Origin of the sequence: Micromonospora globbae (assembly GCF_036184225.1) — a bacterium.
Lineage (GTDB): Bacteria > Actinomycetota > Actinomycetes > Mycobacteriales > Micromonosporaceae > Micromonospora > Micromonospora globbae.
This window is the reverse complement of the sequence record NZ_CP108084.1, coordinates 5,611,552-5,726,894: the sequence shown is the minus strand read 5'-3', so window position 1 is coordinate 5,726,894 and position 115,343 is coordinate 5,611,552. Positions and strand designations below refer to the sequence as shown.

General features: G+C 69.2%; 102 protein-coding genes, 2 tRNA genes and 6 pseudogenes (2 of these 110 only partly in view). 56 read left to right on the top strand and 54 right to left on the bottom strand.

Translation table 11 applies throughout. The features are described from left to right. The 4 genes from OG994_RS25965 to OG994_RS25950 form a co-directional block, all read left to right on the top strand. Window positions 1-1,457: the 3' portion of an AfsR/SARP family transcriptional regulator gene (locus OG994_RS25965; RefSeq protein WP_328851279.1), read on the top strand. Its footprint begins 754 nt before the window's first position; 1,457 of the gene's 2,211 nt are visible here — the last part of the coding sequence; its start codon lies off the left edge, out of view; the stop codon is at window positions 1,455-1,457. A gap of 603 nt (window positions 1,458-2,060) precedes the next feature. Further along, window positions 2,061-4,862 (top strand): BTAD domain-containing putative transcriptional regulator, encoded by a 2,802-nt coding sequence (locus tag OG994_RS25960; protein WP_328851278.1) that lies wholly within the window; start codon window positions 2,061-2,063, stop codon window positions 4,860-4,862. 53 nt (window positions 4,863-4,915) lie between these two features. Further along, window positions 4,916-6,040: a DUF2637 domain-containing protein gene (locus OG994_RS25955; protein WP_328853797.1), complete on the top strand. Its 1,125-nt coding sequence runs from the start codon at window positions 4,916-4,918 to the stop codon at window positions 6,038-6,040. A 355-nt stretch (window positions 6,041-6,395) separates the two neighbouring features. Next, on the top strand, window positions 6,396-9,032 hold the full coding sequence (locus OG994_RS25950; protein ID WP_328851277.1) for a TIGR02391 family protein: 2,637 nt from the start codon (window positions 6,396-6,398) through the stop codon (window positions 9,030-9,032). 704 nt (window positions 9,033-9,736) lie between these two features. On the opposite strand, the gene OG994_RS25945 is transcribed toward OG994_RS25950, so the two are convergent. From OG994_RS25945 to OG994_RS25935, 3 genes are all read right to left on the bottom strand, one after another. After that, entirely contained in the window at window positions 9,737-10,330 is a 594-nt protein-coding gene (locus OG994_RS25945; protein WP_328851276.1) for a restriction endonuclease, read from the bottom strand. A gap of 395 nt (window positions 10,331-10,725) precedes the next feature. Then, complete coding sequence (locus tag OG994_RS25940; protein ID WP_328851275.1) at window positions 10,726-11,106, bottom strand: hypothetical protein; 381 nt, start codon at window positions 11,104-11,106, stop codon at window positions 10,726-10,728. Between the two features lie 146 nt (window positions 11,107-11,252). Next, complete coding sequence (locus OG994_RS25935; protein WP_328851274.1) at window positions 11,253-11,465, bottom strand: hypothetical protein; 213 nt, start codon at window positions 11,463-11,465, stop codon at window positions 11,253-11,255. Window positions 11,466-11,602: 137 nt separating this feature from the next. Between OG994_RS25935 and OG994_RS25930 the strand changes: the two genes are divergently transcribed. After that, window positions 11,603-11,932, top strand: coding sequence for a hypothetical protein (locus OG994_RS25930; RefSeq protein ID WP_328851273.1), 330 nt, complete (start codon window positions 11,603-11,605; stop codon window positions 11,930-11,932). Window positions 11,933-12,730: 798 nt separating this feature from the next. Here OG994_RS25930 and OG994_RS25925 read toward each other — a convergent pair. The 13 genes from OG994_RS25925 to OG994_RS25865 all read right to left on the bottom strand — a co-directional run bounded on the left by OG994_RS25925 (window position 12,731) and on the right by OG994_RS25865 (window position 25,497). Continuing rightward, a complete protein-coding gene (locus tag OG994_RS25925; protein ID WP_328851272.1) occupies window positions 12,731-13,735 on the bottom strand; it encodes a DUF4192 domain-containing protein in 1,005 nt (334 codons plus the stop codon). A gap of 125 nt (window positions 13,736-13,860) precedes the next feature. Further along, window positions 13,861-15,048, bottom strand: coding sequence for a Rossmann-fold NAD(P)-binding domain-containing protein (locus OG994_RS25920; RefSeq protein WP_328851271.1), 1,188 nt, complete (start codon window positions 15,046-15,048; stop codon window positions 13,861-13,863). A gap of 246 nt (window positions 15,049-15,294) precedes the next feature. After that, window positions 15,295-16,893 carry a VWA domain-containing protein gene (locus tag OG994_RS25915; protein WP_328851270.1) on the bottom strand — a complete coding sequence of 533 codons (1,599 nt, stop codon included), beginning with the start codon at window positions 16,891-16,893 and terminating at the stop codon, window positions 15,295-15,297. Window positions 16,894-16,915: 22 nt separating this feature from the next. Then, window positions 16,916-18,025: an AAA family ATPase gene (locus OG994_RS25910; RefSeq protein ID WP_328851269.1), complete on the bottom strand. Its 1,110-nt coding sequence runs from the start codon at window positions 18,023-18,025 to the stop codon at window positions 16,916-16,918. Between the two features lie 275 nt (window positions 18,026-18,300). Beyond that, a complete protein-coding gene (locus OG994_RS25905; protein WP_328851268.1) occupies window positions 18,301-18,693 on the bottom strand; it encodes a hypothetical protein in 393 nt (130 codons plus the stop codon). Continuing rightward, on the bottom strand, window positions 18,680-19,336 hold the full coding sequence (locus tag OG994_RS25900) for a hypothetical protein (protein WP_328851267.1): 657 nt from the start codon (window positions 19,334-19,336) through the stop codon (window positions 18,680-18,682). Before OG994_RS25900 ends, OG994_RS25905 begins: the two co-directional genes overlap by 14 nt. Further along, the gene (locus tag OG994_RS25895) at window positions 19,336-19,701 is read right to left on the bottom strand and encodes a histone-like nucleoid-structuring protein Lsr2 (RefSeq protein WP_328851266.1); all 366 of its coding nucleotides are present in this window, start codon (window positions 19,699-19,701) and stop codon (window positions 19,336-19,338) included. The genes OG994_RS25900 and OG994_RS25895 overlap by 1 nt, the downstream gene beginning before the upstream one ends. A 244-nt stretch (window positions 19,702-19,945) precedes the next feature. Beyond that, on the bottom strand, window positions 19,946-21,049 hold the full coding sequence (locus OG994_RS25890; protein WP_328851265.1) for a C40 family peptidase: 1,104 nt from the start codon (window positions 21,047-21,049) through the stop codon (window positions 19,946-19,948). After that, a complete protein-coding gene (locus tag OG994_RS25885; protein WP_328853796.1) occupies window positions 21,046-21,537 on the bottom strand; it encodes a hypothetical protein in 492 nt (163 codons plus the stop codon). Before OG994_RS25885 ends, OG994_RS25890 begins: the two co-directional genes overlap by 4 nt. Window positions 21,538-21,584: 47 nt before the next feature. Then, window positions 21,585-22,430 carry a hypothetical protein gene (locus OG994_RS25880; protein WP_328851264.1) on the bottom strand — a complete coding sequence of 282 codons (846 nt, stop codon included), beginning with the start codon at window positions 22,428-22,430 and terminating at the stop codon, window positions 21,585-21,587. A gap of 86 nt (window positions 22,431-22,516) precedes the next feature. Then, a complete protein-coding gene (locus tag OG994_RS25875; protein ID WP_328851263.1) occupies window positions 22,517-23,152 on the bottom strand; it encodes a GGDEF domain-containing protein in 636 nt (211 codons plus the stop codon). Between the two features lie 98 nt (window positions 23,153-23,250). Further along, window positions 23,251-24,072 carry a MarR family transcriptional regulator gene (locus OG994_RS25870; protein ID WP_328851262.1) on the bottom strand — a complete coding sequence of 274 codons (822 nt, stop codon included), beginning with the start codon at window positions 24,070-24,072 and terminating at the stop codon, window positions 23,251-23,253. Window positions 24,073-24,678: 606 nt separating this feature from the next. Beyond that, complete coding sequence (locus OG994_RS25865; RefSeq protein WP_328851261.1) at window positions 24,679-25,497, bottom strand: hypothetical protein; 819 nt, start codon at window positions 25,495-25,497, stop codon at window positions 24,679-24,681. Window positions 25,498-26,250: 753 nt separating this feature from the next. On the opposite strand from OG994_RS25865, the gene OG994_RS25860 reads away from it, so the two are divergent. After that, on the top strand, window positions 26,251-26,721 hold the full coding sequence (locus OG994_RS25860) for a hypothetical protein (RefSeq protein WP_328851260.1): 471 nt from the start codon (window positions 26,251-26,253) through the stop codon (window positions 26,719-26,721). A 129-nt stretch (window positions 26,722-26,850) separates the two neighbouring features. On the opposite strand, the gene OG994_RS25855 is transcribed toward OG994_RS25860, so the two are convergent. The 6 genes from OG994_RS25855 to OG994_RS25830 form a co-directional block, all read right to left on the bottom strand. After that, a complete protein-coding gene (locus tag OG994_RS25855) occupies window positions 26,851-27,807 on the bottom strand; it encodes a replication-relaxation family protein (protein WP_328851259.1) in 957 nt (318 codons plus the stop codon). A 249-nt stretch (window positions 27,808-28,056) separates the two neighbouring features. Continuing rightward, entirely contained in the window at window positions 28,057-30,531 is a 2,475-nt protein-coding gene (locus tag OG994_RS25850; RefSeq protein WP_328853795.1) for a helicase HerA domain-containing protein, read from the bottom strand. 62 nt (window positions 30,532-30,593) lie between these two features. Further along, complete coding sequence (locus tag OG994_RS25845) at window positions 30,594-32,381, bottom strand: VirB4 family type IV secretion system protein (protein ID WP_328851258.1); 1,788 nt, start codon at window positions 32,379-32,381, stop codon at window positions 30,594-30,596. A 5-nt stretch (window positions 32,382-32,386) separates the two neighbouring features. Continuing rightward, window positions 32,387-33,292 (bottom strand): PrgI family protein, encoded by a 906-nt coding sequence (locus OG994_RS25840; RefSeq protein WP_328853794.1) that lies wholly within the window; start codon window positions 33,290-33,292, stop codon window positions 32,387-32,389. A gap of 35 nt (window positions 33,293-33,327) precedes the next feature. Beyond that, a complete protein-coding gene (locus OG994_RS25835; protein ID WP_328851257.1) occupies window positions 33,328-34,251 on the bottom strand; it encodes a conjugal transfer protein TrbL family protein in 924 nt (307 codons plus the stop codon). A gap of 2 nt (window positions 34,252-34,253) precedes the next feature. Further along, window positions 34,254-34,640: a pilin gene (locus OG994_RS25830; RefSeq protein ID WP_328851256.1), complete on the bottom strand. Its 387-nt coding sequence runs from the start codon at window positions 34,638-34,640 to the stop codon at window positions 34,254-34,256. A gap of 742 nt (window positions 34,641-35,382) precedes the next feature. On the opposite strand from OG994_RS25830, the gene OG994_RS25825 reads away from it, so the two are divergent. After that, the gene (locus OG994_RS25825) at window positions 35,383-35,535 is read left to right on the top strand and encodes a hypothetical protein (RefSeq protein ID WP_328851255.1); all 153 of its coding nucleotides are present in this window, start codon (window positions 35,383-35,385) and stop codon (window positions 35,533-35,535) included. 160 nt (window positions 35,536-35,695) lie between these two features. Here OG994_RS25825 and OG994_RS25820 read toward each other — a convergent pair whose 3' ends face one another. Both OG994_RS25820 and OG994_RS25815 read right to left on the bottom strand, forming a co-directional pair. Beyond that, a complete protein-coding gene (locus OG994_RS25820) occupies window positions 35,696-36,052 on the bottom strand; it encodes a hypothetical protein (protein ID WP_328851254.1) in 357 nt (118 codons plus the stop codon). 256 nt (window positions 36,053-36,308) lie between these two features. Next, complete coding sequence (locus tag OG994_RS25815; protein ID WP_328851253.1) at window positions 36,309-37,172, bottom strand: hypothetical protein; 864 nt, start codon at window positions 37,170-37,172, stop codon at window positions 36,309-36,311. A gap of 1,474 nt (window positions 37,173-38,646) precedes the next feature. Here OG994_RS25815 and OG994_RS25810 point away from each other — a divergent pair. Continuing rightward, window positions 38,647-39,585, top strand: coding sequence for a hypothetical protein (locus OG994_RS25810; RefSeq protein ID WP_328851252.1), 939 nt, complete (start codon window positions 38,647-38,649; stop codon window positions 39,583-39,585). Here the strand turns inward: OG994_RS25810 and OG994_RS25805 are convergent. The 4 genes from OG994_RS25805 to OG994_RS25790 all read right to left on the bottom strand — a co-directional run bounded on the left by OG994_RS25805 (window position 39,558) and on the right by OG994_RS25790 (window position 43,561). Continuing rightward, the gene (locus OG994_RS25805; protein WP_328851251.1) at window positions 39,558-40,448 is read right to left on the bottom strand and encodes an alpha/beta fold hydrolase; all 891 of its coding nucleotides are present in this window, start codon (window positions 40,446-40,448) and stop codon (window positions 39,558-39,560) included. The genes OG994_RS25810 and OG994_RS25805 overlap by 28 nt on opposite strands. A 53-nt stretch (window positions 40,449-40,501) precedes the next feature. After that, entirely contained in the window at window positions 40,502-41,992 is a 1,491-nt protein-coding gene (locus OG994_RS25800; RefSeq protein WP_328851250.1) for an integrase, read from the bottom strand. Between the two features lie 159 nt (window positions 41,993-42,151). After that, a complete protein-coding gene (locus OG994_RS25795; protein ID WP_120332021.1) occupies window positions 42,152-42,478 on the bottom strand; it encodes a helix-turn-helix domain-containing protein in 327 nt (108 codons plus the stop codon). Next, window positions 42,479-43,561, bottom strand: coding sequence for a tyrosine-type recombinase/integrase (locus OG994_RS25790; RefSeq protein ID WP_328851249.1), 1,083 nt, complete (start codon window positions 43,559-43,561; stop codon window positions 42,479-42,481). It lies immediately after the preceding gene. A gap of 190 nt (window positions 43,562-43,751) precedes the next feature. Here OG994_RS25790 and OG994_RS25785 point away from each other — a divergent pair, with 190 nt between their 5' ends. Next, window positions 43,752-44,768 carry a TRM11 family SAM-dependent methyltransferase gene (locus tag OG994_RS25785; RefSeq protein WP_407942547.1) on the top strand — a complete coding sequence of 339 codons (1,017 nt, stop codon included), beginning with the start codon at window positions 43,752-43,754 and terminating at the stop codon, window positions 44,766-44,768. Window positions 44,769-45,025: 257 nt separating this feature from the next. Here the strand turns inward: OG994_RS25785 and OG994_RS25780 are convergent, their stop codons facing one another. Further along, on the bottom strand, window positions 45,026-45,805 hold the full coding sequence (locus OG994_RS25780; RefSeq protein WP_328851247.1) for a transposase family protein: 780 nt from the start codon (window positions 45,803-45,805) through the stop codon (window positions 45,026-45,028). Next, the gene (locus OG994_RS25775; protein WP_328851246.1) at window positions 45,699-46,253 is read right to left on the bottom strand and encodes a hypothetical protein; all 555 of its coding nucleotides are present in this window, start codon (window positions 46,251-46,253) and stop codon (window positions 45,699-45,701) included. The genes OG994_RS25780 and OG994_RS25775 overlap by 107 nt, the downstream gene beginning before the upstream one ends. Before the next feature lie 473 nt (window positions 46,254-46,726). Here OG994_RS25775 and OG994_RS25770 point away from each other — a divergent pair, with 473 nt between their 5' ends. Both OG994_RS25770 and OG994_RS25765 read left to right on the top strand, forming a co-directional pair. Further along, the gene (locus OG994_RS25770) at window positions 46,727-46,996 is read left to right on the top strand and encodes a helix-turn-helix domain-containing protein (protein ID WP_328851245.1); all 270 of its coding nucleotides are present in this window, start codon (window positions 46,727-46,729) and stop codon (window positions 46,994-46,996) included. A gap of 92 nt (window positions 46,997-47,088) precedes the next feature. Then, the gene (locus tag OG994_RS25765; RefSeq protein ID WP_328851244.1) at window positions 47,089-48,552 is read left to right on the top strand and encodes a tyrosine-type recombinase/integrase; all 1,464 of its coding nucleotides are present in this window, start codon (window positions 47,089-47,091) and stop codon (window positions 48,550-48,552) included. A 453-nt stretch (window positions 48,553-49,005) separates the two neighbouring features. Here the strand turns inward: OG994_RS25765 and OG994_RS25760 are convergent, their stop codons facing one another. Next, window positions 49,006-51,696, bottom strand: coding sequence for a zinc-ribbon domain-containing protein (locus tag OG994_RS25760; protein WP_328851243.1), 2,691 nt, complete (start codon window positions 51,694-51,696; stop codon window positions 49,006-49,008). 124 nt (window positions 51,697-51,820) lie between these two features. Between OG994_RS25760 and OG994_RS25755 the strand changes: the two genes are divergently transcribed. From OG994_RS25755 to OG994_RS25745, 3 genes are all read left to right on the top strand, one after another. Further along, window positions 51,821-52,174, top strand: coding sequence for a hypothetical protein (locus OG994_RS25755; protein ID WP_328851242.1), 354 nt, complete (start codon window positions 51,821-51,823; stop codon window positions 52,172-52,174). 120 nt (window positions 52,175-52,294) lie between these two features. After that, entirely contained in the window at window positions 52,295-53,461 is a 1,167-nt protein-coding gene (locus tag OG994_RS25750) for an ISAs1 family transposase (RefSeq protein WP_328851241.1), read from the top strand. Window positions 53,462-53,692: 231 nt separating this feature from the next. Next, window positions 53,693-53,995 carry a DUF302 domain-containing protein gene (locus tag OG994_RS25745; RefSeq protein WP_328851240.1) on the top strand — a complete coding sequence of 101 codons (303 nt, stop codon included), beginning with the start codon at window positions 53,693-53,695 and terminating at the stop codon, window positions 53,993-53,995. Window positions 53,996-54,018: 23 nt separating this feature from the next. Here the strand turns inward: OG994_RS25745 and OG994_RS25740 are convergent, their stop codons facing one another. Continuing rightward, window positions 54,019-54,141, bottom strand: coding sequence for a hypothetical protein (locus OG994_RS25740; protein WP_328851239.1), 123 nt, complete (start codon window positions 54,139-54,141; stop codon window positions 54,019-54,021). Then, window positions 54,138-54,947, bottom strand: coding sequence for an IS5 family transposase (locus OG994_RS25735; RefSeq protein ID WP_328851238.1), 810 nt, complete (start codon window positions 54,945-54,947; stop codon window positions 54,138-54,140). The genes OG994_RS25740 and OG994_RS25735 overlap by 4 nt, the downstream gene beginning before the upstream one ends. A gap of 122 nt (window positions 54,948-55,069) precedes the next feature. On the opposite strand from OG994_RS25735, the pseudogene OG994_RS25730 reads away from it, so the two are divergent. Together OG994_RS25730 and OG994_RS31630 are read left to right on the top strand one after the other, a co-directional pair. Continuing rightward, window positions 55,070-56,589, top strand: a pseudogene (locus OG994_RS25730) (NF041680 family putative transposase). Between the two features lie 86 nt (window positions 56,590-56,675). Then, window positions 56,676-56,816: pseudogene (locus OG994_RS31630) on the top strand (MBL fold metallo-hydrolase); the annotation flags it as partial. On the opposite strand, the gene OG994_RS25725 reads toward OG994_RS31630, so the two are convergent. Genes OG994_RS25725 through OG994_RS25710 form a run of 4 tightly spaced genes read right to left on the bottom strand, consistent with a single transcriptional unit; the run spans window position 56,782 to window position 60,562 of the window. Next, on the bottom strand, window positions 56,782-57,429 hold the full coding sequence (locus tag OG994_RS25725) for an N-acetyltransferase (protein WP_328851237.1): 648 nt from the start codon (window positions 57,427-57,429) through the stop codon (window positions 56,782-56,784). The pseudogene OG994_RS31630 and the gene OG994_RS25725 sit on opposite strands and share 35 nt — an antisense overlap. A gap of 26 nt (window positions 57,430-57,455) precedes the next feature. After that, window positions 57,456-58,130 carry a GOLPH3/VPS74 family protein gene (locus tag OG994_RS25720; RefSeq protein WP_328851236.1) on the bottom strand — a complete coding sequence of 225 codons (675 nt, stop codon included), beginning with the start codon at window positions 58,128-58,130 and terminating at the stop codon, window positions 57,456-57,458. Between the two features lie 12 nt (window positions 58,131-58,142). After that, entirely contained in the window at window positions 58,143-59,156 is a 1,014-nt protein-coding gene (locus OG994_RS25715) for an acetamidase/formamidase family protein (protein WP_328851235.1), read from the bottom strand. Continuing rightward, complete coding sequence (locus tag OG994_RS25710; RefSeq protein WP_328851234.1) at window positions 59,153-60,562, bottom strand: APC family permease; 1,410 nt, start codon at window positions 60,560-60,562, stop codon at window positions 59,153-59,155. The genes OG994_RS25715 and OG994_RS25710 overlap by 4 nt, the downstream gene beginning before the upstream one ends. Window positions 60,563-60,928: 366 nt before the next feature. Between OG994_RS25710 and OG994_RS25705 the strand changes: the two genes are divergently transcribed. The 3 genes from OG994_RS25705 to OG994_RS25695 all read left to right on the top strand — a co-directional run bounded on the left by OG994_RS25705 (window position 60,929) and on the right by OG994_RS25695 (window position 63,604). Then, window positions 60,929-62,404, top strand: coding sequence for a helix-turn-helix domain-containing protein (locus tag OG994_RS25705; protein WP_328851233.1), 1,476 nt, complete (start codon window positions 60,929-60,931; stop codon window positions 62,402-62,404). Between the two features lie 15 nt (window positions 62,405-62,419). Beyond that, complete coding sequence (locus OG994_RS25700; protein WP_328851232.1) at window positions 62,420-63,052, top strand: 2'-5' RNA ligase family protein; 633 nt, start codon at window positions 62,420-62,422, stop codon at window positions 63,050-63,052. Window positions 63,053-63,352: 300 nt separating this feature from the next. Further along, the gene (locus tag OG994_RS25695; RefSeq protein WP_328851231.1) at window positions 63,353-63,604 is read left to right on the top strand and encodes a hypothetical protein; all 252 of its coding nucleotides are present in this window, start codon (window positions 63,353-63,355) and stop codon (window positions 63,602-63,604) included. A 452-nt stretch (window positions 63,605-64,056) separates the two neighbouring features. Here OG994_RS25695 and OG994_RS25690 read toward each other — a convergent pair whose 3' ends face one another. Continuing rightward, complete coding sequence (locus OG994_RS25690; RefSeq protein ID WP_328851230.1) at window positions 64,057-64,452, bottom strand: hypothetical protein; 396 nt, start codon at window positions 64,450-64,452, stop codon at window positions 64,057-64,059. A 374-nt stretch (window positions 64,453-64,826) separates the two neighbouring features. Here OG994_RS25690 and OG994_RS25685 point away from each other — a divergent pair, with 374 nt between their 5' ends. From OG994_RS25685 to OG994_RS25675, 3 genes are read left to right on the top strand one after another with little or no spacing between them, the layout of a single operon-like run. After that, window positions 64,827-66,161, top strand: coding sequence for a hypothetical protein (locus tag OG994_RS25685; RefSeq protein WP_328851229.1), 1,335 nt, complete (start codon window positions 64,827-64,829; stop codon window positions 66,159-66,161). After that, the gene (locus tag OG994_RS25680) at window positions 66,158-66,730 is read left to right on the top strand and encodes a hypothetical protein (RefSeq protein WP_328851228.1); all 573 of its coding nucleotides are present in this window, start codon (window positions 66,158-66,160) and stop codon (window positions 66,728-66,730) included. The genes OG994_RS25685 and OG994_RS25680 overlap by 4 nt, the downstream gene beginning before the upstream one ends. Further along, window positions 66,727-68,655: an AAA family ATPase gene (locus OG994_RS25675; RefSeq protein ID WP_328851227.1), complete on the top strand. Its 1,929-nt coding sequence runs from the start codon at window positions 66,727-66,729 to the stop codon at window positions 68,653-68,655. The genes OG994_RS25680 and OG994_RS25675 overlap by 4 nt, the downstream gene beginning before the upstream one ends. Before the next feature lie 313 nt (window positions 68,656-68,968). Here the strand turns inward: OG994_RS25675 and OG994_RS25670 are convergent, their stop codons facing one another. Further along, on the bottom strand, window positions 68,969-69,409 hold the full coding sequence (locus OG994_RS25670; RefSeq protein ID WP_328851226.1) for a hypothetical protein: 441 nt from the start codon (window positions 69,407-69,409) through the stop codon (window positions 68,969-68,971). Window positions 69,410-69,846: 437 nt separating this feature from the next. On the opposite strand from OG994_RS25670, the gene OG994_RS25665 reads away from it, so the two are divergent. Continuing rightward, window positions 69,847-70,640 (top strand): IS5 family transposase gene (locus tag OG994_RS25665; RefSeq protein ID WP_328853657.1). Its coding sequence is split into 2 segments (ribosomal slippage): window positions 69,847-70,183 and window positions 70,183-70,640, totalling 795 coding nucleotides; the frame shifts between segments, so codons are not numbered across the junction. A 24-nt stretch (window positions 70,641-70,664) separates the two neighbouring features. Here OG994_RS25665 and OG994_RS25660 read toward each other — a convergent pair. Further along, window positions 70,665-71,455 (bottom strand): annotated as a pseudogene (locus OG994_RS25660) (IS5 family transposase); the annotation flags it as partial. Between the two features lie 157 nt (window positions 71,456-71,612). Between OG994_RS25660 and OG994_RS25655 the strand changes: the two are divergent. The 4 genes and pseudogenes from OG994_RS25655 to OG994_RS25640 all read left to right on the top strand — a co-directional run. Next, entirely contained in the window at window positions 71,613-72,506 is an 894-nt protein-coding gene (locus tag OG994_RS25655; RefSeq protein WP_328851225.1) for an IS982 family transposase, read from the top strand. A gap of 102 nt (window positions 72,507-72,608) precedes the next feature. After that, window positions 72,609-73,193, top strand: a pseudogene (locus OG994_RS25650) (transposase); the annotation flags it as partial. A gap of 80 nt (window positions 73,194-73,273) precedes the next feature. Beyond that, window positions 73,274-74,836: an ISL3 family transposase gene (locus tag OG994_RS25645; RefSeq protein ID WP_204985350.1), complete on the top strand. Its 1,563-nt coding sequence runs from the start codon at window positions 73,274-73,276 to the stop codon at window positions 74,834-74,836. Between the two features lie 26 nt (window positions 74,837-74,862). Next, window positions 74,863-75,573: pseudogene (locus OG994_RS25640) on the top strand (IS256 family transposase); the annotation flags it as partial. A 235-nt stretch (window positions 75,574-75,808) separates the two neighbouring features. On the opposite strand, the gene OG994_RS25635 reads toward OG994_RS25640, so the two are convergent. Both OG994_RS25635 and OG994_RS25630 read right to left on the bottom strand, forming a co-directional pair. Continuing rightward, window positions 75,809-76,054, bottom strand: coding sequence for a hypothetical protein (locus OG994_RS25635; RefSeq protein WP_328851224.1), 246 nt, complete (start codon window positions 76,052-76,054; stop codon window positions 75,809-75,811). Window positions 76,055-76,544: 490 nt separating this feature from the next. Further along, window positions 76,545-77,393: a hypothetical protein gene (locus OG994_RS25630; RefSeq protein ID WP_328851223.1), complete on the bottom strand. Its 849-nt coding sequence runs from the start codon at window positions 77,391-77,393 to the stop codon at window positions 76,545-76,547. 609 nt (window positions 77,394-78,002) lie between these two features. Here OG994_RS25630 and OG994_RS25625 point away from each other — a divergent pair. Both OG994_RS25625 and OG994_RS25620 read left to right on the top strand, forming a co-directional pair. Beyond that, window positions 78,003-78,749: a hypothetical protein gene (locus tag OG994_RS25625; RefSeq protein ID WP_328851222.1), complete on the top strand. Its 747-nt coding sequence runs from the start codon at window positions 78,003-78,005 to the stop codon at window positions 78,747-78,749. An 805-nt stretch (window positions 78,750-79,554) separates the two neighbouring features. After that, entirely contained in the window at window positions 79,555-79,983 is a 429-nt protein-coding gene (locus tag OG994_RS25620) for a RusA family crossover junction endodeoxyribonuclease (RefSeq protein ID WP_328851221.1), read from the top strand. 234 nt (window positions 79,984-80,217) lie between these two features. On the opposite strand, the gene OG994_RS25615 is transcribed toward OG994_RS25620, so the two are convergent. After that, complete coding sequence (locus OG994_RS25615) at window positions 80,218-81,879, bottom strand: ATP-dependent helicase (protein ID WP_328851220.1); 1,662 nt, start codon at window positions 81,877-81,879, stop codon at window positions 80,218-80,220. Further along, entirely contained in the window at window positions 81,876-83,798 is a 1,923-nt protein-coding gene (locus OG994_RS25610; RefSeq protein WP_328851219.1) for an ATP-dependent nuclease, read from the bottom strand. Before OG994_RS25610 ends, OG994_RS25615 begins: the two co-directional genes overlap by 4 nt. A gap of 1,332 nt (window positions 83,799-85,130) precedes the next feature. On the opposite strand from OG994_RS25610, the gene OG994_RS25605 reads away from it, so the two are divergent. The 10 genes from OG994_RS25605 to OG994_RS25560 all read left to right on the top strand — a co-directional run bounded on the left by OG994_RS25605 (window position 85,131) and on the right by OG994_RS25560 (window position 93,482). Then, complete coding sequence (locus OG994_RS25605; protein WP_328851218.1) at window positions 85,131-85,697, top strand: excalibur calcium-binding domain-containing protein; 567 nt, start codon at window positions 85,131-85,133, stop codon at window positions 85,695-85,697. Between the two features lie 318 nt (window positions 85,698-86,015). Next, entirely contained in the window at window positions 86,016-87,047 is a 1,032-nt protein-coding gene (locus OG994_RS25600) for a protein NO VEIN domain-containing protein (RefSeq protein ID WP_328851217.1), read from the top strand. Window positions 87,048-87,319: 272 nt separating this feature from the next. Beyond that, window positions 87,320-87,685, top strand: coding sequence for a hypothetical protein (locus OG994_RS25595; RefSeq protein WP_328851216.1), 366 nt, complete (start codon window positions 87,320-87,322; stop codon window positions 87,683-87,685). Further along, a complete protein-coding gene (locus OG994_RS25590) occupies window positions 87,682-88,044 on the top strand; it encodes a type VII secretion target (protein ID WP_328851215.1) in 363 nt (120 codons plus the stop codon). The genes OG994_RS25595 and OG994_RS25590 overlap by 4 nt, the downstream gene beginning before the upstream one ends. Continuing rightward, a complete protein-coding gene (locus OG994_RS25585) occupies window positions 88,041-88,772 on the top strand; it encodes a hypothetical protein (RefSeq protein WP_328851214.1) in 732 nt (243 codons plus the stop codon). Before OG994_RS25590 ends, OG994_RS25585 begins: the two co-directional genes overlap by 4 nt. Then, the gene (locus tag OG994_RS25580; protein ID WP_328851213.1) at window positions 88,759-89,085 is read left to right on the top strand and encodes a hypothetical protein; all 327 of its coding nucleotides are present in this window, start codon (window positions 88,759-88,761) and stop codon (window positions 89,083-89,085) included. Before OG994_RS25585 ends, OG994_RS25580 begins: the two co-directional genes overlap by 14 nt. 339 nt (window positions 89,086-89,424) lie before the next feature. After that, the gene (locus OG994_RS25575; RefSeq protein ID WP_328851212.1) at window positions 89,425-90,066 is read left to right on the top strand and encodes a hypothetical protein; all 642 of its coding nucleotides are present in this window, start codon (window positions 89,425-89,427) and stop codon (window positions 90,064-90,066) included. Then, window positions 90,044-91,213 carry a helix-turn-helix domain-containing protein gene (locus OG994_RS25570; RefSeq protein ID WP_328851211.1) on the top strand — a complete coding sequence of 390 codons (1,170 nt, stop codon included), beginning with the start codon at window positions 90,044-90,046 and terminating at the stop codon, window positions 91,211-91,213. The genes OG994_RS25575 and OG994_RS25570 overlap by 23 nt, the downstream gene beginning before the upstream one ends. Window positions 91,214-91,803: 590 nt before the next feature. Next, window positions 91,804-92,295: a hypothetical protein gene (locus tag OG994_RS25565; protein WP_328851210.1), complete on the top strand. Its 492-nt coding sequence runs from the start codon at window positions 91,804-91,806 to the stop codon at window positions 92,293-92,295. Window positions 92,296-93,230: 935 nt separating this feature from the next. Further along, window positions 93,231-93,482 (top strand): hypothetical protein, encoded by a 252-nt coding sequence (locus OG994_RS25560; protein WP_328851209.1) that lies wholly within the window; start codon window positions 93,231-93,233, stop codon window positions 93,480-93,482. Between the two features lie 30 nt (window positions 93,483-93,512). Here the strand turns inward: OG994_RS25560 and OG994_RS25555 are convergent, their stop codons facing one another. The 3 genes from OG994_RS25555 to OG994_RS25545 all read right to left on the bottom strand — a co-directional run bounded on the left by OG994_RS25555 (window position 93,513) and on the right by OG994_RS25545 (window position 95,696). Further along, window positions 93,513-94,001, bottom strand: a complete 489-nt coding sequence (locus tag OG994_RS25555; RefSeq protein ID WP_328851208.1) for a hypothetical protein — start codon at window positions 93,999-94,001, stop codon at window positions 93,513-93,515. Window positions 94,002-94,110: 109 nt separating this feature from the next. Next, on the bottom strand, window positions 94,111-94,833 hold the full coding sequence (locus OG994_RS25550) for an HAD family hydrolase (protein ID WP_328851207.1): 723 nt from the start codon (window positions 94,831-94,833) through the stop codon (window positions 94,111-94,113). Then, on the bottom strand, window positions 94,830-95,696 hold the full coding sequence (locus tag OG994_RS25545; RefSeq protein ID WP_328851206.1) for a GntR family transcriptional regulator: 867 nt from the start codon (window positions 95,694-95,696) through the stop codon (window positions 94,830-94,832). Before OG994_RS25545 ends, OG994_RS25550 begins: the two co-directional genes overlap by 4 nt. 185 nt (window positions 95,697-95,881) lie before the next feature. Between OG994_RS25545 and OG994_RS25540 the strand changes: the two genes are divergently transcribed. From OG994_RS25540 to OG994_RS25495, 10 genes are all read left to right on the top strand, one after another. Continuing rightward, window positions 95,882-96,280, top strand: coding sequence for a transcriptional regulator (locus OG994_RS25540; RefSeq protein ID WP_328851205.1), 399 nt, complete (start codon window positions 95,882-95,884; stop codon window positions 96,278-96,280). Window positions 96,281-96,541: 261 nt separating this feature from the next. Next, window positions 96,542-98,179 carry an FtsK/SpoIIIE domain-containing protein gene (locus tag OG994_RS25535; protein ID WP_328853793.1) on the top strand — a complete coding sequence of 546 codons (1,638 nt, stop codon included), beginning with the start codon at window positions 96,542-96,544 and terminating at the stop codon, window positions 98,177-98,179. Further along, window positions 98,176-98,484 carry a spread protein gene (locus tag OG994_RS25530; protein WP_328851204.1) on the top strand — a complete coding sequence of 103 codons (309 nt, stop codon included), beginning with the start codon at window positions 98,176-98,178 and terminating at the stop codon, window positions 98,482-98,484. The genes OG994_RS25535 and OG994_RS25530 overlap by 4 nt, the downstream gene beginning before the upstream one ends. Window positions 98,485-98,504: 20 nt before the next feature. After that, window positions 98,505-98,693 carry a hypothetical protein gene (locus tag OG994_RS25525; protein ID WP_328851203.1) on the top strand — a complete coding sequence of 63 codons (189 nt, stop codon included), beginning with the start codon at window positions 98,505-98,507 and terminating at the stop codon, window positions 98,691-98,693. Next, a complete protein-coding gene (locus tag OG994_RS25520) occupies window positions 98,690-99,334 on the top strand; it encodes a hypothetical protein (RefSeq protein ID WP_328851202.1) in 645 nt (214 codons plus the stop codon). Before OG994_RS25525 ends, OG994_RS25520 begins: the two co-directional genes overlap by 4 nt. Beyond that, complete coding sequence (locus OG994_RS25515) at window positions 99,331-99,771, top strand: hypothetical protein (RefSeq protein WP_328851201.1); 441 nt, start codon at window positions 99,331-99,333, stop codon at window positions 99,769-99,771. The genes OG994_RS25520 and OG994_RS25515 overlap by 4 nt, the downstream gene beginning before the upstream one ends. A 5-nt stretch (window positions 99,772-99,776) precedes the next feature. After that, the gene (locus OG994_RS25510; RefSeq protein ID WP_328851200.1) at window positions 99,777-99,995 is read left to right on the top strand and encodes a hypothetical protein; all 219 of its coding nucleotides are present in this window, start codon (window positions 99,777-99,779) and stop codon (window positions 99,993-99,995) included. Continuing rightward, entirely contained in the window at window positions 99,992-101,701 is a 1,710-nt protein-coding gene (locus tag OG994_RS25505) for a replication initiator (protein WP_328851199.1), read from the top strand. Before OG994_RS25510 ends, OG994_RS25505 begins: the two co-directional genes overlap by 4 nt. Before the next feature lie 13 nt (window positions 101,702-101,714). Further along, window positions 101,715-101,921, top strand: coding sequence for an excisionase family DNA-binding protein (locus OG994_RS25500; protein ID WP_328851198.1), 207 nt, complete (start codon window positions 101,715-101,717; stop codon window positions 101,919-101,921). Beyond that, window positions 101,921-103,153, top strand: coding sequence for a site-specific integrase (locus OG994_RS25495; RefSeq protein ID WP_328851197.1), 1,233 nt, complete (start codon window positions 101,921-101,923; stop codon window positions 103,151-103,153). Before OG994_RS25500 ends, OG994_RS25495 begins: the two co-directional genes overlap by 1 nt. Window positions 103,154-103,229: 76 nt before the next feature. On the opposite strand, the gene OG994_RS25490 is transcribed toward OG994_RS25495, so the two are convergent. From OG994_RS25490 to OG994_RS25480, 3 genes are all read right to left on the bottom strand, one after another. Then, window positions 103,230-103,302: transfer RNA gene (locus tag OG994_RS25490), tRNA-Arg, on the bottom strand. A gap of 35 nt (window positions 103,303-103,337) precedes the next feature. Then, window positions 103,338-103,428, bottom strand: a tRNA-Ser gene (locus OG994_RS25485). Between the two features lie 1,114 nt (window positions 103,429-104,542). Next, window positions 104,543-104,782, bottom strand: coding sequence for a hypothetical protein (locus OG994_RS25480; RefSeq protein WP_328851196.1), 240 nt, complete (start codon window positions 104,780-104,782; stop codon window positions 104,543-104,545). A 10-nt stretch (window positions 104,783-104,792) separates the two neighbouring features. On the opposite strand from OG994_RS25480, the gene OG994_RS25475 reads away from it, so the two are divergent. Continuing rightward, complete coding sequence (locus OG994_RS25475; RefSeq protein WP_328851195.1) at window positions 104,793-105,485, top strand: hypothetical protein; 693 nt, start codon at window positions 104,793-104,795, stop codon at window positions 105,483-105,485. A gap of 210 nt (window positions 105,486-105,695) precedes the next feature. Here OG994_RS25475 and OG994_RS25470 read toward each other — a convergent pair whose 3' ends face one another. Further along, window positions 105,696-106,466 carry a CPBP family intramembrane glutamic endopeptidase gene (locus OG994_RS25470; RefSeq protein WP_120331439.1) on the bottom strand — a complete coding sequence of 257 codons (771 nt, stop codon included), beginning with the start codon at window positions 106,464-106,466 and terminating at the stop codon, window positions 105,696-105,698. 143 nt (window positions 106,467-106,609) lie between these two features. On the opposite strand from OG994_RS25470, the gene OG994_RS25465 reads away from it, so the two are divergent. Beyond that, on the top strand, window positions 106,610-107,725 hold the full coding sequence (locus tag OG994_RS25465) for a globin domain-containing protein (RefSeq protein WP_328851194.1): 1,116 nt from the start codon (window positions 106,610-106,612) through the stop codon (window positions 107,723-107,725). Window positions 107,726-107,849: 124 nt separating this feature from the next. Here the strand turns inward: OG994_RS25465 and OG994_RS25460 are convergent, their stop codons facing one another. Further along, window positions 107,850-109,373, bottom strand: a complete 1,524-nt coding sequence (locus OG994_RS25460) for a peptide deformylase (protein WP_120331437.1) — start codon at window positions 109,371-109,373, stop codon at window positions 107,850-107,852. Between the two features lie 322 nt (window positions 109,374-109,695). Here OG994_RS25460 and OG994_RS25455 point away from each other — a divergent pair, with 322 nt between their 5' ends. Further along, window positions 109,696-110,478 carry an IucA/IucC family C-terminal-domain containing protein gene (locus OG994_RS25455; RefSeq protein ID WP_120331454.1) on the top strand — a complete coding sequence of 261 codons (783 nt, stop codon included), beginning with the start codon at window positions 109,696-109,698 and terminating at the stop codon, window positions 110,476-110,478. Window positions 110,479-110,484: 6 nt separating this feature from the next. Here the strand turns inward: OG994_RS25455 and OG994_RS25450 are convergent, their stop codons facing one another. Further along, the gene (locus tag OG994_RS25450; RefSeq protein WP_328851193.1) at window positions 110,485-112,305 is read right to left on the bottom strand and encodes a hypothetical protein; all 1,821 of its coding nucleotides are present in this window, start codon (window positions 112,303-112,305) and stop codon (window positions 110,485-110,487) included. A gap of 211 nt (window positions 112,306-112,516) precedes the next feature. Between OG994_RS25450 and OG994_RS25445 the strand changes: the two genes are divergently transcribed. Continuing rightward, window positions 112,517-113,227 carry a class I SAM-dependent methyltransferase gene (locus OG994_RS25445; RefSeq protein ID WP_120331435.1) on the top strand — a complete coding sequence of 237 codons (711 nt, stop codon included), beginning with the start codon at window positions 112,517-112,519 and terminating at the stop codon, window positions 113,225-113,227. Between the two features lie 95 nt (window positions 113,228-113,322). On the opposite strand, the gene OG994_RS25440 is transcribed toward OG994_RS25445, so the two are convergent. After that, the gene (locus OG994_RS25440; protein WP_328851192.1) at window positions 113,323-113,865 is read right to left on the bottom strand and encodes a YbhB/YbcL family Raf kinase inhibitor-like protein; all 543 of its coding nucleotides are present in this window, start codon (window positions 113,863-113,865) and stop codon (window positions 113,323-113,325) included. Window positions 113,866-114,010: 145 nt separating this feature from the next. On the opposite strand from OG994_RS25440, the gene OG994_RS25435 reads away from it, so the two are divergent. From OG994_RS25435 to OG994_RS25425, 3 genes and pseudogenes are all read left to right on the top strand, one after another. After that, window positions 114,011-114,166 carry a hypothetical protein gene (locus OG994_RS25435; RefSeq protein ID WP_158610159.1) on the top strand — a complete coding sequence of 52 codons (156 nt, stop codon included), beginning with the start codon at window positions 114,011-114,013 and terminating at the stop codon, window positions 114,164-114,166. 103 nt (window positions 114,167-114,269) lie between these two features. Then, on the top strand, window positions 114,270-114,656 hold the full coding sequence (locus OG994_RS25430; protein WP_328851191.1) for an MmcQ/YjbR family DNA-binding protein: 387 nt from the start codon (window positions 114,270-114,272) through the stop codon (window positions 114,654-114,656). Between the two features lie 363 nt (window positions 114,657-115,019). After that, window positions 115,020-115,343, top strand: a pseudogene (locus tag OG994_RS25425) (class I SAM-dependent methyltransferase) (its annotated part continues 414 nt past the right edge of the window); the annotation flags it as partial.

Below are 115,343 nucleotides of genomic sequence, written 5' to 3'. Positions count from 1 at the left end.
CACCCGCCCCGTTGGCCGAGATGGCGCCCGCAGCGGGCATCCCCGCCCTCGCGGGTGTTCCGGGCAGCGGTGTGGGCATCACCGGGCCCGGCGCGCTGGCCGTCGGACGGGGCCTTCTGGTCACCGTGCTGCTGGCCGGGCAACGCCACCCGACCGCGTGCCTGGTCACCACGAGGGCCGCCCTGACCAGGCTGCTCGGCCCCCACATGGAGCCGCTCGTCGATCGCCTGCCGCAGCTGGCGGTCGTGGACACCGTCGACGAGGCAGCCCACCTCGTCGTATCCGCCGCCCCGCCGGACCGGGCGCGCGGCGAATCCGAGACACGCGAGGGCAGGACAGCCGTCACCGCCCAGGCGCCCTTTGTTCTTATCGTCGAGGACGACTGCGGTCAGCGCGACGTGACGCCCCTGGTCGAGGCGGCGGTCACGAGGCGCGGCAGAGTTGTCATGCTGGGCAGGTGGCCGGCCGGGCCGACATGGCACGCTGACCCCGCAGGCCACCTGCACGACCCGCGCCGCCCCGATTGGTCCGGGCCGCGTTGGTGCGTCCTCGACCAGGTCGCGGCCACTGATCTTCTCGCCGTGATCGCCCACACCCAGACACCACCCGGCCCGGCTGGACCGGACGGCGCCTCCCCCCAGTCGGCGACACCGACCCGCCGGGTGCCACGGCAGGCCACCCGCCACCACCCCCTCCCCCAGGCCGCCGCCGGCCGCCGGTTGGAGCTGCGTGTGCTGGGCGAACCGACACTGCTTATCGACGGTCACCCCGTGGCTGTCAGACGTAGCGCCGCCGTCCAGGTCCTCGTCTACCTCGCCGTCCACCCCGACGGCGCCGACACCCGCCAGCTGATCGGCGCCATCTGGCCCGGCGTACCCCGGCAGTCCCTCGCCGGCCGGCTCTACACCACCCTCAGTGAACTCCGCGGCGTTGTCCGGGACGCCTGCGGGCTGAACCTCCTCGACCATGCCGACGACCGCTACCGCCTCAACCCCGCCCACATCCAGGTCGACCTGTGGCGCCTCCACGACGCGATCCAGCACGCCGCCACCGCCGTCACCAACACCCCCATCGCCTGGCAGGCCGTCATCGACGCCTACCCCGACGAACTCGCCACCGGACGCACCTGGCCCTGGCTCGACCCCATACGCGAAACCATCCGCCGACATGTCCTCGGCGCGCACGTGGCCCTCGCCGACACCGCCATTGACAAGCAGCGCGCCCTCACGCTGCTGCAGGCCGCCATCCGCATCGACCCCTACAACACCGACCTGCACACCCGCACGGTGAACGTCCTCACCGCGCTCGGCGAGCACCACGCGGCTCACGAGCTACGCGAGGGCTACATCCGCCGTCTCACCGCCGCGGGTTTGCACCCGGGCGACCAGGTTGGGTCGGCGGCGACGAACATGAGCGGTCCGCCCGTTGCCAAACGGATGCCCACGGTTCGCGGCTGACCTGGCGTCTCCCGCCGGTAGCGCCGCCCGCATCGGGACAGAGGCGATCTCTCCTTTCCCCACCCATCGGCCGGCTTGAGGAGCGGCGACCCGCCTTCGTCGTGATCCGACTACCAGGTGGAATCGGGCTCCCGTGCCGTCATCACGGCATAACGGGCGTCATGACGGCATGACGGAAGAGAAGGCGCAGAGACCCGGTTCGGCGCCGCCCCGTATGGGCCGCGGCTCGGTGAGCTGCGGTTGTGAGGTCGTGTAAGGCCGTGTGAGGTCCCGTCAGCTGCCGTAGCCCCGCCGCGGCCTTTGGCGGCCCTACGGTCGAGCCACAGCAAGCGCTCCGAGGCGCCGAGGGTGGCCCGCTGCCGCTGACTGTGTCCATCCGAACGCCCGGTGGGAGGGACGATGAGAATCGCAACCGCGTCGGTCGCCAGCGGCACGGCGGTCACGGTGCTGCTCGTCGCGGTACCGGCGGTGCTCGTCCGCATGGCCAGCTGGCCGAGCCCGGGGGCGTCGTGGACGGCCGTACTGCGCGGCTGGGTCCAGGAACCGCTGAGCGCCGGTTTCCTCGCCGGACTCGCCTACATCGCGGCGTGGTTGTTGTGGGGGTTGGTCGCCGCAGCGGTCATCGTCCGCGTGTACGCGCGGGCTGCTCGGGTGATGCGACAGCTGCCGACCGTGCGGATGCCAGGGCCGTTGCAGGGCCTGACGGCGGCCGTGCTGGGCGCGACCGCCATGAGCACGGCCGCTGCCGCGACGCCCGCTCAGGCCGACGCCCCCACCGCCACTGCCGCCGAGGAGATGCACCGTCCGGCCCTTTCAGGGCCGGGCGCCACCGCCAGAGGCGACCTCGCTGCCAAGCGGGCGGTTCCCTTCCGCCAGGTTGGCGACGCTGAGAGGGCGACTTACACGGTGCACCGCGGGGATACCTTGTCCAGCATCGCGCAGGGATGTCTCGGCGACGCGGACCGTTGGCCGGAGATCTTCGCGCTCAACCGCGGCGCCCGCTTCCCTGACGTCGGCGGCGTCCTGCGCGACCCGGACCTCATCTACCCGGGCTGGACGCTTGACCTGCCCGCCGCCGCTGCACCCGCCGGCGGCTCCCGCCCCGCAGCTCGCGCCCGACCGCCGGCCGGACCTGACGCGGCCACACCTGAACCCACGCTCGACGTTGCCCCAGGCAGCGGCGTACCCGCGAGCGCCGCGCCGCACGCTCCCGCCGGCGCTGCCGCAACGGCGAGCCCGACGCCCACCGGCGCCGGCCCCGACGGTGATGCCACCGCCCCCACCCCCGGCGCGGGCGACGCAAGCCGCCAGCGGCGATCCGGTGACGGCGTCTGGCTTCCCACTGGCGGCTGGCTCGATGGCGGGTTGGCTGTGGCGATCACGACCGCGGTCGCTCTGGTCTGGGCCCACCGGCAACGCCGCTACCGCAGCCGGAGGCCGCCCGGTCGGTCACACACGTCCGACCCTGGCCTGGCGCCCATGCCCCGCGCGGTCCGCGCCATCCGACGTGGACTCCACCCCGCCGACGCCGAATCCCAGCCCGCCCGGCGCACGCGTCCTCACAGTGATCAGCCTCCCGGCGACGGCCGCCCATCAACGGTCGACAGTACCGGCCGGGCCGATATCGTCTCCGACCTCGACAGGCGCACCGATGGCAGTGGGGCCATCACGGATGTCGCCGCGCCGGTGGCACCGGCTCTCCACCACCGTCTGGCTTGGCCGTCGGCGGGGCTCGGCCTGACCGGGCCGGGCGCCGAAGCCGCCGCCCGCGGCTTCCTCGCCGCCGCCCTCGCCGCCAACGGCGAGGACCATCCCGGCGCCCGTACCCGCGTCGTCATCCCCGCCACGACCGCGGCAGCCCTGCTGGGTGCCGCCGCCAGCAGCCTGCCCTACACGCCGAGGTTGACCATCACCGCCGACCTCAGCGAAGCCCTGGACATTCTCGAGGAACAGACCATGCACCGCACCCGGCTGGTCTACCAACACGAGGTCGACACCGTCGCCGACCTGCGGGCCGCCAGCCCCGACGAAGAGCCCCTCCCGCCGCTCATGCTGCTAGCCGACGCGGCCGGCCGCCACGAACGTACGCGCGTCGCCGCCCTGCTCACGCAAGGCCACCGCCTGGATATCCACGGCGTGCTGCTCGGCGCCTGGCCTCACGGTGACACCGCCGTCGTCGCCGACGACGGCACCGTCCGCCGCGCCGACAGCGACGCCCGCCACGGCACCCATCCCGCCGACATCGGCCGGCTCGCCGTGCTCAACCCCACCGACACCATCGACATCCTGGCGACCCTGGCGGAATCCCACACCGGCGAGCGCCCGGCGCCCGCCCCCGCCGACACCGCACCACAGTCCCCGCCCACGGCGCCCCCAGCCCACACCGCCGCCGACAGCATCACCGACCCGGCGCCCCTGAAACACGCAGACGGCAGCGCGGACACGGCCGCCACCAGCCCTCACCCCGGCACCGCCAGGACCACGGCCAGCGGCCACCGGCCCGCCTGCGAGGCGAACGAGCGCCCCACCAGCATCGATCACCCCGCCGCCGACGCCGGGACCCTGACCGGCCGGCCATCGCCCGAACCCCGGCAGGATCCGGTCGCCGCGTCCACGCCAGGCGCGGCGGCGCTGGTGTCGTCTCGCGACCGGGTCGAGGTGACGGTGCTCGGTCGGCCAGCCATCATCGGCGCCACCCACCCGCGGCCGATGCGCGCCAAGTCCATGGAACTGCTGGTCTACCTGGCCGTGTGCGGCGGCGACGCCCCCGCCGAGGCGATCCTCGACGACCTCCTCCCAGACGCCCCCGCCAGCAAAGCCACCCACCGGCTGCACACCTACATCTCCGACCTGCGCGCCGTGCTCCGCCACCACGCCGGCCCCGGCACCTACATCACCCGTCTACACCACCGCTACCAACTCAACCCCGACCGGTTCGACATCGACCTGTGGCGGCTCCGCGCCGCCGTGCGCACCACCACCGGCACCCACGCCGAACGCCTCCACGCGCTCCGGCACGCCGTCGACACCTACCGACCCCTCGCCGAAGGCTGCGACTACGAATGGCTCGAACCCCACCGCCACGCCGTGCAACGCGAAGCCCTCGACGCCGTCACCGCGCTGCTCGAGGAACTCACCGACCAACCCGACCAACAGGCCGCCGTCTGCGCCGCCGCCCTGCCACACCACCCCTACAACGAACAGCTCTACCAGCAAGCGATGCACGCCCACGCCCAACTCGGCGACCTGGACGCCATCCGCGCGCTGCGCCGCACCCTGACCCAACGCCTCACCGAAATCGACACCGAACCCAGCGACGACACCCTCGCCCTCGCCGACCGGCTCATCACCGAGGTGCGCTCCCGACGCGACCCGCGTCGCTTCACCCGCGGACCGGCGCGATGAGCAGCACGCCGCAACCGGCAACCGTCCCGGCCGTGACGCCCGCCGAGAGCACCATGACCGGCAAGCAGCTACGCAGGCTGCGATGGGCGGTACGGGCCACCCTCACCCTCGGCGTCGCCGCGTCCGTGGCGGCGAACGTCCTGCACGCCCGGCCGAACCCCATCAGCCAGGTCATCGCCGCCTGGCCGCCCCTGGCGCTGCTGCTCACCGTCGAGCTGATCTCCCGCGTCCCCCACCACCGCTGGTACCTGGGCGCGATCCGCGTCACCGCCGCCGCCGTCATCGCCATCATCGCAGCCTGGGTGTCCTACTGGCACCTCGTCGGCGTCGCCGCCCGCTACGGCGAGAGCGGCTACGGCGCCGCATACCTCCTGCCCATCTCCGTCGACGGACTCGTCGTGGTCGCCAGCGTCAGCCTCGTCGAAATCACTGCCCGCATCCGCGCCACATCCGCACCCACCACCGCCACCGAACAGGCCACGGCACTGGCGCCAGCGGCCCTCGACTCTTTGTCAGCAGCCGTAGGGCACGTCCCATCACCGCCCGAATCCAACGAGGTCACCGTCGCCGCATCCCCAGCCGACCAGCACCCCCTCGGGGCCGAGCACACCGCTGCGCTGACGACATCCACTCGCCCTTCGATCTTGACGCCACATGCCGCCACCCCGCCCGGGCCGCGGACCTCCGTCAGCGGCGTGGGCGGCGACGGCGACGATGGCCCGGCACCATCGCCCCGGCCCGGTACCGAGCAGCGGTCGCCTGGCCCAGTCACGGCAGCCGGCGCCGGAAACGCCATGATCGACCTACGGGTCGGTGCGCTCAACGAAACCGCCGCCCCCGCCGCCAAGACAACCGATCCCATGCCGTCCGAGGTCATGCTGCAGGTGCTCGCGGCCACGGACGCTGGCCTGCCCAAGACGCCGGAACTCAGGACCGGCGTAGGGCCAGCGGCGGGTGCTAGCGACTACGAACGGGTGGATCCACCGGATGGCGCCCCCATTACCGCCGACACCGCCGCCGCCGTCGCCTACTGGCGGCGCCGGGATCCCGCAGCCAAGCCAGCCGAGGTCGCTGCGCGGATCGGCAGGTCAGAACGCACAGTACGCCGCCATTGGGAACAGCGAGCAACGACCCACGCCGGACGCCGCAACGGCCACCCCGCCACACCTCGGCATTAATACCGCGCCCCGGCACGGTCCGTCGAGTCGCCGACCTCGCCCATCGGCTGCCTAGCTATGACGGACGAGATGGGCTCGACCGGGACGGCCATAAATGGCCCCACCACGGGCTGACTGTCGCTGCTCCAAGTTACCGAAAGTAGTCGGCGCTGGTGTTTACGGCGCGGCGATTAGCGCCGACCCGCGCGTTGTCTGCGGCAGATGAGGATGCCTGGCAGACCCGCCACGAGCGCTAGGGATCAGGCTGGCGACCGCCAGGGCTTCGGGTGCCGCATATGTGACGGATTCGTACAACACGGTTGGTGCCGGTGGATCGGCGTAACAGACAAGGCTTTCCGTCGTGGAGAATCGCCACGTGACTGAGGGAAAGTCCGGGCGGCTCAGCGTCGCCGTGCAGGTGGTGTACGACCAGTTGCGCGAACGAGGTGCATGGCCGACGTTTACGCAGGTCGACCGCGTCCTTGATCGCCAGTACGGGATCGAGGATGCGCAGGCTGAGCTCGCCGGGCTTCCCGCTGAGTACCTGCCGCGGTCCTGGAGCCGAGCGATCTTCTCGGACACCGACGAGGTCCGGTTGACCCTTCGCGGTGTTGCGGCCTGCACCAACAGCAAGGATGACCTGCAGTTCTTGGTGTCATTTCTGAGATGGGCCGCCGAGCGCGAACGGGCCGATGAGAGTGACGGTCAGGTCGTGGTGTCGAGCGTCGAGTTCGCCACGCATGCCGGACTTCCTCTCGACGCCGACGCCCAGGACGATGATCGTGCGGAGTTGCCGGAGGTCGCTGAGGCCCGCGCACGGGTGATCCGGTTGGGTGTCCTTGCCGAAGCCATGCCGACCTTCTGGAACAGCGCGGGCCATGCATCGCAGCAGCGGTGGAGATGGACATTTACTCTGAGTCGCGGTGTTCGCCAGTTCCGCGGCCTCGCCGATGTTGATGAACTTCTTGAACGTGATCGAGAGTTCTGGCAAAGGGTCCACGAGGCACGGTCCCCTGCGCTCGAGCTTTCCGTGGACCTGCCAGTGCAGACGGTCGGCGACGGCGGACAAGACGACGCGACACCCCTCGACGTCCTAGTCACGATATTGCGCCCCGAAATAATCGACGCCTCCGTGAAACAGTTGCGCAGTGGCCATTTCGACGACGCGATCTTCGCCGCCTTCCGCCGGATCGAGCACGAAGTTCAGCAGCGGACCGGCCTGAACTCAATAGGGGATCGCCTTGTCGAGGAGGCGTTTGGTAAGAACTCCGGCAAGCCCCGGATCAGCATCTCCGACCGGCAACGAGACGCGGATCGGCTCGTCGAGCTCTTCGGCGGCGCTGTGGGCCTACACAAAGGAGATCGGTCTCACAAGGACAGACCTGCATTGCCGTGTCGATCGCGTAACGAGTGCCTCCGGTTGCTGGCACACGCCAGTGCCCTGCTTGACTTACTAGACCGAGGGGTGGAGCTTGCACCGGCTGTGGTGGGTTACCAGCAGCGAGGTGATCTGCTGGAGTTGTCGGTCCAGCGGCTCGGTCCGGAAGTGCAGGTGTGGCTCGATGATCAACCGTGCCGTGTTCGGGCAAGAACGGCCGCTACGCTGACGATCGATGTCGATGGCATTTCGACTGGACCGCACGACCTCTACCTCGTGGCTGGCACACGACAGGGTCCTGCGGTGCCAGTCTTCGTCTCGCACGAACTGGGCAGCGACAACTGGCATCGCGTGGAGGAGGTCGGGATCGAACTGTTCCGTGACGAGTCGGGCGCCCCTCATTCAGATATCCATGGAGTGCGCCTGCACAGCTTCGAGGAGGGCCTTCACCTTCACCGGATTTTCCCGACCGACGAGCCCTACCAGGTCGGTGACTACATTCGCTGGTCGTCCGGCGGCAGATCCATTGGAACGGTGTGGGCTCACCAAGAAGGATCGACGCAACTGACCAAGATCTACGATGGGGCCACGTTGTTCAATGGAGCAGTCATCGGCCCCGGTCAGCCCGAACGGACTTACAGAGTCTCGCTGGAGCCGCCAGTGGTGCGACTTCGACGGGACGAGAAAACGCCCCTGCGCGCCCTACGCCACGTAACCGACGGCGTAGCCAGCTGGACCGAGCCACTCGACAGCCCAGGCGTAGTGTCAGACGACGAGCGCGTGGCCCACTATAAAGGAGGCGTCGTCACCGCCAAACACGACGGGACGACGACACTACGGCTTCACCACGATGGCCTGTACTGTGCTGCCTCGATCCAGGTCGGCGCTCATCTCAGCGGCGCGATAGCCGAGGTGCTGACAGGGCTACCTCCTGTGGCCGGCGTCGCCTGCATTGGTGACAAGCTCGTAGTCAGCACACGTCAAGGCGCCCTCTGGGCCGTCGAGCACGGCAAGTACGAGATCCTGACCTCCGTACCCCTCCTGCCTCCCGTCTACGGCGGCACAGACACGATCGCCGCCGCGACGAACGGCGACCTATCCATACGAATGCTCGACCGGCGCGGCATCCTTCTTTTGCGTGCGGACGAGCAGTACCGGCGCAGCCGGCTGATAGAGCTTCCCGAGGCCCACCTGATCAGCTCCATGTGCTGGGTGGGAACCACGCTGATCGTTGGCACTCAGACCGGCGAGGTGTGGCAAATCGCCGCCGACAGTAAGCCGACAAAGTTGGCGGAGGTCGGTGGGCTCGTGGTGGCGCTCGCCGCAGACGATGAACGTGTCTACGTCGCCGCCGGCACGCCCCGTCGGCTGCTGAGCTTCCCTCTGAAAGCGCCAGGGCAGGTGGAGGACGTTGGCCGCCCACCCGCATCGCTCGATATCACCGACATCATCATGTACGACCAGACACTCTTCCTCACCGACTTTCACAAAGGACAGGTACTCGCCCTTCGCGACTCCCAAACGCGCGAGGTCGCCACGGGCCTAAGAAACCCCGGAAGCCTCGCCTGCTCAGGCAATGGCACGGTGTACGTCGCCGAGTTCGGCCGGGGAGCCGTAACTCGCATCCTGCCCTGATGTTCACTGCGTAGGTCGAGTCATGGCTGAGCGGCCGTAAGTGAGTGATGAACCCTGAACTAGACGCGTTTCGCGGCACTGCCGACGTCAGTGGAGAAGATCGCCCTAGCGGAAACTGACGGCCTTGCTCAGTCCTTGACCACTAAGGAGCAGCTGGGCGGTTAGCTGGGCATTCATTGGGGCCTGCATGGGCAGGAGCGATTTCAGGTGCGTGGGCCACGGCTATTTCGCCTCCGACTCGCGGATAGTGAACTGCGACAGCGCAGGTTGGATTTAGCATGATCAGATGCACCCCGTCTCGGCATGATCGGGTGCACTGATCTCGGCAGATCCGCGCGCTGCCGCACAGCAGCACTAGCAGTCTCGGCCTTCACGCACCGTTCTTGGCTCTCAGCGAGACCGGCCCGTGGTGGGGCCAGTTATGGCCGCGTCCCGGTGGAGCCCATTTCGTCCGTCACAGCCAGCTGCCGGCCCACAACGACAAAGGGGTCCCGCTTCTTGCTCCCCCGGGCGCCGGTGGGAAGCGGAGGATGCCCCTATGCCGCACAAGCGGGAAGCCTTCTTGGGCAGATCGAGGCGGGCGTGGCGCGGACTCATCCGCCTCCCGTCCCGGTCGACCAGGCCATCCGCCGGCAGACCGTCGTCGCCGCGCAGTAGCGCTGCTCGTTGAGCGACGAGCCCGGCGCTCCCGTGCCGCCTCTGCCTCAGTGCTCTAGGTGGAGCACCTGTGTGCTGACCCACTGGGCCAGCGCTGGCCGGTCCACGAGCATGATGCGGCAGCGCAGCGCCACCTCCCGCGCCTGTACGGTCGGACGGCCGGTGGTCACCAGCAGCGCGACGTCAGCGCGATGGATGTCGCGGGCGGTTCCCGCGAACCGCTGGACGTGTGGGCTGCCCAGGTTGCCCTTGTACCGCTTGCACTGCACCACCACCCGGCGGCTGCACGGTGACTGCCCGATCACGTCGGCGCCCATGTCGCCGGCGCCCCCGCAGACGGTGACGTTGCGGTATCCGCTGGCGCGCATCAGCCGTGCGACGAACTGCTCGAACTCTGGCCCGGACATGTGGTCGGTGACCGCCACGTTGCGCTCGTGCTCGGCCAACTGCCGCGCGCCTGCCCACCGCAGGTAGAGCCAGGCGCTCACGCTGACGAGCGTGGCGAGCGCGACCAGGGAGGCGATGACCGGGTGCTCGCGCACGACCTGGACTACGGCCGACACGGCGAGCAGGCCCCCGCCGGTCGCGGTGAGCGTCGCCGCGTTGCTGCGCTTGCCCCGCCGCAGCTTACGTCGAGCCACTCCAACCTCCCCAGGTCAACGGTGTGTTAGAGACCGCGCACAAAAGGTAGCGGCGGGGTGTGACAACAGCCGCGGGGGCGGTCGCGGGGTGCGCGGGGATTCCGGGAAGCGCGTTGGTGGACGCGTTAGCAGGCCGGGGTCGGGATGCATCTACCGCAGTTCCAGGCGGTGGGCTGAACGGGGCGTCCTGTCCAGCCCACCCGGCGATCAGGTCGCCGACCCGTTGGATGTGGCCGAAGCATGGTGGGGTCGAGGACAGCGATCAGCAGCTCGGGATAGCCGTGGGCGGTGAGCCGGTGTGGACGTACCGGTGTCATCGTCGCCGCGCGGGTTACCGGCCAGCCGACCCGGTCGATCATCTGGCTCTGGCCGCGCATGAAGTCCTCGGTTACCGGTCACTGGCCGGGTCCTTCGTCACTTTGGTGCTGCTTGGATGGCTGTGGTGGGTTGACTTCTACGAAGCCCCAGAGCCGCTCGATGAGTTCGAGGGCTTGGGTGCGGTAGCGGTCGGCGAAACCGCGGCAGATCGCGGGCTTCGCCTGCGGGTGCAGGTAGTGCGGCAAGGTGTCATGGCAAATGATGTAGGAGTCTTGCTCGCGGGCCTCGGTGACGAGGGCACGTAGTTGTCCCGGGCCGAGGTGCATGCGGTTGCCGGGGGCGAAAATGCAGGTGTCGCACTGGCGCGACAGCAGCCGTGACTTCCCGAGGAACGGGTCGCCGACGCTAAGTTCCTCCTGTCGGCCGGCGTCAGCGGTGGAGTCGGATACAGATTCCATGTTGTCTGCCTCCTGACGTAGTTGACGGGGCGCCGCCCGTCGGCGACGCCCCGTTCTGTTGACATGGTTGATGCCGCTGGCGGTGGCTGGCGGGATGGCCTGGCGCAGCCGCGGCGGGGATGTGCTGGTCGGACGGGCAGCGTCGGTCAGTACGGGCTGTCAGGGGCGTGCATGGGCAGCAGGAGCCGGTCGGCCGGCGGCTGCCGGTGGGCTGTGGGCTGCCAGGCGTCGGCGGCGTCGAGGGTGGCGAAGGGCCCGACGACGGCGAGGCGAGCGCGGTCGCGGTCCAGCAGGGCCAACGCCACGCGCGGGGCGTCGATCGTGATGGTTCGTGCGGCCCGGGCGATGTCTGGCAGCACTTGTGTCCATCCGTCGTCGCCGACGTGCGTCTGGGTGGGGTTGTGGAGGGCCATGGCGTGGTGGCGGCGATGTCGGGGTTATTTATGGCCAGGTGGGGGGCGTAGTCGGCGGTGGCGGCGCGGCCGGCGATCGGGCCGTGCAGGGAGAGCGCGGCGGTGGTGGTGACGGCGAGCAGTGCGAGCGGGGTGCGGTACTCGACGCTGTCGAGCAGGGCAAGGCTGAAGGTGTCGCGGCTGCCGATGTCGGTCACGGTGATGAGGGTGGGCCGGCCGGTGGTGGCGTTGTGCCAGCTGAGGACTTCGAAGTGGTCGCTGGCGAGGGAGAGGAAACGCTGGTAGGCGCGGTTGGCGGTGTCGAAGGGATACGCGGCGTCGTGCATCACGTGTATCTCCTGGCGCAGTCGGGTCGTCGGGCGAGGACGGAGACGGCTTCGCGAGCAGCAGCGGTGCTGCGTCGGGGCCTTTGATGTAGGAGCGGATCCAGATGCGGTAGGGCTGGCCGTCGGCGTTGACCAGGCGCCGCCAGTGGCCCGCGAACGATGAACCGCACCCGGTAGTGCCAATTCGCCTCGCCGGTGGCTTCGGTGACGGGTGTGGTGCGGCGGAGCATGACGACGCGGGTGTCGTGGCGCAGGCCGGCGCGCAGCGCACGGCGGCGTGCGGGCCGGTCCAGGGGCAGGGCGGCGACGGTGGCGAGGGGTTCCGGGTCGCCGTGGCTTCAGGCGGCGCGGGGGTGGGTGCGGGCGGGCTGGAACCAGCCGGTGTTCTGGTGCGCGGGCGGGGCAACCCGTGCGCGGCCTCGCGGTCGCGGCTCGGGTCGGGTGGCGGCCTGGTGGGCGCGGTGGGCGTCACGTGCCGGTGGGCACGGGTATGCCTGGCCGGCGCAGCGCAGGTTGCCGCAGCGGTCGGGCCGGTGCGGCTGTGGTTGGTGGGCGGCGGCGACGTCGCTGGCGAGTAGCCACAACAGAACGTCGGTGACGGTGCGCGGTATCGCGCGGCGGTGTGGCGAAACCATGAGTCGCGGTCCTTCCGGTTGGTGTTTCGGCCGGTACAAGGCCGCCACCCCTGGGCCCGCGGCATGGGCTGACGCGGTCGGGTTCGCCACAGGGGTGGCAGCCGGGTGCAGTGACGCTCGACTTTTCGGATTGATCAAGTCGTTGACGCGCGGTACTAGGCGCGAGGCAGTGATGACCGGGATGCCTTGGGCGGCGGTGGCGCTAACTGGCGTGGCCGCCCGGGCGTCTGGGGCGGGGTGGTTCGGGCTGTTACCGGGCGGGGTTGCCGGAGGTCGGCCCGTGGTCGAGGGCGGTGGGTGGGATGCCGTGGCGCAGGGCGTGGTCGACGAGGTGCGCGAGCCGGTAGTGGGGGTCGGCGGCGAGGGCGCGGTCGAGGGCGACGGCGGCGAGGGCGCCTTGTCCGTGCCGCCATGCGGTGAGGGCGAGCAGGGTGGCGGGGGCGGCGGCGTAGGCGGGATCGGCGCGGCGGGTGATGTCGGTCCACAGGGCGAGGAGCCAGGGCTCGGTCCCGGTGGCCTGTCCGGTGGCCTGTCCGGCGTGGTCGCGGACGGCGATGTCGGCGAGGAGAACCGCTAGCCAGGCCACCTCGTCGTCGGTGAGGGCGGCGTCTGCGGCGTAGCGGGCGAAGGCCTCGCCGACGGCTTGTCTGCCGGCGCGGATGAGCGCCGCCCGCCCGCCGGAGATCTGGGCGGCGAGCGCGCGTTCCTGCGCCCTGCGGCTGGCCTCGGTCATGCCGGTGCTTGCGGTGTGGGCGAGGCTGGCCACGAGTGCGGCCCGGTCGGGCAGTGCGGTCTGCCCGGCCACGATCGCGTGCACAGTGGTGGGGCTGTAGTGCGGGTCGAACGGCACCCCGTCGGGCGGGCAGCAGCGCGGGTCCTGGCATTGGTAGGAGTGGTAGCGCCCGGCGGTGACGCGCAGCGTGTCGAAGATGGTGATGCCCGCGGCGTGCAGGTGTGGGGTGATCGCGTCCACGACCGGGGTGACGGCGGTGGCGGGTCCGTAGCCGATGAGGATGGCGGTGGTGGCGTCGACGTTGCGCAGCAGGGCGAGGTGCTGCCGCACCGCCTGCGGCACCCAGTCGGGGATGGTGGCGGGGGCGGGGAGGTCGGCTCGGGCTGCCACGGTGATGCGGTGGCCGGTGAGGCCGATGGTGACGAGGCTGTCGGCGGGGTGGAAGCCGAGTAGGTAGGGCACGGCGGCGAGCAGGTCGCTGATGGAGGTCACCGGTAGCCGGGCCGGCTGGTCGTGCGTCATAGGGGTAACTCCTTGGCAGAAAAGGGGCCCTGCGGCCGCTGGGCGTGGCGTGCGGGGCTGGCGGTGGGACGGGCGGCAGATCACGCGTCTGCCGCCGCCGGGATCGGTCAGGTCGAAGAGGTTGCTCAGTGGGGGTGATGGCCGAGGCCGAGGCGGGCGCCGATGGCGGCGCCCCGGTGGACGGCGGCGACCGCGGCGGGCAGGTGGCGGCGTTGCCAGCCGTGCAGGGCCGCGCCCAGGTCGGCGCCCCAGCGGTGGTGTTGGGTGAGTGCGGTGACGAGGCCGGCGGCCTGTTCGATGCCGTTGTTCGCGCCGCGGGCGGTGTGCGGGCGCACGGGGGCGAGGGCGTCGCCGAGCAGCACCGCCCACCCGGCGCCGACAGGCCATGCCATGCGGGTGGGCGGGTCGATGTCCATCATCGGCACGGCCATCCGCACGGTGGTGGCGTGCACGATCGCGGCGTGCGCGGCGGGGAGCAGCCGGGTGGCGTGCGCGTCGACGTGTGCGCGGGCCGCCGGCCCGACGTGATGGGGCAGGGCGAACGTCCGCCGCTCGGGCGGCGCCCCAAAGTGGTGGGCGTAGGCGGTGGGGCTGCAGGTGAGGTAGAGCGTCCAGTCCAGCCCGCCGGGAATGGGGGCGACGTTGTACTGGCAGCCGGGTCCCGGCTCGAGGCGTAGGAAGTCGCGCAGCGGCTGGGCGGGGGCGGGGGCGTGGCCGCGGTGGGCGACGTAGCCGGCGTACCGCAGCCGGCGGGACGGGTCGAGCAGGCGGCGGCCGGTGGAGGTGCGTCCGTCGGCGAACACCACCAGGTCTGCGACCTCGCGGGAGCCGTCACCGAAGGTCAGGACGGGTTGTTTGTGGTGGACGCCGAGCGCGGCGACCCGGCGGCCGGTGCGCAGCACCCCGGCGGGTAGCCGGGTGGCCAGGGCGGCGTGTAGCAGTGTCCAGGTGGTGTTGCGGCCCGGGTAGCGCTGCCGGAGGGTGTGGATGGGCTGGCGGGCGCGGACGGTGACTCGGCGGACGGTCTCGGAGTCGTGGGCGACAACCTCGTTCTGGCCGATGCCGAGGCGGTCGAGGATGTCCAGGGCGGGGTGTTCCAGGCCGATCAGCCCGCCGCCGCGCGGCGCGGCATCGGGGGCGGCTTCATACACGGTGACCTGGTGGAAACCGGCGTGTAGGAGCAGCAGCGCGGTGGCGCAGCCGGTGAGAGATCCGCCGACGACGGCGATGCGCGGCTGAGGCGCACGCGTCGTCGGGCTCGTCGTGACGGCGGTGGGTGTGCCGGTCGGGTGAATCAGCGGCGGCAGTGTCATGAGGTTTCCCCTTTGGAGGCTCGCGGGTGGGAAATCCCGGGCACGGCCGGTCGGCCGTGCCCGGGGGTTGCGCGGGTGTGCGCGGGTGGCCGGGCAACGGCCTGGTTCGTGCGATGTGAGGCAGTGAGGTCAGCGGCGGGGCGTGGGCGTCACGAGCCCGCGGGAGCGGCGCCCGATCGTGGCGGCTGCTGGTGTCGGTCTTGCCTGACAGCCGGACTCGGTGCCTCGGTCGGTTCGTGCCTGCTGTCAGGCGTGTTCGAGTGCGGTGACGGCGGCGTCGGCGATGGCGTCGACGGCCTGGATGGGGTCGGCCACCTGGAGGGTGGTGGTGTGGGTGAAGGTGTGCCCGGCCAGGTCGGCGGGGCGCAGCCACAGCACCGCGCAGCCCGCCTGGTGCAGGGTGGTGATCAGCCGCTGCGCCGGTGTGGTGTTGGGTAGGTCGCCGTCGGAGACGACGGCGAGCATCCGCAGCCGGTCGGGTTGGCGCAGGTGCAGCAGTTGGTCGGCGAGTTTCACCGCGTCGCCGAATGCGGTGGTGCCTCCGGCCGCCCGCATCTGCAGGACCTGGGCGGGCCGCTGGCGGGGCGGCACGAGCAGGGTGGCGCGGCTGCCGAACCCGATCATGGTGGTGGTGGCCTGGTTGGAGGCGGCGGCGTGGGCGAGGATCCACCCGGCTGAGGACATCGGCGCCGCGTAGGAGCGCATGGATGCGGAGGTGTCGACGAGCACGGCCAGGTGCAGGTGCGGCTTCGGCGGCGGGACCTGGGTCCGGCGCTGCCACGGTGTGGCGGTGGGCATGCTGCCGGCGGCGATCTGCGCTTCGGCGGTGATGGCGTGGCGGGTGCGCAGCCGTCCGGGTGGTATCGGGCTGGTCCGGGTGTCGGGTTCCGGTGAGTGGGTGCGGGCGCGGCGCAGCCGCGCGGCCAGGGTGCGGGCGGCAGCGCGTTCGGCGTCGGTGGGGTCGCGGCGTGTCCACCATGCGGGTGCCCCGTGCCGGGCGTGGATCTGCTGGGCGGTGTACTCGGCGGGGGCCAGGCCGGCGGTGTGCGCGAGGTAGTCGGCCAGTGCCTGGGCGAGCTGCCCGGAGAACTCACCGGGGTCTGGTTGCGGCGGGTTCGGCCGCCGGTGGGGGTCGATGTCGAGGATGCGGCACCACCGCCACGCCAGGTCGATCATCCCGGTGGCGTCGGTGTCGTCGACGGTGTGGGCCTGGCGCCACACGTCGCGCAGCTGGCGGAGTTTCTTGCGGCCGAGGACCGTGGTGACGGCGGCCCGTACCCCACGGATGTCTTTGGCGGTGATGATCCGGGCGTCCACGCGGGCCAGGAGCAGCCCGGCGAGGTGGGCGGCGTGCCACGGGTCGTCCACCGGCGCGTCGCCGGGGTCGAGCAGGGTGGTGACGGTGTGGCGCAGCCACCGGCGGTCGGCGCGCCGCCTGCCGCGGTGCCGGTTCTCGGCGCGGGACTCCTCGAGGAGGTCGGCGACGGCGGCGACGACCGGCGGGGTCCCCGGTGGTGTTGTCCACAGGCTGTGGGTGGCGTGGGCGGCTTCGTGCACGAGCAGCCCGTAGGCGGTCGGCACGATCCGTTTGTGGCCGGCGCGGCGGGGGTTGGTGATGTCGGGGGCGCCGATGTGTGTGGCGTCGACTTCGATGCGGCGGGCGTCGGGGTAGAAGCAGGCGGGGGCGCCGCCGCCCGCGCCGGGGGCGACGGTGACGGTCAGGTCGGTGCGGCCGGTCAGGACCGGGATGTGCCGGGTCCAGGCGTCGCTCCAGGCTTGCCAGTCCGGGATGCTGGCAGCCGCGGTGGTCGTGCCGGCGGCCCGGTGGGTGGAGGGATGAGACACCAACGGTTCCTTCCAGGGGCGGTTAGCGTTGTTTGCCGAGGGTCAGCGGGGTGATGTCCGTGCCGAACCGCGCGCGGAGGGCGGCGAGGACGTGCTCGCGGTCCTCGGCCGGGGCGCGGCCGACGAGGTTCGCCACGGCGGCCGCCGGGCCGAGGGTTTTGCTGACGCGGGTGAAGCCGAGCAGCTCGCGTAGTTGCGGCGCCCAGCCGACGCGCCCGGCGGCGAGGTCGGCGTTCAGGGTGATGGCGGCCTCGACGGCGGGTCGGGGGACGCCGAGGTGGCGGGCGAGGTCCCAGTCGGTGGTGACCTCGATGTGCACGTCGAACCGGGAGGCGAGCGCCTCGGTCAGGATGGCGCCGTGGACGCCGGGGTTGTGGCCGGCGATCACGTAGAACCCGTCGACGGCTTCGACGCGTTCGTTGCGGTAGCCGGGGATGGTGATCACGCGGCGGCCGTCCATCGCCGGGTACAGCACGGCCAGGACCTTCGGCGGGATGAGGGTGGCGTCGTCAACCAGCAGCGCCCGTCCCTCGCGCATCGCGACGACGAGGGGGCCGTAGACGAACTCGAACCCGCCATCCGGGAGGGGGATGAAGTTGCCGAGGAAGTCCTCCACCACCGTGTCGCCGGTGCCGGCGACGGTGAGCAGGTCCGGGAACGCGGCCTCCACCAGGGCGGTCTTCCCGGTGCCGGGCGGCCCGTAGAGCAGCACGGGGATGCGCTTGTCGCGCAGCCGGCGCAGCACGTCCACGTCGGTGGCGCCGGCGAGTTTGCGGGGGAAGTACAGGTCACCGTTGGGGCGGGTGACGGGCTGTCGCCGTCCTGCCCGCCGGCCCTGGGCGGGTGCGCGCGGGGCGGGCGGCGGCATGGTGCCGGCGGCGTCGATCCCGGCCTGGGTGATCTGGAACCGGTGCGGGCCCGTGTGATGGGTGGCGTAGCCGGCGGCGGCCATCTTCTTCAAGGCTTCGAACACCGCCCCGGTCGAGGGGGCGGAGAGGGCTTTGGTGATCTCCCCGACCGTGAGCATCTGGTCCGGGTGAGCGGCCAGGTGCGCGGCGACCTTGTGGTACAGGTAGCCGGGACGCCTGCCACCCGCTCTGGATGGGGTGGCGGTTGGGGTTGTGGGATCCATACGGGTCCTCCCATAGGGGTAGGGCCCGCGCAGCCGTCTCCGGGCTGCGCGGGCAGAAGCAACTTCCGCGCAGCGGAGACAGGAATCAGAGGGGCAACTGGAGCAGGCTCACGGCGCGACGGCGCGACACCCGCCGGTGCGAGGGCAAGCGGCTCGTCACGCTGCCCGGCCGTTTGGCGACGTGGTGATCACAGGTTCCCGGCTAGGTGCACCAGCCAGGTCAGCCCGGCCGCGATGCGGGTGCCGGCAATCCACGCTGTTCGGGAGGGCTATGCCTACGCCTTGCCGGCGATGCGATCGCAGCGGCGAGGGTCGACAGGCAGCCAGGGCAGGCCCCAGCCGATCCGGTACCGACCGCGGTTGGGTTCGACGAGGTGGACGCCGCCACCGAGGGACAGCGGACGGCCCACGGTGAGGACGCGTCCGTCGAAGTCGACCGTGCGCCAGTCACCGCCCACGTACTCCGCCATCTGCGAGAACGTGAGGGCGAGGGCGCTGGCCGCCTCGGCGTCGACGTTCAGTTCGACCGCGCCGTTCCACCAGCCGATCACCGTCGCGGTGTAGGCCTCGTAGTAGCGGTGGGATCCGCGGGTCGGCTCGTAGCGCAGCCACGGCCCGGAGAACACGGCGGTGCTGCCACGCCGCGGCAGGTAGTCAGGAGTGGGCACCGACCACCGCCACCGACCAGTCAGCCGGCTCGAACCGGGGCCGAGAACGCCGCGGGCGCGGGTGCCGCCAGGGCACGGACCAGTCGGCCGGGGTAGGCCGCCGCAGTGCCTTGGGGGTCGTGGGGTCGGGGTCGCGGCGCCCGGTCACTAGGTCGTGGAAGACCGCGAGCAGACGTGGCGGGACCGCGCCCGTGTCGGTGCCGTTGGCCTGATGAGTGTCGAGCCACACGACGCCGGACAGGTCGACCCAGGCGACCGGGGTGCGTCCGGGCGGGAATCGCCACCCGGGGTGCAGCAGTCTCGGCAACGCCACGATGTCGCCCGGGAACCGCGTCCAGTCGGTGTAGCTCCAGGGCACCACGGTGCCCGGCCTGCGGCCGGCTTCCACGGCGTCGGCGCACGCGCGGCATCCCGCGCCGTGGACGAGGGTGGTGCCGCCACAGGCCTGGCAGGGGTGCCAGTTGTTCGGGTCGGCGGCGGGGTCGTAGTCGGGGTCCCACGCTCCGGTGACCTGCCCGCCGAGCCGGTATCCGTCGATGTGGTGAGTGCGTGCGGCCAGGCGCATCGGCTTGGCCAGGTGCGCGTCGATGGTGGTGACCGTGGCGGTGGCGCGCACGAGGACCGCGAACAGGTGGTGTGCCATCAGCGCGCCTCCTGACCGGTCCGCCCGGCGGCGCCGTGGTCGGCGCCGGCCGCGTGCGGTGCCGGGCCGTGCCGGCGGGGCGTGGACACCCTCGACTGCTGGCGGGCGGACCGGGAGTCGCTGACACCGGTGTCGGGCGAGCGGCCGTTGCGGGTGCTGGGGCCGCGGCGGCGACCGGCGGGCCGCTTCGCGAGGCGGCGTCCCGCCGCGATGTATGGGGCGAGGGCGTCCCGCATCGTCTGCAGGTTGTGTGGGGCGAGGTCGATCTCGTACTCCACGCCGTCCAGCGCGAAGTGGTGCGTGGTGACGTTGTCGGTGCTGTGGTCGATGTCGTCCGTGACCACGACAACCGTCCTGGTTGCCATCAGGGCGTTTCCTTTCGTGTAGTGGAGAGCAGCGCCGCCCTATAGGCGCCTGACACGCGAGGCGAGGGCGGCGCTGACGTGTGGTGGGAAAAGGGGCGGTTCGCGGCTTGCACCGGGACGTCGCGCCCGGTCGGTCGCGGTGCGGGCGGCGGCGACGGCGAGACGGGCGATGCTCGCGCGGCCGTCACGATCGACGTCGCGCGGGCCGCCGCGCCTGTTTCGGACGTCGATGGCGGGAGCCCGTTCAACTGGCGATCCGGCGGACGGCCGCGAGTTGGTTGGCCCACGCGGACAGGCGGGTGATCTTGACGACGTCCCCGCTGTGGGGGGCTTGCACGATGAGCCCTTGGCCGAGGTACATGCCGACGTGGCCGGGGCGGGCGGTGGTGCCGCGGCTGCCGGGGATGAACAGCAGGTCCCCGGGCCGTAGGTCGCGGTGGTCGGCGACCGGGGTGCCGGCGTGGACCTGTTCGCTGGTGGTGCGGGGAAGGGTGATGCCGGCGGCCCGGTACGCCTGCTGCATCAGGGAGGAGCAGTCGCACTGGCGGGCGGGAATCCCGGAGTGGGGCGCGGTGCAGTCCCCGCCGAAGGTGTAGGGGGTGCCGAGCTGGGCCAGGGCCCAGCCGATCGCCGTCATGACCGGCAGCGGTGTGCCTGGTGGTAGGGCGAACCCGGCGGGCAGGGGGACCTGCTCGCCGCCGGGTTGGCCGTCGCCTGCGTCGAACAGGCACAGCGGGTTGCTCATCGCCTGTTCCAGATCGCCGTCGACGCCTCCGGCGGGGGTGCCGCCGGTGAGGACGCGGACCAGGGCGATCGCGTCGTCTTCCCATTTGGCGTAGGCGCCGGGGTAGGCGGAGCGTTGCACCGCTTGGGCGGCGTCGGTCAGCGCCATGGCCTGCCACCCGTCAACGGCCAGGAGTGCCTGGTAGAACTTGCCGGCCGCGTAGCGGGGATCCCGCAGTTGCGCGGGGGTGCCCCAGCCTTGGGAGGGGCGTTGCTGGAACAGGCCGATCGAGTCACGGTCTCCGCCGGGCAGGTTCCGCAGGCCGGATTCCTGCATGGCGGTGGCCAGGGCGATCACCCAGCCTCGCGGCGGAACGTTGAGTTCCGCGCCGACGGCGACGATCACGGCGGCGTTGGCCGTCTGCTCGCCGTCCCACCCAGCGGCGCGGGCGGGTGGGGAGATGGTGAGGGTGGGCAGCAGCGGCTGCCCGTCCGGGCCGACCGTGTGGTAGCAGGCGGCCGCCGCGGTGCCCCCGCCGGTGAACAGGGCACCGGCGGCGCCGGCGCACAGCACCAGCACGGCGATCACCCCGGCGGCGATCCCGGCGAGAGCGCGCGCGCTCATCGCCGTGCTCCGGCCGGTCGCACGCGGCAGGGCTGCTCGGACCGGCTGGTGAGGTCGGGACGCAGGCAGTCGACGAGTGGGTAGGTCGCGACGTGGGTGCTGTCGCCGGTGTGGACCGCGATGGCGCCGTTGGCTTCGATGAGGTAGATCCATTCGGCGTCGAGGTGCCCGGCGTGGCACAGCGGGAACACCGTGACCGGCTCCGGCGGGTCCACCTCGGAGGCGAGGGTCATGCCGACGCCCGGCACCGGACGCTGCCCGGCGAACGCACAACGGGTGGTGGCGGTGATGTCCGGGTCGAGGTACTCCCAGTCGTAGGCGAGGATCACGGCGGCCAGCGCCTGCGTGTCGTGGTGGGTGTGGCCGGCCCAGATCGCGGCCAGGGCCGGCAGCACGACGGCCGGATGGCCGTCGACGAGCACGAACCGGGCGTGCACCAGGCGCGGGTCGTCGGGGCGGGTGGCGCCGATGTAGCAGTGGGTGTGCACAGGACTCAACTCCTTCAGTGAAGAGGTCGGGCAGCGGGCATGGAGGGTCACGGCTGGTCGGGCTCGGGTGTGGGCGGCCAAATGGCGGGCTTGGCGCGCCACCCGAAGACCGGGTCGGTGGTCTCGACCGACCCGCAGCGGGTGCATCGGGTGTAGGTGTCTTCGCCGTAGCCGGCCATGGACGGCATCTCGTCGGAGTCGATCTCGTCGACGGCGCCGCAGATCCGGCAGCGGATGGACGCACCATCAGGCCCGCACACGCCGAAGATCGGCTCGTCCGGCTCGGTGCGGAGGCGGGACCGCCACGGTGGTGGCGCGCCCGCGGCGGTACTGGTCTCGATGTGGTGGGCGGTGGCGGCTAGCAGCGCGACCAGACCCGGATACGTGCCGGGAAGGTCGTGCGGGTCGGGGGTGTCGTCGACGAGCACGAGCGGGTGGTCCTCGCCGCGCAGGTGGGTGAGCTGGTAGACGCGCCCGTCGGCGTCGACGGCGTCGACCCGGCGGGCCTGCCGTGGCTGCCCGTCGAGTGTTCGAACGTCGGTGTAGCAGGCGGCCCAGGCCACGAGGCGCGCGTCCGGTGTGCTCGCACGGATCCGGCTGATGATCGTGTCGAGGGTGGCCTGGTACGGGCTGGTTTCGGTGGGATTAGTCGACAGCCCGACCGCGAGGCGGTGCAGCAGCGCGGGCAGACCGGCCGGGTCGGCGAGCAGGTCGTCGGGGTGCAGCGGGAACTCGACGCTGCGCATCATGCGCCGTTGCTCCGGCCTGGCGGGCAGGAGCCAGTCGTGGACGAGCAGCAGCGTCGGGGGTTGGCCCCATCCCATCTGGTCGGCGTCGGCGTTCGCCGCGATGAGGCATTCGGTGAGTGCGCGGACAGTGGTGGAGGACAGCACCAGGTTCTCCCTTACAAAGGGGTGGACAGGCGAAAGGCCCCGCAGCCGGAGGTGGCTGCGGGGCCTGGGACATGCGGGGCGCGGCGTCAGCCGCCGTGACGGCTGCGGCTACGCAGGGCGGGTGTGCGGTGGGGCAGGTACTCGCGTACGCCGCCGTCGACGCGTTTCGCCTCATACATGGCGCGGTCGGCCTGGGTGAGCAGTTGCCTGATGCTGGCGTTCGGGTGGTGGCTGTGGGTGTAGCCGACCGAGGCGGTCACCTGCAGGTCGGCGTTGACCACGCGGATCGAGTCCGCGGCGACCGCCTGCCAGGCGGCCTCCGCCGCGGCGGCGGTGTCGTCGCGGTCACCGGTGACCAGCAGGGCGAACTCGTCACCGGAGAGCCGGGCCGCGACCCGCACCGGGGCGGGAAGGCCGGCCAGGCGGCGGCCGACCTGATCGAGCAGGTCGTTGCCGACCTCGTGGCCGAGGGTGTCGTTGACCGTCTTGAACCGGTTGACGTCCAGCAGCACCACCCCCACCGGCGCGTTGTCCGCCAACGCGGCGCGCAGGCGGGTCAGGAACAGCCGACGGTTGGGCAGGCCGGTGATCTCGTCGTGGGTGGCCTCATACCGGGCCGTCTCGAGGACTTGCTGCTGCCGCCACAGCAGGGCGGCAGCGAGGGCGAGACCGGCGAGGATCCCGCCGACGGCGATAGCGATCGTGTGCAGGATGGACAACACTGGGAACGCTCCTTGGATGTGAAGGAGCACCGGGGGCGGGCGTGGAGCGGCCAAACTTCGACGCCCGCCCTCGGGCTGCCTGACAGGTGGGTCGACAGCTATCGGCTGCCTGCGGTGGGGGCGAGCTGGAAGGCGGCCGGCTTCTCCACGGTCTGCACGGCCTTCCCCGCGGCGACGAGCTTGACCAACGCGTTGACGACCGCGCCCGCGCTGGCCTTCCTCGCGCCGCTGCCGGCGTTCGCCGCGTCGATGAGCTTGCACATCTCGCTGGTCTTGTAGGCCCGATCGGGATGGGCTTCGAGAATGTCCAACACCGCCCCGCGCAGGGAACCCTTCGCCCGACGACCGCCCGTCGAGGTGGCTGGATCATTCGACGGGGCGGCGGTGTCCGGGCCGGTGTCATCGGGCGTGGGAGCAGGCTGCTGGCCGTCCCCGTCGGCCACGGCAACCGGTTCACCCTCACCATCCGGCGGCGTGGGAGCGTCCGGCGGGGCGGCCGGTTCGCTGGCGGAGGCCGAGGATTCCTCGTGGGCGGGATTCTCGGGCTCCGGACGCGTGGACGGCTTCTCGGGCGGAATTGAGGTTTCGGTGGCCTCGGCAGATTGGTCGTTGGAGGCAGGCCGCGCACGTTCGTTGGACAGCACGTCGGGTGGGCTGTCGTGCACCGGCAACGCAGCCTGATCCGCGCCGACGGTGGCGCGGCCAGCGTCAGTCAGCCGCCACACCGCGCGCTTGCTCTCGGTGTGGACGCGTTCGGCCTGCCCGGTCTGCTCCCAGGCACGCAACTTAGCCGTGGCAGTGGAATAGCCGAGCCCGGCCTTCTCAGCCACCGTGGCGGCGGTGGCCTCGCCGAATTCCGCGAGCGCGGCGAGGACCTTGAACATCGCGTGCGCCGGAACCGGCTCCGGTGTGTCGGTCATGGATATCGTCCCTTCGTGTGAGGTCAGCACTGATCCACGCTTCGAACACGGCGCTGATCAAGTGCGATGACCGGACCTCGGGACTCACCCCGAAATCCGGTAATGGCGGGTCACCGTGTGCCGCTGGGCTGGCGCGGCTTTCCGGTGGCGGCGGGTGGCTAGAACGGGCCGGCGGCGGGCAGCGGTGATCTCACCGGAAGCGGCCTCGCCTCCCGCCGCAGCCGGGCGCGAACGGGACATCGAGTTGCCGGCGACTGGTGACGTGGGGCGGGAAGAGGAACAGGGCGGCCTTGTCGCGGGCCAGCGGCGGGCGGGTGCCCCATGCCCGGGGCGCCCGGCGTGCGTGGCCAGGGGGCGGCGCCCGCTCGCGGTTTGCGTGGCCGGGCGATGGCAGGGCCGTGGCGTGGCGTGGCGGCTGGCAGGCGTTGCGGGGGCGTCCGGCGAGGATGCGGCGCGTCGGCGCGGCCGGGTGGTAGCCGAAAAGGGGTCACGGCGGCGGCCAACGCCGAGGGTGAGGGCGCGGGGGTCAACCATCACGCAGTGCGCGCGGTCGGCGGCCAGCGGCAGGAATGGCTGCTGGCACCTGCTGCCGGGCTGGTGTCAGGGCTAGAGGGAGACGGCGAGCAGCCGCTGCTGCGGGCCGACGGTGTCGAGGTGGGCCAGAGCCTGCTCGAGGTAGGTGACGCGGTAGCCGAGAGCATCGCTGGCCGGGGCGAGGTGGCGGCCGTCGGCGGTAAGCATCGCGTCGCCAACGACCGCGCTGCCGGCGCGATAGTGCTGGTAGGCGACCTGCCCGGCCTGATACATCTCCAGTTCCCCAATGCTGGGTTGGCCCGGACCGGGGGTCGCAGTGGCGTGCAAGCGCATGGCCTGCACCCGAGGCTGGGCGTGGAACTCCTCGCTGGCTCGCTGGTAGGGGTAGCGGTCGGGGTCGGTGAGGTGGCGCGAATGGAACACTGGCCACGGGGTGGCCGGTCGGGTGCCATGGACGACCTGCTGCCAGATCTGGTAGCGGATACCGGCGCCGACGGCGGCGGCCTGCCGCAGACCGGGCAGGTCGAGCAGCCGCAGCGGTCCACCCGCGCAAAGCGTCGGGTGGCCCTTGCGGGCACCGATGAGCTGGCGCCGTTGCCACAGCCGCAGTCGCGGGACGGCCCAGTACAGAGCGGTGACGGTGCCGGTGACCCCAAAGTGGGTGGCGAGCTGGTGGCTGGTCAATGCCTGGGCCGGCAGGTCGTCAGGCAGGCAAATGACCATCGTCTCGATCGTGGGAGCCGGCGTGACCGGCGGTCGGGAAGCGGTGGCCTGGGCGCGGGCTGACGGGGCGGCCGGCGCCGGCATGGCCGTTGGTCGGGCGGGTCGCGCCGGGACGGCGGGCACGCGGCTGCCGTGGCGGGTCAGCGGGGTGCCGTTGACAGCGGACATAGGGGTAGTCCTCCTTGGGGTGAGTGGTACGTGGGGTGCGCGGGACCGACCGGCTCACCGGTTTCGTGGGCAGGGCCAGCGCGGCACGACAGGCCCACCGGGGTGCGTGGGTCAGGTCGTCGGGATGCGGGCGCGCGGTGCGCTGGTGCGGGTGGTTGGTGCGACCTGACAGGGATCGCCGCGCTGGGGCGCGTGCCGACCGGCGTAGGCGGGTGGGCATGACGCACCGGGTAGGCGCGGCGTGCATCCCTGAGGTGGGACCGAACCGAGGTGGAGCGATCTGGGGTGTGGTACTGCCGTGGACGGTAGCCCTGCGCACTCACAGCGGACCCGGGCCTCCGAAGCGGGCCCGGGGCCGATTGACCTGCGGTGTGACAGGTCAACCACCACTATGGGGCGGTGCCCGGTGTGAGTGGCTGTGAGCCGCTGTGAGTGGCGTCCGATGTGCTCTCGCCGGCGTTCCGGCTGAGGTTCGCCTTCGGTGGACGCCGGTGCGAGCACCTTTGTGGTCTTCCTGGCGCTGATCCGCGTCGACGGATGACTGACCGGTGTTCGTCCAGGTGAGCGCGTTGAGGACGAAGGCCGGCTGTGCTTCGCGGCGGTGAACGAGGCGGCGTTGCCGTGCGGCTGGCGGTACACGGTCGTTACGGCCGGGCGTTGCATGTGATGAGCAAGGCCTCAATGGGAAGGCAAACCTCCCTCTAAGATATTTAGAGATTGCCTGCGAAGGGCATCGACAGTATCGTATCTACCATGACGGCTATCGCCGCTCCCGGAGCAGGAGCGCCAGATCTAGTACAAATCAGCGTGTCTGTCCCGGCCAACCGGGTCTCCGACCTCTACGCGTTCGTGGCGACCCTCCACGGTCCCATTGGCTCGAAGGAAGTCCCTAAGGTGGAATACAAGGGAGCTCCGGTGGCACAGCGTGCCTTGCCTGGCTTCGGCAAGGCGACGGTCCGCAAGAACTACCTCGGCGGTGTCAGCGACTACTGGCGGCCCTTCCTGGAGCGCCTCGCCGAGGAGCCCGACGAGTGGGTGTCGTGGACCGTCCTCTGCGAGGCGATCGGCCTGACGCCTCACCAAGCGTCAGGCATGCTCGGCGCTGCGGAGCGTCGGTGCAAGGGATACCCGCCCTATGAAAAGAGCGGCTACACCGAGGGCGACCATTGGTTCCGCATGCCGAAGGAGGTCGCGGAGATCATCAAGGAACTAGCGGCCGAGTAGGACAACCGTCGATCAGGTCGACGGCCTCCAGCCGCGCATCGAGGCCGTCTACCTGGGTGCGCAACGACGCCGTGTTCGCCGATGTCCCGACGTGCCAACTCACGACGGGAAGTCAACTAGCGCTGGTAGTCACGGGAAGTCGTCGGGGTCGGTGTAGCGGTGGGGGTTGGTGGCGGTGTCGGGGCCGTGGTCGCTGGGTAGCTCGTGCAGCCAGCGGCGTGGGCCGGGGTCGGAGGTGAGTGTCCAGGCGGGGCCGGCGGGGTGTTCGTGGTGCAGGCCAGTGGCTACTGGCATCGCGGTGGGAACGCCGGCGAGGGCGTCGAGTAGGTGCGCCTCGCGCCGGTGGTTGGGCACGCGCAGCAGGACCGGGTAGCGGGGGCCGAACTCGGTGAGGCGTTCGTAGGCGCGCAGCTTCCGCAGAACGGTGCGCAGGTTTTCGGTGCCGTTGTCGTGTTCGAGGAAGAACCCGACGGTGCGGCCGGCGGCGTGCCAGATGCCGTGGCCGTCGGGGTGGATGCCGGCCACGGCGTAGGCGGTGGTGGCGTGCTGTTCGGACCACCAGCGCAGCAGCCGGGCGCTGGGGTCGGTGCGGGTGTAGGCGTGCAGGTCGATGAAGAGCTGGTTGGTGCCGAGCAGGTGCCGCAGCCGGCCGCTGCCGATGATGCGGTGGGCGCGTTCGACGCTGGTGCGGGTGGGCCGCGCGTCCGGGTGTGCGGGGTCGCTGTAGGGGTGGGGGTGCACGACGAGGCCGAGCGGGCCGAGGGTGTAGAGGTGCTGGCCGGTGCCGGCTCTGACGTCGCTGAAGCGATGCACGGCTCCGATGCGGTGCAGCGTGGCCAGGCGTAACAGGGCGGAGCGCTCCGACGGGAACAGCGCGGTGGCGATCTGGGCGGTGGACAGCAGGTAGTGCTCGGCGAGCCACTCGAGGAGCTCGTGGTCGCGCAGGGTCAGCTGCCGCAGGTAGCGCAGCAGGTCGGCCTTGCTGGGAGGGCGGGCTGAGGGCCGGCGAAGTTTGGACGGCGGGCGTTCCGGGGTCGGTGAGTTGTCGGCCGGATCAGGATTGGAAGTCGAAGTGCCGCCGGGCATGAGGTCTCCTCAGGGAGTAGAGACGGAAGGAACTCCCTCCTGAGGGGAGGGAGTCTGGAACTGTCACCGCCGGTGATTGGCGGCGGTGATCGGCGGTGTGCTGCGCTGATAGCCGTACCTGGAAGCCGTGGCAGCTGCGACGGTGGGCGGCGGTGGTGAAGGCGCGGTGAAGCCGCGGCGGAAGACGCCAACGAACCCGACTTACTCGCGCCCGCGGGCGGCGCGGCGAGGTGCGGAGGCTTGAAGCGCTCAGGCAGGGCGAGAGGTGTCGCGTGCTGGGCCGGCCTGGCCGGTGTCGGCCGCGTCGCGGCGGCTGTGCTCTTTCTTCGGTCGGGACAGCATGTCGATGCGGGCGTCCAGTGCGCTGGGCTGCTGCGGCTGGACTCGCTTCGCGGCGTTGCGCCGGATTGCGGTGGCCGCGCCGATGACCGGTTTTGGTGGGCGCGTGTGCATGGTGAACGCCGGGGTCTGTCGTCCGTCGACGACGAGGCGGACGGCGGCGGTGTAGGCGTCGAGGTGGGTCAGGTCGTGCTCGTCGAGTTCCGGCAGGGTGTGGCGGGCCAGGACGCGGGCGTCTTCGGGGGCGCAGGAGAAGTAGATCTTGTTGCGGGCGTTCGCGGAGGCGGCGGCGAGGAGGTCTTTCGGGAACTGGGCGAGGTCTTGGTGGGACAGGACGAGGGAGAGCCGGTACTTGCGGGCCTCGGCGAGCATCGTGTCGAGGCTGTTGGCGAGGGTGAGGAAGTTCTGCGCCTCGTCGATGATCAGGGTGGCGTCGCGGCGCTGGTCGGGGGCGAGGCGGGCGCGGGCGGTGGCGGCCTGCCACACCTGCGCCAGGATCAGCGAGCCGAGCAGCTTGCTGGTGTCTTCCCCCAGTTGACCCTTGGGGATCCTGACCAGAAGAGCGCCGCCGTTGAGGATGTGGCCCATGTCGAAGCTCGACTGGGGGTACTTCATGGTGCGGTTGACGAAGTCGCGTAGCAGGAACGCGCGTAGCCGGGCCAGGACGGGGCCGATGACCTGGGAGCGCAGGGCGGGGTTGAGTTCGTCGTACCACTGCCAGAAGCCGTGCAGTCCGGCTGGGTCGTCGAGGTCGACGGTCATTTCGGCGCGGACCTGCTTGTTGTTCAGCAGCGGCGGGATGTGCTGCAGGGTGACGTTGGCGTGGCGCAGCAGGGTCAGGCACGCGACGCGCATGACGTCGTCCATGCGGGGTCCCCACGCTTTGGCGAAGATGTTCCCGAAGATCGACACGAGGTTGTCGACCACGAGGTCGGGGTCGTCGCCGGACAGCGGGTTGATCGTGGGCGGGTTGGGCTGGTCGGGGTCGAACAGCACCACCCGGTCGGCGACGGTGTCGGGGAGCCGGTCGAGGATGTCCAGGACCAGGTCGCCGTGGGGGTCGATGACGACGGTGCCGCGTCCGGCGGTGATGTCGTCGACGGCCATGTTGACCAGCAGTGTGGTTTTGCCGCTGCCGGTCGATCCGATCACGTGGGTGTGATACCGCGCATCCGCGACGGACAGGGCGACGCGGTGGCCGCCGACCTGCGCGTCGCCGAGGACCTTTTCGCCGCGCCCGCCGCTGGTCACGGCGACCGGTGCGGGCATGGACTTGGCGCGGGCCCGGTCCAGGCCGGGGACGGCCAGGTCTTGGGGCAGCGCGGCGAGCGCGGCCAGTTCCGGGGTGGAGGTGAGGAACCCGGCGCCGAGGCGCCGCTGCGCGAGCACCAGGGTGGGGTGGGGCATGCGGGCGCGGTGGGTGAGCCGGTTGCGTCCGGAGTAGACGGCGAACGCGGAGGCGATGGTGTCGGCGATGCCCCGCAGGCGGGGACGCTGGTCGGTGTGGGCGCGGCGGGTGTCCTTGGCGACGGCGTAGCGGACGGCGGTTTCCCACAGCGGGTGGGAGGTTTTGTCGAGGATGGCGCGCACGTCGCGTTCCACCCCGGGGTCGCGGCGGCCCGCTTGCCCGTGTCGGGCGGTGGTGTGGGCGGGGCGGCCGGGCAGGAACGCTTCGATGAGCCACAGCAGCGGCGTGGCCGGGTTGACCGCGGGTAGGGCGGTTTTGCCGTCGCGCAGCCGGGTGGCGGCCCGTCGGGCGCGCAGCGCGCGCCGCGTCGGGGCCGGGCGGGCGAGGACCTGTACGCAGGCGTGTTCGTCTGCGCGCAGCCCCGATCCGGCGGACATCAGAGCGCGCAGCGGGTCGGTGTGGTGGTCGGTGGCGAGGGGCAGCCATTCGGCGGCGGTGGGGAGTAGATGCCCGCCCACGGCCGTGGTGTCGTGGGGGATGGGTGGGCCGGGGGTGTTGTGGGTGGTGCAGGCGGCGCCGGGCCAGGCGGCGCGGACGGCGGCTTCGACGGCGCCGGGCGGGACGGTGCCGGGTACCCACACGCTGATCAGCAGCGCGCGGCCGCTCCAGGTGTATTCCCATGCCAGGTGGGGGCTGCCGTAGCGCAGCCGCAGGTACCGGGAGGGGGTGAGGGTGCCGGCGAGGTTGGCCCACAACGCCGCGGCGCTGTGCGGGTCGACCTCGGGTGGCGGGGCGATCGTGACGAGGCGGGCGCCGTCGGCGTGGTGGCGGTGCCGCCACGCCGCGAGGAGGTTGCGGCCGGCGACGTAGGCGACCAGCACGGCTGCGGCGACGGCGAGCAGCCAGGGCCGCTGCACCGCCCAGGCGGCGGCGTCGAGCAACCAGCGGGCCGCCCCGGTGGGCGGGGCCACGCCCATATCCGGGCCGCTCGGGCCGGGCGTGGGTGTGGGGGCGGCAGTGAGGTGGGTGGCGGAGGGAGTCACAGGTCCTCCTGATCGTCGAGGTCGGCCAGCTCGCTCGGGCGGGTGGTGCACAGCTGGTGCTCGGCGTCGGAGGCGACCGCTTCGAAGCTGGTCCGGTTGGTGCCCGAGATGAGCAGGCCGGTGCCCACCCGGGCGGCGAGCAGCAGCCGCCGCTCGCCGGCGGTGAGGCCGAACGCGTCGCCGATGGCGTCGATGGCCTGCGGTGCTTGTTTGAGCAGGATCTGTGTGGCGGCGTTCGCGACGACGGCCTGCCCGAGGTCGCTGCCGAGCACGTCGGCGACGTCCTGGGTGATCACGGCCAGGCCGGCGTGGCGTTTGCGGGCGGCCTTCGACATGCGGAACAGGAACTTCGCGCCTTCGCCGTCGCGCATCAGCAGCCACGCCTCGTCGACCACCACCAGCCGCCGCACGTGCGGGTGGTCGGGGGTGTCGACCTGCCGCCAGATCGCGTCGAGGGCGAGGAGGGTGCCGACGGCGCGCAGCTCGTCGGGCAGGTGCCGCAGCGACCACACGACCAGGTGCCCGTCGGGACGAGTCGTGGTCGACCCGTCGAACAGGTGCGAGAACGAGCCGTGCACCCACGGTGCGAGGCGGGCGGCGAGCTGCCGCGCGGCGGGGTCGTTGTCGGCGTGCAGGCAGGCGTTGAGGTCGCGCAGCAGCGGGGCGGGCCGGTGGTGGGTGGCCGGATCCGGGGTGATGCCGGCCTGGCGGTAGGCGGCGAGGATCGCCCGGTCCAGCGCGGCCCGTTCCGCCGGGGGTGGCTGCTGGCCGAGCAGCACCGCGATGAGGGTGTGTAGGAACAGGCCGCGGCGGGTGAGGACGTCCGGGCGGCGGTCGCCGGTGGGCAGGTCGAGGGGGTTGATCTTCACCCCCGGGGCGCCGAGACGCACCACGGTCCCGCCGACCGCGTCGGCCAACCGGAGGTACTCGTCTTCGGGGTCGATGACGGCGACCTGCACCCGCTGGTAGAGGTTGCGCAGGATCTCCAACTTCACGAAATACGACTTGCCGGCGCCCGAACGTGCGAGGACGACGGAGTTGTGGTTCTCCTGCGCCCACCGGTCCCACCACACGATGCCCTGCGAGTCCGGGTTCACCCCGTAGAGCACCCCGCCCTGCGCTGGCGGGTCGCCGGGCAGGGGAGCCGGCAGATCCGCGCTGGCGAGCGGGAAGGCGGCGGCGAGGGCGGCGGTGTCCATGGTGCGGCGCATCTGCAGCGAGTCCGTGGCAAGGGGCAGGGTGGTGGTCCAGCCGGCCAGGTGCCGCCAGGTGGCGGGCTGCACCTCGATCAGCGTGGACGCGGCGGCGGCCTTCACCTGGGCGCACGCCTCGAGGAGTTCGGTCTCGGTGCGGGCGTGCACGGTGAGGTAGAGGCCGACGCGGAACAGCTTCGCCGCGCCGCGGGCCAGCCGGGCCGCGAGGTCCGCGGCGTCGTCGGCCGCCGCCTCCACCATCGGGTCGGCCAGTTTGCCGCGTTCGGCGTCGGCGCGGCGGGAGGATTCGAAGCGGGCGCGTTGGTTGCGCAGCCGGGCGGCGGCGATCGGGGCGGGCAGCGGGTCGATGTACAGGGCGAGGTCGAGGCGGCCCGGCCAGGACAACAGGGGTTCGAGCCAGGCGGGGCCGACCTCGGCCGGGTAGCCGGTCACCACCAGGGTGGCGGCGTAACCGTCGCCGACCCGCAGGAACCGGGGTGTGACTTCCACGGAGGCGGGGGCGACGGTGGCCGCCAACCGTCGAGGTCGACCGTCTTGCTCGGCGGGCGGACGACGGCGGAACAGGTGCATGTCTGTCAGCTCCTTCCGCGTGAGCGGGTAGCGGTGATGACGGTGTCGGGGGCCGCGAGACCGCCAGGTCGGGGTGGCCGGTAGGGGTCGGCGGCAGCGGCGATCGCGGCGGTGACCGCCGCCCCGTCGAGAACGCGGGCGGTGACGCCGAGGCCGGACAGCGCGCGCACCGTGTTCTCGGCGCGCCTGCGGGCCGCGTGGTCGCCCCGCTCGCCGGGGCTGGTGCGGGTGACGATGAGGACCTGCCGGCGCAGCGGATCCCGCCGGGTCGCGAGGTCGTCGAGGAAGCGGGCGTGGTCGGCCGCCGCGTCCGCCAGGGCGGGGTGCGGAAGTCCATCCTTCGCCTGGGAGAGGGTGCGGGCGGCGGAGTGCAGGTCCACCGGCTGCGCGGACACGACGATCTGCGTCGGGGTGGACAGGCTGTTGAGCCAGCGGCCGAACACCTCGACCAGGGCCGTCTGCTCATCCGGGGTGCGCAGGGCGAGGTTGACGCTGGTCGCGGCGACCACCGCAGCCCGCCCACCGCCGAGGCGGATCTGTCCGCCGTCGTCGATGGCGTCGGCGGGCAGCCGCAGCGGCGCCGGCAGCATCACCGGGCTCTTCGTGGCCTGCACCCAGTCCGGTGTTGTCGATGTCGTGTCCGTCGTCGACAACGCCCGCGGTGCTCTCGCATGCGCGACGGCGGCGAGCAGCCACACATCCAGCGGCAGCCCGTCACGGCGGCCCACAACGACCCCGAGCACCAGGCCGCCGAGCACCACGGCGGCGCCGACGAGCAGCAGCGGCGGCACGAGGTCGTGCAGCACCCGCCAGGCGCCGTAGAAGGCGACAGCGGCGACCGCGAGGATCGCCAGCTGCCGGAACGTCAGCCCGTAGGCGACCTTGTCCGGGGCGTCCACGTCAGCCGGCATCCGCGCCCGGGCCCCGTCGCCGCCGGCGTGGGCGCTCATCGGCCCACCGCCCTCAGCCCCCGGCCGAGACCGGGGATCGAGCGGGTGACCTGCTGCACGACGATGACCCGCACCGCGGCGCCGAGCATGTTCACCCCACGGCCACCGCTGCCGGGGGCGGCGACATAGCGGCGCATCAAGGCCGGGACGCGCAGCGTGGTCCAGAGCATGGCCATGACGACGAACAGGTTGAGCACCCCGCCGGGCTCGACCGGCAGGCCGAGCACCGGCAGCAGGTGCTGCGGGTCGGTGAGCATCCACTGCCCCGCGTAGAGGGTGAATCCCTGCACCACCGGCACCGCGAGGACGCCGGTGTACGAGCGCCACCACAGCCGGGCGACCGGATCGGTGTGCGGCAACGCGTGACAGGCCAACGCGAGCGGCGCGAAGGCGGTCAGGACGAGGACGATCGCGAAGCGGACGATCACGCTGAGCGCCGTGGCCGCGAGCAGCACGGCGATGATCGCCGCGCAGACCACGAACAGCAGCGCCGCCATCTCGTCCTGCCCGGCGGCGACGTGGGTCCTGATCGCCCGCAATGCGCCGTCGCTGTCCCCTTCCCGAGTGGTGAGGGCGCCGGTCAGGGCGTTGGCGAGGTCGATGAGCCTGCCGCACCACAGCTGCGAGAAGTGCGCGGCGACGAACCCGACGATCAACCTCGGGATCAAATCTTTGACGGTGTAGCGGGTGCTCTCGCTGCCACCGGCGGTCATGGTGAGCACGCCGGCGGCCACAAACGCCAGGACGAAGACGGTGTCCACGACGAGCACGGAACGGCCGGTCAGGGCCTGCACCTGCGGCAAGCCCGTGACGTTCGGGGTGATCAGCAGCGCGCTGCTGATCACCCCAAGCAGCGCGTCCAGGGCGGCGAGGATCGCCGTCGCCAGCCAGTCCAGGATCTGATCGAACAGGAAGCCCACGATCAGCCCCCGACGATTCCCCGCACCACCTGCAACAGCACCGGCGCGAGAACCGCCACGCCGTAGCCGACCAGGGCGTTACGCAACGCGCCCTTAGCCCGCTCGACCTGCGACGGGTCACCCCCGGCGGTCGCCCAATACACGCCGGCGAGGACGAGGAACAAGGTGGCAAGGGCAGCGAGGATGCCCATCAGCCAGGCCTGCAGGTTCCAGATCACCACGGGCAGGGAGTTCACCGCCAACAGCAGCGGCGCGCCCGAGTCGGCGTACGCGGCGGCAGGCACGGACAGGAACAACAGCAATCCGCCGGCCACAGCGACGACACGGGCGGCGCGGCGGGCGGCACGGGAGTGGATGAGGGCACGACGACGTGCCGAGATGCGGAACATCAGGGCGGGTCACCTCCTGCCCCGACAGCCGTAGCGGCGCGGGGCGGTTGGGGGCGGACAGGGTGAATGGACCGCCGCCAGAAGGGCGGGCGCGGACAGCGCCACGAGCACGAACGTCCCCGGGAGGAGCACGTCCTCCCTTGCCGGGTCGCGGTATTCGATGAGGTGTCAGCGCACCGAGCTGCGCGGCACCCGGAGACGTCCGGCACGGGCAGTGTCCGGTGTGTGCCCGGCCCTTCTGGCGGCGGGCGGAACCCCGGCGGCCCGCCAAGGGGCGGGCGGGAAGGCCCCGCACCCTTAAACCGTCGTTTGTGTGCCCTGGCGAACGCCTGCCGTACTCACAGCCACTCCCAGGGACTCACCACCGCTCACACCACGGCCTCATAACAACGACTTCCGGCCCGGTGCGTGGCCCCACCACGCACACACCCGGTCGCCGAGTCGCAAGGCAGCGACGACGGAGATCATCGCCAGAACCCACCTAGTCGCCCCGGTCGAGACAACAGACGTGGGACCGCTCGTACCCCCTCGTGACCGTCCGGGGTACCGGCTACTGGCACGTAGCTGGCACGGCGACCTACGTCTGGCTGGACCACTGCCTCGCAAGATCAAGACTCTTGTCGGGCAACGTCGGCCACTGCCGCTGAGCTGCTCGTCCTGTCGGCTCGCGTCCAGGAATGACGGGCTCGGGTCTGCTGGCTTGGCTGTACAGCCGTACGGCTGGGTCTGACATGATCACGACGTGCCCGACCCCGAGTCCGCCACCGGCAGTCCACCGCCGGAGTCTGCACTGACGGCGGGCAGCGAACCGCTCACGCTACTCGTGCTGCTGCTCGCTTCGGCGGTCCTGCTGGCGTTGTGCTTCGGCTGTGCCGCCCTCTGGTCGTACAACTAACTGACCGCCCGTGAGCTGGGCCGCGTGCGGGGGTGGGTCGCAGCTGGTGCCCGCTCGCGCCCCTTCGGCGCACTGGCTACTGGCACGTGGCTGGCACGTGAGGGCTTGCATACATAGTTGACCTGCTAGTTGATCTTCGACGGGTTTCCCGCAGCTGGATTCACGTCGACCGGGTGTCGTGTCGGGCGTACCCAAGCACGTCGTGAAGCCAGTGATCGAAGTACCGGTCCAGCACCGCGTCGTCCGCGAGGTCCAGGGCCAGCCACTCTTGAGCCGCACGAACCATCGCCAGGCTTGCGCCCTCCTCTTCTTCTGGCTTGAGTTCCACCCAGTCGGTGAACGCCGCCCACTGGAGGTACAGACTCAGTCTCAGCGCGTCGTCGAGCTCCGGGGGCCCCAACTCATTCCAGAGGTCGGCTGCCGCGTCGTAGGCGCGGTCTGCAACGAGGATCCGTTGGAACAACCGGTTGATCTCGTCCAAGTTAAGCTCGGTGCCTTCGATGTAGCTGCTGGTCACGCTTTGAGGCTTCCACCCGACCCCCGTATTGCAAAGACTGCTGTCTGTCAGCGCCGGTGAGGGCGGCATCGGTGGGGCTGGTGGTTCCGGTGTCGGTCATCAGCTTGGCATCCGGCAGCGGCGTAGTCTCGTCCCATGCTCGTGGGCGGGTAACGGTGTGGCCTGAAGCCCTTCCAGGGGTTACGCCTGCGCTGGCGGGACAGGGCGCGGCGCCCCTGCCCCGGCGGGGTAGGGGCGCCGCTATTTGGGCTGCCGTCTACGCGGCTGCCGCCTGTTTCGTGCCGCTGCCGGCGGGTCGTCGGTTGGCGGTGCGCACGGCGGCCCGCCGCTCGGCCCGTGCCGTCAGTTCCTTCGCGGCCTGAGGGGACGCGATTCCGGTTAGCAGTCCGCTCGCGAGGGCTTGGGCGATGCGGGTGTCGATGCGGCTTAACCGCATGCGCAGCGCGTCGGTGCTCACGCCTAACCGGGCTGCGATCGGCTCGATTGCCCGTCGGCCCAGCCGAACGTCGATGTAGGGCTGCTCGTCGCATTCGTCGAGGATTCCCAACCGGACGGCCCGCCTGACCAGCACGTCCGGATGCCCGTACGGCACCTGTGGGGTGCGCGGCCCGGTGGCGTGCTCCACGTCCTCCACCGGGGTGAACTCCCCGGCCTGCTGGCGTGCCTTGTGGCCAGCGCGCCACCCGGCGCGGCACAACGCTGCGTATGGGGCGGGTTGGGCAAGGTCTACGTGGTCGCGTAGCGCCGTGAGGAACCCGGCGAGGATCTCCGCCTCGATGTCGTTGGGGTCGCCGCGGTAGCCGGTACGTAGTTGGCGGGCGTAGCGGCGTAGCGCCGGCATGGCCATCCCGACGGCGCCGATGACCCATTGCGGCCCGTCCAGCCGTGCGCGGCGGATGACGTGCGCCCACACCGCGTCGCGTGCCGGAAAGGCACGTGGGTGCGCCAGTAGCCAGTCCCGCACCGCCGGCAGCGTCATCACCTGTGCCGGCAGCCCGGCCTCCGGGCTGAATCCCTTGCAGTCGATCGACAGGGGCTCGGGGTCGCTGATCAGCAGGGCGAAGGCCATGTCCGCGGCGTCCAGCGGAGAATCCGGCCACTGGGTGTTCGAGACCGTCATCGTTGCCCTCCAAGGTCAGAGAGATGCGCGTAGCCGCCAGTGGCCACGCTCGAAGACACCGATCACGCCATGACCGACTCACCCACGCTCACGCCGCAGGCCAGGTCCGCGATGCACGCCGGTGGGCAGTCAGTGCAGCGAACCTGGGCCATCCCGGCCGGCGTCGGTGGCGCCGGGTGCCCGGCAGGGCCCTTGAGCAGGACTGTGAGCGCCCATCCAGGCCCCCTGCCGTGCGCCCAACGACCATGCGGCGCGCTGCCCGCTCCGCCACCGCCCACCCCCGCTGGCACTCCTGAGGAGCGCTCACGGCGGCTCGCAGCCGCTCACAGCGGCCTTTCCGTTGTCCGGCGCGACGCGTTCCCTGAGCCAGAAGCACCTTCTGCCGACGCAGTCCACCGCCCGGCTACCGCCGCGCGGACGCTCACGGCGCGGCGATGTCGCGGAGCCACGCCACCGAGAGGACAGCCTGTCCGGCATCCGTCGGCGTGGTGAAGCCTGGCAGCGACGCGCAGCGAGCAACTGCGCCATGTCGATGTGACGGAGGCGGTCGCCGCTGTCAGTGACGCGGACATGCCATCCGGCGAGTGACACGGCCGGCCATGACAGAGGTCGGTCGCGCCCGGACGGGGACCGCGCCGCGGCCATGTCACCGTGGCAGATGTCGAGTCACCGCATCGTTGGACACGTGTGGCGGCAGGGCTGCGCCGGCGATGCCCGCGCCGGGGTCGGGGCCGGTGACCGACAAGGTGGGCACTCACCCATGCCGGTCACCCGTCGTGGGCCGGCCCGCCTCGGCATCGGCGCCCTTCGTTGACATTCTGTCCGGCAGTGCGCCTGATCAGGGGTTTGACACTGGCTCGGCGACCGGCATGACACGCACGGCAGGCCGCCGACGCCCGCTTCCCGCCGCGGGCACTCGGCCAGGCATCGCACCCGCAGCGATCCGGAGGAGCACGCCGGGGACACCGACGTGCATGTCCGGCCCGGTCACGCGCCACTGGACACGGCGGCGATGACAGCTGCGCGGACGGGGATGCCGCACCGCCCCGTGTGACACCGTGTCATCGCCCTTGTCATGACATCGAGGTAGCGCAGCGTCCCATGACATCGATCGGCAGGACTGTCATTGGCCGGTGCCGGTCAGGAGCCCCTGCGGTCACGTTCTGCACGCGTCCCGCATTCCATCCGCCCCCGGCGGACAGACCCGGTCGCGAACCCGTCCTTCGCGTTGTGCATCGAAGCGCCGCGTCCATGCATCGCGCCCTGGCGGGGCGAGGCGAGCGGGGTGACAAGTCGGCCGCGGTCGGAGCACAAGCCTTGGGGATGGGGCAGGTCGCCTGAGAACTGGCAGGCGCGACCGCGTCGTGTGAGTGGCTGTGAGCCGCTGTGAGTGAGGCGGGCGTTCGCCGGAGCACACACACGCGGGTTTAAGGGTGTCAGCGCACCACATGCGCGGCGCGGAGCCGACATTCACATGAGCGAGCACACGCCGCAGCACCACAACGACCCTGTCCACCCTGTTGACCCGCTCGAAGTCGACTCGACCCTGATCGACCTGGTCGCCGGCGACCCGCCGGTGCCGGTCACCGTGTGGCGCACCGCCCACAGCCCGGCCGACGCCGGCCGCAGCGTCGGTGCCCGGCTGGCCTACCGGCTCGTCGCCGCCTACACCCGTCCCGGTGAGGTCGTCGTCGACGTCACCGCCGACCACGCCCTGGCCGCCGTCAGCGCAGCAGGCCGGCGGTGGCACCACCCGGCCTGGTTCACCGAGGCATCCAGCCTGATCATCGGACCGGCCACCCCGCCGGCCCGCACGGCCCCCGCCGGCGGCGAAGACGACGACCTGCTCGACATGAGCGCCTGGTTCGGCAACGACCTCACCGACCCCAACCTGCCCACCGAACCGCCCACCGCACCCGGCCACACATCCCCGGCCGAGGTGACGAGCCTGGTCGTGGCCTGCTGGCCTCTCGACCCCGCCGACGCCACCAACAGGATCCGGCTGGCGTGGCTGCTGACCGCGTGCGCGCGGCTGCTGCGCCCCGGCGGCTGCCTCGTCCTCGTCGTCACCGTCCCGGCCGCCGCGACCGGCGGGCCGGAGGATTTCACCCCGGTGGCCACCGCCGCCGCATCTGTCGGGCTGGGCTACCTGCAGCACATCGTCGCCGTCGCCGCCGACATCAGCGACGAGGGCGACGCGTTCGTGTACCACGTCACCGACGAGGAACTGCTCACCCTCACCCACCAGACCGACCAGCGGTGGGCGGTGGCGCACCTGCGCGTCCACGCGGACCTGCTCGTCTTCTCGCCAGCCGGGATTCCCGAGAGTTCAGGGAAACTGATGGGTTCTCGACGTGAACCCAAGGGTTCGTCCGCGCAGTCACGCTATCGCGGATCCGGGGGTTCGCGGTGAACCTGGCTGAGCGTCTGGCGACTGTGTTGCGTCAGGAAGGTGGTCACTGTCCGACGGAAGTCGTGCGGGTTCTCGACCCACGGCAAGTGACCGGATCCGGCGAGGCTCACCCGTTGGCTGTTGGTCAACGCTTGGTGTAGCGAGTCGACGGCCCAGCGGGGGCGGATGTCCTCGGTGCCGTCGATGATGAGCACGGGCAGGTCGAGCGCTCGGCATTGCACGGCCATTTCAGAGTTGCTGAGTTCTTGCTTGACCTCGGCGTTGATGGCCTGGTTGCAGTCGTAGTTGATGCCCAGCCATGGCGTGGCCATGCCTTCGGCGTGCCGCAGTGCGGTGCCATGGTCGGCGAAGTCGGCCGACCATTGCAGTACCGCCTGTTCGCGGTCCTCTTCGGGCGTGCGGGTGCGGGCGCTGAGGGCCTCCCACCGGTCCAGATGATGCCCGAGCCGCAGCCTCAGATTCCGCTTGTAGTGCGGGTGCCAGCCGCGTTCGGGGTCGATGCCAGTCCCGGACACGTAGATCAGATGGCTAACCCGTTCGGGGTGTTCGATGGTGTACCGCAACGCCAGGTGCGCACCCCACGAGTGGCCCAACAGGGCCATTCGCGGTCCGGCCAGTTGGTCGCGTACCGCGTCGAGGTCGGCGACGAAGCGGGCAACGCTGTATGGTCCGCGCCGCTGCGAGCGTCCACAGCCCCGCTGGTCCCATCGGATGGTGCGGGCGCGATCGTCGAGCAGCCGGGCGACCGGGTCGAGGTAGTCCCACAGGCCCGGACCGCCGTGACAGAGCACCAGCGGCGGCCCGCTGCCGGACTGTTCGGCCCACAGGTGGCAGTTGTCGTCGCTGCGCACGTCCAGGTTCATGGGCGACAGTATGGCGGCTTGTGTGGGGCCGCTTTCTGAGCGAGACGGCCGGGTCAGCTGATGGTTGGCTGCGCGTGCCGGCCGGCGTGGGCAGTTAGGCCCTCGGTCTGCTCGGTTGGCGTGCTCAGCAGTTGTCGCGCCGCGGCTGCGTAGCGGATCGCGGTGGCCTCGCAGATGCCGAAGACCTCAGCCAGGTGCAGCGGGTCGGCGCCGCTGACGAGGGCTTCGTCGAGGTGACGGTCGATGCGCAGCCGTTCGAGGGTCGCCGGCAGTCCGCGCAGGATGCGGTTGAGCCAGGGGTGGCTGACGGGGCCGAGCCGCACTGCGCTCTCCTTGCTGATCAGCAGGTGCGGGTTGGCGGTGTTGGGCCAGCGGCGGCGCCGGTAGTCGAGCCAGTCGGTCAACGCGGTGTGGGTGAGGTCGTCGAGAGGGCGGGTGTGGCCGGCGACGGTGAGCCGCCGGTTGACAAGGTCCACATCGGACAGCTGCATGGTGATGATGTCGCCGTGTCGGGCGGCGTGGACGGCGGCCAAGGCGACCGCGACGCGAATGTGTGGCGCTGCGGCGGCTTTGACCGTCGGCGTGATCTCGGCTGGAGTGAGCGGCTGCGGGAGTGGCCGCTCGACGCGGCCGACCTTGATCCGGTTGGTCGGGTCGCGGAAGACGACCTGGTGGGCTTTCGCCCACCGGAACAGCGACCGCAGAGCCTTCATCGCAGTCAGGCGCTGTTGTCCGCGCAGCGGCCGGATCCGGTCGAGGACCTCGTCGCGGGTGATCTCACGAAGGTGCCCGTAGCGGGCCGACCAGTCCAGCAGCATCGGCTGCAGGGCGGTGGCGAGGACACGGACGGTCTTGGGGTGGCGCGGCTTGGTGCGGGGGCCACCGTCGATGAGCAGCAACGCCCAGCGGTGGACGTCACGGCCGATCGCCGGCGCGACCCCGTCCAGCTTGCGCTCCAGCCAGCGGTCGATGGTCCGGGTCCGGTCGTCCTTCAAGATGCCCATCTGGTCGAGGATGTGGGCGGTGTGGTGAATGCTGTTTCCTCGTTTCCGCAGTGCTCGGTGGATGTCGGAGAACCGGATCGTCTCGCTGGCGGTGTGGTCGGCAAGCAGCATGATCAGCGCACGGTTGAGGGCCTCGCGCACCACATCGGTGAACCCACGGGACTCGGCGAAGCTGTATGCCAGGTGCAGGGCCCACGCCAACCAGGGGTTATCCAGCGTCGGACGGGTGCGCAGGTCGACACGGCGCCGATAGTCACGAGGCCCGGGGTCGAACAGCGACGGCTGGATCCAGGTGACGACAGGCCGGCCCACCGCTGGCGGCAGCGGATCGGGCGGGCCTGCGGCGCGGCGCTGCCGGCGTGCCTGGCCGACTAGGTCGCGGGGTGCAGGCATCTCGGCAAGAAACAGTTGGTGATGGCGGACCCGGCGGGCATAGGGCAACAGCACGACATGGGTGCCGGCCCGGCCGTCCAGCGCGATGCTGCGGTCCTGACGAGCCTGGCACCAGCACAGCCGGCAATGCCCCCGCTTCACCGGCATCGACCGGCGACAGGCGCCGCACTCGCCAGCGGGCCATCGCCGGGCGAACTCCCAGCACGGGCGGCACAGCCCATTGTTAAAGCCGCGTCCCCACGCCAGACAGCCCACGCAGGTGCGCAGGTGACGGCCGGGCACGCCGCGTGGGCTCATCAGCGGTGCTCAGGCCGGAGGCAGCGACCGGCCGTCACGACGACGGGGCACCACGGCCAACACCGGTGCACCGGCCGCCGCAGCCATCGACTGCTCGCCCTGGCCGGCCTGGGGAACCTTGTCCGGCTCAGGTATCAGCAGCTCGCCGACCTGGCAGCCGAGCACCGCGCAGATCACGTTCAAGTCGTCCAGCTTGATCGACGCCGGTCGGCCCGACCACAGCCCGGACATCTTGCCCGCCGAGATCACCAAGCCTCGTTCGGCGAGCATCCGCTGCAACTCCGACGCCTTCCAGATGCCGCGGTTGGCCGCCGCGAGTCGCAGGTTCCACCGCATTCAGATCAGTCCTTCCAACCGCTGGGCGGCCCGCTGCTGCCCGGCGACCCAGGCATCCTCGATCCGGGTTCGGTGCACGTGGACGTAGCGCATGGTGGTGGCCACCCACGAGTGGCCGAGCAGCTCCTGGATCGAGATCAGGTCCACCCCGGACAGGTACAGCTGCGACGCGCAGAAATGCCTCAGCACATGCGGCGTCAGCGTGTCCGCCCAGGTCGGGAGATGGCTGGCCGCAGCCGCAGCCAAGCCCTGCCGCAACGCGTCGTCACCGACCCGCCGGCACGAGCCGTCACCGTTCCTACGCTCCGACGGGAACAGCGGCGCCCCGGGCCGGGTGTGGTCGGCGTCGAACTGGCCCCACACGTCCTCGATGAACCAGCGCAGCGTCCGACCGGCATGGTTGACCAGCGGCACCATCCGCTCCCGAGGGCCGGAGCCACGCGATCCCTTGCCGTGACGGACGTGCAGCTTGCCGAACCGGCCCAGATCCCACTTCACGTCAGTCAGGTCCAGGCTGCGCGCTTCGTTGATCCGCAACCCGACCTCGGCCATCAGCCGAGCCGCGGTGTAGTTCCGCGCGGCCGGCGCAAACTTGCGACAGCTGGCCAGCTCACCCGCCCAACCGGCAAACAGCTGCGCCACCTCCACCTCAGACGGAGGAATACGCAGCCGGGCGTCCTTGCGGCCCCGGGGCCGGTTCATCTCGTCGATCGGGCACTGCACCACCCGGCCGGTCAACGCGTGGATCTCGACCTTGTGCCGCAACTCGAGGAACGCGAAGTAGGTCGTCAACGCCTGCGCCCTCGCCAGCCGCGTCCCGCTGGCCGCGTCGCGTAACACCCGACCGAAGTATGCGTCGGCGTCGGCCGGCTCCATCTCCCACAGCGGCCGGCCAAACCACGCACGCACCTGCTCCAGATGGCCCACATCGGCGCGCACCGTCGCGTCGGCCAGCCCGGCCGAGGCCCTCGCCAGCACGAACCCGGCCAGCACATCAGTTTCGAACTCCACCAGCTCGGCCGCCGACGCCGGCCCACGGTGCTCCCGCAAATCCCGCACCACCGCCAGCGCCAACCCGAGCACCCCACCTTCACCAACACACCCGAAAGGCCAACCACTGTGCAAACGCTTCAGAATCCCCGAAGTTACGTCGAAACCACCCAGACGACCCAGACAAGCGATCTGCCCAGCCAGAAGCACTCCAGCGTGTTCACCACCCCAACGAACTCGCGGGATGTCGCACACGCGCCGCGCGACGGGCGCCGGAACGGGGGTGAGCGCCGTGGCTGAGCACACCCCCAATGAGGCGAACCTGCCCGGCGGGGACACCCATCCCGGCCGGCACCGCGCCTACGACGGCCGGCACCGGGCCACCACCGGCGGCCACCACGTGGCGGAGCCCGATGTCCTGTCGGTGTGGGCGACCGCGCAGAAGACCGGACCGGTGCAGCGACGCGGCCGGTACGTGCCCGAGTCGGTCAAGCACCCCGCCCGGATGCTCCCGGCGATCGCCGCCCACGCCGTGCACGCCTACACCCAGCCCGGCGACCTCGTCCTGGACCCGATGTGCGGGATCGGCACCACCCTCGTCGAGGCCATCCACGCCGGCCGCGACGCCATCGGCGTCGAATACGAGCCCCGCTGGTCGAACATCGCCGACGCCAACATCACCCACGCCCACGCCCACGGCGCCACCGGGCGGGCGTCGGTCGTCCGCGGCGACGCCACCCGACTCCAGTCGCTGCTGCCCGCGGCGCTGGCCGGGCAGGTCGCCCTCGTGGTCACCTCACCGCCATACGGGCCCACCGTGCACGGCCTGGTCCGCCCCGGAGCCGACGGGGTCGAGAAGTTCGACAACGCATACAACGACGGCACCGACCGCGGCAACCTCGCCTACCGCGACCTGACCGGCCTCGCCGACGGATTCGAGCAGATCCTGCACGGCTGCGCGGTACTGCTGCGCCCCGGCGGCACCGTCGTGGTCACCGCCAGGCCATGGCGCAAGAACGGACAGCTGGTCGACCTGCCCAGCGCCGTGATCGCCGCCGGTATCCGCGCCGGCCTGGTGCCGACCGAGCGGTGCGTCGCGCTGCTCGCGGCCGTACGAGGAGGGCAGCTCGTCGCCCGGCCGTCGTTCTTCCAACTCCAAGCCGTGCGCAAGGCCCGCACGGCAGGCACGCCGCTGCATCTGATCACGCACGAGGACGTGCTGATCTTCCACCGACCGGCGCAGCCCGGCTCGAGTTCCGAAACTCCGAAGGACGCCGCCGGGGGCGGGGTTGTCGCATAAACCTACCGACCCGCCGTACCGGAGCCTCGACGCTGGTGTCCGGTCCTTTGCTGCTGGCCGTCCGTAGGGAGGCCTTCTTCGCCTGCCGTACGGGCGAGCATCGCTCGGAGAAGCTTTCGGAACTGCCGCGTGCGACTGCGGGACGAGCCAAACCCAAGTGCGTCGATCTTGAGATCTGCCCGCATCGCCGCTAGCAGCATCTCGCTAAAGGGTGTCTCGTAATTCGGTGAAGGCGTTGCCTGCCAACGATGTCGGCGTCACCCGGCGAGGATGATGTTGTGGAGATGGGCGATGCCGGAAGCGGTGTCGGTCAGTGTTTTGGCGGCGCGGCGGTAGTCGCGCAGGATCTTGAAGGTCTTCATGCGGGCGAGGGCGTGTTCGACCTGCGCTCGGACGGTGCGGTGCTGCTTGTTCAGGTCGGCCTTCCAGTCGGGTAGTTCGCTGCCGTCGGTGGGTTTGCGGTAGGGGATGATCACGTCGGGGTTGCCGCGGTAGGCGCCGTCGGCCATGACGGGCCGTCCGGCCAGCTTCTGGTCGATGCCGCTGGTGCGGTAGACGATGGTGTCGTTGCGGTTGCCGGGTTGCGGGTCGCCGAGGGCGACGACGAGGTGGGTGTGGGCGTCGATGGCGACCTGCAGGTTTGTGCTGTAGCGGTAGTTCTTGCTCGGGGCGGCCAGGCGGTGGTCCCGGGTCGGGATGAGGGTGCCGTCGACGATGGTGATCTGGTCGACCCGGCGCCGCCGTACTGGTGCCAGGGCGAGCAGTGGGCCGAGGGTGTCGATGACCCGGTGCGCGGCGGAGTGCGACGCCCCGAACAGCGGGCCGATCTGCCGCATGGTCAGGTTCGTGCGCCAGTACGCGGCCACCAGCAACACCCGGTCGGCGAGGTCAAGCGACCATGGCCGGCCCGGTCGGCCATCGGCGATCGTGTCACCGCCACGCTCGGCGACCAGCCGGACCAGCCTGCGGAACTGGGCGGGCTGCAGTCCGGTGAACGGGAAGATCCACTCCGGGCGGGCGGCTGAGATCACCTGCACCCCGACATGATCCACCATGGACCGCCCCTCGAATTACGAGACGTCCCTTAGCTAGGTGCAGCTTCGCGTCGAGTTCATTCCTCTGGGTTTCGTTCAGGCCTGACCAAGTCTGGGCGACCGACCGCAGATGGTCGCGGTATTCGTCGGCGATGGCGAGCACGTCGTCCGATGCGAACAGGCGCATCTCGCGCTCGACCTTGTGGGTGTCGGAGATTGTCACCCCCATGTCTGTTAAGAGGTCCGCGCCCGTCAACTCATCCTGGTGCCTGTCGAGGATGTTGATGTAGCGCTGATACAGGTCATAGCGACGTTCCACCAGCTTCGACACGTAGGCGTCGTGCCTGGCCTTCGCTTCACGCCGGGCGTTGAACCAGCTCCCTACGAGCACGCCCACGAACGCTGCAGCGCCAGTAACAGCCGTTAAGACCAGCTGCTCACGAAATGTCACTGGGGCTCCTTGGGATGAGGTTGTTGGCGCCCGGCGACCTCAAGCTTGTGGCCATCCTCGACCACCGCACAAATGCGCTGGCAGGCATCCCACCACCCCAGCGCGTATTCCGACCGGGATGGCGTCCACCGACGACGACGCCCACGTCGCCCCACCCATCCGAGAAGCAACCATGGAGACACCCTCGTCGGCTGCCGCCCGCACCAGACCACGCCAGGACTCGTCATCGTGCTCTTCGACGACAAGCTGCGCCCTGATGACCGATACGGCGGCGAGGAGCCGGGCTAAGACCGCAAAGACGGCCCCACCGACGTTGTCACCCCAGGTCCTCGACGTTTCCGCGGGCCCTAGCCCTCTTGCACGAAATCCCACAACCGCTCTCACCGACCACCTCATTCGGCACCACCTGCCTCCGCCGCCGAAGGCCGCCCCACATGGGTGGCTTTCGCACGTCACCTGTGGAAGGAGCCCTCATGCTGCCGAGTCCGTCACCTGAGCACCCGCCGCCGTCCGGAAAGGGTGTATGGACCCTCGAGCGGATCCGCGCGCTCGGCGCGGTCACCGACATCGCCACCACCGGCCAGATCTTCGGGCTGTCCCGCAGCACCGCCTACGAGATGGCCCAGGCCGGCACTCTGCCAGTGCCGGTGATCAGGGTCGGCTCCCGCTACCGCGTGTCGGTGGCCGCGATCATCGCGGTCCTCACCGCCACCGAGCCCACCCGCCCGCCGCCGTCGACTTGATCAATCCGCCATGGCGAGCGTCGATCAACCACCAGCGACACCCGATAATCCGATGCCGCGCAAGGGCATCGGCGCATGGAGAGGTATCCCTGATGGCCCAAGGGTCGATCACCAAACAGTGCAGCTGCCGCCTCGACGGCAAGCGCCTCGGCGCGCGCTGCCCCAAGCTGCGCCGCGGTAACGGCTGGAATCCCCACCACGGCAGCTGGGCCTACCAACTTGAACTCCCCGCCGACGCCACCGGCCGCCGCCGGCAGCTGCGCCGCGCCGGCTTCCACACCCGTGACGATGCCGTCAACGAACGGGATCACGCCCGCGGGCTGCTCGACCTCGCCGGCGCGGATACGGTACTGCGCCAGCACATCGCGGACCTGCTGCACCACCTCAAGCCCGGGGAACCACTGCCCCGACGCGATCTCATCGCCCGCCGCATTCACGCCGGCGTCCCCACCACCGGCAGCACGCTCACCCTCGGCGCCTACCTCGACACCTGGATCAACAACCGCACCGGGCTCTCCCCTGCCACCCTGCGCAGCTACCGAGACCACATCACCAAGTACTGGAAACCCCAGCTCGGGCACATCCCCCTGCACGCCCTCACCGCCGGGCACATCCAAACCGTGTTCGCCGCGATCGAGGCCCGCAACGCCGAGATCCTCACCCTGCGCGCCAGCCCCGACCAGGCCGTCCGCGGCACCGTCAAGGGTGTGCGCACCGTCAGCCCCGCCAGCATGCACCGCATCCGGGCCACCCTGCGCAAGGCCCTCAACGACGCCCGCCGCATCTACCACCACCAACTCGCCGACCACAACCCCGCCGAAGCAGTCGACCTTCGCTCCGGCACCCCACCCAAGCCGCGCCTGTGGACCGCCTCCGCAGTCAAGCGCTGGCGGCACACCGGACGACGTCCCGGCCCCGTCATGGTCTGGACCCCCGCCCAGGTCGGCGAATTCCTCGACTACGTCGAAGCGCACGACCCGGAACTGTCCGCGCTGGTCGACCTCGCCGTGCATCGCGGACCCCGACGCGGCGAACTCGCCGGCCTACATGACTACGACGTCGACCTGGCCACCGGCGAGATCACCATCACCGAGCAACGCACCAGCGTCGGCTACCAGATCATCGAGAAGGAGGTGAAGTCCGCCGCCGGAGACAGGATCGTGCCCCTCGCCGCGGAAACCATCACCGCGCTACGCGCCTACCTCGCCCGACGCGCCGCCTGGAAACTCGCCGCCGGCCCCACCTGGCACCACAGCGACATGTTCTTCGTCCGCCGTGACGGCCGACCCTGGCACCCCGAACTCATCACCGCCCGCTTCGACCGCCTCGTCACCGCCAGCGGCCTACCACCTGTACGGTTCCACGACCTGCGACACACCGCCGCGACCCTCATGCTCGCCGCCGGAGCCAGCATCAAGGAAATCCAGGACACCCTCGGCCACGCCTCCTACAAACTCACCGCCGACACCTACACATCCGTCCTGCAGGAACTCAAGCGCACCACCGCCGAAGCCACCACCAAACTCATCCCCCGCCGCAGCCGCAAGGCGGCATAAACACCACCCAGCCCTCGGACGGCTGATCCCTCGGGTGCTCGCGTTCAACCTCGGCGTGGAGGTCGGGCAACTCGTCACGGCCGTGGCCATGTTCATGATCGGTGACGTGCTGCGGCACCACCTTCCCCGGCGACGGGGACATGCGGCTGTCGCACGTTGCGCTCGTTGCGACCGGCGTCGTCGCCGCGGGGATCCCGGTCGTCACCTCCGGCGGCGAGGCGTGGCGACTCATGCGGGCCGACGCTCAACCGGCGTCGTACGGAGCGGAACCGGCGATGCGCCGGCTGCCAGGCCGCGACGACCGGCTGCTGGCCCTGACCCGTGGCGCCCTCATCGTGGCGGTGAGGTGCTTGGCCGCCAGGGGCACCCGGGGCCACCGGGCGCCCTGGTGTGCCAGGAGACAGCGACGGGACGCGGACGCGACCGGTTCCCGAACGGCAAAGTTAGCCATGCTCACGATGTCCGGTCCGGTCCGGTCAGCTCTGTCCGGTCCGCTGCTGGCGTGACGTTGTCGACGGTGGCGGGCAGGATCTCCAGGCCGTCAATGAGTGCGCGCTTGTCGGACAGGATCGCCGCCGGCATTCTGCAGCTCGCCGCCAAAGCTGCATTCAGAGAGTCGATTGGAAGATAATGGTAGTCCCATGTTTCTGTATAGCCATCTTCGCGCGCGGAGTAGGCGAGCTTGCGGCCTCCGCGTAGGCCCAGGCTGACCAGAACGGCTAGAAACGCCTGCTCTCGTTCGCGGGCGAGTTCGCCGTCCAACGCTGCGGATACCTCGAGTGGTTGCCACCCGTATCGGCGGAGCTTCGCCAGGCGGTCCTTCGGGACGTTGGTGATGCCGATCTTGCGTTGTTCACGGCCGTCAAACGTACGGCGCAGCAGATACATGTAGCCCGGCTTGGCCGGGCTGTAGCCCGTAACGGCGCAAATCGGACAGTTGGTGTCACCGGAGGTTCGGTTCGCCACCGAAGTAAGCCACGTATGGTCAGGGTTGTTTCGACAGCGCCAGGTGAGCCGTTTATGGGTACCGGCGAGGATCTGGTCGGCGGTCAGGCCGTCGTTGAGGCCGGGGTCCATCTCGGCGGCGATCTCCGGGAAGCGCGCAGCGAGGGAGTTCGTCACGGACAGCCGTTGGCCGGCGCAGCACGGGCAACCGTTGCCGGCATAAGTTCTGCTGGAGACGGTCGCCGGCCACACGTGGTCAGGGCCCGCAGGGCATCGCCACATGAGTTTGCGCTCGCTTCCGGCCATGACCCGGTCTGGGGTCAAACCCTCGTTGAGGGCGCTGTCAAGCTGTTGGGCGACGGCGGGAAACAGCGTGGCGAGGGAGTTCGTCACCGACACCTGTTGGCCGGAACAGGCGGGGCAGCCTGTCGCTTCCGCGCCGGTTCGTTTGTCGATGGTGGCTGGCCATTCGTGGTCTGGGCCTTGATCACACTTCCACCAGACGAGAGTGCGGCTGCCGGCGACGATCTTGTCCGGAGTGAGGGTGCCGTTGCGGGTTGGGTGCCACTGCGAGGCGATGTCCGGAAACCGGGCGGCGAGGGAGTTCGTCACCGACAGCTGGAGGCCGCGGCAGCAGGGGCATCCGGTTCCGACGACGGTCCGCTGATGGACTCGCGTTGCCCAGACGTGGTCAGGTCCTCGATCGCAGAACCACCAGGCGCGGACCGTGGAACTGGTCCCGATGACCTGCTCGGGCGTCAAGGTCCCGTTGCGCGTCGGGTGCCACTGCGCCGCGACGCCGGGGAAGGTGGTAGCGAGTGAGTTTGTAACCGACAATTGCCGGCCGCTACAAGCGGGGCAGCCGGTATCGCGGGTTGTTCGGGCGGAGACAGCGAGGGTCCATACATGATCGGGACCTTTCACGCACCGCCACACGGCGCGGTAGCTGCTGCCGGCCACGACCTGGTCAGCGGTGAGCCCTTCGTTGAGAGCGGAGTCGAACTGGGCGGCGATCTCCGGGTGCAAGACGGCGAGGTTGTTTGTCGGGGAGGCGCGTTTGTTGACACAGTACGGGCAGCCAGTTCCGCCTCTGGTGCGGTTTTTTGGAGCGCTCTCCCAGTAGTGGCCCGGTTCTTGCTGGCATTGCCACCAGGCAGGTTTGTTGCTGTAGGCGGTCACGTCTTCCGGCCGTCGGTCGCCGTTCTTTGTGGGATGCCATTCGGCAGCGACCGCTGGGAACAGACTGGCTAGGGAGTTCGTCACGGACACTTGATTGCCTGAGCATGCCGGACAGCCGGTCCCATCGGTAGTTCGGCTGTTTGGCGAGGTCCTCCAGATATGATCGGGACCGGCCGGGCAGCGCCACCATCGATACTTGTTGCTGCCGGCGATCACCTGGTCGGCAGTGAGGCCGTCGTTGAGGTCCTTGTCCAACTGCTCGGCGACTTCCGGAAAGAGCATGGCGAGTGAGTTGGTGACGGACACTTTCTGGTTCGCGCAGTAGGGGCATCCGGAGCCGAGTGTTGTACGCTGGACAACCCTCACCGACCATTCATGGTCGGGCCCCGCACCACATATCCACCAGACGATCGTGGCGCTGCCGGCAGGCACATCATCGGGTGTAAGCGACCCGTTCCTCGTGGGATGCCACTGCACGGCGACTTGCGGGTAGAGGGCGGCGAGCGAGTTCGTTGGCGATGCGCGTTTGTTGGTGCAGTACGGGCATCGGGTGCCGTCGACGGTACGGGAGCAGATCTGGGTTTCCCACTGATGGCGCGAATCGGCGGCGCACAGCCACCAGGCTCGCTTGTTGCTGCCGAAAACGACCTTGGCCGGTGTGAGTGTACCGTTCGCGTTAGGATGCCACTCGGCGGCGATATCTGGGTAGCGGGTCGCGAGGGAGTTCGTTACCGATACGCGCTGATTTACGCAGAAGGGACATCGGCTGTTAGGGCGGGTCACGTTCGAGACCACGGCCTGCCATTCGTGGTCGTCGCCCTCGCGGCACTTCCACCACAGTTTTCTGCCGTTACCCGCCGTCAACGTGTTCAGGTCCAGGCCGGGATTGCGGGTCGGGTGGAGCAGCGTCACCAGGCGGGGGTAGGCGTCACGCAGCAGAGTTCCGCGCTCGAAGCGCATGTTCCGGGCCGGGCTACCAACGGTCGCGAAGGCAGCTTCGCCCACCCCTGTGGCTTCCATGCCGAACAAAGTATCCGCAGGGCGCGACATTGAGCCATTTCCAACCTAATGCCAGAAGATCGCCTACCTGGCGGCCGACTCGCGGCGCCGGCAGGGTCTGCTAGACAACATCCAGGTCATCCTGGTGCTGCCTACACCGGCGATCTTCAGCCAGCCGAACTGGGCCAAGGTTCTCACCCGCATCACCGCCGGTTACGGCATCAAGGTGCGCTACAACTCCCAGCTCGTCGAGGTGGACGGCGAGCGCCGGCGGGCAGTGATCCTTGACAACGCCGCCGGCACCAGGGAGACGATCGACTACGAGCTGCTGCACGCCGTACCGCCGCAGAGCGCACCGGCACACAACTGGATGCTGCTCGCCGAATTCGACTACGAGCTCAAGCCGAAGCCGAGCTTTCCGTTGATCGACACGATGAAGCCGCGCTACGACATGTGGCTGCTCAAGCGGTACGGGCTCAGGGCCCCGGCAAAGTCGTGACGGTGACTGATTTGTGAGGCTTGGGGTAGAAGCGCCGTTGGTGGTGGCAGCAAGACGGGCATGACCGGCTCAGAAGATCATCAAGGTTCTCTACGCCATGCTGATCGCCCGAAGTGAGTCATGCCCGCGCTGCCATCATCGCTGATCTCGTCCCTGTCCTGCGCACCGGCTCTGACCGTTGCCGAAACCGCTGGTGGGCTGCCCGAAGCGCTCGCCGGTCTGCCTGATCCACGCGCCAGGCGAGGTGTCCGGCATCGGCTGACGGTCGTGGTCACTGCAGCGGTGTGTGCTGTGGTCGCCGGTTACCGCTCGTACGCCGCGATCGCCGAATGGGTCGCCGACGTGCCGGCGGCAACGGCTCTTGCCTTGGGCATGGCTGCCGACCGGCGCCCATCGGAGGCGATGATCCGTCGGCTGTTGCAGGCCATGGACCCGCACCTACTGACCGCGGCGATCGGCGTCTGGCTAGCCGGCCGGGCCACCAACACCTCGACAGCCGGCCGGGCGATCGCCGTCGACGGCAAGACCCTGCGCGGCTCCCGCACCCCCGGCGCCCCGGCCCGGCACGTGATGACCGCCTGCGACCAGGCCACCGGTGTGGTCCAGGCCAGCATCGACGTCGACGGCAAGACCAACGAGATCACCCGGTTCGCGCCGCTGCTCGACCAGATCAGCGACCTGCGCGACACCGTGATCACCGCCGACGCCCTGCACTGCCAACGCGAGCACGTCACCTACCTCGCCCAGCGCGGCGCGCACTGGATCCTGACCGTCAAAGGCAACCAGCCCCACCTGCACGCCCAGCTCACCACGCTGCCCTGGCGGGCAGTCCCGGACGCCGCACGCGACACCGACCGCGGACACGGCCGCCGCGAGATCCGCAGCTGCAAGATCCTGACGATCTCCACCGGCATCGACTTCCCGCACGCCGTCCAAGCCATCCGGATCCGGCGCCGCAGACGGCGTCTGGACCAGCCCAAACGCTTCACCACCGAGACCGTCTACGCCATCACCGATCTCCGCGTCCACCAGGCGAAACCGGCACAACTGGCCGGCTGGATCCGCGGGCATTGGTCGATCGAAAACAAGGTCCACTGGGTCCGCGACGTCACCTACGACGAGGACCGCAGCCAGATCCGCACCGGCACCGGACCCGAGGTCATGGCCGCTTTACGCAACGCCGCGATCGGCGCCCTGCGCCTGAGCGGGGTCACCAACATCGCCGCCGCCAACCGGCATCACGCCCGCGACAGCACCCGCCCGCTGGCACTGCTCGGCATCACCTGACGACTTTGCCGGGGCCCTGGGTACGGGCTGCCGGCGATGTACTGGCACGGGATGCTCCGCGGACTGGCCTGAGCGGGATCTCCGAACAGCCAGAGCCCGCCCCTCGGGGCCGGCAGCATCTCAACTGAAGGGGCATCCGCATGAGCTACGCAATGAGCGTCCGCCTGTCCGCCGGCTTCGGCCCGACCGTGGAGCGCGTCCGGGCGGGCGCTGAAGGAGCAGGGCTTCGGGGTGCTGACCGAGATCGACATGCGGTCGACGCTCCGTGAGAAGCTGGGTGCCGACATCGAGGACTACGTCATCCTCGGCGCCTGCAACCCGCCCCTGGCCCACCGTGCCATGCAGGCGGACCGGACGATCGGCCTACTCCTGCCATGCAACGTGGTGGTCCGCACCGAGGGGCCGCACAGCACGGTGGTGCAGGCCATGGATCCACAGGTGATGATGGAGCTAAGCGACGCGCCCGAGCTGCGGGGGATGGCCGACGAAGCCGCCGCTCGGCTGCGAGCCGCACTGGACGGCCTGTCGGCCTGAGAGAGTGTTGGGTAACTGGAGGGCTACTTCGGGTTGAGTTCGTCGTCGAGGCGTCGGGCTGCTTCGGTCTCGATGGGGCCTTGCGGTTCGATGTCCTCGCCGGCGAGGCGGGCGGCCATCAGGCGGATCATTGCGACTTTGATCATCGCTTCGGCGTGCGCGGGTTTGCGTTCGTAGTCGCGGGCCAACCGTCTGCACCGTCCCAACCAGGCGTTTGTTCTACCACCCAGCGTCGGGGTAGTACCTGGAAGCCTTTCACGTCGGCGTTGCGGGCCACGATCTGCAGGTCGATCCCGGCGTGCGTGCGGGCCCATGCCAGCAGGCCCGCGTCGACGCGGTTGACGTAGCCGGCGTCGGCCCAGACCAGGCCCAGCAGCGGGAACGTCTCGGTGATCCCCGCGAGGACCAACCTGGCTCCGGCACGCTCTTGTATCGACGCGGAATGCACCACCGCCTTGAGCAGCAGTCCGCAGGTGTCGACCAGGACATGCCGCTTACGGCCCCGCGTGCGTTTGCCGGCGTCGTAGCCGATCGCCTCGCCGCCCTGGTGACTGTGCGCGGTCTGCGAGTCCAACACCGCCGCCGATGGCTGCCGGTCACGTCCCTCGGCCACCCGCACCGCGTCTTGCAGCCGGTCATGCACCCGGTCCCACGTCCCGTCGGCGCTCCAACAGCGAAACCACCGGTAGGCCACGTCCCACGGCACGAGGTCATGCGGGACGTGCCGCCACGCCGTACCAGTCCGCAGCACGTACAAGATCGTGTCGATGACCAACCGACGTGGATACCGCAACGGCCGACCGCCCCGACTCCGGTTCCGCTGCGGCAGCAACGGCTCGACCACCGCCCACTGCCGGTCAGTCAACGACGACTCATACGCCGGCTTACAGACACAACGACACAGACGTGATCTTCGCTGACACAGCCAACGAAGATCACGTCCAGGTATCACAACACTCTCTGAGCTTGTTCTTTAACCTCGGGCGTCTCGGTCGACAGGTAGTCCTGTGTGGACTCGGCGTGTCGTGGAGACGCAAGCCGGCCACCGTCTGATGATCCTTCGCGTTCCCTGCAATGACACGAAGAACAGAACAGGCGGTGGCCGTGGCCACGATTCTGGACTACCTGGGTAGCGTCGTGTTGCCCGACACGCCCACGCCGGACATGTCGGTGGTCGGGTCGGCGGAGGATCCTGCAGCGAGGTTGGCGGGGTTTCGTCGGGACTTCTACCGGTGTCTGCCACGTCGGGCGGACGCGTTGTTCGAGCTCACCGACGCGCTGCTGTGTTCGGGTGGGCCGGTGACCAGCCTGGTGGACCTGTCGTTGGCCGCCGAGCACCGCCGTGGTCACGGCGCCCTGTACGACGCGTTGAGCGCCGGCTGGATCGATGTTGCCCGGCTGCGGTTGCCCTCGCAGGGCTGGTGCTGCCCCGCGCCACGGACGGGCGGATCATGCTGGCCGTTGACGTCAGCAACTGGCTGCGCCCGGACGCGGTCACCAGCCCAGGCCGGTTGTTCTGCCACACCTACGGGCGCGGGAAGGGCCAAGCGCAGATGATCCCCGGCTGGCCGTACTCGTTCGTCGCCGCCTTGGAACCAGGTCGCACGTCGTGGACACAGGTGCTCGACGCGGTGCGGCTGGGCCCGGCCGACGACGCCACCGCAGTCACCGCCGACCAGCTCCGCCAGCTGATCGACCGGCTGATCCGCGTCGGGCACTGGCGGCCCGGCGACCCCGACATCCTGATCGTCTGCGACACCGGCTACGACACCGCCCGGCTGGCCTGGGTGCTGTCCGACCTGCCTGTGCTCCTGGTCGGCCGGATCCGCTCAGACCGGGTCCTCCGGTTTCCCAAGCCGGCCAGGCAGCCGGGCGCCATTGGCCGGCCCCGCAAACACGGCCCCGAGTTCGCCTGCAACGACCCGGCCACCTGGCCTACGCCGCAGCACACCACGCTCACCCCGACCAGCCGCTACGGAACCGCACAAGCCGACAGCTGGGACCAGCTGCACCCCAGGCTGACCCGCCGCACCTGCTGGATCGACCACGACGGGGACCTGCCGATCATCGCCGGCACCCTGATCCGGCTACAGGTCGAACACCTGCCCGGCGAGCGCGACCCCAAACCGGTCTGGCTGTGGTGCTCCGCCATCGGCGCCACCGCCGCCGATGTCGACCGCTGGTGGCAGACGTTCCTGCGCCGCTTCGACCTCGAACACACCTTCCGCCTGTTCAAACAGACCCTGGGATGGACCCGGCCGAAGATCCGCACCACCGAAGCCGCTGACCGCTGGACCTGGCTGATCATCGCCGCCTACACCCAGCTACGCCTGGCCCGGCCCCTGGCCGCTGATCTACGCCGCCCCTGGGAACGCCCCGCACCACCCGAGCGGCTCACCTCCGCCCGCGTTCGCCGAGGGTTTCGCAACATACGTGCGACCAGCGCCCTGCCAGCCGGTGTCCCCAAACCCGGCAGACCCGGTCCAGGACGGCCGCCCGGCTCCACCAACCGCAGACCAGCACCCCGCCACGACGTGGGGAAGACCGTCAAACGCGCCCCGAGCATCACCGCCCACAAGGAACGGGAAGGTTAAAGATCAAGCTGAGGCGCAGCAGGGGCGCGAGATCTTCCCGCACCCCTGCGCAGTCGCGTCGGTGCCTGTCCCAGGCGTCGTAGCTCATCGCTGACGAGAGCACCGGGCGGGCGATCCTCGTCGACCCACGTCGGGAAATCGACGAATACCTGACCGACGCCCGCGAGCACGGCCTGACCATCGAAGGGGTGATCAACACCCACTTCCACGCCGACTTCCTGAGAGGGGCACAGGCCCGGCTTGGGCGTTGCTGTCGTGGTGGGCGTTGCGGCGCATCGGTAGCAGGGTTGGGCCGTCGGGCAGGGTGATCGCTGGTCGGGGTGTGTAGCCGTGGCGGCCGAGCAGACTTTGCCCGGCTGGAGGGGTGACGGTCCAGGCGGGTAGGTCGATGCGGTCGAGGCGGCTGCGGTGGTGGGTGAGCATCGCGGTCGCCAGCCCGGTGTTCTGGTTGTCGGGGCGGACGGCGAGGAACGCTAGGTGGTAGTGCGGTTCGGTGGGCTGTTTCAGGGTCAGCAGGCTGTCCAGCAGGTCGAATCGGCCGGTGTGGCCGGCGGCGGCGTCGGTGAGCCGGATGCGGTACTGCGCTGGTGGTGGGATGGGCCGGTAGCGGTGAAAGCCGACGGTGACGGCGGTGAGGTCGTCGGTGAGGTGGATGTCGCCGAAGAACATGGCGTGTTCCACCCAGATCGCGACGACGTCGGTGAGGACTTGGCGGCGCCGTGGTGGATCGGGTATCAGCCAGGCGGCGAGTGGGGTCGGGTGGAGGGCGTCGGCGATGAGCGCGGCGACGGGGTTCTTGTCCGCCCAGCGGGCGGCACGTATACGAGCGGTGGTGTCCATGGCGGTTGGCGTCCGTATTGGGTGGGTTAGCGGTAGGCGGCGGTGGCGAGGTCACCGACGGCGGCGTCGACGGCGGCGATGGTGTGGCGCACCGTCCGGTGGTGCTGGCCGGCGATCGCGGTGAGTCGTTCGGTGAGGGTGGTGGTGTCGTCGTCGAGGTAGAGGTGTTCGGTGAGGCCGAGGGTGGCGACGAGTCCGGCGAGGGCTGCGGTGTGGTGGTCGGGTTGCTCGCGGCCGTGTGCGAGGTAGCGCAGGCGGGCCCGGGTGACGACCGGCCATTTGGTGTCGGTGGGCAGGTAGGTATCGGCGCGGGCGAGCCCGCCGAGGCGACGTCTGGTGTGCTGGCGGAGGATGCCAGCGGCGACGAGCCCGGCGCGGGTGCGCTCGTACAGGTCCGCGGAGAAGGCGCGCAGGAATGCCTTCACTGGTGGTGCGGTGCGCCGGTGGCGGATGGCGGCGAGGGCGGTGTCGGCGATCAGGTCGCCGACCGGTTGGTCGGTGTGCAGGCGCAGCCAGCGTTCCCCGGCCGGGCGGTCGTCGGTCGGGTCGAGGAGGATCCGGCCGGCGAGGAACAGGTCGATCAGGACCGCGCCGGCCAGCCCAATGGCCAGGGATTGTCGGTGGATGTGTAGTTGGCCGGTGTCGTCGTCGTGGCCGAGCAGGAACAGCTCATCGCGCAGCGGCAGTCGAGGAACGCTCATTGCGCCACTCCCCTAAGCAACCCGGCGGGCGAGGTGCCGCAGGCGGCCATGCACGCCGCCGTACGCGGCTTCCGGAGAGGGCAGCAGGGCCTTGTCGACCGCGGCGAGGACGGTGTAGTTGGGGTCGCAGACGTTGCCGATCGGCGCCCGCCCCGCCTGCGACACCAACTGATAGGCGTCCAGCGCCTCCAGGCCGGTCAGGGACGCGACCCAGCCGACCATGTCGTGGTGGGCGATGCGGTAGGCGTCCTCCAGCGGGCGGGCGCAGCCGATCGACATGATCGCCGTGTCGGTTTCCAGGCGCGGCCACACCGTCGGCACACCCTTGATCACCTCAAGCGCGAGGGTTGTGGTGGTGGCGATCTCCACGCCGACGCCGCAGGCCTCGCCGTTGCCCTGACGGGCGTGGCCATCGCCGAGGGCCAGCATCGCCCCATGCACCCTCACCCCGAGGTACAGGGTGGTACCGGCGCGAAGTTGTGGGGTGTCGAGGTTCCCGCCGTGCGTGTCGGGGACGATCGTGGAGCGGGCCTCCATCCCACCGGGGGCGACCCCGATCGTCCCAATCATCGCCTCCAGCGGCAGCTCTGCGGTGTGGTCGGTCTCGGTGGCCTGGAACCGCACGATCCCGGCCTGCCGGTCGATGCCGTACACCCACACCCGCTCCTCCAACGGCGGCTGCAACGTCGCCGTGTGGGAGGTCGACGTGAGGGCCCCGAAGTGCGGAAACGTCGACGACACACCCCAGTCCCGGGCGGGCGTGATCGAGGCGAGGTGGATGGCGAGGGTGTCGCCGGGCTCGGCGTCCTCGACGAAGAACGGCCCGGACACGGGGTTGAGGTAGGGCATGCCGCACACCTGCGACGGCAGATCCCCCGGCCCCCGCACAAGCCCGCCGAAACAATCCTCCGTGAACACCTCAAGCACATCACCGGAGCGAAGGTGGGCGACCGGCATGCGTCCGCCGAAGGTGTAGGCGAACTCGTCCCGCGCCGGACGGTAGGTGATCTTCTCCATGCCGGTCACACCCTCTCCACGTCACGCCGCTGCAGCGGCTGCACCGGCGCGAGCCCCGACAGGACCGGCCGGCGACCCGTGGCGTACAGGCCGGCGAGCACGATCACGCCGAGGGCCAGCCAGGCCAGGCCCAAGCGCTGGGCGGCGATGTTCGCGTTGACCACCACATAGGCCAAGATCGCGAAGCCGACCGCTGGCATGACCAGGTGCGCCCACCAGTTGCGGCTACGGCTGCGGATGAGGTGGTGCACGACGACGGAGACGTGCAGGACCAGGAAGGCGACCATCGCCCCGAAGTTGATCAGCGACGACAACAACGTGATCCCGTCCGCCCGGGTCGCCATGTACAGGCCCAGGGCGAGGGACACGGCGCCGGTGAGCAGGGTCGCGTTGATCGGCACGCTACGGCGAACCGACACCTTCGCCAGGAACGCGGGCAGCTGCCGGTCACGGGCCATCGCATACAACAGCCGGGACGTGGCGACCTGCGCGACCATCGAGTTCGGCAACCCCCACGCGACCGCGGTCGCCACCGCGCACAAGGTCGCCAGCCAGCTCCCGCCGGCCACCTGGGCGGCGTCGTAGAAGGCGGTGCCGTTCGCGTCACCATCGGCGAGCAGCGAGCCGGGGTTGGGGACGAGCATCGCGGCCAGCCACGTCTGCCCGATGAACAACACCCCCGCCACGACGAGGACAGCCGCCATCGCTCGGCCGATCTGCCGGGAACCGCCCTTGGCCTCCTCGGCCAGCATGCTGATCCCGTCGAAGCCCAAGAAGGACAGCACGGCGATCGATACCGCGCCCGCCACCACCGACCACGTGAACGTGTCCGAGTTGTAGAACGCCTCCCAACTGAACCGGCCCTTCCCCGAAGCGATCGCCCGGCCGGCGACGGCGAGGAAAACCGCCAGGACGATCAGCTCGCCGACCAGCATCACCCGAGTGACCGCCGCAGTCATCCGGATGCCGACCGAGTTCACGATGGTGTTGACCGCGACGAACCCGAGCAGCCACAGCCACACCGGCACGGCGGGCACGGTCGCGTGCATCGCCACCGACGCCACCAGATACAGCAGCCCGGGTACGAGGACGTAATCGAGGAGGATCACCCAGCCCGCCAGGAACCCGACGGGCGGGCTGATGCCCCGGCCCGCGTAGTTGTAGACGCTGCCCGACATGGGGAAAGCCCGGACCATCTGCGCGTACGAGAACGCCGTGAACACCAGCGCCACGACACCGATCGCGTAGGCCAGGGCGACCATGCCCCCGGAGCCCGCGTACACGCTGCCGAAGATCGCCATCGGCGCGATCGGCACCATGTACACCAGCCCGTACGCCAACAGGTCCCGGAACCGCAGCCTGCGGGCCAGCTCCTGCCGGTAGCCGTACCGGATCAAGTCGTCTGGGGTCGTCATCAGAACTCCTCACGAGGGTGAGAGTGTCGGCATGAACGCGATGGCCGGCTGCCGCGGTCCACGCGGAGGAGTCGACGGCAGCAAAATTTGGCACTGCTTCCGCGGTCACCGATGCATCCATCGGTGACTACTTCCGGACCGGAAGTGATCCGGTGGAGGAAGCATGACAAGGGCATCTATGCCAATGGATTCCCAGCGGTGGCGAGAATTTCCCCCACCCACACATCGGCGGTGGCCTGCATATACGTTGATCGTTTGGCCGGAAACTACCCACTGCGGCACCGGCCGTCTCGCCGCCATCCGTACCGGTTCCGACGACAGGGGCGTTACCGTGCGACGGAGGGCCACACGTAGGGGGTGACCGCGATGGCAAGGACAACGGGCACCAAGGCCCAGCGCGATCACGTGCGCCAGACGCTGGCTGGCTTCGGCGCAACTCCGGCAGCCATCGCTGGTGAGCTACAGCGAAGGTTCGGACTGCGGCCTCGAGATGCCTTCCGACAGGCCCACGGGTGGACACAGGAGGCGGTAGCGGAGCGGCTGAACAACAGCGGGAACGGTTCAGCATCGTTCACGGGGGCGCGGATCAGTGACTACGAGCGGTGGCCCTTCGGCGGCCGGCGTCCAACCTTGGCTGCCTTGAACGCGCTGGCCCAGCTCTTCGGGACCGAGCCCAACTGCCTCGTCGACCTAGACGACCTGGCCGCGATGCCCGAGTCCGACCGCAGGATTCTCGGCAGCGCCAATACGAGCTCTCTGTCTAATAGACCAACAGCAGCCCAGCCAGTCCCGCCTAGCAACAACATGACAGAACCGCTGCGGTGGGATCTCGGAGCACTGCTGGACGAGACGGAGTTGGTGATAACCGTGGCGGAACGCACAGCGAGCTTTGGCGCCTGGGCGCAAGCCTCCAACGTCGGACCATTCACCCTAGACGATATCGCTGCCTCTACCCGCAGGATCGCCCTCGACTACCTGACAGAGCCACCAGTGGTGGTCTACGCCCGGGCAGGGCTACTCGCCGATCGCGTGTTCCAGCTACTACAAACCGGTCGCCAGAACCTCGATCAAGCGCGGGAGCTTTACACCTGGGCTGGATATCTCTGCGCGCTGCTTGGCTGGATGGCCGGCGACCTCGGGCACCCCGCCGCAGCGGAATCCCAGGCGCGCACGGCGTGGATGTGCGCCGAGATGGTCCGCGACAACACACTCCGGGCCTGGGTCCTGTCCACCATCAGCAAGATCCACTTGTGGGAGCGGCGCTTCGATGAGGCTGCCAACGCCGCCGCACGCGGCTTCAGCCACGCCGTCGAAGGAACCGCAGCGGTCATGCTCGCATGCCAGGAAGCGGACGCATGGGCGGAGATCGGCGCCGCCGAACCTGCTAGACAGGCGCTGCGCCGGGCTGAGGAAGCCCGCCAGAACGCCGGCAACGACTCGGTGGGCGGGCTACTCGCCTGCGGTGTCGTGCGCCAGCACAACTACGCCGGAGCGGTGCTGCTACGCATCGGTGAGGCCGCCAGCGCCATCGAACACGCGGATCACGCTCTCGCGGAAGCGGCGGCGGATCCCTCAGTCGCTTACGGCACGCTCGCCCAAATTCGTATCTGGGCCGCCTCGGCGCACCTCAACGCCAACAGCCTCGATGGCGCCATCTCGATGCTCTCTCCCGTTCTCACCCTGCCGCCCGAACAGCGACTCGATCCGCTCGTCCATCGCCTGCGCGACCTCGGCCGCACCATCGCCAGCACCCCGTCGTTGCGCGCGAGCACAGAGGCCCGCCGCATCCAAGCAGCGATCACCGACTTCTGCGCCACCGGCGCCGCCCGTCAACTCCCCTGACAACCTGGAGCGACCATGGCAGTCCCGCACGCCACCCACATCCGCAACCACTGGTACTGGCGGCCCGGCTGGGGCATCGGTTCCCGCTTCTACACCTGGCACATCACCTTCGACGGTCAACCCGAAGTCGAACACCTCGCCGACCAATACCGGACCCTACTGTCTCAGCAGCCAAGCCTCGACGTCATCCCGAACCAGTGGCTTCACCTCACCATGCAAGGCATCGGATTCGTCCAAGATGTCGCCCCCGAAGACGTCGACGCCATCGTGGCCGCCACACGGGCCCGATGCGCCCACCTCGCTCCCTTCAAGCTCACCATCGCCGCCCCCCACGTCGACCCCGAATCCATTCAAATCGCCGTCGACCCGGTCGAACCGGTGCGTCAACTCCGTACCGCCATCCGCGCAGCCATCGCGGACGTCTGGGGAAGCGACCGAGTGCCCGAACCAGCCGAGCCGTACAACCCCCACCTCAGCCTCGCCTACACCAACACGGAAGGCCCGGCCGCTCCACTTGTCGAAGCCTTGACATCCGCCCCAAACCTGACCGCGAACGCCGAGATCGACTCCTGCCAGCTCATCATCCTCAACCGCGACGAAGGCATGTACGTCTGGGAGCCGTATGCCACAGTGAAACTCGAGTCCTGACCGGCCGGATTATGTATATCGCCATAGACGAGACGGGCTTGAGCTACCTCAGCGTCTTCCTTGTCATCGCGCCGGGCGCGCATCTCGTGACGTAGCAGCAATCCAGTAATGATCACAGCAAGGGTGGACACGCCGACGCCGAGCAGGCTGCCCCATGCCTGCATCCAGTCGGTGACTTTGGGATGTTCAGCCGCAACCACTGAGTCAGAGTAGGTGTTGTCGTCGATCCCTGACTCCCCTGCGCCCTGAAAAAGTCCGCGCCGCCAGCGACAGCGATTCGCACGTATGTACGATCACACCGTGACGCGCGAACTGGTCGGACGCTGGTGGAACGGGGTGTGGGGAAGGTTGACCCGGCGTGACGTGTGGCTCGCCCGCGAAGTCCGGTGGCACGTGACCGCTCGTGCGGGCGACTCGGAGACGGGCAAAGTACTCCGGTGGGAGTTCGACACGGAGGACGAGGCCCGCACGTTGATCCGGCGGCTCGTCCAAGCCGACGGTGGCCGGTGGCGGGAGCAGACCGGCGACGCGGCCACCCAGCCGCCGGGGTGAGGCCCGTCGGCTGCCCACGAATGTCGGGCTCCACATGATACGTGACAGATCGCTGTCACTTGATCCACGTGCACGTCATCGGCGACGGCATTGCCCGCACCCAATGCCGCACCCGTCCCTCAGCCCTCGCCAGCCGGCATGTCGGCGCATCGCGCAGGAGCGCCGAACAGCGCCGCCGTCACCGAGCGAGGACTTCCCGGGCGACCATGCTCACCGCCGACGGCGTGATCGGATCCGCGGCGTTGACCAGCACGCGGGGCGAGCGACGCCCCTTTAGGACCGACGCCGTGGCCAGCAGCCGAAGCAGCCCGCCGCCCTTGGACCGGCGGATCGCACGAACGAATTCGCGATACCGCACAGTAGTGGGGCGGTCAACGGCCCCGACAGCCTAACGTGCGAGTCTGAGCGGGGCGTGCGTTGCTGAGCCGCGAAGGAGACATAACGCCAGACGCTCAAACCTCGGGTGCGGAGTAGGTGAATTCCTTGCCACCGCGCTCGGCTACCCCCCGCCGCCGGACGAGCGCTCTCGCCGCGACGAGGTGTTTGAGTCGGTTATTCGCATTTGGGGCGCTGATGCCCATTTGTTCAGCGACCGTGGTCGCGGTGAAAGTTCCCAGCGCCCTGGCGAGCTTGAAGGTGTCCGAGAGAACATCCGACGCCGCCAGTAGCACAAGGTCATCACCGAGTCGCTCCAGCGCGATAAGTTCGCGGCGTTCGAAGGCGATGACGATCGTTTCGCGGGTGTCGTTGTTGAGTCCGGTCACGAGCACGGAGGTCGGGCCGTCGTCCTGCGTGGCGAGGGTGGAGTAGTACTTGCGGAGGAACTCGTCGGTGAAACTGAGGCACACCCGCCAGCAAAATCCAGCCGAGCCAACTATCGCCACCCCTGCACCAGCCGGCAGCAGGTAACCACCGCTCCATCAAAGCGGGGAACTCAGACTCGCGCCCGTTACCGTCCGAGGCGTCGGCCTGTGGCGCGGCCCGGCAAGCGGTCGCGTCAAGGAGCACGGAGGCGCCAGGCCAGCGTGTATCTGTGCAGTCGCGCGTGAACACGACGGTTACTGCTCATTGTCGGCTTCGCGACAGAGCGCATTGCGGTTTGCAGTAGTCCCGGCAGACTTCGGGGCGATCGCAGGACGGTGAGTGGTTCGGCAACCACGGATGGCTGTGCGGGTGGCGTTTGCAGGCTGGAGAGAGTGGCGCTTCGGCAGCCGAGCTCGTCGTGACGGAGCCGCCGCCGGATGATGCTGGCGCGCGGACCGCCGATCTGTACGAGTGGCAGGCGGTCATGGCAGCGGCCGATGGTCTGCGGCTCTACCTCGACTCGCTGGACGCCGATGGGAACCTGGTCGCCGCGGATCAGTCTCGGGTGCTCTGTGAGCGGCACGAAGACTGGGTGACGCTGCGCGGCGGTGACGCCGAACTGGTGTCCGCCAAGCACCCGGGCCTTTCATTCGGCGCCTACACGACTTTGAACTCGCTGGCCGACGACGGCGGTCTGGGTCACCTGTTCGGTCGCTGGCTAGCGATGCAGGAGAAGGCCACGTGCCGGCTCGTCACGACGGCGGGCCTGGACGGGCCGCCTAAGCAGCTCGCGGCTCTGGTGGAGACACTGCGTGGCCGCCGCCTGGCCGGACAGAAGCTGATCGCACAGGGCGAGTTCGAGGAGCTGCTCACCGCCTTCGGGAAGGCCTTGCTGAAGCACTGCGACGGTTTGGCGAAGCGGTGGAGTGCGGATGCAAGCGGCCAAAGCGGTGCGGTTCCGAGTGCCGAGCATCTGCAGCAGATCGCTCGTTTCCTGTCGATGTTCCACTATCAGATCGGCCCGGGCAGGGACTACGTGTCCTTTGCCGCTCCGGGGATGTACGTGCGGCCGGTGCTCGATCGTCTTCGCAGTGTGGTGCCGGCCGAGTCGGTGTGGCAGGCCGTTGTGTCGTTGTTTCGGGCACGTATGCGCGCCGCCGGCCCGACACCGGTGGGTGGTCTACCGGCCGTGCTGGTCTTTCCTATGGGTGCCTCGGCACCGAGTGTGGCCGAACTTGAGAAGCAGCTCGGCAGCCGGATCGTCACGCTGGGCGATATCGACGTGGCCATCCGCACGGCGATAGCGTTCCCGGCGGGTTTCGCCCGGCTGCCGCGGATAGTTCGCACCAGCCGGCTCGCCATCAAGATGGAGGTCGGAGGCTGTTCCGACAATGCCGTCGAGCGGGCTGAGCAGTTGCGAATGGACTACCAGGATCTGTGGCGTGACCGCGTGGCGTCCGATCCGCTCGCGCGGGCCGAGCAGATGCGGCTGCGGCGCGCGCTGCTTCGGATCAGTGACACGGCGACGGCGCGGGTGAAGAGACCCACCGCCGGCTGGGGTGCTGATCTGTGGCGGGAACTCGAGGCTCAACTTGAGCAGCAGGCAGGGGCGTTGCCGGAGAATATGGACGTCGATTTGGCTCTCGGCGGGCTGTGCGAGTTGTCGAATCGGTGCAAGGTGTGGTTCAGCGACGGCTTCGACATCGAGACTGAGGTGGCCCGGCGCCGCAGTCAACGAGGTGAAGGGTCGTGACGACTGCCTTCGAGGCCGCTGAGCTGGCGTTGCTGCGCGAGGATCTGGCCTACCACCAAGCTCGCGTGTTGTTGCTCGTAACCGCCACGGCTGCCGAGCGGGGACATAACCGTAAGCTCGACGGGCTGACCAAGCTCGCGAAATTGGACTTCCTGCTGCGGTATCCAGCGTTGGCGACCCAGGTCTTGGACGACTTGGACGCCGACGACCCTCGTCTGCATCTCAGTGACGATGAGAGGCGGGAACCCACTGCGGTGGAAGCGCCCATGACACGCTACAAGTACGGGCCTTGGGACGACCGCTACTACGCAATCATCGGCGCGTTGGTGGGGCGCGGCTTGCTGCGCTACACCAGAGGCCGGCAAGGAAGCGTGGCGCTCGTGCCCACGGCCGCCGGCCGGGAGCTAGTTGATCAGATGGCCCGCTCCTTCCAGTGGGCGGAGATCGCGGACCGCAGTCAGGCCATCGCGCAGGCGTCGACCGGGCTGACTGGCAATGGATTGAAGGACCTGATCTACCAGAGGTTGGCCGACCTCATGGACCGACCCCACCGACAGGTGATTCGTTGACCACGACCTTCCGCCTCAACGCCGTCGTCCTCGACACCCTCGAAGGACCCGTGAGGTACGCGTTTCCCGCAGACCTGACGATCCTCGCCGGTCCGACCGGTGTCGGAAAGACCACGCTGCTGGAAGCGATCAAGTACGGCTTCGGCGGAGACGGCGTGCTTGCCCCAGTCATCACCGAGAGCGTCACCGACATCAGCCTCGATGTGACCATCGGCGACGCCCGCTACCTCCTCGTACGCAGCACCGACGCGAACAAGCGACGCAACGTGCGGGTCACCGACCTACGGACACGGGAACGGCTGCCCGATCACAGCACCGACCTAGACCAGTCGCCCAGCTTGAACACCCTGCTCATGGGTGCGCTCGGTCTCTCCGACCACATGCGGGCCGCCGCGAGGACCAGCGCCAGCACGAACGCCGGCAGCCGGATCTCCTTCGCGGACATCTTCTCGTTCATGTACGTCGCGCAGTCCGACATGAACCGAGATATCGCCCGCAGCCAGGACTCGTACCTGGAGTCCAAACGCAAGACAGTGTTCGAATTGTTGTTCATGCTGACCAACGAACGGATCCTGTCACTGCGTTCCGACGTGAACAGGCTGAACGCCGAGGTCGCCGCAGCGCAGAACGAAACAGAGACGATCCGCAGCTTCCTGCGCACGACGAACACCAAGGGCAAGCAGGAGGCGCTAGAAGCCTTCGGGGACGCCACCAATGCCCAGATCGCCGCCGAAGCGCAACTGAAGGTTCTCCGCGCGGCAATCAACCCGGTCACAGACCGGGAGACCCAAGTGATGCGCGACCTGCTCACCGACGCTGAGCGTCGGCTCGCCGATGCCCGGGCGGCCGTCGCGTCGCTGACGCGTCAACGACGGGAATTGATCAGCGAACGACGCCGCGTCGAGGCAGACCTGGCACGCCTGGATCGCATGCGCGACGCCGGCGACAGGATCGCCAACATCGAATTCGTCACCTGCCCACGATGCCTGCAGTCACTGACAGCCCGACCCGTCCCCAACGGCGCATGCCGCGTCTGCCTGCAGCACGACCCCGTCACGGGCGGGCACGACGACGACCAGTACGAACAACGCCAGCTCACCGAGCAGCTACGGGAGATGGATGCGCAGCTGAAGGTCCTCGACAGCCAGCTCACCATCGTCAACGAGGCGATCGCCGACCGCGAAGCGCTCATCAAGAACCTGACCATCGAGATTGAGAACCGCACTTCGGAGCGGGTGACGCCCCGTCTGCAGGCGTACACGGACGCGTCCAACAAGTTGGCTAACGCGCGAGCTCGCCAGCGGGAACTCGCAACTGTCCTGCGGCAGTGGGACCGCGTCGACGACCTCGCCGCCGCCGAAGACGATCTGCGGGCCAAGCGTGATCGCGCCCGAGCCGAGCTCACACGGCTCGAAGCAGACCTCGACAGGCGACGCCGGGAGATTCTCGATGAGCTCAACACCGAGTTTGGACGGGTGATCCGCAGCATCGGGGTCCCCAGCATCAAAACCGCGACCATCCATCCCACGAGCTACCTACCGGTGCTGAACGGCAAGCCCTTCCACAGAGCGAGCAAAGGCGGCGGCATCATCACCGCCACCCAGATCGCATACTGGACCTCGATCCTCTACGTGGTGGTCTCCCGCGGCGACACCCGCTTCCCGTCATTCCTGCTCATCGACAGCCCACGCATGGCGCTGAACGCGGCGACAGACATCTCGACCGCCCTCTACCGCCGTCTGGCAAACATCGCCGGCGCACTCCCAGGGAAGCTGCAGTTGATCGTCGCCGACAACCAACTGCCCGATACGGTGCAGCGCGACTTCGCCGAGATCGACTTCGACTACGACCACCCCACCGTGTCCACAATCCACCATCCCGGCCCCTCTGCCGTGGAGACGATCTACGAGAACGACGAGGAGTAGGACTTCAACACCACGCCCCCGGTTGGAGTCCGCCAACCACATTCCGCGCCGCCTCCCAGTCATGTCGCACCTGTGACACGGTCATGGAGTGGACAGGACGGCGGTGTGGTTCGCCAGCAGAGCCTGTCGGTGGTCCGCGAGCACGGCGGACCGCCGACCCGCTCGATCAGCACATGTTCACCGTGAACCGGTCGAGCTTCCGGCTCCAACTGTTCACCGGGCCCGGTCTGCGTCCGGTCAGGTGGCGACGCAAACTGGCCGGGAAGGCGCAGGGCTGATGAACAGTCCGGATCGGGCCTCTGGTGGCATCAGTTCATTCGCTCCCTTCTCGTTGCGGATTTTTGCGCAGGATGCCACCGCTGAGCCACTGAACGAGGGTGGCGGCCAGGTGCAGCGCTGCCTCGGCCTCGCTTGCGGTTTGTCGGCGTGAGTTCGGGCTGCCTGCATGTCTGGATTGCCCGTCCCACAGCAGTGCGAGCATCTCGATCAGCCGGTCGGGACCGGCGGGTAGCCCATCTTTGTCGCCGAGGGTCAGCTCCCATTGGCCGCTCTGGTTGCGCAGATCTCGTATTACGGTGCCCAACGTGCGGCGGGGATTGGTGGCGCATACGAGGGGGCAAGCGAGTGCCCCAACCGCCAGCACCGCCTCGTCGTAGGCCTTGTCCGGGTCAGGCTGACGCCCGTACGCCGCCGACCAGGCCGCGGCAAGGTGCTCTCCCGCCTCGGCGCCGGCACCGCGTGCAGCGAACGACACGGACGTCGTGACGGTCGAGTCCTGGCTGACGTTCCAGGCCCTGCCATGTCGCCCGCCAGGCGGAGTTTGCCGCCGCCAGAATCGACTCCAGCGTGCTCGGGTCCCCGTGCTCGTCCCGATACGACGGCCAGCCGCCCCAGTCGATCCAGCGAATGGCAGCGTCGACCGCATCAAGGAACGCCTGGTCCTCGGGCTCCAACAGCCAGGGGATGGGTCGCCGTCCGGATGCGCAGCATGAACTGGCGGGTGTCGGCGCTCAGGACCCGGTCGGGAGGCAGCGCCCTGACTGGTCCCTCGCTCGTGTACTGCAAAACGCGGTACAGCCACTCCGCCACCTAGACGAGTAAGAGGTCCTAACAAAATGGTCTAGGGGCTTGTCCGGTGTAGACGATGATCTACAGTGTTCGGCCGTGAGGCGTGGTGAGCAGCCGCCGTGGATCGTGTCGGACGGGCTGTGGCAGCGCATCGAGCCGTTGCTGCCCAAGCCTGAGCGCAATCCTCGGCACCCGGGACGGAAGCGGATCCCGGATCGGCAGGTGCTGTGTGGGATCTTGTTCGTGCTGCACACCGGCATCCAGTGGGAGTTCCTGCCCCAGGAGTTGGGGTTCGGCTCCGGGATGACCTGCTGGCGGCGGTTGGAGGAGTGGAACCGGGCTGGGGTGTGGCAGCGGCTGCACGAGTTGCTGCTGGCAGAGCTCCAGGCGGCCGGGAAGCTGGACTGGTCCCGCGCCGTGATCGACTCCTCGCATGTACGGTCCGCTCGACGTGGCCCAAAAGTGGGCCGAGCCCGGTCGACCGCGCCCGCCCGGGCTCGAAGCACCACGTCCTGACCGAGGGCGCCGGCATCCCCCTGGCCGTGTCGTTGACCGGCGGCAACCGCCACGACGTCACCGAACTGCTCCCGCTGATCGACAAGATCCCGCCGGTCCGCGGGAGGCGTGGTCGGCCCCGCCGGCGCCCTGACCAGCTGTTCGGCGACCGCGCCTACGACCACGACAAGTACCGCAAGGCGGTAGGCGGCAAGGGCATCCGCCCGCGTATCGCCCGCCGCGGCCAGCCCCACGGCTCCGGACTCGGTGTGTTCCGGTGGGTGATCGAGCGGACGATCGCCTGGTACCACGGCATGCGACGGCTACGCATCCGGTGGGAACGCCGTGATGACATCCACGAAGCCTTCCTCACCCTCGCCACCTGCATCATCACGTACCGACACGTCGCCCGACTTTGTTAGGACCTCTAAGAACTCCAAACTTTTTGAGCGTTGGAGTCGTCGCCAGCAGATGATGGCGCAGGCGGGGTGAGGAAGGCTTGGTGGATGTCGTCGCGGATCTCCCAGCGGGTGCGTAGCCGGCGGAACCAGTGCAGTAGGGCGGTGGTCTGTTTGACTACCTATCGTCGGGTGCCGAGGCTGGAGCCGTGTTCGGTGCCGTGTCGGGCGGTGACCGGGGTGATGCCCCTGTCGCGGAGTTGGCGGCGGTAGATGTCGTAGTCGTAACCCCGGTCGGCGTAGATCCGCTCGGGTCGCTGCCTTGGTCGACCGCGGATGCCCTTGATCCGGGGAACCTTGTCGACCAGGGGCAGCAGTTGGGTGACGTCGTGACGGTTGCCGCCGGTCAGGGTCGCGGCGAGGGGTGTGCCGCCTGCGTCGGTGATGACGTGGTGTTTCGAGCCCGGGCGGCGGCGGTCGACCGGGCTCGGGCCGGGTTTTGGGCCGCCTTTGAGCGCCCGGACGTAGGAGCCCTCGATCACCGCCCGGGACGTGTCCAGTTGACCGGCGGCCCGCAGCGTGCCCAGCAGGACCTCGTGCAGTCGTTGCCACACGCCGGCGTCGTTCCAGTCCCGTAGCCGGCGCCAGCAGCTCATGCCTGACCCGAACCCGAGCTACTGAGGCAGAAGCTCCCACGGGATCCCGGTGTAGAGCACCAACAAGATCCCGCACAACACCTTCCGGTCATCAAGCGGCTTGCGAGCGGGATAGCGCCGCCGGCGAGGCGGTCGGGTCGGTATCAACGGCTCGATCTCGGCCCACAGGTCGTCCGAGACGATCCACGGCGGCTGCTCACCTCGCCTTACTGCCGATCACTGTAGTTAATCGTCCACCGAGGACAGCTCTACGCGTCTGCCTAGATCATTCTGTTAGGAGTTCTAAGTCCTAACTCAGGGCGGGGCTGCGGACGCAGCGAAGGGTGTTGATGATCCGTTTGTGACGACAGACATCAACACCCTTCTCACCGCACTGTACGTGAAGATCGACGACTGGCTCGGGCGGCCTGCCCGGGTCGGACGGCCGCCGAAGTTGACCGATGCAGAGTTGTTGACGCTGGCCGTGGCGCAGGTGTTGCTCGGGGTGCGTTCCGAGGCTCGCTGGCTACGGTTCGTGCCCCGACACCTGCCCGGGGCATTTCCGTACCTGCCTGGCCAGTCCGGCTACAACAAACGGCTACGCGCGGCGTTGCCGCTGCTGAAGCAGGCGATCCGGGCGGTGGCCGCGGACACCGACCTGTGGACCGATGCTGTGTGGCTGGTCGACTCCACCCCGGTCGAGTGCGCCCGGTCCCGCCCCACGGTCAAGCGCTCCCAGTTGGCCGGCTGGGCCGGCTACAGCTACTGCGCCTCCCACTCCCGCTGGTTCTGGGGCTTACGGCTGCACCTGATCTGCACCCCCGCCGGCCTGCCAGTCTCATGGGCCCTAGCCAACCCGAAGATCGACGAACGACAGGTCCTGACCGCCATACTCGAACACGATCCGGACCTGCTCAGCGCCCGTCCCGGCCTGCTGATCATCGCGGACAAAGGCTATGTCTCCGCCGAGTTGGACCGCTGGCTCAGCGAACACGGAGTCCGGCTGCTGCGACCGTCATACCGCAACCGCACCCCACGCCCCGACGAACCCCTACTCAAACCGATCCGCCAGCTCATCGAATCGGTCAACGACACCCTGAAAGGCCAACTCGACCTGGAACTACACGGTGGCCGCAGCATCGAAGGCGTCGGAGCCCGCATCGCCCAGCGCATCCTGGCCCTGACCGCCGCCGTCTGGCACAACCGCAGCAGCGGCCAACCCATCACCCGATCCTTGATCGCCTACGACCACTGATCAGGGTTAGGACTTACTCGTCTAGGGGTAGAGCCATTCGGGACTGTAAGACGAACGGTGTAACTCCTGATCAAGGAGCAGCACCTGATGTCTGAAGGATCGATGGCCGCCGTGGATACTTCCGCGGTGGCGAAGAATGGGCCGGGACTACCGGCGGACGGTGTCGACGCAGGCCTGGTCGCGCAGTTGGTGGAGCAGGCCCGGGCGGCCGGGTTGCAGTTGACTGGTGATGGCGGGCTGCTGCAGCAGCTCACCAAGCGGGTCCTGGAGTCAGCGCTTGAGGGTGAGATCACCGACCATCTGGGCTATGACAAGGGCGACCCGGCGGGCAAGAACGGCGGGAACTCCCGCAATGGTGTGCGGGCCAAGACTGTGCTGACCGACGTCGGCCCGGTAGAGATCGACGTGCCACGGGATCGCGACGGGAGCTTCTCGCCGCAGATCGTCAAGAAGCGTCAGCGCCGGTTGTCCGGGGTGGACGACATGGTGATTTCCCTGTCCGCCAAGGGCTTGACCACCGGGGAGATCCAGGCCCACCTGGCCGAGGTCTACGGCGCCGACGTGTCGCGGCAGACCATCTCGACGATCACCGACAAGGTCATCGACGGGATGACCGAGTGGCAGAACCGTCCCCTCGATGCGGTCTACCCAGTGATCTTCCTCGACGCGGTGCACGTGAAGATCCGGGCTCTGTCGCCGATCTTGTGATGTGGACGGTCGTGGCAAGTCGACGCGCCACCCACTGATCATGTTCGGCGTGTTCGCTTGTGGAGCAGTTGCTGCCTCACCTGTCCGACCTGCTGATCGACGGCGTTGAACAGCGCCACGAGGCAGTTGTGATCTCCGCCCGGGTCCGATCAGCGACGGCGCAGTGCGGTAGCTGCCGGCAGTCATCGAGTCGCGTTCATGGCCGTTACCTGCGGCGATTGCGCGACCTCACGGTTGCCGGGGTGGCTGTGCTGCTTCAGGTGCGGGTGCGGCGGTTCCGCTGCGGCAACCGCGGTTGCCCGGCGGTGACCTTCGTCGAGCAGGTCGACGGCTTGACCGCTCCGCATGCCCGTCTCACCCAGGGGCTGCGGGAACTGCTCACCCGGATCGGGCTTGCGTTGGCCGGGCGTGCCGGCGCACGGCTGGCTGCCGCCGTCGGAGTGAACGTGGGCCGTGACACCCTGTTGCGGCTGGTGAAAGGCCTGCCGGACCCGGCAGGGACCGCGGTGACGGTCCTGGGTGTCGACGACTTCGCGTTCCGGCGCGGACGCCACTACGGCACCATCCTGGTCGACATGGCCACCCGCCGCCCAGTCGAGGTCTTCGACGGTCGTGACGGTGACAGCCTCGCCGGCTGGCTCGCGCAGCACCCAGAGGTGGAGATCATCTGCCGCGACCGTGCCGGTGGCTATGGCGAAGGCGCCCGGCAGGGCGCCCCGCACGCGGTGCAGGTCGCCGACCGGTTCCACCTCTGGCAGAACCTGGGCCAAGCGGTGGAGAAGACAGTCAACGCCCATCGCGCCCAGCTCGCCCGGCCAGGACCTCCGCCTCCCGAGGACACGCCGCCGCAGTTGGTGCGGCCGCTACCGGAGAAGAAGATCGTGACCCGGCTGCGTGAGCACTACACCGCCGTGCAGGAACTGGCAGCGCAGGGCATGTCCAAGGCGGCGATCGGCCGCAAGCTGGGGCTGCACCAGGCCACGGTGCGCAAGTTCGTCAACGCCCGCAGCCTCGCCGACCTGACCGCCGTCACCGAGCAACGCTCACACCTGGTCGACCCGTTCACCGGCTACCTGCACCAGCGCTGGAACGACGGCGAACGCAACGCCACCCAACTGTTCCGCGAGATCCAGCAACAGGGCTACCCCGGCGGGGAACTCGCCGTTCAGCGCTACCTGCGCCGCTTCCGCACCGGCCGCGGTCACGCCCCGCACCCCGGTCCGAAACCACCCACCGTCCGCCAGGTCACTTCGTGGATCATGACCCATCCCGACCACCTCGATCCTCGCGACGCCGCCAAGCTGCGCGACCTGCGCCACCGCGACCGTGACCTGAACCGGCTGGTCAAACACGTGCGCGCGTTCGCGGTGATGATGACCGGCCGCCACGGCAACCGCCTCGACGAATGGATCGTCGCCGTCGAACACGACACCCTCGCGCCGCTGGCCGCGTTCGCCCGCAACATGCGCCGCGACCTCGACGCCATCCGCAACGGCCTGACCCTGCCGCACAGCTCCGGCGCCGTCGAAGGCACCATCAACCGCCTGAAAATGATCAAACGACAGATGTTCGGCCGCGCCGGCCTCGACCTACTCCGCAAACGCGTCCTACTCGCGCACTGAGACTTCACAAGATCGGCGACAGAACCAAGATCCGCGATGGGAAGGTCGCCAACCGGCCCATCTACCTGGCCCTGGCCGTCACGGTCGAGGGCACCCGGGACATCCTGGGCCTGTGGGCCGGCGACGGCGGCGAAGGCGCCAAATTCTGGCTGCAGGTCCTCACCGAATTGAAGAACCGGGGCGTCGCCGACGCGTGCATGGTGGTCTGTGACGGGCTCAAAGGGCTGCCCGATGCCATCGGCGAGGTGTGGCCCGAAGCTGTCGTGCAAACCTGTGTGATCCATCTGCTGCGCGCCAGCTTCCGGTATGCCGGTCGGCAGCACTGGGATGCCATCGCCAAAGCCCTGCGCCCGGTCTACACCGCGCCCACCGAAGCCGCCGCCCGAGCTCGGTTCGCCGAGTTCGTCGAGGCCTGGGGCGACAGGTATCCGGCGATCGCCCGGTTGTGGGAGCAGGCGTGGGCGGAGTTCGTGCCGTTCCTGGCCTTCGACACCGAGATCCGCACCGTCGTCTGCAGCACGAATGCCATCGAGTCGGTCAACGCCCGCATCCGCCGGGCCGTGCGAGCCCGCGGTCACTTCCCCAACGAGGCCGCGGCGCTCAAGTGCGTCTACCTGGCGATCATGAGCCTCGACCCGACCGGGCAGGGCCGCCGGCGCTGGACCATGCGCTGGAAACCAGCCCTCAACGCCTTCGACATCGCCTTCGACGGACGCCTGTCCGCAGGCCGAAAGTAGTCGTCAACAACCCGAGTTACACCGTTCGTTTGACAGACCCAGCCATTCCGGCATGCCCTCGACGAGATCCTCTAGTGGCTGACCTGCGCGGCGCCGGCTCAGCGGCGCCATGGCGATGTGAGGCTCGGTTGCGAGTCGGTCACTGAACCGACGCTACTGGTGATCGCGACCCTCCGGTAGGACGCCGCCGCACCCTGAACCGTCCGCCCTCGGAAGAGGCTGATCGAGGCGATCGTCAGCGGCGGAAGGGGCGCCGTCCGTCCCTTGGAGTGACGTTCGAGAACGGGCGGAACCATGCGGCCGGGCGGTAGTCACCCATTCTCATGAAGCGGTTGTGTTCGCTGTCAGGGTCCTCCACACCGTCGGGCTGCACGTCGAACAGATTCAGGATGTCGTCGTCCTGGAGCAGCACTTCGTACGCCGTATCCCAGTCGTAGTCGTCGGTATGCTCGGGCAGCTTCGCCAGCTCCTCGGGCGTCATGCCCCAGCCATCCTCCTGGGCGTCCCGCGCATTGCGCAGCAACAGGTGGAAGGCCCGTCTGGGCATGCCAAAGGGGAATCGGGTGAAGGTCGGGATCGGCCGCCCGGCCAGCCAGTGCGATCAGTGGGCAGGCGCAAGGAACGTGCTGACCAGCGGAAACGCAGGACCCAATGGCGCCCCCGGTTGTTCCCGTACAACATGGGAACCTCCCATGACCAGCGACGGGACATTTGCGGTGGCAGACGGCATGTGGCCACTGCTGTCTCCGGAATGATCAGCATGTTGGGCCGGACTTGTCGTGTTCCGGCGGCGCCAGGGGGCACCTGTTGCTCCGCGAGCTGCGGCGGCCGAGCGCCGATCGTGAAGTGCGCCCTGCAGTCCGCCTTGTGCTCTCTGATCTCGGTGCCCCTCCAGCATGCGGACATGCCGATGTGAGTTCGCTCGATATCGCTCAAAGCGACATCGGAGAAGGCCCCGAGCCGACTAACCGTCAGCGCCTGGCAGTGGGCCGCGCCCACCGCGCCCAGCCAAGTTCAGGATCCCAGCGAATTCCCGTCGCCGATCCCGCAGCTACCGCCCACGCATGTGTGTAAGGGGGCGGGAGCTTGGGAGCCTGAAGCGGAACTGTGTCGTTATCGTAAAGGGCCCTAAATACAGAGAACTCGACAGCATTGATATCTACGAAGATGAAGATGTGTGCCTCGTTGTAGGGCAGGTGCGTGTACTTCTTGAGAAGGTCGGACCGCTTGGCGTCGTGCATGAAGGTATCAAGCCAGCCTATGATCGACTCGCCCGTGCCGTCCCACGTACCGCCGCCCTCGCCAGCTGCAACCCAGATCTCGGCCCCGTCGAGATCTGGGAGCGATGCTCGCGCGGAGGCGACCCCAATCTCGGCAAGGCGCTGTGCCGCTTCCAGCCTTTCCTCCGCGATCTTGTCTGTGGGCGCGGCAACAAGATCTCTGCGCAACTGTCGAATGACCCAGTCATCGACCCGATCCAGCCCGACGCGTTCGGCCTTCGCCAAGGCGGGCTCGATCGACCGTCGAAGCTTCTTGACATTGGCATCGGTCCTGATTCTTGTGGACCATCGCATGTTCAGCGTTCGGGCGGACCAGATACCGCCATCTTCTGCACTGATACGCGCGAGCACTGCTTCGGTCGGCTCGTCGAGATGGGAAGTGACCTCGACCGGCGCCCACGGACGATCGGTGTATCGGATCTGAAGGTCGTACATCCGCCGCAGCGTGCCGTCATCGGTCCCGTCCTCTACGTCGACGTTCAGCACAGCGCGAATGCAGGCGGCAGCATATGACTCGCGAAGCTTCGTCAGCTCGGACACGAGACGTGACCCTACTCGAAACAGAGGGAGGTCACTGAGCGTTTCTCGGTAACCAGTGGACCGTCGCCCGGGAACTCACCGCACGCGGACACCGCATCACCGCCGAAGGCATCCGCAACCTCCTGCGATCGCCCCGGATCAGCCCCAAAGCCACCACCCTGCGCGCCCTCGCCGAGTTCTTCAACGTCCCCGCCGGCTACCTCCTCGGCGACGACGAGCCCAAAACGGTGAGCCGGGAAGCACGAGTCATGGCCAGATCCATCGAAAAGCTCACCCCCAGATCCAGGAAAAGCCTCGCCCGAGTCATCGACGACTTCCTCCACCTCGAGGAAGCCGCGCGCGACAGCGGCCCCCACCCCCCACAACCCGGCGAGTAAACCCGACCCGCCCAGCACTCCCGCGCCGCAGCACGTGGCGTGCTGCCAACGCCATCACACGGCCGACGGACAGTCCGTGGCGGGGGCGGGCTCGCGCGGTAAGCCCAACCGCCACGTGCGCCGGCGAGCGCAGGCTCCACGCTTACCGGTCGGTGTGGCGAGCGCTGCGGTATCGCCCCGCGCGGATGTGTCGTACGTTCGGCATGTGGCGGCAGATGGCTACCGTGCTCGCGTGACTTCCGCTCGCAACCGCTGGACCTCCGGGCTCGCGCTCAGCGCCATGGCGCTCGGCCTGGCCGCCGTGGGCATCTTCGTCGCACTGGCCATCGTGGTGACCGCAAGCTATACCCCGCCGCCCGGCCAGGAGCCGCCAAAGGTCACCGACTGGATGCAGGGCTGGGCGAGCATCGTGGGCGTCGCCGCTGCTCTGGTTGCGGCCGGATTTACCGGCTGGCTGCTGCGTTTCGAGATGAACCAGGCTCGCGAGGCGCGCGCCGAACTCGCCGCCGAGCAGCGCAAGGCGAACCTGAGAGAGGCGCGTGGCGTCATCTCGGCGGAAATCGACACGGCATGGTCCGACAACGGCGACTACCTCAAGAGAGCGTGGGTCCCCGTCGCCAACTTCGGGAGCCACCCGGTTCTGCAGGTTGACGCCCTGGTTGACACACCCAAGGGCTTCATCGTGATCCCCGGTCCCGCCACCCTGGAGCCGGGCGGAACCTGGAGAACGGCGGGCCGCATCCTCGATCGGGGAACGTCGGAACTGCTGCTCGACGAACTGCCGGACGTCTCAATCACCCTGCGGTACTCCGACCTGAGCGGCCAGGTGTGGCTACGGACTCGAAACGGCGAACCCATCAGGGCGGAGATGCCCATCCCCGTGGCGACGAACGATCCGGTCAGTCAGGTCGACGACGAGTCAGGACCCGACGCGGGCGCTTCGGGGGGCGGGGCTCCACATCCGGCGGCCGAACCGTAGCCGCTTTCCGGTGGCCTAGCCTTGCAACAGCGGCACGGGCAGGACAACTTCGGTCACCCTTGGCGAGTACTAGTGGTAGTCAAACATGACGGCGCAGAATCGCAATCATGGAGCCCATGCGCGAGGCGCCGACCATTGATGAGTTGCTCCGGTTCGCTGCGCAGCTACCGCCCTCGCAGGCCAAGAGACTGCTCGGCAGGGCACGTCCGGCACCGCTGGCACCCGAAGACGACGCTGAAGCAGAACGGCCCGCCCTCGTCTACAGGTCATGGGCCCAGTATCTCGCGGACACCACTGCGGAACAACGCCAGCAATGGTGCCGGGCAAAGGCACGCACAGCGAATCGGGCGAGGCTCATGTCCGGGCCAGCGAGACTGCAAGATCACCGCCGCCGATGTCTGGGCGGTTCTCCAAGCCGCCGAAGGACGGTGCGAGCACTGTGGCTCCCTCGCCCTCGAACGACGGCCATCCGGCCCCGACGGCCGACCGGCGCCGTGGGCGGCCGTCGGCAGACGTATCGGCTCCCTCGGCCACCGCCTCGCCCGCTTCAACGGCGGCTCCAACAACATTACGAACCTGTGCTGGTCGTGCCTATGGTGCAACACCTGGCCGACCGAACGACGTCCCGGAGCAACAGACTACGGCGGTCACCAACCGCCAACGTAAGTGCCCGCGCCCGGCAGGCATGATGCACCCTCCTCAGTCATGTCCCCCCGCAGGACGCGGTATAGCACAATGCTCGGTCAGCGGCTAGAAGAGGACGTCTGACCTTCCGATACCGCGTCAATCAGTCGACACTGTGCCGATGAACCCGGACGGTGCCCTCGAGATCGCCTTCGACGTACCAGGATGGCCACCGCTCAAGAATGAGGCCAGATCCATGCTGGCCGCCGGCCACAAGCACCACAGAAGTGTCCGAGCCCTGTTGGAAGCAGCCGCCGTAGCGTCACGGCAAGTCGGCTGGACGATAGTAAGCGCCGACATCGCGCTTGATGTAGTTGTTCAAGCGCCGGCAGGCCGTCCTCCTGGAGACGCAACCAACTATCTCGGGGGAATCGGGGACGTTCTCCAAGACAAGAGTCATCGAACCAGCATGGACCTTTCCCACCTCGGAGCGCTCCAAGAGGTCGCACTCTACGTAGACGACCGCCAGATTCGCCGGGTGACGTACAGCGTCGAGCTTGCCGAGAGCGCTTCTTACTCTGTCCGCGTTTCAATCCTGGGCGGCTGGTGACCAGCCTGCATCGCGACCACCTGCGATGGGTGTGGCGACAAAGCGCGGATCGCGGCAGATGAATGCGCCCGCGCCTACCCGCCCTTATGCACTCGATCTCGCCTTTGGGCTCCCTAGCCGCAACCGCCCGGCAACGCCCGCCTGTCGGCGAGGAGCCCGTTTTCAACGAGACAAAAGGCCCTCGAAGCCATCCGCCTACTCGGCGGTGGAAGCGCGCGTCAGGGCTCTCGACCGCTAATCCTCCTGAGCAAAGGCCAACAGTCTTGCGTGCGGAGAGCGCCGCTCTTCCCATCTCTTCGTGGCCTCTTCTGGTCGTTCGCGGCGCTCGGTGTAGGTCATTACGAGGTGGCGCTTTGCGCGGGATATCGCCACGAAGAACTCGGACATGATCGTTGTGGTGTCGCTGCCCCAGAAGAGTTGTTCCTCCACACCGAGGACTACGACTTTCTCGAATTCCAAGCCCTTGCATTTGTGGATGGTCAAGAAACGGATTGCGTCCACTTCAGATAGCCGTCGGAGCGCTTGAACGGCGTCTCCGTCAATTGCGAGTTCTCTGCTGAAAGCATCAAGTGCCTGCTCGATCAGGTCGTCGAGCCGTTTGCCCTGCTGGTACCCGGGTGATAGGGCGGTCAGTACCGGTCGTGACACCAGCTTCAGGAACTCATCGACGAGGTGCCTCCACGCCGTGGGCTGGTCTGCCTTGAACGCGGGATCGCGGACGTTCGCGCGGGCTGTGTGGAGCATCCGCTTCAGCTGGCTGTCGAACCGTGCGGCCTCGTCCTCGGAGGCGCTCATGCGATTCGCCATCCGCATGAGTTCGGCGTACGCGTCGGGTTGGCGGTCGTCGGCGACTACCCGGACGAAGTTCAACACGAGCGCGGCTGCTGGCTCCGCGGTAAGGTCCTGGCTCTCTTGCTCGTTGCGGAATGGGATACTGCGGTTCGTGAGCTCGCCACCGAGGGCCGATGCGACCAGGTGTGGCTGCTGACGCACGAGGACGGCGATCTCGTCCGGTGCTACGCCTTCCTTAAGCCAGCCTTCGATGAGGTCCGCCACGCCCTGTGCTTCGTCGTAGTCGGTGTCGAAGGGGAGCACTTCGATGACGCCGTCGTCGCCGGCCAGATCCTCGCCCGGGCTGACCGCCGAGGGATCCATTTGTGCGATCATCCGGTTCTGCATTCGTCGTAGGCGGGGTGCAGACCGGCGGTTCTGATAGAGCGGAAGCGCCCTAGCGGAGAAGTCCTCGGCGAAGGTCTTCAGCACCCCGTCCAGCGCGCCAGCCCAGACCATGATCCGCTGCTTCGTGTCGCCGACGGCCGTTAGGACAGCCGTTGACTCGCCGAACGCGGCCTTGATCAGTCGATATTGCTGCCCGGTGCAGTCCTGAAATTCGTCGAGGAAGACGTGGCTATATGTTTGGCGGATGCCTCCGCGGGCGTAGGCGTTGGTCTCGACGATCTCCAGCGCTAGCGGCACCAGGTCGGCGAAGGTGATCTGTTTGCGAGCTACACGGGTGTCAGGATCGATCCGATAGTCCGGGTCCAGAACGTTCTGCCCCGTGAGCGCGGGCCGGAAGATATCGATCAGACGCTTCGCGAAGGCGTGAAAGGTGAGGCTGTCGAACCGAGCCGCGAATTGTGGACCGGAACGACCACGGACCCGTTCGCGCAGATTGCGGGCGGCGTCGACCTTGAACGAGACTGCCAGAATCCGGCGCGGGTAAGGGCACTGCCCGGTGCGCAGTACAAAGTCCGCTCGCTGCGCGAGCAGCTCAGTCTTCCCCGCTCCTGGCCCAGCCGTGACAACCACATTCTCGTCCGATATCGTGGCGGCCGTCATCGCGTTCGGTTCGAGGACCAGGCCGTCGACGGGACGCCACTGCTCGGGCCGCATCATTCCGGCAGCCCGGCAAGACTCGTGCGCACATGCTCCACCAGCCGCTCGAGAACCTCGGGCAGCCCCTCCAACAACTCCTCGTCACTCAGATCCGCAAGAGCGGCCAGGTGGGTAGCAGGCTTGCTTGCGAGGTCGAACTTGTCGTGGTAGTCGTCGAAAAGTTGGAGAACGTCGTCGGGAAGGCGGGTTTCGTTCTTGTGGTTCTTTCCGAGCACGGCCACGATGGTCTTCTCGTCCGGGTCCGTCGGATCGATGTCGTAGGCGTCGGGGTATGCCTCCAGCATCATGAGGTCAAGATCAACCGGGTGGGAGAAGAAGACGCCCCGCCGCTCCAGAGACCAGATTGATCCGCGTCCGTCCTTAAAGGTTGGAAAGCCGCGGTCGTCATCCCACCTGGGGAGGGCATCGATCTTGTCTTTCGGGTAGGTCCCTGGCCGAACCTTGTTGAACTGTTTCAGAGCGTTGCGCACCCGACCCCACCCGCCGTGGTAGCGGCCACTGTCGAGGTCAAGCAGTGTGGCATGTGGGATCTGCAGCTCGTTGAGCAGTCGCCAGAAGTGATTGACGTGTCGGCCACCCAACGGGACCACCGATACGGATGCGTCGTCCTCGGCGATGCCGGCGGCTGCCAGGACTCGGGGCAAGACCACCTGCTCGCTGTCGCCCTCGCCGAGCACGACGTACCGGGAGAAGTACAGCTCGGGGTATGCCTGAACTGCCTCCCGAACGTACTTGGCGGCGTCCTCGTCGTCAGCGGGAAGGACGATGCGGTGGACGGTCGTTTCCCGGGCCGCGTTCAGCCGTAGGAAACAGATCGAGTGGGGATCGACCCGACGCAGGAGTGTGGGCGCGTGCGTGGCGATGAGTGATTGGACATCCCCGTGGGAGCTGGCACTGCGCAGTTGACGGATGATCCGACCGAGATACTGCGGTGCGAGGCTGTTCTCAGGTTCCTCTAGGGCGATGACTGTGTGCACCGGCGGACGCAGGCGGTTTGGGTCGAGGGAAGTCTCGGCGCCGTTGAGCACCCGCCTGGCCAGGGACTGCCAGGCGAGCACGAGGGAGATGTAGAGCAAGGACTTCTGCCCGTCGCTCAGCCGCTCGAAGAGTAGCGGCGCTCCGTGGTGCGAGGGCGAGAACGTCACGGTGAGCTGGCGCAGCACCCCCTCCAGATCACCCCGTCCAAAGGCGATCGACGGATCTTTGAAGTAGGCGCCGTTATGGAGCCCCCGCCACTCGCCGGCCAGCTGAACGCCGACACCGGTCACCGCGGCGTTGGCGGCGAGCGACGCGGTGATCTGATCAGTGAGGTCGCTCAGCGTCCTCCGTTCCGTCGTCCAGTCGGCGGCTCTCAGGATGCGCCCGATGAGCGAGGCCGTCGTGTACGAGATGTGGTCGGCCGGGTCGCGACGGGCAGGCAGATAGTGCACCTCGATGTGCCTTCGGTCGTAGCGCGACATCTCGGCTCGTTGGGTGGGATCACCAGCATCGTCCGCCTCCAGCACGTACTCGATCTTCTCGTCGATGACACCGTCCGCGGCGAGCGATGCCGTCAGGCGCACACGGATCCGCGGAACCCCGTCCGCCTTGTCGATCGCCATGTGTGAGAAGTTGGGAGGAACGGAAGCGTGCTGCCCATCCGCCCCCGCTTCCGGAAACTCAACATCAACCTCCAGCCACAGGGCAGGCTCTCCGCTCTGCACCTCGCTCGCCCGTTTGTCGATCGGCACGTGAAAGTCCTCGAGGCGAATCCTGCGCTGGGTTTCGAGCGGGCTGAACAAACGTGAAAGCGCTTCGAGGACGGCGGTCTTGCCGGAACCGTTAGGGCCGAGAACATAAGTCAGTTCGCCGAGATCGATCGCCGTCGCTTCCGGACCGAAGGACTGGAAATTGCTCAGCCGCAACGTCGTGATCTTCATCGGCGCTCATTCGCCTTCCTCGCTGCACCAGTGCTCATGACGGCGCCCCGCCGGGTCGCTCTGACATAGCGCGCCGCGCAGCCGAACCGCACGCTCCGCGACGGCGCGTAATATCACCCTGACATATCGATTCTCGATTCCCTCGGCTGGGTAGGTTGCCGGCCGCAGCACTGAGTCGTCGCCGGGCTGGGTCGCGGCGCATCGACCTCGATCACCAAATCAGTCCGAATGAGCCACCGCGCAAGAACGCCATACGGACGCTCCGCTCGACATGATCAAGTGCACTCAACTCGGCCGGTTCCGCGATCCAAAGCGGGCCCCGGAGGCTAATACGAGCCCGGTGCAGGGTTCGTACGCCACGCCGTACCCAACCCTTACACCGATGCCGGTACGCCGACACAGGCCCCCGACGAGAACGCCCACAGGAGCCTGGTGCCACGCTCGGCACGCGGGGCGAAGCCGATCAACGCGTTGAGCACTCGACGACCCGGGCGACCGGATGCGGTGGGTGCAGCCGCCGACAGCCGGCTGACAGCAGCCCACTCAGCCGCGAAGGCACCCGCTCGCTCGATGCCCATCGATGGAATCGGTGATCCGCTTCGCCGTCGCCGCCAGGACCAGGCTGGACCCACCCGAACCCCACCGGACCGGCCGGGACGCAGGGGATGCTCGTCGGACGAGCAGCCACCGAGCAGCCACACGTCCACAAGGGACGGAAAACCACAAAGCCTGACCGGCGTTTCCGCAGGTCAGGCTTTTGTGATCTTGCGCGCCCGAAGGGACTCGAACCCCTAACCTTCTGATCCGTAGCTCCGGGCGACGCGATCTCCTACGGCCGTTCCCGACGTCGGACAGTTCCTGTGCGCCCCCTGGTAGCTCTTGCGGCTCGCTCGGTTGCTGTACATCGCTGCTGTACTGCTGGATCCCGCTCAAGGGGTCAGGCAGGGCCGACCGGCGCCGACGACCTCTTCGTCCCGAACGCGGGTACGCGGCATCACTTGATGTCGTCCGACGCCGTCTTGCCTTGTCTAGGAGGGCATCAGTGCCTGTGCATTGTCGGCTCCTGCCGTGCGGTGCTGGATTTCTCGCTGCCCCGGCTGCCTCTGCCGCTCCGCTTGCCGGGGCCGTGCTCGCAAGGCCGGTAGCCGGATATGTCGGCTCGGCGACACGCGAGCCGAGCGTGGCAACTTCAAGTTCACACTGTCGTGTGTGACTGAGCTGCCACCCCAGGACCCGTGGCGCGGCCAGGCTCCACCGCCGCCCCCGTACGACCCCACCACGGCGTTTGCGCCACCGCCGCGCCCGTCATGGTGGCGCCGCCAGTCGACAGCGGTGCAGTCCTTCCTCATCGCCGCCGTGGTGCTTCTCTGCTGCGGCGGACTCGGCGGCATCAGCAACATGATGGAAGACCCGCCGAAGCCTGCCAGCTCCAACGAAGCCGCCGAGCCCACCGAGCCGGCTCAGGACATCGCCGCGCCAGCGCCATCCACGACCGAGGCTAGGAACGCTCCCTCACCGTCGCCGAGCACGGCCGCCCCGACCAGCGCCAAGCCGTCGCCCAAGCCAAGCCCGAAGAAGACCACCGCACCCGCCGTCTACTACAAGAACTGCGACGCCGTGCGCGCCGCCGGCGCGGACCCGCTGTACAGGGGCGATCCCGGGTACCGGACCGGCCTGGACCGCGACCTCGACGGCGAGGCGTGCGAGCCCGACGGGGGCAACGGCGACACCGGCGGCGGGGACAGCGGTGGCGGGGACAGCGGTGGCGGCGACAACGACCCCCGCTTCAGTACCTGCGCCGAGGCCAACGATCACGGCTACGGCCCATACGTTCAGGGCGAGGACCCGGAGTACTACTGGTACATCGACCGAGACAACGACGGAAAGGTCTGCGAATAGGCCCCGCCTGCAGGCTGGCGACCTGACCTCGCTGCCGCGCCTTTGACCCTTCGCATGAAGGCGCTGTCGGCAAGGCTGACGGCTACCGAGTCCGGCTCTGAGACGACGCCGTCTGGGCTCGTCCGGCACAGCCGCCGCCGTTGATGTCAACAACTGATGTCAAAGCTCCTCCGCAGCGCGTCCGATCACCTCAACGTGTGACCCAACGCGGCATCACCCCGCAGCAGCCACATCAGGCCCCTTTAGCGTTGTGCTCTAAGATGACCTGGTCTATATTGGGCGGCCACCATACCTCTTAGCCGGTGAGGTGCTTTCCTCGTGAAGCAGCCCGTCCTCTGCGTTTGGTCCTCTTCGTCGCCGAACGGGCGGCGAAATCTCGTTTTTGGACTCGACACCCAAACCTGGGGGTTCAAGGACTACGACCCGCAGTACGCCGCTCGGAGCCGATGGGTGCTATTCGGCCACGACCACACGAACGGGAGCCCGCGCGTTGAAGCCAGCATCTGGCAGAAGGGCAGCCTGGACCTGGTGCTGTGCGAGTTCACCACTCCTCTCTACCGAGGGCATGCACCGCATTGGCCGGACGAGGTCGAAAGCGGCACAGTGATCTACCCGCACCGCATCGGCCTGACTCCGGTAGCTTGGCTGGCCGGCGTCGACGCCGGTCCCGGCGGCGTTCTGGGTGAGGCGAGTGATGCCCTTCGCAAGGCGGCGATCAAAAACCGCGGCGTACGCGTCGAGCTGGACATAGCTCCGCTTCTGCACGCCATGGGCGTCACCACCAGCGGCGAGTCGCTGACGCCGGATCTGAGCCGAACTGCTGGTAGCCCACGGCCCTCCTTCCCCCCGGTTCGCGGCCGCCGCGGTGCTGGACGTTCGCATGATCCCGAGTTCAACAAGGTCATCGAGGAACACGCCGTTGATCTGGCGACGAAGCACATGAAGGACAAGCACGGCTGGCCGGAGGTGGAGCCCCTTGGCAAGCCGTACGACCTCGTTTGTCGGAAGCCATCTGGCGCGGAAAAGCACGTCGAGGTGAAGGGAACCAGCGGAGCAGGCGCGGACGTCGAGTACACGCCAAAAGAAGTCCTTCACTTTCGGTCGTGTCCGCACGGCGCGGATTTGATCGTTGTTCGCGACATCGTGGTCGATCGCAGCCAGCGGCCGTACGTGGCCACGGGAGGCGAGTTGCTCCACGTGGAGGACTACAGGGCACCGGCCGAGGATCTTCAGGCGACAGGCTGGCTGGGGCGCGTATCCGGCTGGAATCAAGGGAAGGCCGAGGCGGCGATTCAACATCCTAGAGTGCCTGAGGTACTGCCGGAGGAGCCCCCTCCGGCGATCCGCTAGCTCCAAGCTTGCGTTGACTCAGTCGGCCAACCTGTCACCAGGCTCAAGTAATGGACCTTGATCGCTTGGATGTCGCAGCGGAGGGGTACGAGTTGATTTCGTCGGTCGACAACAGTCATCTGCAACTGGGGGAATGCCCTCAGAAGGCCTGGCATCGTGCTGATGCTCTAGCTCCTGCTTACTGAGTGCTGGCCTGCCTAGTTCCCGACATCGGATCCAGCCGGGTGAAGGCGGGGTCGCGCTGCGTGGTCGGGCTGTGGCATGGTGCGGTCGTGAGTGAGACGGGGCAGACGGATCCGGTGGCGGTGCCGGAGAAGTTGGATCAGTGGCATGACTTCCGCAAGAGCGTGGCGCTGGTGTCGATGGTGCTGTTCTTCTTCTGCGTGGTCGGCTTGGGTTTCCTGGTCTACCAGCTGGCGGTCGTCGGGGACGACGACGGCACCTTTAGCGTCTGGTCGTTCTTCCGCTTCATGTCGGTCGCGGTGCCCCTGGGTGTGGCGGCGGTCGCGGGCGTCGGTGTGCATCGGGCGAGCATCAACGCGGAGTCGAAGCGCCGTGGTCGGGTCATGGCTCTTGCGCTGCTCGCTGCCGCGGTCCTGCTCGTGGTGACGGGCATCATCGGGGATCGTCTGTCGTGAGCTTCTCCGTCGAGCCCACCGCCTTGGAGGCCGCCGCTTCCCGCCTCAACGACGCCAGCCTCGACGCCCAGACGGCCAAGGCCTACATCGTCAAGCACACCGACATGTCGTGGCACAGCCAGGGTCTGCTCAACGAGGCATGGCCGGCGCATCAGAAGCTCGTCGACGAGATGAACAAGCGGCTCACCCATCTGGTGCAGCTGCTCGACGAGTCACGCGACGCGCTCCAGGAAACCGCCGGCTACTACCGGCGCACCGACACCGGCAGCGCGGCCCGTCTGGACGCCACCTACCCGGCCATCGACCGCAGCGGCTACGAGCTGCCTGGCGGGCGCCCGACCGGCGGGAACCTGCCGTGAGAGAGCCAACGGACTTCCTCGTCGAGCCCGCCGAACCCGACGCCTCGATGACCAAGGGCTTCGCCAACCCGATCGGCGTCCTGGACGCGCTGTCCATCTCCCACTGGGTCAACCAGATCATCAAGGACTGCGCCGGCTACGACGTCATCGGCACCATCAGCAATGCCCTTGTCGGAGACTGGCAGAGCTTCTACAAGGCAGGCGACGCCTACGGCAACCTCGGGCAGTGCCTGCAAGCCATCGGCCAGAACGTCACCCTGGCCGCCTCGCACATGGACCAGCAGTGGGACGGACATGCCGCCGACGCCGCCTTCGTCTATTTCCGGCAGCTCACGAAGGCGCTGGTGCAGCAGAACCTCGTCCTCATCCAGGTTGAAGAGAAGTACCACGAAGCGGCCCGCGCCATCTGGCTGCTCGCCGACATGATCGGCGGCCTCGTCAAGATGATGATCGACAAGGCCATCATCATCGGCGTCAGCGCCGCCGCCGGCACGGCGCTCATCGAAACGGGCGTCGGTGCCGTCGCCGGCTACGGCATCGCCGCCTGGCAAGCCACCGAACTGGTCAAGAAGGTCAACGACGCCGCGCTGAAGATCCAAGCCGGCGGCACCGCGATCCTCGGCTTCTTCAGCTTCATCAAGACCCTCGCCGAACAGGGCGGCGACCTGTCCAAGGTCCCCCTGCCCGACCGGCCCTACACGAGTCCGGTACTCCATGAGCCAACCTGAACCACCACCCGAGCAGCAGTTCCTCGACCTCACCCAAGGCGACCAGGGCCTCGCCAAACTCCTACACGCCAGCCTCACCCGCCTCCGCGACGGAGTCGCCGGAAACGACCTCCAGGAGATGGCCCGCGACATCCTCGCCGGCCACGCCGACCTCCACCAGATCGCCGCCACCGACGCCTACGGCGGAGAACTCCTCGACCGCTACCACCGGTTCAGAGACTGGGAACGCAACCTCGACCCCGAAGAACGACAACGCATCACCTACGAAGCCGCCGGACTCGCCACGGACCTCGGCAGTCAAAACCCGCAGTAGCCTTCCCGACCGAGACGGACCTCGTCACAAGGATCACGGCGGCGTCGAAACCAAACGAGCTAAGACCGGGCCCCTTCGTCCCGAACGCGGGCACGACGCACCAGCATGCGTCAGCCGTTGCCGTCCGGTGCTGTTGAGCGTGACCGCCCCGCCGGTCAACGCCGTAGACCGCCAGCGACTGGTGGCGGTTTCGCTGCCTCCGTGCTCTTGCAAGATCACGCCACCCAACCGGCTCTAGGTCGCCGTGATATGGCTTGCACCCCGGCTGTCAGTCGACGCTCCGACAGGCACATCGATCGGTGCTTCCGTGTTAAAAAACCGGCTGATAATATCGCGGCCATGTTTAACGACGACGTCGAGCGGATCCGCGAAGCTCTCAGCCCGCTCTGCGAACCCCTGCACGACGTCTTCACTTGGGCGGACCAGCAACGTCGTACCGCGCTCCCAGAGTTCGACGGCGTTGCTAGGTACAGGTGGCATGCAACGCACACCGTGCGGGCATTCGCCCACCTCCGGCTTAGCCGTCTCTGCATCGATCCTTGGAGCCTGGCCGGAAACCATGCGCGCAACGGTGAGCTGTGGCTCACTGACGGCAACTATCGAGTGCGACTCCTACATGCCGTTCGAGACGCCGACGTTCCGCCAGCCGGAAGCAACGCTGCCCGCCAGGCCTACTACCGGAACGTGCCCCTCTTTACCCTTCCGCAGCAGAGACTCGTGGGCCCGCCGGACGATCGGCTCCTCTTCGTCTGGCGGATCGATCCGAAGACACACGTCCCGGTCTTCCGCGTCGTCCGACCGATCGGAAACTGGAGGTGGGGCGACCATGCCGAGACGGACATCGACTTCATCCTGCCAGAGACAGCAGAAGATCTTGCTGCACTAGAGTTCGAGCCATCGGATGAGGGCATGGAGTTGGACATCCCGAACGAGGACGAGCTGGAAGGCGGGATGGGAGATGCTGGCGGCAGCGCCGGGTGAACGGCTCAAGACCCTGCGCGACATCCTCGGCCTGACCCAGAGTCAGTTGGCTGAGGTGTCCGGCGTCAGTCAGCCCTGGATCTCCGAGGTGGAAACGTCAAGCAAGGAGGCGACGCCGGACAAGCTGCAACAGATCGCGCATGCAACGGGCACTCCTGTCAGCTTCTTCTCGGCCCGGCCCGCGTCGGTCCCTCTGGACACCCTTCGGTTCCGGAAGTCGTCCGCTGCCAGGAAGACAACAACCCGCCGAGTGCACGCGATCTACGGCGAGAGCTACCGCGTCACGGAAGACCTGGTGGGCGCTGAGGGCTACCCGACGCCGTCACTCCCCTTTGCATCCGGTGAGGCCAACTTGACGGATGCTGACATCGAGCAGCTAGCCAGCGAGACCAGGGAGGCTCTTCAACTTGCCCCCGACAAGCCCATCCCACATCTGACCCGCGCGCTTGAGCGGGCCGGGATCGCGGTAGCACCGATGGTGCTCCCAGACATCGAGGGAGACGAACAGGCCGCGGTCGGGCACTTTGGCGTCTCATACTGGGGTGGGCTCGGAGCTACAGCACTGATTGGCTACTTTCCCGGTCGGCAGGGCGATCGAGATCGCTTCACACTGGGGCACGAGCTAGGGCATTTGGTGCTGCACACGTTTCGACCGCGGACCAGCCACTCTCAGGCAGAAGAGGAAGCCAACCTCTTTGCCACCGCCTTACTGGTACCGCTTGAGCGAGCCCAGGCAAGCATGTCGGACAAGCTCTCGCTGACGGACTATGCGCGGCTTAAGGCGACCTGGGGTGTTTCAATCCAAGCCTTGATCATGAGAGGCCACACCGTTGGCGCCATCGGTGATACTCGTAAGAACTCGCTGTTCGTGCAGCTCTCTGCGAAGGGATGGAGGAAGCGCGAGCCTGTCGCCGTGGGTCACGAGTCTCCCAAACTGCTGTGGACGCTCTTGTCTCGCCGCTATGGTTCGCGGCCGTACGTACAAGGGGCAGATGAGCTTGCCATTCATCCAACAGTCTTGAGGTCGATCGCTCCTACTCCGCAGTCGTCTCAGACCCGAGGAAGTCAAGTTAGCTCGACCCGGAGTAGCACGGTGAAGGTGGTTGATTTCGACCCGGTACGCAAGAGCATGAGGCGTAGAGCCTGAGGCGGCGGGACGTCCGACCTGCACCGTCTGGTCCGATTTTTCTAGATCACCGAACGAAGTAGGGTAGACTCTCCCTTGATCTAAGGAACGAGGATCCTGGCGGCTGGACACGGCGACTGTCGGATTTCTGACACTACCAGTGGTGCCCCGTTGGTAACTTCATGCAACCCCTGACCGATGAAGTTACCGAAGGTGGACCGTGCCGGGTGGAAAAGGCAGCGCAGCCGAGGTCCAGCAGCTACGGGACGATGTCGAACTGACTCAGTACGGAGAGGATGGCGAGGGTTTCCGCAACCGGCTGCGGGTAAGCATCGGTGAGACGGAGATGTCGTTGATCATCGGCCGACAGTCGAAGATGGCCTGCGCCCTGCTGGTGACGAAAGCCGCCCCACCATGGGCAATGGCTAGGTACACCACGGCCGGAGCATTGAGGGCTGCTGGCTTCCAAGTCGTCCACTCACCCACGCGAGGCAATCCCCTGCACGTCTCGGTCTTCCCACCAACTGGGCCACACGGGCCCGCCGAGTGGGATGACTCTATGGCGATGCGCTTTGACAAGTGCTTCACTGAGTCCACGGGAGGTGATACTCGTGAGTAAGTCGGTTCTGCCAGAGGTGGGCAACCTGGCATGGGCGCCGGTCACCTCAGTGGAGGGGGTCGAGTTCTTCGACCGCTACAACGGAGTGCCAACACTGGGCGTATTCAGAACAAGCGGCCAAGCCCACCTATACTGGCGTGTACTGGGCTATACGGGAGATATCTCTCTTTGGTTGTACGTTCCGCTCTCGGATGGCGACGAGCGCGCCCTCGATGACGACGAGGGTCCCGGACTTCTCGATGGAATCGTTTACCACTCGCCAAGGCAACGGTATGTAACTGTCGGCGTCGCTGACTACTACAGGCTCATCTTTGAGCGTGAGTGGAGCATCCCAGCAGAGGCAAATCATGGACAGATCCTCCAGTCGCTGACGGAGTTCGTGGGGGAAGCTCTTCAATTGGCAATTGATGAGGGGCTGCCGAGCAGCAGGAGAGAGCACTTTGAAAAGGCGCAGGAGGCCGTGCGGCATCTTGTGTCTTGCTAAGGGTGATTACTCCAATTCGCCGCTCCTAGCTCTTCCAAGAGCCAGGAGCGGTCTGCTTTTGCTCACCAACCGTTTGCTGCCATCCCGTCTGCCGCCGACCCACACTCCGTGGAGCGGGCCAGGGCCAGGGTGACCAGGTGGAGCGCCCTACTGGACGTACGACCTGGTCGCCCTGGCCCTGGTCTGCTCGGCTTGCCTGGGTCGGTGGCTGGCGGGATGGCAGCTCCCCCAACCACTCACCCACCGCAAGCTGTTCGGCAACTTGCCATCCTGGAGTCGTCTGGCCCCCGCCGGAGGCATCCTCAAGCGCGACCCCTCCCTCCCCCCTCCCTCACCTCCCCACCTCCCTTCCCCTCCTGCGGCCCCCAGCGGCCCGCGTGAGCCGTTCGGCAACTTCGGTCCTGCCCTCGTGGTGAGGTGCGGGCCTTCGTGCGCCTCTGGGTCGGAGAGAACGGGTGGAGGTGTCACCGCCTAGCCCCCGGTCACCCTGGGATTCGTCACCGGATCGCCTGCCTATTCGAGGCGGACGCGCGGGGCGGGGCGTGGGTTTCGGGCCGGCTGACTTTCCGCCCCGGCGCCGCAGGCGGCCGGGGCGGCGGCTCCGCAGGAGCCGCTTGCCGCGCCCCGCCCCGCGCCGCGCGGAGCGCCTTGACCTAGTACAGGCAAATTCGGCAATAGATCACCGGTAGCGTCCCCCGGGCCGACCCTGGCCGGCGCACAGCACACACCCGCCCCGGTCGTCGCCGTCAAGAACCGCAACGAGGCTGCGTCGGCCTCACCTCGTAGGCCAGGCCGTGGGTGGCTGTCCAGGCTGTCACGCGCTGCCGGCTGGGTGACTCTCCCTCACGGGTCCGCGGTTGCCTCCTGGCCGGCTCGCAGGCCTTCCTTCCCCCCACCCACCCAACCCGTGATTAGAACGCCTGTACGATCGCCGAGTGAGTAGGGAGGTGGTGTCGCGCTGGTGGAACGGCGTCTGGGGCCGGCTGACACGCCGTGACGTGTGGCTCGCTCGCGAGGTCCGCTGGCATGTCGTAGCCAGGGCCGGCGACTCGGAGAATGGCAAGGTGCTCCGGTGGGAGTTCGACACCGAAGACGAGGCCCGGCACATGGTTCAGCGGCTCATGCGCGCTGACGGCGGCCAGTGGCGCGAGATGAACGGCGACGCCACCACCCAACCGCCACGGTGAGTCCTCTACGCTTCGGTCGACGCTGAGGGGTCATGTTCTGGCGGGGCAGAGGTCGGCGCGCACATGCCCGCCGCACCACGGGGGTAACTCCACCAACCAGATCCGCCACCCGCCCCGGTCCCGCCGGACCTCGAACCGCCAGGGCTGGGGCGTGCCGGCCAGCGCTGTCGGCCCGTCCCACCAGATCGCCTGAACCTGCTCGGTGACCATGGCGCGGTCGTCGCCCTGGTGCTCAACGACGCTCGGCCCCGTGGTCGTGATCTTCGACGGCGGCTTGCCTGTGCTGTCGATGGTGGCCCGGTAGTCGCGCCACTGCCTGAGCAGCAGATCATGGCGAGGCTTCGCCAGCACACGCGACAGGCCCAGCTCGTCACCGGCGCTGAGTTTGAGCACCCATATCAGCGCGGCGGACTCCGGCGAGGCTTCGCCCCGGTCCGCCTCCAACTGCTTCCGGACCGCCCACGTCGCCGGTACGGCGACAAGGCCAGCGCACACGACCGCGACCAGCGCGAGCAGCACCCACGGCCAGTGGCGTCTCGGCCGGCGTGGTGCTACCCGGTGCGGTCGCCACCCTTGCGGTTCCTCTCCCATGCCGTTTCGAGAGGATAGGGACCGATGGACGCGATCATCAAGGTCTATCGGGACGCGCTTCCGCCTGCGACGTGTCAAGCCGCATCAGGGCTTCTGCGACTTCGCGCATGCTCGTTACAACGACATCCGCGCCTGCCTGCTCGAACAGCCGATGCTTCGACCTCTTGTTCGCGAAGGCGATCACACGAGTACCTGATGCCTGTGCGCCCTCGATGTCTGACAGCGAGTCGCCGAGGAGCACGCACAGCTTGGGATCAACGCCAAGGGTGCGTGCCGCATGAAGGATCGGGGCGGGATTGGGCTTCATCTGCCTTGGCTCGGCGTATGCCCTGCCAACGACCGCGTAGACGTGGCGGGCTAGTCGATGCCTCTGAAGGTATGCCTCGATCGCCTGCGAGGAGTTGTTGCTGACCACAGCGATCGGTAGGCCCAACTGGCGGGCCGCGACGATGACCTCTCGCCCGTACGGTGTTGGCTCGGCTGTCTCGGCAGCCTTCACCTCCGCTGCGGTTAGGGCATCCTCAATCGCGCTGGTGAGGCTGTGGTTTCCTTCGGTCCCGGTTCGTCGGAGGACTTCGAGCGGGTCTGTTTCGCTGGCCAGCTCGCCCACGAACCCGGCGCCCCTTGTCCTGAGTGACTGAACAAGCTCCTGGGCGACGACCGGCGCCGGGTAGCCAGCGAAGATGCTGCATACCGGCCCGTCGAAATCGAGCAGCAGGGCGCGAACATCCCGGCCTAGCTGCTCAAGCTGGGCGGTCACCCTTCGTACCGGTAGGCAATGGTCGACCACAGTGAGTCGAACCACTGGCGGGAAGCCTCAACAAACTGTGTGCCGTGTGAGGCGTCGTCATCGGTCACGGCGTAGTGGAACAGCGGGACGTCCTTGCCCATCAGGTCGTAGATGGCCATGGGCTCACCCTTGATCGTCACGGTCCGCTCAACGGCAGGGTAGAAGCCGAAGAAGACCTCTTCGCCGTTCAGTAGGTATAGCTTGAATTGCGGCGAGCCGCGGTGCATACGCACCTTGACGGTCGCCGAACGGACTAGGCCGAGGTCGCCGAGCTCCGAGACCTGGTCGATGATGCCGTCCACCGCTCGGCGGGTAATACGATCCGCACGCTCACGGACGGCCGGGTCGTCGGCCTGCGTCTCGGCCCTGGCAGGCAGTGCCGTTGGCGCCGACATGTCGGCGACCAGGACTCGGACCGCGATGGTCTCCGGAGCCAGCCGGCCCACCCTCACCTTGTCCAGTACCTCGGCAAGCGCATCTCGGAGCGTTTCTCCGGAGAAGCCGGCGAAGTCAATCGTCACGTGCGCTCGCTCGAAGGCTGCCTCGATGTGTGGCCGCAGTTCGACAGCTCGTTGCGTCTGCGCTCGTACGAAGGCACCGCTTCCCTGCCTCGTAACGATGAGCCGTTCGGCTCGGAGCGTTTCGAGCGCTCGCTTGACGGTCTCGCGTGCGACGCCGTACCGGTTGGCCAACTCAGGTTGCGACGGCAGCTTGTCGCCAGGCGCCAGGCGGCGCGTGAGGATTGCAGCCCGAAGCTTGTTCGCAATCTGTTGTGACGCCTGCTTCGGGTCATCGGGGTCAAGTTCCCCGAGGTAATCCAGGTTCTCGGTCACCCCACAAGAGTACTTCTGACTAGCCAAGCTAGGAAACCTTCGATCCAGACTCTTGACCTGGCTAGCCAAGCCGGCCTAGCCTCATCGCAAGCCACTTGGCTAGCCAGGCCAATCAGGTCTGGTGTTCGAAGCTCTGCCGGCTGGACCGGCGAGCGCTACAGGCGCCTTCGGCGTGGGAGGAAGAGATGGCTCTTCGTGGTGGTACTCGGTTCTCGGTTCCGTTCGAGGCGGTGTTCCCGCACGGCGCGGTGTTCGTGCCGGACTCGATCGCGGAGGCGCAGGACTTCGACGAGCGGACGAAGCAGCGGACGCCGGCCAAGGACAAGGTGACGGGTCAGCGGGTGTGGCAGTGCCGGGTGATGGACATGGACCCGGAGTTGGGTGCCCGGTCGCGTGAGGTGTCGATCAAGATCCTGTCGGATGTGCAGCCGGTGCCGCCGGTGGGTCCGTTCCAGCCGGTGGAGTTCGAGGGCCTGACGGTCACCCCGTACGTGGCCAGCAACGGCCGGCTCGCCTTCTCGTACCGGGCGACGGCGATGGTCGCGCCCAAGACCCTCGCGGAGACGCGCGGCAAGGCTGCCTGACCTCGTTGATGGCGCGGGGCGGCCCATGCCCTAGGAAAGCCGGCCGCCCCGCTGCCCTACCAAATTCCTCTCGGCCTGGAAGGGCGGGTTCATCATGCCTTCTTTCCTGGACTGGACTCGTGCCGGTGGTGCCGGCGAGTCCGCTCCGTGTGTGGTCTGCGGGCGTCCGGCGATCTGCCGTAGCCCTGCTGGGAAGCCGGTGCACAAGGTCTGCGCGGAGGCGTGGACCGAGCAGCACAAGGCCCGCAAGGCGGTGGCGTGATGCGGCCCCCGCTGGTCAACTTCCGCCGTCTCCAGGTCGCCACCCCGTGGCCCCTGGTCTGGGCGGTCACCATCGCGTTCCTGCTCGTCCGCCTCGCTGCCCTCGTTGTCCGGCTGGCGGTATGGGCGGTGCGGCACTGGCGGGCCTGGCCCGGCGTCGTCCTGGTCCTGGTCGCCGTCGACGTTCACCGCTCGCACGGATGGTGGCCGCACCTCCTGGTCCTGCTCGTCGCCGCGGCGGCCGGTGGGCTGTGGTGGTGGCGGGGTCGGGACTCGTTCCACCGCCTGGTCGTGCTCCGGGCCGTCACCGTGTGGCGGCGGCTGTGGGTCTATCGGCGTCAGTGGCACGAGGCCATGACCTTGTGCGGGCTGGTGAAGAAGTACGACGACGGGGAGAAGGTCCCCGAACTGCTCTCGGTCCGCTGCTCGTATGCCACGGATGAGGTCGTGCTGCGGATGCCTCGGGGGCAGAACCCGGAGGTCTACCAGAAGGCGGCCCGCGACCTGGCGTACTCGTTCGGCACCCGGCACTGCCGCGTGTTCTCCGGCCGTCGCCACCCGGCCCCGCACCGGTCGGGCCGGCTCGCCTGGCTGCTGCGGCTGGTGGATCGGGTGCGGTTCCGGGACCGGCCCCGGCATGTGTGGTTGGTGTTCATCCGTCGTGACCCGCTGACCCGCATCGTCGCCCCGCTGCCGGTGCCAGCGCGTCCGGACTTCACCGCCCTGCCCCTGGGGCTGCGCGAGGACCTGGCCGTCTACTGCCTTCGGCTGCTCGCCACCCACGTGCTGGTCGGTGGGGCGACGCGGATGGGGAAGGGCTCGGTGATCTGGTCCCTGATCCGCTCCCTCGCGGCCGGGATCCGGTCGGGTCTGGTGCGGGTGTGGGCCATCGACCCGAAGGGCGGCATGGAACTCGCGATCGGTCGGCCGCTGTTCTCCCGCTACGTCGACGACGACTGGTCCCGCATGGCCGACCTCCTAGAGGACGCGGTGGCCCGGATGCGCGCCCGGCAACAGATCCTGCGCGGGAAGGTGCGGGTGCACACGCCCACGGTGGATGAGCCGCTGATCGTCATCGTCATTGACGAGATCGCCGCTCTGCTCGCGTACCTGCCCGACAGCGAGATCCGCAACCGCATCGCCCACGCCCTGGGGCTGCTGCTCTCGCAGGGCGCCGGGCTCGGCGTCCTCGTCGTCGCCGCCACGCAGGACCCGCGCAAGGAAGTCGTGTCGGTCCGGGACCTGTTCCCGACCCGCATCGCCCTCGGCCTGACCGAACGCGGCCACGTCGACCTGCTGTTGGGCGACGGTGCCCGCGACCGGGGAGCCCTGGCAGATCAGATCCCGCTCTCTGGCAAGGGCGTGGCGTATGTGCTGCTCGACGGGCAGCCCGAACCCGCCCGCGTCCGCTTCTCCTACATCCCCGACGACCTGATCCGCGACATGGCGGCCACCTTCCCCGCCCCACCGGAGACGCAGCCAGAACCGGAACCCGTCCCGGCTCCGGCCAAGCCGGCCCGCGCCCCCGGCAACGGCCGGCACACCTACCGGCCGACGCCGCCGAAGCAGGCCGCGCCGCTGCTGCCGCCGTCGCTGCTCAACGCCCTCGACCTGCCCAACGGAGGTGAGCCGCGGTGACCGCCCACGAGCTGCCCGAGGGCACGCCGACCCGGATGCCCTACGCCGACGAACCCGACCGGGAGCCCGAGCCGCGTCGGTTCTACCGGCTGCGCGCCCCGCACGTCGACAAGACCACGGTGCCGGTCACGGTCCGGGTCACCCCCGACGCCGACCTCTACATCGCGGTCGGGTCCGGCCGACGCCGCATGTACCTGACGCCGAACGAGGCGTGGGCGCTGTGGCGCTGCCTGTCCGAAGCCGTGGCCTCGACCGGCGAACCGCCGGAGTGGATCCGCGTGCACATCACCCCCACCCACCGCTGACTTCCCGCTTGGAGCCCGTGATGCGTTCCCGTCGACTCACCCGCCGACCGATGCGCCGCACCTGCCTCGACCTCGCCCACACCGACCCCGACCAGCAGTGCCCCTACTGCGCCCCCGACACCCACGCAGACGCGATCCTCGCCGCCGCCCTCGCCCGGCACGCCGAGATCGCCGCCGAGGACGCCGAAGCCTGGGGGTGGGCCGCATGAAACGGCGCGCTGAGCGGCTGGAAGGTGTCGCCCTGGTCCTGATCCTCCTGGCCGTGGGTGGCATGGCCGGAGCGGCGTCGTTCACCCACGTCAAGGACTGGACCATGCACCACGCCCCGACCGGCACGGGCGAGTGGTTCGGCTGGTCCAACGCGGTCATCTCGGAACTGACCCCGGCGGCTGCCCTGCTGGTCATGCGCCGCCGTCGCCGCGCCGACCCGCACGCCTCCGTGGCCTACCCGCTGGTCCTGCTGATCGCGGCGGTGGCGTTGTCGCTGGCGGCGCAGATCGCCGTGGCCAACGACAGCTTCTCGTCGCGGTTGTTGTCTTCGGTGCCGGCGCTGGCGTTCCTCGCCCTGTCCAAGCTCATCCTCACCGGCAAACCCGTCCCCGCCCCGGCTTCGGACCCGGCCACGGCCTCGGTCGAGGAACCCGCCCCGGAGGCCGTCGACCTGGAACCGGTCGACCTGCCCACCGACCCTGCCCCGGTCCTGGCCCCGCCGGCTCCCGTCGCCAGCCCGACCCTGGCCCCGACCCCGGCTCCGGCTCCGGCTCCGGCTGCGGTGCGGTCGGCGCTGATCTCGTCCACCGTTCAGACCCCGCGTAACGGCCACGTCTTCGCCTCGGAGGTGATCCGGTGACCCGCTCCCAGCTCGCCCGCATCCAGACCCGCCGTCCCGCCGTGGTGGCGCGGCGGATCGTCGGCACCCCCGCTGAGGTCGCCGCCACCGTCGCCCTGGTCCGCGACTCCGGCCGGCTGCTGTCCATGACCACCCCGCAGCAGATCCCCGGCACCACCAACCGGGTGACGGTCACCGTGCGGTTCCTCGACAACCGTCGTCCCGCGCCGGCTCCGGTCCGCCGGCTGCGCCGTGGCCCCGTGGTCGCCGCCGTCGCTGTCCCGGCCGTGGGTGCCGTGGTGGCGGTGGGCTACCTCGCCGCCCAGCTCGTGCAGGCGGTCCGGGCGGCGTTCCCGCTGATCCTCGGCGGTGTCCTGGTCCTGGTCGTCATCGCCCTGCTGTTGCGCTCGTCCGGCCGCTGCTGCCCCGGCCTGCACTGCCCCGGATGCGGCCACTAACCGCCATGGCTGGCTGGCCCACCTACTGCGCCCGCTGCGGCGGGCCAGCCGTCGCCCTGGTCGAAGCCGGCCACCCCGGCACCGGCCACTACCGCGCCGAGGTCGCCTGCACCCGCCACGAAGCTGCCGCCCACCGCTGGGCCAGCGCGGTCGGCCCTACCCGCGCCACCCCCATCGGTGACACCCAACCCGCCCTGTTCGACATTCCGGAGGTGACTCGTTGACCGCCCCCGTCCTGCCCGGCCTCACCCCCGACCCCACCCCGGCAAGCAATCCGCCGGCGGCTGGGTCTCGAGCGGCCCGGCTGGCGATGCCCATGTCCCGCCAGGTGCTCAAGGAGATGGCCGCCGAGTACGGCGTCTGCATCCGACCCGTGACCCTGCGCCGCACCGACCTGACCACCGGCCTGACCGAAGTCATCGACCTGCCCTGCGGCACCACCCGCGAAGACAAATGCCAGCCCTGCGCCAAACGCGCTCGCCGGCTGCGCCAGACGCAGATCCGGGAGGGCTGGCACCGCGCCGACGAACCCAACCCCGGACCGGGACCGGCCACCGACGCGCAACGCGAACTGGTCATGCTGCGCGCACACCTGGAGTTCGCCCGCGACGAAGCGCAACGCTCGGCGCAGTTCGACCAGATCCCCGCCATCGACGACGCGATCGCGGAGGTAGAGGAAGCCATCGCGGCGGAGGGGCTACGCGGGCAGGTCGCCCCACCCCACGACGGCGACGACGCCTCCGCTGGCCGGCGGAAGAGGTCCACCCGCCGCCGGCAGGACGCCCCCGACCTGCCCCGCAAACGGGTCGAACCCCGCACCGTCGGCCGCGTCTACACCGCCCCCGACGGCACCCAACACCGGCCGTCCATGTGGCTGTCCCTCACCCTCGACAGCTACGGCCGGGTCCACCCCGACGGCACCCCCGTCGACCCCGACAGCTACGACTACCGGCGGGCAGCGTGGGATGCGGTGCACTTCGCCCGGCTGCTCGACCGGTTCTGGCAGAACCTGCGCCGCTGCGTCGGCTGGAACGTCCAATACGCCGGCTGCGTCGAGCCGCAACGCCGCCTCGCCCCACACGCACACTTCGCCATCCGCGGCACCATCCCCCGCGCGGTGCTGCGGCAGGTCGCCGCCGCGACCTACCACCAGGTGTGGTGGCCCCCCGCCGACGAGCTGGTCTACCCGCTGGACCGGCCCCCGGTCTGGGACAACGACCGCGGCGAGTGGGTGGACCCAGACACGCGGGAACCACTGCCCTCGTGGGCTGACGCCCTGGACCTCATCGACGCCGACCCCGACACTGAGCCCGCCCACGTCGTGCGGTTCGGCCGGCAGGTCCACGCCGAGGGCGTCACCCCCGGCACCGTGCACGCCGAACGCACGATCGGCTACATCACGAAGTACATCACCAAGAGCGCCGCCGACTGCCACAAGCCGGCCACCGACCGGCAACGCGAACACCTCGACCGGCTTTGGCAACAACTCCGCATCACCCCGTGCTCCGACCGGTGCGCCAACTGGCTCCTGTACGGGATCCAGCCGAAGAAGGCCCACGGGCGCCTGCAAGCCGGCCGCTGCAAAGGCAAAGTCCACCAACGCGCCACCCTCGGCATCGGCGGACGCCGCATCCTCGTCTCCCGCGACTGGTCCGGCAAAACCCTCGCCGACCACCGCGCCGACGCCCGCGCCTGGGTCCGCCGACTCCTCGGCATCACCACCGGAACCGACGACGCCGAGCCGGCCAGCCCCGACGGTGCACCCGCTTACGCCTGGGAGATGGCGCGGCCGGACGACCCCGACATTCCGCCGCTTCAACACCGGCTCCTACGCGCCCTGTCGCAACGGGCGCAGTGGAAAGCCGCCCTGCTAGCTGCGCGCGCCAGAGCGTCTGCCGGTTCCTCGCTGCCCGCCGACGAGTCCGCCTGATCGAGAGGACACCATGAGCAACCGTTCTCAGCCCCTTGTCCCCAAGTGGTACTCCCCTGCCGAGGTCGCAGTGCTGCTCGGCTTTGGCCTGTCGAAGGTGAAGATGAAGATCGCTACGGGTGAGCTGCGGTCGGTGAAGGACGGGAAGTACCGCCGGATCCTGCCCGAGTGGGTGGATGAGTACATCCGTGAACAGGTCGAGCGGCAGGAGGTCGCCTGATGCCCGGCCGAACTCGTGCCAACGGCGAAGGCTCGATCTTCCCCTACCGCAACGGCTACGCCGCATACGTCTGGGTCAACAAGCCGGACGGCAGACGTGCTCGCAAGTACGTGTACGGACAGTCTCGCGAGATCGTCCACGAGAAGTGGTTGAAGCTGCACCAGCAGGCGAAGGCTGGGCCGGTGGCGACCCGGATTCCGACGCTGGCGCAGTACCTGGCGTACTGGTTGGAAGAGATCGTTAAGCCGAATCTTGCTCCGGCCACGTACGTCTCGTACGAGGGCTTTACCCGCCTGTACATCGTTCCGGGTATCGGCGCCAAGCGGCTCGACCGGTTGCAGGTCAAGGACGTGCAGACGTGGATCAATAAGGTGGCTCGGGCCTGCCAGTGCTGCGCTCAGGGTAAGGACGCCGCCAGGCCGGCGGCGAAGCGGCGCTGCTGCGCGGTTGGCAACTGCTGCCAGGCCGTTCCGTCCGACAGCGCGATCAGGGGACTCCGGGCGACCCTGCGGGCGGCGCTCTCGCAAGCGGTGGCGGAGGAACTGGTCACCAAGAACGTGGCGGCGCTGGTGAAGCTACGTGCGGCTCGCAAGAAGCCGGGCGCTGCGTGGGACAGCGACGAGGCTCGCCGCTTTCTGGAATCGGCGCGCGCGGACAAGGATCCGATGTATGCGGCCTGGGTGCTGCTGCTCGTGCTCGGGCTGCGCCGCGGGGAACTGCTCGGCCTCTCGTGGGACGATATCGACGAAACCGATGGCGAACTGAACGTGGCTTGGCAGCTCCAGCGCATCGGAGGACAGCTCGTGCGACGGGAAACGAAGACGGAAGAGTCGGACGCCCCGCTGCCCTTGCCTGAGATATGCCGTACTGCCCTGGCCATTCGACGTGCCGAGCAACAGGCGGAAAGGAAGGCGGCTGGTGAGGCGTGGCAGAACTCGTCGCTCGTCTTCACCACCCGCTACGGGACGCCGCTAGAGCCGCGCAACTTCAACCGGGCGTGGGAGGCTCGGGTGCGCCGTTACGGGCTGCGCCGGATCACTCCGCACGGCGCACGGCGGACCTGCGCCAGCGTCCTGGCGGATCTCGACGTGCACCCGCGGGTGGCGATGCAGATCCTGCGGCACGCTGACTTCAAGGTCACGATGGAGATTTACACCAAGGTCAGCTCCAAGCAGACCCGCGAGGCGTTGAAGCGCCTGGGCGAGCGGATGAACGGCGCTGAGTCCGCATGATCGCTGCTGTACTTCACTGCTGTACGGGACGGAAAAGGGGCCGTCTCGGTCTCCCGAAACGGCCCCTCACCTGCTGCGCGCCCGAAGGGACTCGAACCCCTAACCTTCTGATCCGTAGTCAGATGCTCTATCCGTTGAGCTACGGGCGCTGGTGCTCAGCCAGCCTACACGACCGACTTTCGCGCGGAGACTCCGGGATTCGAACCCGGGAGGGGCTTTAAGACCCCAACCGCATTAGCAGTGCGGCGCCATAGACCAGACTAGGCGAAGTCTCCCTGGCGACCCGGCAGGCCACCGCGCCCGAGGATACAGGGCAGCACCCACCGGGGGCAAAGCGACTTCGCGAGCAGCGGTGAACGACCACCGCCCGACCGCACGTGAGCGCTGTGCGCGGGCGTCATCAGGACTACTCTCCATCGATATGCAGGAGCAGCCCCCGAGCGAGCCGACCCGCCGCGAGCCTGCTGACGGGGCTCGCCGGCGTTCCCCGAGGCCCACCTTCAGGCCCCCATCCGTGCCGCAAACCGCATCGGAAGCCGCGCCACCCCCGGCCGGAGAGAGCGGGGCGAAGACGGCCGACGAGAAGGCCGGCCGTACCCGGCGGGTCAAGGGCGCTGCCATCGTGCTCTTCCAGCCGCCGGAGCCCGACCGGGCGGTGCCTCCGCAGTCGGCCCGACGGCCGACAATGCCGGCCGAGGACCCAGCCGGCGCGACGGACGAGCCGGCGGAACGGCCTGCGCCCGAGCAGCCGGCGGCGGCCCGGCCAGCACCCGACCGCCAGGCCCAGGTCCAACCGGCACAGCATCAGGTCGCAGAGGAGGAACCGGTACAGGACCAGCCCGCACAGGACCAACCGCCACAGGGCCAGGCCGCGCAGGATCAGGCGGCACCGGACGAGCCCACGCAGGACCAGACGGCACCGGACCAGCTCGCGCAGGATCCGCCAGCGCCACAGGAGCAGCCGTCGGCGGAGATCCCAACCGGCCCCGCCAAGGCGGGCAGAGAAGCGGCTTCCGCCACGAAGCGGACGTCCGTCCGCAGGTCATCACCGCAGGCGTCCACCCGAAAAGCCTCGCCCCGCGCTGCATCCGTGCCCCCTGGCGGGACCGCGACCCCGGCCGGGGTTGCCGACACCGCCGCTCCTGGCCAGGCCACGCCCGCGTCGACGACGGCCCCCACAGCGACGCCCCGCTCCGGGACGGGACCCGTCCGGCCGGCGGCCCCTTCGGCGGGGACGAACGCCCCGGCGGACTCGGAGCCGGTGCCCCCGACAGCCGCGGAGGGGACGGCATCACCGGCGCAGGCCACGGCGGCCACCCGCGAGGCGAAACCGCCGGCCGAGGCAGTCACGCCCCAGGTGAAACCGCCGGCGGAGGCAGCCACACCGCGTCAGGCGGAAGTCGCGGAGGAGACCGCCGCGCCGAAGGCGGGCGCTCGGAAAGCCGCCGCCCGGAAGGCGACCGCGACGGCCACCACCAAGACCCCTGCCCGGAAGGCGACCGCGACGACCACCAAGACCCTCGCCCGCAAAGCCACCGCCGCGACACCCACCACCAAGACCTCCGCCCGGAAGACGGCCGGCGCGCCGACCACCAAGGCCACCGCGACGCAGGCCACCACCACGGCCACGGACCGGACGGTGACCGCCACCCCGGCCACCGCCGGGAAGCCGGCCACCGAGCCGCCCCCGGCCCCGCCGGCGTACGACCTGCGGGCGATCACCGCCCGGGTGCTGGACCATCCCGGTTTCGCCCCGGAGCTGCTGGCCCTGGCCGCCGTCGAGGCGCTCGGTCCGGGGGCCGGCGCGTGGGCCGAGCGGCTGCGCATGGCGTACCCCGATGCCACGCCGGACGGCCTTGCCCGGCTCGCCACCCGGCGGTTCGTACGGCTGGCCGGGGCGGGTGGGGCCACGGCGGCCCTGGCCGGTGTCCTCGCGCCGCTCGCCGAACTGGCGGCGGTGCTCTGGACGCAGGCCAACCTGGTGCTGCACCTGGCCGCGGCGTACGGACGCGACCCGGCTCATCCCGATCGGGCCGCCGAGCTGCTGGTGTTGACGCAGGTGCACCCGGACGGGTCGAGTGCGCGTACCGCTCTGGAGGCGGCGCGGGCGTTGGACGGGCCGGAAGAGGCGCCGTGGCCGCGCGCGGCGGAGGCGGCGTGGCGGTTGGCCGCGCCGCTCGCCGCCCAGGCCGGCGGCTGGCTGGCGCTGCGACTGGCGTCGCGGCTGCTGCCGGGCGCCGCGGTGCTCGCCGCGGCCGCCGGTGACGCGGCGGCGGCCGAACGGCTGGCGGCCCGCGCGATCACCGCCTACCGGCCGCCGCGGCGGGCCTGACGCAGGTCCGGCTGCTGCCGTGGGCGGGCGGGCGCGCCTGATTCGTTCACGTCGTCAGCTCCAAAGGGTCCGGCACACACACCTCGACGGCCGCGGCACACCGAAGGCACCGGCACACAGCTCGGCCGCCGACGCACTCTCGAAGGCGCCGGCACACGCCAGCCGCCCCACACGCCAACCGCCCCACACGCCGGCCGCCCGCGCCCCCGGTCAGAGCCAGTCGAACCACGACTTGGGCAGCAGCGCGTACCCCACGAAGGCCACCACGTCGAGCAGCGTGTGCGCGACGACCAGCGGCATCACCCGCCGCGTGCGCAGGTAGAAGAGGCTGAACACCACGCCCATCACGGCGTTGCCCACGAACGCCCCGAACCCCTGGTAGAGGTGGTAGGAGCCGCGGAGGAGCGCGCTCGCCGCGACGACCGCGCCGAGCCGCCACTGGAGCTGGCGCAACCGGGTCACCAGGTAGCCGACCACGATCACCTCCTCCAGCACGGCGTTCTGCACGGCGGCGAGGATGAGCACGGGCACGGCCCACCAGATGTCGGGCAGGGAGGCCGGCACCAGGGTCGCGTTGACGCCGAGCTGGGCCGCCACCCAGAACAGCGCCAGCCCGGGCAGCCCGATCAACGCCGCCAGGCCCGCGCCGCGCGCGAGGTCCGACCCGGGCCGCCGGGCGTCGAGGCCGAGCGTCCGCGCCGGGTCACCGGGGTCGCGCCCCAGCAGGTGTACGGCGAGCAGCACGGGCAGCAGCGCGAAGACGATCCCGAGAAGCTGGTACGTCAGATCGAGGTAGGGCCTCGTGGACGCGGAGGTGTTCAGTGCCGCGGTCTGCTTGGACAGCGGCCCCTCGGCGGTCAGCTTCGCGATGATCGAGACGACCGCGTAGACGGCCGACTGGCCGAGGGAGAGGCCGAGGACCAGCAACGTCTCGGTACCCAGTGTCCGGCGCGACACCGGGCGGGTGAGCTCAAGGGTCACCGCACCACTCTGCCCGACGGGAGCGCCCGCCGGCACCGCCGAACACCCCTCGTGAGCCGATCGCACATTCTGTGCGACCGGTGGACACGCTCCGTGGAGATCCTGTCTTCGCCCCATTCACCGTCAGGAGAGGGAGCGGGCCCATGGAGGACTTCGCGCGGCTGCTGAAGGAGAGCTGGACCCTGGTGGAAGAGCACCGGGAGCGGCTCAGCGAGTACTTCTACGCCCGCCTGTTCCTGCTCGACCCGGACCTGCGGCAGCTCTTCCCGGTGCAGATGAGCGGGCAGGGCGACCGGCTGCTCGAGGCGATCATCACGGCCATCCACACGGTCGGCGACCCGGAGAGCTTCGACGAGTTCCTGCGGGCGCTGGGCCGCGACCACCGGAAGTACCAGGTCGAGGCGGAGCACTACGCGACCATGGGCGTCGCGCTGCTGGACGCGCTGCGCACCACGGCCGGCGACGGCTGGAACCTGGAGTACGACCAGGCCTGGCGGGACGCGTACGCGGCGATCTCGGAGAAGATGCTGGCCGGGGCGGCGGCGGACGACAACCCGCCGTACTGGCACGCGGAGGTGCTGACCCACGAGCGGCACGGCGCCGACACGGCCGTGCTGACCGTCCGCGCCCTCCAGCACCCGATGTCGTGGAAGGCCGGCCAGTACGTGAGCGTGGAGGTGCCGCGGCACCACCCGCGGGTGTGGCGGACGTACTCGGTGGCGAACGCCCCGAACGAGGAGAACGTGCTGGAGTTCCACGTCCGGTCCGCCGGCGCCGGCTGGGTCTCGGGGGCGCTGGTCCGCCGGGTGAAGCCGGGCGACCTGCTGCGGCTGGCGGCGCCGATGGGCTCGATGACGCTGGACCGCACCTCGGAGCGGGACATCCTCTGCGTGGCCGGCGGGGTCGGGCTCGCGCCGATCAAGGCGCTCGTGGAGGAGCTGGCCACGTACAACCGCACCCGCTGGGTGCACGTCTTCTACGGTGCCCGGCGGGAGGCCGACCTGTACGGGCTGGCCGGCCTGCGCGAGCTGGTGGCCGCGCACCCGTGGCTGTCGGTGACGCCGGCGTGCAGCGAGGACCCGGACTTCGACGGTGAGCAGGGCGACATCGCGGACGTGCTCGGCCGCTACGGCCCGTGGACGGCGCACGACTGCTACGTGTCCGGTTCGGCGCCCATGGTGCGGTCGACCCTGCGGGTGCTCGCGGCCGACGACGTCCCGCCGCCGCACATCCGGTACGACACCTTCGGCGATCTCTGAGGCTTTTCTCCCCCCATCCGGGGCGCGTGCCCCTGCCCCCTGGGGCACGCGCCCCGGCCCCCCGCCCCCACGGGGACGGGTTCGCCCGCGGCGGCCTCGTAGCCGAGGGCGAGCAGCCGGGTGGTCAGTAACGCCAGGGGCGGCCGGTCTCCCGGTACTCCTCGACGGGGACCAGCGGCACGCCGGGGGTCATCCGGTCCACGTAGAGCCTCCCCTCCAGGTGGTCGATCTCGTGCGCGACGAGCCGGGCCATGCCGTACTCGAACGACGTGATGATCCGGCTGCCGTCCCACTGGGCGTGCTCGACGTCGACCCGCAGCGGCCGGGGCACGAGACCGCGGTGGTCGAAGAAGGAGAGGCAGCCCTCGTACTGCTCGTCGGTGTCCGGGGACACGTCGACCACGCGCGGGTTGAGCAGCACGACCGGTTCGGCGTTCCGGTCGGGCGGGCGGACGACGGCCGCCGCGCGTCCGATGCCGAGCTGCGGCGCCGCGATGCCGACCCCCTTGCTGAACGGGTGCAGTTCGTCGAGGCGGGCCAGCGTGGCGCAGAGACGGTCGACCACCTTCCGGGCCGTCCCCTCCTCGGCGGGGAGGTCGAACGGCCGGGCGGGCTGGCGCAGCAGGTCGTCGCCGCGCTGCACGACGCCGGCGGCACGCATCCGGTCGCTGGGGCGGACCCGGCCCTCCGGCGGGGCGTCGTGGTCCGGCTCCGGGCGGGCGCGGAACCGCCACTGCATCCGGTAGCGGGCGTTGAGCGGGGGGTCGTCGGTCTGCCACTCGAAGATCGCGCGGTCGCCCTCGTCGTGCCGCTGCACCGGCGTACGCAGCGGGCCCTCCTCCGCCGACAGCGAGGTCTCCGCGCCCCAGACCTGCGGGTCGAGCACGGCCGGCAGGTCGAGGCGTACGGCCAGGTGCCGGGTGGGCACCCGGACCGCCCGCTGGAACCAGGGCCCCCACTTCTCCGCGCCGACTCGGTAGGCGTACTCGATGGTGGCGCGGTCCCCCGGGTAGAGCGGGAAGCGCCGCTCGCCGTTCTCGAAGAGCAGCCAGATCTCCTTGAAGGCGTCCCGGTCGTGCTTGGCCCGCCAGTGCATCGGCTCGCGTTCGCCGCCGTCGTCCCGGTACGCCCGCAGCTGCAACTCGGCGAAGGTGAGCGGATGCTCCCGGTGGTGCCGGTTGGAGCGGCCCGGATCGTTCGGGTAGCGGTCGACCGCCACCCGGACCAGGTAGCGGGTGACGGGCTCCGTTCCCGCGTTGTACAGCTCCCGCCGGATCACGCACAGGTAGCCCTCGTCGGTGTGGGTGAGCGTGGCGAGTTCCCGTTCGACCACGAGGCCGGTGCCCGGGGGCAGCCACTGCCCGGGTGGGGACAGCTCCCGCTGCGGCAGCCCGGCGCGGGTGTGCCGCACCTCGTCGTACTCCCGGAAGCGCTGCCAGATGACGCCGCCGGCCTCCAGGACGGCCTCGGCCCGGCGGGCGAAGTCCTCGGTCGGGCGGTGCCGCCGCCCCTCGACGTGGCTGACGTACGACGGGTCGAAGCCCATCAGCACGGCCAGCTGTTTCTTGGACAGCCCTCGCGCGGTCCGCTGCCGCGCGAGTTCGGCGGCGAAGGAGTCGGCAGCACGGTCGAGGGGTGAGGTCGTCATCGGCTTCCTCGTGGCCGGGAGTATCAGTTTCACGTTCCGTGGCCGAGCGCACACGGAACTGCCACCTTGCCGACAGTCTTCTTGACATTTCACCGATGGACGTCGATGCTGCTGCCCGCTCGCCCGTTGCGCCGGAGTTTCTCCGGGCCGGCCGGGGGTAGTACGCCCGAGCGATCGGCGTCGCTTCGCGCGGTGCCGAGGGTGACCCAGACCTCCGGATCGGCCGGGGACGGCCCTTCCTCACACCGACGGACTGTGGTTAGGCTAGCCTTAGCTCACAGGGACCAGGCGCGCGACGGGGGATGATCGAGTGACAGCGGTGATGCCGGGGCGGGATGTCGCCGCCACGCCGCTGGCGCCGGTCACGGCAGCCCTGCGCGCCATGTTCGGCACCGACGACGTGCCGGGCCTCGCGACCGGCCTCCTGGTCGCCGACGAGTTCGGCTGGGCCCCGGCGACGACCCTGATCGACGGCAGCCGGCTCCCCGAACTCCTGCACGCCGCCAGCCTGCGGTGGGGCGGCACCCCGCACGCCTGTGCGGCCCTGGCATGGAAGTCCTACAGCTACTGGACGGCGCTGCCCGTGGTGCTCGGTTGGGCCTCGGCCCGGCGGGTGCCCCTGCTGGACCCGTCCGACGTGCTGATCCACTTCGAGGACCACCGCCCCCTCGTCACGCTCGGCCTGCGGCGCTCGACCACCGTCGCGGTGCTGCCCAGCGACCCGCTGGCCCTCGCGCCCTCGCCCGAGGTGCGGGTCGTGTCCGGCGAGGCCGAGCTGCTGGACGTGTTCCGCGCCTCGCTCCTGGACGCCCACCTGGCGCCGATGATCCGGGCGATCCAGTCGGAGGTGCGGATCGGCACGCGTACCCTCCTCGGCTCGGTGGCCTCCGGCATCTCGAACGGCATCCTGCGCGCCGCGGACGGGCTGCCCGGTTCCTCCGCCGAGACCATCGACACGCTGCTCGGCGCCCTCGACCTGCGCGACCTCGTGGAGCTGGTGCCCGGGCCGACCGGCGAGCCGACCGTCCAGCGGCGCACCTGCTGCCTCGCGTTCACCCTGCCCCGCCCGAAGATCTGCCAGGGCTGCTGCGTACGCCAGGCCTGACGCGGTTCACTTCGTCAGAGGACGCACGTCCCAGACCCAGACGCCGCCGGTGAACACCGGCTCGATCCCGGTCAGCTCGGTCATCGCCCGGCGCAGCGCGTCGGCGTTGCGGTGCGGCCCGAGGATCACCACACCGGCCCGCCAGTACCGCAGGTCGTCGACCGCATTCACCCGGGACTGGGGTGTGATCGGCGGCACCGCGCCCGCACGCCGGACCACGCTGAAGAAACTGCTCGTGGGCCGGGGCGGGGCGGTGAAGAGGGCGGCGCCGTGCTCCTCCGCGTGGGGACGCGTGTCCGGGCCGAGGAAGTACCCGCGGGCCAGGGGCATGTCCAGCCCGGTGGCCGCCGCCCAGCGCAGCGGCTCGGTGTAGTTGGTGTCCGGAAGGGGCAGGGTCACGACGCTCCGCCCGCCGGCCACGTACGGCCGCCAGGCCCCGGACGTCACGAATCCGGGCACGGGGTTGAGGTGGGTCGCCGGCAGCGGGGTCGGCAGGATGGGCACCAGGGCCATGGCGAGCACGGTCACGGTGGCGTAGCGGATCTGCGGTCGTGCCGCTGGGTGCGCCACGGCGAGCCGGCGGATGCGCTCGACGCCGAGCGCGAGCAGCAGGCCGATGATCGGTGTGATGGCCAGCGCCCACCGCGTGGGCACCACGGAGTGCAGGATCGGCAGGTCCTCGAGGGGCGCCCAGAGGCTCGGGACGCCGGTCTCGCGACCGTCGAAGATCACCTCGCGGCCGAGCGAGAGCACCGCGAAGAGCAGCCCGAGCACGGCGAGGCTGACCACAACGAGGTTGCGTCGCAGCCACCAGACGAGGGCGAGCACGAGTATCACCAGCGCCCAGCCGAAGAAGCTGTTCTCCTCGGTGGGGTTCTTCGCCAGCCCTTCCGAGGTGCGGGGGCTGCCGGCCAGTGACTCCCGCGAGTACGCCACGAAGGAGGCGAGGTCACTGGAGTAGCCGCGGATGAGGCGCGGCAGGCCCTCGTACGCGCCGGGTCCGAAGAACTGGACGTAGAGCGGGTACGCCAGCAGCGCCGCGGCCACGGCGGCGGCCACACCGAGCCCGGCGAGGAAGGTCCCGGCCCGCCGCCGGAGGTCGGTCCGGCCGGCGGCCAGCACGGCGACCACGACGCCGAGCCCGATCGCGGTCATCAGCAGGATCTCCAGGTTGAGGAAGGCCTGCCAGACGATCACCAGTGCGAGCAGTACGCCGTTGCGCAGCCAGCGGCCGCTGTCACCCAGCCGCAGCGTCCGCCAGATGATCAGGGGGACCACGAACTGGGAGACGATGTTGGGGTGCGCGTTCGCGTGGGAGATCATCGCCGGCGCGAACGCGCAGAACGCCGCACCCAGCCAGGCCGGGCCACGTGAGCCGACGAGGACCCGGGAGAAAAGGAAATACCAGGCGGTGGCCGTGGCAATCATCCCGACCGTGAGGAACAGCAGGAACGAGGCACGGGGACCGAAGGCCAAGGTGACCGGCGTCAGCGGTATCGAAACGGATAATACTGACGTATTCGCCATCAAATTGACGCCTTCGGGCACATTCATCTGGTCCGAGTGGAATGGATACGCCAAATGCGTCACCACTCGTGCACCGTGCGCCATCATCCACTCGAACTGCGCCTGATCGTTCCGGTTGTCCCGAACCCCGTTGCGCGGGTCGAGCCACAGCCGGGCGGTGACCCAGAAGCCGAGCGCCACGAAGCTGAGCACGGCCAGGAGGTCGATCCGGCGACCCCTCCCGGGGCGATCACCCCGCACGACACCCGGCGCAGCGGCCGTGGGGCCGTCCTCCGGGACGCCCGAATCAGGAGTAGTCATAACAATTCGGAGCGTAGTCAGCGTATGGCGTGCACGTGACACGTTTCTGGGTATTGCCGTACTATGTGCCGGGTTCGCCGACCGCCGATCGCGTGCCACCCCCGACTGCATTTCGGCCATCGGGTCGCCCCGATTTTCCTGCCCTCCGCGGGGATGATTCACTCTGTCGGTCCCAGGCGCGGGTCGAGTTCATACCGTGAGGAATCGACGCATGGCAGAAATCACTGGTGATCAGCGCGTCCAGTCCGAGGTGCTGGAGGGCCTCGCGACGGCGGTCAACCACCGCCGCTGGTTCGTCGAGCTGGCGGTGCCGTACCTGGGCGACAACCCGATCGAGATCGGCAGCGGACTGGGCGACTACGCGCTCGAGTGGGCCGACCGCCTGCCCCGGTTCACCGCCACGGAGGCGGACCCGGACCGCCTGATCCGGCTCAAGGAGCGCCTCGCCGACCGGCCGACCATCGACGTACGCGAGATGCTGCTCCCGCACTCGGAGCGGGGCGACTACAGCGCCGCCGTCTCCTACAACGTGCTGGAGCACATCGAGGACCACGTGAGCGCCCTGCGCAGCATGCGCGACCTCGTCCGGCCCGGCGGCGCGGTGATCATCATCGTGCCGGCGTTCCAGTTCGCGATGAGCCCGGCCGACATCGCCACGGGCCACGTACGCCGCTACACGAAGAAGACCCTCGCAGCGGCGATGACCGAGGCCGGGCTGACCGTGGAGAAGATCCACTACGCGAACGCGCTCGGACTGTTCGGCTACTTCATGGCCACCAAGGTCTTCCGGCTCATGCCGAAGGAGGGCCCGATGGTCAAGCTCTACGACACCCTCGTGCTCCCGGTGACCAAGGCCGCCGAGCAGGTCGTCCGGCCGCCGTTCGGCCAGTCCGTCTTCGCCGTCGCCCGCGTCCCCGCCTGACACCGGACGGTCCTGCCCGGGCGCCCGCCTGACCCCGGCACGGTTCCGCCCGCGACCCCGCGCCGGGACGGGCGCAGGATCGCGGGCGGATCAGCTCACTGCGTGACCTGGTACGTCGGGCGGATGACGGCCCGGGCCAGGGTGTGGAACGTCAGGTTGAAGCCGACGTAGGCCGGGCTCGCGTCCGGGGTGAGCTCGAGGCGGTCCACGTCCAGGGCGTGCACCGCGAAGACGTACCGGTGCGGCCGGTCGCCGGCCGGCGGCGCGGCGCCCCCGTAACCCTGCTCGCCGTAGTCGTTGCGGACCGGGAACGCCCCGCCGAGATCCGCACCGCCGGCGCCGCCCGCGCCCCGCGGCAGCTGGGTGACGCTCGCCGGGATGTTCACCAGCACCCAGTGCCAGAACCCGCTGCCCGTGGGGGCGTCCGGGTCGTAGCAGGTCACCGTGAAGCTCCGGGTGCCCTCGGGGAAGTCGGACCAGGTGAGCTGCGGCGACAGGTTCTCGCCGCCGACGCTCGGGTGGGCGTGCCGTACGTCCATCGGCTCGCCGTTCTGCACGTCGTCGCTGGTCAGCGTGAACGACGGGACGGTCGGCAGCAGCTCGTACGGGTCCGGGGCGATCGGTCGTTCCAAGGTCATCGAGACGCGTCCTTCCGATGTGCGCGCGGAGTTCTCCGCTCTTCTTACCCTGCCGGCCCGTCAGGATCGACCGGAAGCGACAGGTGCGGATGAACCGTTCGTCTCACTACCGTTGACCACAGGCAACGATCCCGGGAGAGAACTCTTGGCCGTCTGGCGTGACTTCCTCGCGGCGATCGTGACCGCGCTCCGGCAGCGGCCGGACGAGCGGGCGATCGCCGAGGAACGCCGCCGCGCGGTCGAGCGGCTGGCCGAGGAGAGGATCCGCCAGGAGCGCGGCTCGGCGGAACGGCGGGACTAGGGCGCTGGCGCGCGGCCGTGGACGGGTGAGAATGGCGGCATGCCGAGCCGCCTTCCCCCATCGACGCCGTCGGACCGACACCGGATCCGTGGGAGCGGCGTCGATGGCTGACGCAGAGGACGTCCGCCGGCTGGCGCTGGCACTGCCCCACGTGGAGGAGATCGACAGCGAGGGCTTCGACTTCCGCGTGGGCGGCAAGGGGTTCGTCTGGTCGTACCCCGAACGCCAACCGGGCCGACCGCGCGTGATCCGCACCGACATCGCGGTGCTGTACGTCGGCGACGAGGCGGAGAAGCAGGCGCTCCTGCTCGGCGAGCCCGAGCGCTTCTTCACCACGCCCGCGTACGACGGGTTGCCCCTGGTCATGCTGCGTCTGGCGCAGGTGGACGTGTACCGCCTGGAGGAACTCGTCACCGACGCGTGGCGCATGCGCGCCCCCGAATCGCTCGTCGGCGACCTCGACGACGCTCCAGCCGCCGAACCGCGCTGAGCGGAGACGGCGTTCGACGTCGGCCCGCCGAAGAGCGCTGAGCGGAGACGTTCCCCACCGCCCCTGCGACCCGCGCCGTCGCCCGGGGTGGCGCGGGGTGCGTACAGTGCCGCGGCATGGGTGCGATCAAGCCGTGGCACATCGCCACGCTCTGCTGCCTCGTCACGTCGCTGGCGCTGATCGGCGGCGTCGTCTGGTTCGCCGCGAGCCGCGGACGGCGCCGCTAGGGCGCGTCGGGCCCACCCGTCCATCGTGGCCGGCCGGGCCACGCAAGCCGCGACCGTGACCTACTCTGGCAGCGGCGTCAGGCCCCGCACGCGGCGCGGGGACGGTGACGGCCAGGGAGGCGGCGGCATGTCCAGCACCCAGTTGTACGACACCATCGGAGCCACCTACACCGCGACGCGGCGCACCGAGCCCCGGATCTCCGCACAGGTGTGGGCGGCGCTCGGCGACGCGCGGACGGTGCTGAACGTCGGCGCCGGCACCGGCTCCTACGAGCCCGCCGACCGGGGCGTCACCGCCGTGGAACCGTCGGCGCTCATGCGGGCACAGCGCCCCGCCGCTGCCGCGCCGTGCGTGGCCGCCGACGCGGAGCACCTTCCGTTCGCGGACCAGTCCTTCGACGCGGCTATGGCCTTCGCCACCATCCACCACTGGCCGGACCCCATCGCTGGCCTGCGCGAG

Coding starts and splice junctions, on each gene's coding strand:
- OG994_RS25805 (WP_328851251.1), bottom strand. CDS start 40,448: ATGAACCTGGACGTGCGCAGCGACGACAACTGCCACCTGTGGGCCGAA.
- OG994_RS25740 (WP_328851239.1), bottom strand. CDS start 54,141: ATGATCAAAGTCGCAATGATCCGCCTGATGGCCGCCCGCCTCGCCGGC.
- OG994_RS25800 (WP_328851250.1), bottom strand. CDS start 41,992: ATGCCGGTGAAGCGGGGGCATTGCCGGCTGTGCTGGTGCCAGGCTCGT.
- OG994_RS25920 (WP_328851271.1), bottom strand. CDS start 15,048: ATGACACTGCCGCCGCTGATTCACCCGACCGGCACACCCACCGCCGTC.
- OG994_RS25620 (WP_328851221.1), top strand. CDS start 79,555: ATGAACCCGGACGGTGCCCTCGAGATCGCCTTCGACGTACCAGGATGG.
- OG994_RS25865 (WP_328851261.1), bottom strand. CDS start 25,497: ATGTCCGCTGTCAACGGCACCCCGCTGACCCGCCACGGCAGCCGCGTG.
- OG994_RS25450 (WP_328851193.1), bottom strand. CDS start 112,305: ATGACTACTCCTGATTCGGGCGTCCCGGAGGACGGCCCCACGGCCGCT.
- OG994_RS25580 (WP_328851213.1), top strand. CDS start 88,759: ATGAGCCAACCTGAACCACCACCCGAGCAGCAGTTCCTCGACCTCACC.
- OG994_RS25700 (WP_328851232.1), top strand. CDS start 62,420: ATGGCAGTCCCGCACGCCACCCACATCCGCAACCACTGGTACTGGCGG.
- OG994_RS25575 (WP_328851212.1), top strand. CDS start 89,425: ATGTTTAACGACGACGTCGAGCGGATCCGCGAAGCTCTCAGCCCGCTC.
- OG994_RS25500 (WP_328851198.1), top strand. CDS start 101,715: ATGAGCAACCGTTCTCAGCCCCTTGTCCCCAAGTGGTACTCCCCTGCC.
- OG994_RS25890 (WP_328851265.1), bottom strand. CDS start 21,049: ATGAGCGCGCGCGCTCTCGCCGGGATCGCCGCCGGGGTGATCGCCGTG.
- OG994_RS25570 (WP_328851211.1), top strand. CDS start 90,044: ATGCTGGCGGCAGCGCCGGGTGAACGGCTCAAGACCCTGCGCGACATC.
- OG994_RS25850 (WP_328853795.1), bottom strand. CDS start 30,531: ATGGGCGTGGCCCCGCCCACCGGGGCGGCCCGCTGGTTGCTCGACGCC.
- OG994_RS25455 (WP_120331454.1), top strand. CDS start 109,696: ATGCCGGGGCGGGATGTCGCCGCCACGCCGCTGGCGCCGGTCACGGCA.
- OG994_RS25860 (WP_328851260.1), top strand. CDS start 26,251: ATGACGGCTATCGCCGCTCCCGGAGCAGGAGCGCCAGATCTAGTACAA.
- OG994_RS25460 (WP_120331437.1), bottom strand. CDS start 109,373: ATGACGACCTCACCCCTCGACCGTGCTGCCGACTCCTTCGCCGCCGAA.
- OG994_RS25445 (WP_120331435.1), top strand. CDS start 112,517: ATGGCAGAAATCACTGGTGATCAGCGCGTCCAGTCCGAGGTGCTGGAG.
- OG994_RS25710 (WP_328851234.1), bottom strand. CDS start 60,562: ATGACGACCCCAGACGACTTGATCCGGTACGGCTACCGGCAGGAGCTG.
- OG994_RS25635 (WP_328851224.1), bottom strand. CDS start 76,054: ATGACGCCCGAGGAGCTGGCGAAGCTGCCCGAGCATACCGACGACTAC.
- OG994_RS25765 (WP_328851244.1), top strand. CDS start 47,089: ATGGCCCAAGGGTCGATCACCAAACAGTGCAGCTGCCGCCTCGACGGC.
- OG994_RS25520 (WP_328851202.1), top strand. CDS start 98,690: ATGAAACGGCGCGCTGAGCGGCTGGAAGGTGTCGCCCTGGTCCTGATC.
- OG994_RS25440 (WP_328851192.1), bottom strand. CDS start 113,865: ATGACCTTGGAACGACCGATCGCCCCGGACCCGTACGAGCTGCTGCCG.
- OG994_RS25830 (WP_328851256.1), bottom strand. CDS start 34,640: ATGTTCCGCATCTCGGCACGTCGTCGTGCCCTCATCCACTCCCGTGCC.
- OG994_RS25910 (WP_328851269.1), bottom strand. CDS start 18,025: ATGGATCCCACAACCCCAACCGCCACCCCATCCAGAGCGGGTGGCAGG.
- OG994_RS25430 (WP_328851191.1), top strand. CDS start 114,270: ATGGCTGACGCAGAGGACGTCCGCCGGCTGGCGCTGGCACTGCCCCAC.
- OG994_RS25705 (WP_328851233.1), top strand. CDS start 60,929: ATGGCAAGGACAACGGGCACCAAGGCCCAGCGCGATCACGTGCGCCAG.
- OG994_RS25845 (WP_328851258.1), bottom strand. CDS start 32,381: ATGCACCTGTTCCGCCGTCGTCCGCCCGCCGAGCAAGACGGTCGACCT.
- OG994_RS25855 (WP_328851259.1), bottom strand. CDS start 27,807: ATGCCCGGCGGCACTTCGACTTCCAATCCTGATCCGGCCGACAACTCA.
- OG994_RS25610 (WP_328851219.1), bottom strand. CDS start 83,798: ATGAAGATCACGACGTTGCGGCTGAGCAATTTCCAGTCCTTCGGTCCG.
- OG994_RS25540 (WP_328851205.1), top strand. CDS start 95,882: ATGGCTCTTCGTGGTGGTACTCGGTTCTCGGTTCCGTTCGAGGCGGTG.
- OG994_RS25810 (WP_328851252.1), top strand. CDS start 38,647: ATGAGCGAGCACACGCCGCAGCACCACAACGACCCTGTCCACCCTGTT.
- OG994_RS25900 (WP_328851267.1), bottom strand. CDS start 19,336: ATGGCACACCACCTGTTCGCGGTCCTCGTGCGCGCCACCGCCACGGTC.
- OG994_RS25815 (WP_328851253.1), bottom strand. CDS start 37,172: ATGACGGTCTCGAACACCCAGTGGCCGGATTCTCCGCTGGACGCCGCG.
- OG994_RS25510 (WP_328851200.1), top strand. CDS start 99,777: ATGGCTGGCTGGCCCACCTACTGCGCCCGCTGCGGCGGGCCAGCCGTC.
- OG994_RS25720 (WP_328851236.1), bottom strand. CDS start 58,130: ATGAGCGTTCCTCGACTGCCGCTGCGCGATGAGCTGTTCCTGCTCGGC.
- OG994_RS25495 (WP_328851197.1), top strand. CDS start 101,921: ATGCCCGGCCGAACTCGTGCCAACGGCGAAGGCTCGATCTTCCCCTAC.
- OG994_RS25760 (WP_328851243.1), bottom strand. CDS start 51,696: ATGGAAGCCACAGGGGTGGGCGAAGCTGCCTTCGCGACCGTTGGTAGC.
- OG994_RS25725 (WP_328851237.1), bottom strand. CDS start 57,429: ATGGACACCACCGCTCGTATACGTGCCGCCCGCTGGGCGGACAAGAAC.
- OG994_RS25840 (WP_328853794.1), bottom strand. CDS start 33,292: ATGCCGGCTGACGTGGACGCCCCGGACAAGGTCGCCTACGGGCTGACG.
- OG994_RS25535 (WP_328853793.1), top strand. CDS start 96,542: ATGCGGCCCCCGCTGGTCAACTTCCGCCGTCTCCAGGTCGCCACCCCG.
- OG994_RS25895 (WP_328851266.1), bottom strand. CDS start 19,701: ATGGCAACCAGGACGGTTGTCGTGGTCACGGACGACATCGACCACAGC.
- OG994_RS25925 (WP_328851272.1), bottom strand. CDS start 13,735: ATGACGCACGACCAGCCGGCCCGGCTACCGGTGACCTCCATCAGCGAC.
- OG994_RS25525 (WP_328851203.1), top strand. CDS start 98,505: ATGCGTTCCCGTCGACTCACCCGCCGACCGATGCGCCGCACCTGCCTC.
- OG994_RS25955 (WP_328853797.1), top strand. CDS start 4,916: ATGACCGGCAAGCAGCTACGCAGGCTGCGATGGGCGGTACGGGCCACC.
- OG994_RS25870 (WP_328851262.1), bottom strand. CDS start 24,072: ATGACCGACACACCGGAGCCGGTTCCGGCGCACGCGATGTTCAAGGTC.
- OG994_RS25615 (WP_328851220.1), bottom strand. CDS start 81,879: ATGATGCGGCCCGAGCAGTGGCGTCCCGTCGACGGCCTGGTCCTCGAA.
- OG994_RS25750 (WP_328851241.1), top strand. CDS start 52,295: ATGCCCGCGCTGCCATCATCGCTGATCTCGTCCCTGTCCTGCGCACCG.
- OG994_RS25795 (WP_120332021.1), bottom strand. CDS start 42,478: ATGCGGTGGAACCTGCGACTCGCGGCGGCCAACCGCGGCATCTGGAAG.
- OG994_RS25940 (WP_328851275.1), bottom strand. CDS start 11,106: ATGGAATCTGTATCCGACTCCACCGCTGACGCCGGCCGACAGGAGGAA.
- OG994_RS25770 (WP_328851245.1), top strand. CDS start 46,727: ATGCTGCCGAGTCCGTCACCTGAGCACCCGCCGCCGTCCGGAAAGGGT.
- OG994_RS25465 (WP_328851194.1), top strand. CDS start 106,610: ATGGAGGACTTCGCGCGGCTGCTGAAGGAGAGCTGGACCCTGGTGGAA.